104 protein-coding genes, 1 tRNA gene and 1 other RNA gene (2 of these 106 running past the window's edge) are annotated in these 114,916 nt (G+C 60.9%); 46 read left to right on the top strand and 60 right to left on the bottom strand.

Annotated elements, in window-relative coordinates:
• The 5 genes from IPJ76_15835 to IPJ76_15855 all read right to left on the bottom strand — a co-directional run.
• On the bottom strand, positions 1–1,814 hold the 5' portion of the coding sequence (locus IPJ76_15835) for a hypothetical protein (GenBank protein QQR86058.1). 58 nt of this gene lie to the left of the window's left edge; 1,814 of the gene's 1,872 nt are visible here — the first part of the coding sequence; its start codon is at positions 1,812–1,814; its stop codon lies off the left edge, out of view.
• 2 nt (positions 1,815–1,816) lie between these two features.
• Entirely contained in the window at positions 1,817–3,562 is a 1,746-nt protein-coding gene (locus IPJ76_15840; protein QQR86059.1) for a T9SS type A sorting domain-containing protein, read from the bottom strand.
• 5 nt (positions 3,563–3,567) lie between these two features.
• Positions 3,568–5,331, bottom strand: coding sequence for a T9SS type A sorting domain-containing protein (locus tag IPJ76_15845; GenBank protein QQR86060.1), 1,764 nt, complete (start codon positions 5,329–5,331; stop codon positions 3,568–3,570).
• A 6-nt stretch (positions 5,332–5,337) separates the two neighbouring features.
• Complete coding sequence (locus tag IPJ76_15850) at positions 5,338–7,128, bottom strand: T9SS type A sorting domain-containing protein (GenBank protein QQR86061.1); 1,791 nt, start codon at positions 7,126–7,128, stop codon at positions 5,338–5,340.
• A 116-nt stretch (positions 7,129–7,244) separates the two neighbouring features.
• Complete coding sequence (locus IPJ76_15855) at positions 7,245–7,709, bottom strand: hypothetical protein (protein ID QQR86062.1); 465 nt, start codon at positions 7,707–7,709, stop codon at positions 7,245–7,247.
• A 6-nt stretch (positions 7,710–7,715) separates the two neighbouring features.
• Between IPJ76_15855 and IPJ76_15860 the strand changes: the two genes are divergently transcribed.
• From IPJ76_15860 to IPJ76_15910, 11 genes are all read left to right on the top strand, one after another.
• Complete coding sequence (locus IPJ76_15860) at positions 7,716–7,964, top strand: hypothetical protein (protein ID QQR86063.1); 249 nt, start codon at positions 7,716–7,718, stop codon at positions 7,962–7,964.
• Between the two features lie 23 nt (positions 7,965–7,987).
• Positions 7,988–8,692, top strand: a complete 705-nt coding sequence (locus IPJ76_15865) for an SOS response-associated peptidase family protein (protein QQR86064.1) — start codon at positions 7,988–7,990, stop codon at positions 8,690–8,692.
• Between the two features lie 266 nt (positions 8,693–8,958).
• Positions 8,959–9,237 carry a fibronectin type III domain-containing protein gene (locus tag IPJ76_15870; GenBank protein ID QQR86065.1) on the top strand — a complete coding sequence of 93 codons (279 nt, stop codon included), beginning with the start codon at positions 8,959–8,961 and terminating at the stop codon, positions 9,235–9,237.
• A gap of 72 nt (positions 9,238–9,309) precedes the next feature.
• Positions 9,310–9,660 carry a response regulator transcription factor gene (locus IPJ76_15875; GenBank protein ID QQR86066.1) on the top strand — a complete coding sequence of 117 codons (351 nt, stop codon included), beginning with the start codon at positions 9,310–9,312 and terminating at the stop codon, positions 9,658–9,660.
• Between the two features lie 129 nt (positions 9,661–9,789).
• Entirely contained in the window at positions 9,790–14,748 is a 4,959-nt protein-coding gene (locus IPJ76_15880; GenBank protein QQR86067.1) for a T9SS type A sorting domain-containing protein, read from the top strand.
• Between the two features lie 218 nt (positions 14,749–14,966).
• Positions 14,967–16,271, top strand: a complete 1,305-nt coding sequence (locus IPJ76_15885) for a T9SS type A sorting domain-containing protein (protein ID QQR86068.1) — start codon at positions 14,967–14,969, stop codon at positions 16,269–16,271.
• Positions 16,272–16,466: 195 nt separating this feature from the next.
• Positions 16,467–17,999 carry a hypothetical protein gene (locus IPJ76_15890; protein ID QQR86069.1) on the top strand — a complete coding sequence of 511 codons (1,533 nt, stop codon included), beginning with the start codon at positions 16,467–16,469 and terminating at the stop codon, positions 17,997–17,999.
• Between the two features lie 122 nt (positions 18,000–18,121).
• Positions 18,122–18,982 (top strand): T9SS type A sorting domain-containing protein, encoded by an 861-nt coding sequence (locus IPJ76_15895; GenBank protein ID QQR86070.1) that lies wholly within the window; start codon positions 18,122–18,124, stop codon positions 18,980–18,982.
• A gap of 11 nt (positions 18,983–18,993) precedes the next feature.
• Positions 18,994–20,505 carry a T9SS type A sorting domain-containing protein gene (locus IPJ76_15900; protein ID QQR86071.1) on the top strand — a complete coding sequence of 504 codons (1,512 nt, stop codon included), beginning with the start codon at positions 18,994–18,996 and terminating at the stop codon, positions 20,503–20,505.
• Positions 20,506–20,568: 63 nt separating this feature from the next.
• On the top strand, positions 20,569–22,404 hold the full coding sequence (locus tag IPJ76_15905; GenBank protein QQR86072.1) for a T9SS type A sorting domain-containing protein: 1,836 nt from the start codon (positions 20,569–20,571) through the stop codon (positions 22,402–22,404).
• Positions 22,405–22,500: 96 nt separating this feature from the next.
• The gene (locus IPJ76_15910; GenBank protein QQR86073.1) at positions 22,501–22,707 is read left to right on the top strand and encodes a hypothetical protein; all 207 of its coding nucleotides are present in this window, start codon (positions 22,501–22,503) and stop codon (positions 22,705–22,707) included.
• Positions 22,708–22,716: 9 nt separating this feature from the next.
• Here the strand turns inward: IPJ76_15910 and IPJ76_15915 are convergent, their stop codons facing one another.
• Positions 22,717–23,076, bottom strand: coding sequence for a hypothetical protein (locus IPJ76_15915; protein QQR86074.1), 360 nt, complete (start codon positions 23,074–23,076; stop codon positions 22,717–22,719).
• 490 nt (positions 23,077–23,566) lie between these two features.
• On the opposite strand from IPJ76_15915, the gene IPJ76_15920 reads away from it, so the two are divergent.
• From IPJ76_15920 to IPJ76_15930, 3 genes are all read left to right on the top strand, one after another.
• Entirely contained in the window at positions 23,567–23,752 is a 186-nt protein-coding gene (locus IPJ76_15920) for a general stress protein CsbD (protein QQR88480.1), read from the top strand.
• Positions 23,749–24,225 carry a hypothetical protein gene (locus tag IPJ76_15925; protein QQR86075.1) on the top strand — a complete coding sequence of 159 codons (477 nt, stop codon included), beginning with the start codon at positions 23,749–23,751 and terminating at the stop codon, positions 24,223–24,225. The genes IPJ76_15920 and IPJ76_15925 overlap by 4 nt, the downstream gene beginning before the upstream one ends.
• A gap of 112 nt (positions 24,226–24,337) precedes the next feature.
• Positions 24,338–24,634: a hypothetical protein gene (locus tag IPJ76_15930; GenBank protein QQR86076.1), complete on the top strand. Its 297-nt coding sequence runs from the start codon at positions 24,338–24,340 to the stop codon at positions 24,632–24,634.
• Positions 24,635–24,744: 110 nt separating this feature from the next.
• Here IPJ76_15930 and IPJ76_15935 read toward each other — a convergent pair whose 3' ends face one another.
• The 8 genes from IPJ76_15935 to IPJ76_15970 all read right to left on the bottom strand — a co-directional run bounded on the left by IPJ76_15935 (position 24,745) and on the right by IPJ76_15970 (position 34,889).
• Positions 24,745–26,442 (bottom strand): HAMP domain-containing protein, encoded by a 1,698-nt coding sequence (locus IPJ76_15935; GenBank protein ID QQR86077.1) that lies wholly within the window; start codon positions 26,440–26,442, stop codon positions 24,745–24,747.
• Positions 26,439–27,536 (bottom strand): sensor protein KdpD, encoded by a 1,098-nt coding sequence (locus IPJ76_15940; GenBank protein ID QQR86078.1) that lies wholly within the window; start codon positions 27,534–27,536, stop codon positions 26,439–26,441. The genes IPJ76_15935 and IPJ76_15940 overlap by 4 nt, the downstream gene beginning before the upstream one ends.
• A 71-nt stretch (positions 27,537–27,607) precedes the next feature.
• On the bottom strand, positions 27,608–28,681 hold the full coding sequence (locus IPJ76_15945; protein ID QQR86079.1) for a porin: 1,074 nt from the start codon (positions 28,679–28,681) through the stop codon (positions 27,608–27,610).
• Positions 28,678–29,247 (bottom strand): K(+)-transporting ATPase subunit C, encoded by a 570-nt coding sequence (locus IPJ76_15950; protein ID QQR86080.1) that lies wholly within the window; start codon positions 29,245–29,247, stop codon positions 28,678–28,680. Before IPJ76_15950 ends, IPJ76_15945 begins: the two co-directional genes overlap by 4 nt.
• Before the next feature lie 91 nt (positions 29,248–29,338).
• Positions 29,339–31,372, bottom strand: coding sequence for a potassium-transporting ATPase subunit KdpB (gene kdpB, locus IPJ76_15955; GenBank protein ID QQR86081.1), 2,034 nt, complete (start codon positions 31,370–31,372; stop codon positions 29,339–29,341).
• 63 nt (positions 31,373–31,435) lie between these two features.
• Positions 31,436–33,187, bottom strand: coding sequence for a potassium-transporting ATPase subunit KdpA (kdpA, locus tag IPJ76_15960; protein ID QQR86082.1), 1,752 nt, complete (start codon positions 33,185–33,187; stop codon positions 31,436–31,438).
• 44 nt (positions 33,188–33,231) lie between these two features.
• Positions 33,232–33,312: a potassium-transporting ATPase subunit F gene (locus IPJ76_15965; GenBank protein ID QQR88481.1), complete on the bottom strand. Its 81-nt coding sequence runs from the start codon at positions 33,310–33,312 to the stop codon at positions 33,232–33,234.
• Positions 33,313–33,572: 260 nt separating this feature from the next.
• The gene (locus IPJ76_15970) at positions 33,573–34,889 is read right to left on the bottom strand and encodes a sigma-54-dependent Fis family transcriptional regulator (GenBank protein ID QQR88482.1); all 1,317 of its coding nucleotides are present in this window, start codon (positions 34,887–34,889) and stop codon (positions 33,573–33,575) included.
• A gap of 189 nt (positions 34,890–35,078) precedes the next feature.
• Between IPJ76_15970 and IPJ76_15975 the strand changes: the two genes are divergently transcribed.
• Entirely contained in the window at positions 35,079–35,522 is a 444-nt protein-coding gene (locus IPJ76_15975; GenBank protein ID QQR86083.1) for a DUF1801 domain-containing protein, read from the top strand.
• 4 nt (positions 35,523–35,526) lie between these two features.
• Here the strand turns inward: IPJ76_15975 and IPJ76_15980 are convergent, their stop codons facing one another.
• From IPJ76_15980 to IPJ76_15990, 3 genes are all read right to left on the bottom strand, one after another.
• On the bottom strand, positions 35,527–36,027 hold the full coding sequence (locus tag IPJ76_15980; GenBank protein QQR86084.1) for a DUF1905 domain-containing protein: 501 nt from the start codon (positions 36,025–36,027) through the stop codon (positions 35,527–35,529).
• 3 nt (positions 36,028–36,030) lie between these two features.
• On the bottom strand, positions 36,031–37,617 hold the full coding sequence (ggt, locus tag IPJ76_15985; protein QQR88483.1) for a gamma-glutamyltransferase: 1,587 nt from the start codon (positions 37,615–37,617) through the stop codon (positions 36,031–36,033).
• Positions 37,618–37,790: 173 nt separating this feature from the next.
• Positions 37,791–38,303, bottom strand: a complete 513-nt coding sequence (locus IPJ76_15990) for a hypothetical protein (GenBank protein QQR86085.1) — start codon at positions 38,301–38,303, stop codon at positions 37,791–37,793.
• Positions 38,304–38,391: 88 nt separating this feature from the next.
• Here IPJ76_15990 and IPJ76_15995 point away from each other — a divergent pair, with 88 nt between their 5' ends.
• Together IPJ76_15995 and IPJ76_16000 are read left to right on the top strand one after the other, a co-directional pair.
• Positions 38,392–39,039, top strand: coding sequence for an NAD(P)-binding domain-containing protein (locus IPJ76_15995; GenBank protein QQR86086.1), 648 nt, complete (start codon positions 38,392–38,394; stop codon positions 39,037–39,039).
• A gap of 26 nt (positions 39,040–39,065) precedes the next feature.
• Positions 39,066–39,497 (top strand): OsmC family protein, encoded by a 432-nt coding sequence (locus IPJ76_16000; GenBank protein QQR88484.1) that lies wholly within the window; start codon positions 39,066–39,068, stop codon positions 39,495–39,497.
• Here the strand turns inward: IPJ76_16000 and IPJ76_16005 are convergent.
• The 6 genes from IPJ76_16005 to mtaB are packed head-to-tail and all read right to left on the bottom strand — an operon-like array spanning position 39,494 to position 44,025.
• Positions 39,494–40,003: a GNAT family N-acetyltransferase gene (locus IPJ76_16005; GenBank protein QQR86087.1), complete on the bottom strand. Its 510-nt coding sequence runs from the start codon at positions 40,001–40,003 to the stop codon at positions 39,494–39,496. The two genes, IPJ76_16000 and IPJ76_16005, sit on opposite strands and share 4 nt — an antisense overlap.
• Positions 40,000–40,326 carry a DUF4406 domain-containing protein gene (locus IPJ76_16010; protein ID QQR86088.1) on the bottom strand — a complete coding sequence of 109 codons (327 nt, stop codon included), beginning with the start codon at positions 40,324–40,326 and terminating at the stop codon, positions 40,000–40,002. Before IPJ76_16010 ends, IPJ76_16005 begins: the two co-directional genes overlap by 4 nt.
• A gap of 13 nt (positions 40,327–40,339) precedes the next feature.
• Positions 40,340–40,552, bottom strand: a complete 213-nt coding sequence (locus tag IPJ76_16015; protein QQR86089.1) for a hypothetical protein — start codon at positions 40,550–40,552, stop codon at positions 40,340–40,342.
• Positions 40,553–40,577: 25 nt separating this feature from the next.
• On the bottom strand, positions 40,578–41,375 hold the full coding sequence (locus IPJ76_16020) for an inositol monophosphatase (protein ID QQR86090.1): 798 nt from the start codon (positions 41,373–41,375) through the stop codon (positions 40,578–40,580).
• Entirely contained in the window at positions 41,350–42,669 is a 1,320-nt protein-coding gene (locus IPJ76_16025) for a prolipoprotein diacylglyceryl transferase (protein QQR86091.1), read from the bottom strand. Before IPJ76_16025 ends, IPJ76_16020 begins: the two co-directional genes overlap by 26 nt.
• A gap of 3 nt (positions 42,670–42,672) precedes the next feature.
• Complete coding sequence (gene mtaB / locus IPJ76_16030; GenBank protein ID QQR86092.1) at positions 42,673–44,025, bottom strand: tRNA (N(6)-L-threonylcarbamoyladenosine(37)-C(2))-methylthiotransferase MtaB; 1,353 nt, start codon at positions 44,023–44,025, stop codon at positions 42,673–42,675.
• A gap of 100 nt (positions 44,026–44,125) precedes the next feature.
• On the opposite strand from mtaB, the gene aroQ reads away from it, so the two are divergent.
• Positions 44,126–44,551, top strand: coding sequence for a type II 3-dehydroquinate dehydratase (gene aroQ, locus IPJ76_16035; protein ID QQR86093.1), 426 nt, complete (start codon positions 44,126–44,128; stop codon positions 44,549–44,551).
• A 66-nt stretch (positions 44,552–44,617) separates the two neighbouring features.
• On the opposite strand, the gene IPJ76_16040 is transcribed toward aroQ, so the two are convergent.
• Positions 44,618–45,643 (bottom strand): glycosyltransferase family 2 protein, encoded by a 1,026-nt coding sequence (locus IPJ76_16040; GenBank protein QQR86094.1) that lies wholly within the window; start codon positions 45,641–45,643, stop codon positions 44,618–44,620.
• A 45-nt stretch (positions 45,644–45,688) separates the two neighbouring features.
• On the bottom strand, positions 45,689–47,122 hold the full coding sequence (locus tag IPJ76_16045) for a GWxTD domain-containing protein (GenBank protein QQR86095.1): 1,434 nt from the start codon (positions 47,120–47,122) through the stop codon (positions 45,689–45,691).
• A gap of 116 nt (positions 47,123–47,238) precedes the next feature.
• On the opposite strand from IPJ76_16045, the gene IPJ76_16050 reads away from it, so the two are divergent.
• The 3 genes from IPJ76_16050 (at position 47,239) to IPJ76_16060 (ending at position 51,189) form a co-directional block, all read left to right on the top strand.
• Positions 47,239–47,328: transfer RNA gene (locus IPJ76_16050), tRNA-Ser, on the top strand.
• 55 nt (positions 47,329–47,383) lie between these two features.
• Positions 47,384–48,145: an MBL fold metallo-hydrolase gene (locus tag IPJ76_16055; GenBank protein QQR86096.1), complete on the top strand. Its 762-nt coding sequence runs from the start codon at positions 47,384–47,386 to the stop codon at positions 48,143–48,145.
• A gap of 101 nt (positions 48,146–48,246) precedes the next feature.
• A complete protein-coding gene (locus IPJ76_16060) occupies positions 48,247–51,189 on the top strand; it encodes a T9SS type A sorting domain-containing protein (protein QQR86097.1) in 2,943 nt (980 codons plus the stop codon).
• A gap of 78 nt (positions 51,190–51,267) precedes the next feature.
• Here the strand turns inward: IPJ76_16060 and IPJ76_16065 are convergent, their stop codons facing one another.
• Positions 51,268–52,185, bottom strand: a complete 918-nt coding sequence (locus tag IPJ76_16065) for a LamG domain-containing protein (protein ID QQR86098.1) — start codon at positions 52,183–52,185, stop codon at positions 51,268–51,270.
• Between the two features lie 166 nt (positions 52,186–52,351).
• Here IPJ76_16065 and prmC point away from each other — a divergent pair, with 166 nt between their 5' ends.
• The 5 genes from prmC to IPJ76_16090 are packed head-to-tail and all read left to right on the top strand — an operon-like array spanning position 52,352 to position 57,332.
• The gene (prmC, locus tag IPJ76_16070) at positions 52,352–53,215 is read left to right on the top strand and encodes a peptide chain release factor N(5)-glutamine methyltransferase (protein QQR86099.1); all 864 of its coding nucleotides are present in this window, start codon (positions 52,352–52,354) and stop codon (positions 53,213–53,215) included.
• Positions 53,202–53,864 (top strand): hypothetical protein, encoded by a 663-nt coding sequence (locus tag IPJ76_16075; protein ID QQR86100.1) that lies wholly within the window; start codon positions 53,202–53,204, stop codon positions 53,862–53,864. The genes prmC and IPJ76_16075 overlap by 14 nt, the downstream gene beginning before the upstream one ends.
• Positions 53,861–55,870, top strand: coding sequence for an NAD-dependent DNA ligase LigA (gene ligA, locus IPJ76_16080; protein QQR86101.1), 2,010 nt, complete (start codon positions 53,861–53,863; stop codon positions 55,868–55,870). The genes IPJ76_16075 and ligA overlap by 4 nt, the downstream gene beginning before the upstream one ends.
• The gene (locus IPJ76_16085) at positions 55,867–56,436 is read left to right on the top strand and encodes a hypothetical protein (GenBank protein QQR86102.1); all 570 of its coding nucleotides are present in this window, start codon (positions 55,867–55,869) and stop codon (positions 56,434–56,436) included. The genes ligA and IPJ76_16085 overlap by 4 nt, the downstream gene beginning before the upstream one ends.
• A gap of 2 nt (positions 56,437–56,438) precedes the next feature.
• Positions 56,439–57,332 (top strand): 4-hydroxy-tetrahydrodipicolinate synthase, encoded by an 894-nt coding sequence (locus IPJ76_16090; GenBank protein QQR88485.1) that lies wholly within the window; start codon positions 56,439–56,441, stop codon positions 57,330–57,332.
• Between the two features lie 68 nt (positions 57,333–57,400).
• On the opposite strand, the gene IPJ76_16095 is transcribed toward IPJ76_16090, so the two are convergent.
• Positions 57,401–58,636, bottom strand: a complete 1,236-nt coding sequence (locus IPJ76_16095) for an ATP-binding protein (protein QQR86103.1) — start codon at positions 58,634–58,636, stop codon at positions 57,401–57,403.
• A 105-nt stretch (positions 58,637–58,741) separates the two neighbouring features.
• Between IPJ76_16095 and IPJ76_16100 the strand changes: the two genes are divergently transcribed.
• Positions 58,742–59,341 (top strand): 3'-5' exonuclease, encoded by a 600-nt coding sequence (locus IPJ76_16100; GenBank protein QQR86104.1) that lies wholly within the window; start codon positions 58,742–58,744, stop codon positions 59,339–59,341.
• On the opposite strand, the gene IPJ76_16105 is transcribed toward IPJ76_16100, so the two are convergent.
• On the bottom strand, positions 59,301–59,753 hold the full coding sequence (locus tag IPJ76_16105) for a hypothetical protein (GenBank protein QQR86105.1): 453 nt from the start codon (positions 59,751–59,753) through the stop codon (positions 59,301–59,303). The genes IPJ76_16100 and IPJ76_16105 overlap by 41 nt on opposite strands.
• 75 nt (positions 59,754–59,828) lie before the next feature.
• On the opposite strand from IPJ76_16105, the gene IPJ76_16110 reads away from it, so the two are divergent.
• Positions 59,829–60,590: a rhomboid family intramembrane serine protease gene (locus IPJ76_16110; protein ID QQR86106.1), complete on the top strand. Its 762-nt coding sequence runs from the start codon at positions 59,829–59,831 to the stop codon at positions 60,588–60,590.
• Positions 60,591–60,643: 53 nt separating this feature from the next.
• Here the strand turns inward: IPJ76_16110 and IPJ76_16115 are convergent, their stop codons facing one another.
• The 8 genes from IPJ76_16115 to IPJ76_16150 all read right to left on the bottom strand — a co-directional run bounded on the left by IPJ76_16115 (position 60,644) and on the right by IPJ76_16150 (position 75,554).
• Complete coding sequence (locus tag IPJ76_16115; protein QQR86107.1) at positions 60,644–61,060, bottom strand: META domain-containing protein; 417 nt, start codon at positions 61,058–61,060, stop codon at positions 60,644–60,646.
• 39 nt (positions 61,061–61,099) lie between these two features.
• The gene (dnaN, locus tag IPJ76_16120; GenBank protein ID QQR86108.1) at positions 61,100–62,221 is read right to left on the bottom strand and encodes a DNA polymerase III subunit beta; all 1,122 of its coding nucleotides are present in this window, start codon (positions 62,219–62,221) and stop codon (positions 61,100–61,102) included.
• A 123-nt stretch (positions 62,222–62,344) separates the two neighbouring features.
• Positions 62,345–63,367 carry a hypothetical protein gene (locus IPJ76_16125; GenBank protein ID QQR86109.1) on the bottom strand — a complete coding sequence of 341 codons (1,023 nt, stop codon included), beginning with the start codon at positions 63,365–63,367 and terminating at the stop codon, positions 62,345–62,347.
• A gap of 6 nt (positions 63,368–63,373) precedes the next feature.
• The gene (gene gldG, locus IPJ76_16130; protein QQR86110.1) at positions 63,374–65,131 is read right to left on the bottom strand and encodes a gliding motility-associated ABC transporter substrate-binding protein GldG; all 1,758 of its coding nucleotides are present in this window, start codon (positions 65,129–65,131) and stop codon (positions 63,374–63,376) included.
• Positions 65,131–65,856 (bottom strand): gliding motility-associated ABC transporter permease subunit GldF, encoded by a 726-nt coding sequence (gldF, locus tag IPJ76_16135; GenBank protein QQR86111.1) that lies wholly within the window; start codon positions 65,854–65,856, stop codon positions 65,131–65,133. The genes gldG and gldF overlap by 1 nt, the downstream gene beginning before the upstream one ends.
• Positions 65,857–65,950: 94 nt before the next feature.
• Positions 65,951–73,699 carry a S8 family serine peptidase gene (locus tag IPJ76_16140; GenBank protein ID QQR86112.1) on the bottom strand — a complete coding sequence of 2,583 codons (7,749 nt, stop codon included), beginning with the start codon at positions 73,697–73,699 and terminating at the stop codon, positions 65,951–65,953.
• Between the two features lie 388 nt (positions 73,700–74,087).
• Positions 74,088–75,086, bottom strand: coding sequence for an SPFH/Band 7/PHB domain protein (locus IPJ76_16145; GenBank protein QQR86113.1), 999 nt, complete (start codon positions 75,084–75,086; stop codon positions 74,088–74,090).
• A gap of 33 nt (positions 75,087–75,119) precedes the next feature.
• The gene (locus tag IPJ76_16150) at positions 75,120–75,554 is read right to left on the bottom strand and encodes an NfeD family protein (protein QQR86114.1); all 435 of its coding nucleotides are present in this window, start codon (positions 75,552–75,554) and stop codon (positions 75,120–75,122) included.
• A 121-nt stretch (positions 75,555–75,675) separates the two neighbouring features.
• On the opposite strand from IPJ76_16150, the gene IPJ76_16155 reads away from it, so the two are divergent.
• Genes IPJ76_16155 through IPJ76_16180 form a run of 6 tightly spaced genes read left to right on the top strand, consistent with a single transcriptional unit; the run spans position 75,676 to position 83,393 of the window.
• The gene (locus tag IPJ76_16155) at positions 75,676–77,472 is read left to right on the top strand and encodes a glycosyltransferase (GenBank protein ID QQR86115.1); all 1,797 of its coding nucleotides are present in this window, start codon (positions 75,676–75,678) and stop codon (positions 77,470–77,472) included.
• Complete coding sequence (locus tag IPJ76_16160; GenBank protein QQR86116.1) at positions 77,469–78,548, top strand: glycosyltransferase; 1,080 nt, start codon at positions 77,469–77,471, stop codon at positions 78,546–78,548. Before IPJ76_16155 ends, IPJ76_16160 begins: the two co-directional genes overlap by 4 nt.
• Positions 78,545–79,780, top strand: coding sequence for a glycosyltransferase family 4 protein (locus IPJ76_16165; GenBank protein ID QQR86117.1), 1,236 nt, complete (start codon positions 78,545–78,547; stop codon positions 79,778–79,780). Before IPJ76_16160 ends, IPJ76_16165 begins: the two co-directional genes overlap by 4 nt.
• Positions 79,777–81,027 carry an O-antigen ligase family protein gene (locus IPJ76_16170; protein QQR86118.1) on the top strand — a complete coding sequence of 417 codons (1,251 nt, stop codon included), beginning with the start codon at positions 79,777–79,779 and terminating at the stop codon, positions 81,025–81,027. The genes IPJ76_16165 and IPJ76_16170 overlap by 4 nt, the downstream gene beginning before the upstream one ends.
• Positions 81,024–82,229, top strand: a complete 1,206-nt coding sequence (locus IPJ76_16175) for a DegT/DnrJ/EryC1/StrS family aminotransferase (protein QQR86119.1) — start codon at positions 81,024–81,026, stop codon at positions 82,227–82,229. Before IPJ76_16170 ends, IPJ76_16175 begins: the two co-directional genes overlap by 4 nt.
• 3 nt (positions 82,230–82,232) lie before the next feature.
• Positions 82,233–83,393 (top strand): glycosyltransferase family 4 protein, encoded by a 1,161-nt coding sequence (locus IPJ76_16180; GenBank protein QQR86120.1) that lies wholly within the window; start codon positions 82,233–82,235, stop codon positions 83,391–83,393.
• Here the strand turns inward: IPJ76_16180 and IPJ76_16185 are convergent.
• From IPJ76_16185 to IPJ76_16210, 6 genes are all read right to left on the bottom strand, one after another.
• Complete coding sequence (locus tag IPJ76_16185; GenBank protein ID QQR86121.1) at positions 83,339–84,562, bottom strand: glycosyltransferase family 4 protein; 1,224 nt, start codon at positions 84,560–84,562, stop codon at positions 83,339–83,341. The two genes, IPJ76_16180 and IPJ76_16185, sit on opposite strands and share 55 nt — an antisense overlap.
• Positions 84,559–85,431, bottom strand: a complete 873-nt coding sequence (locus IPJ76_16190) for an alpha-1,2-fucosyltransferase (protein ID QQR86122.1) — start codon at positions 85,429–85,431, stop codon at positions 84,559–84,561. Before IPJ76_16190 ends, IPJ76_16185 begins: the two co-directional genes overlap by 4 nt.
• Positions 85,428–86,357, bottom strand: coding sequence for a glycosyltransferase (locus IPJ76_16195; GenBank protein QQR86123.1), 930 nt, complete (start codon positions 86,355–86,357; stop codon positions 85,428–85,430). Before IPJ76_16195 ends, IPJ76_16190 begins: the two co-directional genes overlap by 4 nt.
• Positions 86,358–86,362: 5 nt before the next feature.
• Positions 86,363–87,331 (bottom strand): glycosyltransferase family 2 protein, encoded by a 969-nt coding sequence (locus IPJ76_16200; protein QQR86124.1) that lies wholly within the window; start codon positions 87,329–87,331, stop codon positions 86,363–86,365.
• A 118-nt stretch (positions 87,332–87,449) separates the two neighbouring features.
• Entirely contained in the window at positions 87,450–88,694 is a 1,245-nt protein-coding gene (locus tag IPJ76_16205; protein ID QQR88486.1) for an ABC transporter ATP-binding protein, read from the bottom strand.
• Between the two features lie 2 nt (positions 88,695–88,696).
• Positions 88,697–89,533 carry an ABC transporter permease gene (locus IPJ76_16210; protein ID QQR86125.1) on the bottom strand — a complete coding sequence of 279 codons (837 nt, stop codon included), beginning with the start codon at positions 89,531–89,533 and terminating at the stop codon, positions 88,697–88,699.
• A gap of 67 nt (positions 89,534–89,600) precedes the next feature.
• On the opposite strand from IPJ76_16210, the gene IPJ76_16215 reads away from it, so the two are divergent.
• From IPJ76_16215 to IPJ76_16230, 4 genes are all read left to right on the top strand, one after another.
• Positions 89,601–90,194: a sugar transferase gene (locus IPJ76_16215; protein QQR86126.1), complete on the top strand. Its 594-nt coding sequence runs from the start codon at positions 89,601–89,603 to the stop codon at positions 90,192–90,194.
• A gap of 63 nt (positions 90,195–90,257) precedes the next feature.
• Positions 90,258–90,938 (top strand): alpha/beta fold hydrolase, encoded by a 681-nt coding sequence (locus tag IPJ76_16220; protein QQR86127.1) that lies wholly within the window; start codon positions 90,258–90,260, stop codon positions 90,936–90,938.
• A 202-nt stretch (positions 90,939–91,140) separates the two neighbouring features.
• Positions 91,141–92,631 (top strand): acetyl-CoA carboxylase biotin carboxylase subunit, encoded by a 1,491-nt coding sequence (gene accC / locus IPJ76_16225; protein ID QQR86128.1) that lies wholly within the window; start codon positions 91,141–91,143, stop codon positions 92,629–92,631.
• 58 nt (positions 92,632–92,689) lie between these two features.
• Positions 92,690–93,424: a DUF4294 domain-containing protein gene (locus IPJ76_16230; protein ID QQR86129.1), complete on the top strand. Its 735-nt coding sequence runs from the start codon at positions 92,690–92,692 to the stop codon at positions 93,422–93,424.
• A 160-nt stretch (positions 93,425–93,584) separates the two neighbouring features.
• Here the strand turns inward: IPJ76_16230 and IPJ76_16235 are convergent, their stop codons facing one another.
• From IPJ76_16235 to IPJ76_16260, 6 genes are read right to left on the bottom strand one after another with little or no spacing between them, the layout of a single operon-like run.
• Positions 93,585–94,169 (bottom strand): DUF4126 domain-containing protein, encoded by a 585-nt coding sequence (locus IPJ76_16235; protein ID QQR86130.1) that lies wholly within the window; start codon positions 94,167–94,169, stop codon positions 93,585–93,587.
• A gap of 9 nt (positions 94,170–94,178) precedes the next feature.
• Positions 94,179–94,676 carry a GNAT family N-acetyltransferase gene (locus IPJ76_16240; GenBank protein QQR86131.1) on the bottom strand — a complete coding sequence of 166 codons (498 nt, stop codon included), beginning with the start codon at positions 94,674–94,676 and terminating at the stop codon, positions 94,179–94,181.
• 2 nt (positions 94,677–94,678) lie between these two features.
• Positions 94,679–95,566: a 3-hydroxybutyryl-CoA dehydrogenase gene (locus IPJ76_16245; protein ID QQR86132.1), complete on the bottom strand. Its 888-nt coding sequence runs from the start codon at positions 95,564–95,566 to the stop codon at positions 94,679–94,681.
• Between the two features lie 46 nt (positions 95,567–95,612).
• Positions 95,613–97,019, bottom strand: coding sequence for a sugar transferase (locus IPJ76_16250; GenBank protein QQR86133.1), 1,407 nt, complete (start codon positions 97,017–97,019; stop codon positions 95,613–95,615).
• Between the two features lie 8 nt (positions 97,020–97,027).
• Positions 97,028–97,894 (bottom strand): hypothetical protein, encoded by an 867-nt coding sequence (locus IPJ76_16255; GenBank protein QQR86134.1) that lies wholly within the window; start codon positions 97,892–97,894, stop codon positions 97,028–97,030.
• A 47-nt stretch (positions 97,895–97,941) separates the two neighbouring features.
• Positions 97,942–98,931 (bottom strand): Gfo/Idh/MocA family oxidoreductase, encoded by a 990-nt coding sequence (locus tag IPJ76_16260; protein ID QQR86135.1) that lies wholly within the window; start codon positions 98,929–98,931, stop codon positions 97,942–97,944.
• A gap of 83 nt (positions 98,932–99,014) precedes the next feature.
• Between IPJ76_16260 and IPJ76_16265 the strand changes: the two genes are divergently transcribed.
• The 3 genes from IPJ76_16265 to IPJ76_16275 all read left to right on the top strand — a co-directional run bounded on the left by IPJ76_16265 (position 99,015) and on the right by IPJ76_16275 (position 102,268).
• Positions 99,015–99,665 (top strand): protein-L-isoaspartate(D-aspartate) O-methyltransferase, encoded by a 651-nt coding sequence (locus tag IPJ76_16265; GenBank protein ID QQR88487.1) that lies wholly within the window; start codon positions 99,015–99,017, stop codon positions 99,663–99,665.
• A gap of 209 nt (positions 99,666–99,874) precedes the next feature.
• Positions 99,875–100,708, top strand: coding sequence for a hypothetical protein (locus tag IPJ76_16270; protein QQR86136.1), 834 nt, complete (start codon positions 99,875–99,877; stop codon positions 100,706–100,708).
• Positions 100,709–100,768: 60 nt separating this feature from the next.
• A complete protein-coding gene (locus tag IPJ76_16275) occupies positions 100,769–102,268 on the top strand; it encodes an NAD(P)H-hydrate dehydratase (GenBank protein ID QQR86137.1) in 1,500 nt (499 codons plus the stop codon).
• On the opposite strand, the gene IPJ76_16280 is transcribed toward IPJ76_16275, so the two are convergent.
• From IPJ76_16280 to ffs, 5 genes are all read right to left on the bottom strand, one after another.
• On the bottom strand, positions 102,260–102,892 hold the full coding sequence (locus tag IPJ76_16280) for a threonylcarbamoyl-AMP synthase (protein QQR86138.1): 633 nt from the start codon (positions 102,890–102,892) through the stop codon (positions 102,260–102,262). The two genes, IPJ76_16275 and IPJ76_16280, sit on opposite strands and share 9 nt — an antisense overlap.
• Positions 102,893–102,897: 5 nt before the next feature.
• Entirely contained in the window at positions 102,898–103,560 is a 663-nt protein-coding gene (gene fsa / locus IPJ76_16285) for a fructose-6-phosphate aldolase (protein QQR86139.1), read from the bottom strand.
• A 40-nt stretch (positions 103,561–103,600) separates the two neighbouring features.
• Complete coding sequence (locus IPJ76_16290) at positions 103,601–104,131, bottom strand: metal-dependent hydrolase (protein QQR86140.1); 531 nt, start codon at positions 104,129–104,131, stop codon at positions 103,601–103,603.
• A complete protein-coding gene (locus IPJ76_16295; protein QQR86141.1) occupies positions 104,131–104,934 on the bottom strand; it encodes an SDR family oxidoreductase in 804 nt (267 codons plus the stop codon). The genes IPJ76_16290 and IPJ76_16295 overlap by 1 nt, the downstream gene beginning before the upstream one ends.
• A 12-nt stretch (positions 104,935–104,946) precedes the next feature.
• Positions 104,947–105,045, bottom strand: an RNA gene (gene ffs / locus IPJ76_16300) — signal recognition particle sRNA small type.
• A gap of 58 nt (positions 105,046–105,103) precedes the next feature.
• Here ffs and IPJ76_16305 point away from each other — a divergent pair.
• Entirely contained in the window at positions 105,104–106,060 is a 957-nt protein-coding gene (locus IPJ76_16305; protein ID QQR86142.1) for a glycosyltransferase family 2 protein, read from the top strand.
• 364 nt (positions 106,061–106,424) lie between these two features.
• Here the strand turns inward: IPJ76_16305 and tnpA are convergent, their stop codons facing one another.
• Together tnpA and IPJ76_16315 are read right to left on the bottom strand one after the other, a co-directional pair.
• Complete coding sequence (gene tnpA / locus IPJ76_16310; GenBank protein QQR86143.1) at positions 106,425–106,868, bottom strand: IS200/IS605 family transposase; 444 nt, start codon at positions 106,866–106,868, stop codon at positions 106,425–106,427.
• Positions 106,869–107,055: 187 nt separating this feature from the next.
• Positions 107,056–107,925, bottom strand: coding sequence for a cyanophycinase (locus IPJ76_16315; protein QQR86144.1), 870 nt, complete (start codon positions 107,923–107,925; stop codon positions 107,056–107,058).
• 186 nt (positions 107,926–108,111) lie between these two features.
• On the opposite strand from IPJ76_16315, the gene cphA reads away from it, so the two are divergent.
• The 3 genes from cphA (at position 108,112) to IPJ76_16330 (ending at position 111,682) form a co-directional block, all read left to right on the top strand.
• The gene (cphA, locus tag IPJ76_16320) at positions 108,112–110,775 is read left to right on the top strand and encodes a cyanophycin synthetase (GenBank protein ID QQR86145.1); all 2,664 of its coding nucleotides are present in this window, start codon (positions 108,112–108,114) and stop codon (positions 110,773–110,775) included.
• A gap of 55 nt (positions 110,776–110,830) precedes the next feature.
• The gene (locus tag IPJ76_16325) at positions 110,831–111,286 is read left to right on the top strand and encodes a hypothetical protein (GenBank protein ID QQR86146.1); all 456 of its coding nucleotides are present in this window, start codon (positions 110,831–110,833) and stop codon (positions 111,284–111,286) included.
• Between the two features lie 90 nt (positions 111,287–111,376).
• Entirely contained in the window at positions 111,377–111,682 is a 306-nt protein-coding gene (locus tag IPJ76_16330) for a phosphoribosylpyrophosphate synthetase (protein ID QQR86147.1), read from the top strand.
• A gap of 177 nt (positions 111,683–111,859) precedes the next feature.
• Here IPJ76_16330 and IPJ76_16335 read toward each other — a convergent pair whose 3' ends face one another.
• Both IPJ76_16335 and IPJ76_16340 read right to left on the bottom strand, forming a co-directional pair.
• Positions 111,860–112,237, bottom strand: a complete 378-nt coding sequence (locus IPJ76_16335; protein QQR86148.1) for a putative toxin-antitoxin system toxin component, PIN family — start codon at positions 112,235–112,237, stop codon at positions 111,860–111,862.
• Between the two features lie 10 nt (positions 112,238–112,247).
• Positions 112,248–112,505 carry a hypothetical protein gene (locus IPJ76_16340; protein QQR86149.1) on the bottom strand — a complete coding sequence of 86 codons (258 nt, stop codon included), beginning with the start codon at positions 112,503–112,505 and terminating at the stop codon, positions 112,248–112,250.
• Positions 112,506–112,594: 89 nt separating this feature from the next.
• Between IPJ76_16340 and IPJ76_16345 the strand changes: the two genes are divergently transcribed.
• Complete coding sequence (locus tag IPJ76_16345; GenBank protein ID QQR86150.1) at positions 112,595–112,900, top strand: phosphoribosylpyrophosphate synthetase; 306 nt, start codon at positions 112,595–112,597, stop codon at positions 112,898–112,900.
• A gap of 108 nt (positions 112,901–113,008) precedes the next feature.
• Here IPJ76_16345 and IPJ76_16350 read toward each other — a convergent pair whose 3' ends face one another.
• The 3 genes from IPJ76_16350 to IPJ76_16360 form a co-directional block, all read right to left on the bottom strand.
• A complete protein-coding gene (locus IPJ76_16350) occupies positions 113,009–113,590 on the bottom strand; it encodes a hypothetical protein (protein QQR86151.1) in 582 nt (193 codons plus the stop codon).
• Positions 113,591–113,724: 134 nt separating this feature from the next.
• Positions 113,725–113,964, bottom strand: a complete 240-nt coding sequence (locus IPJ76_16355; GenBank protein QQR86152.1) for a GlsB/YeaQ/YmgE family stress response membrane protein — start codon at positions 113,962–113,964, stop codon at positions 113,725–113,727.
• Positions 113,965–114,030: 66 nt separating this feature from the next.
• Positions 114,031–114,916: the 3' portion of a tetratricopeptide repeat protein gene (locus IPJ76_16360; protein ID QQR86153.1), read on the bottom strand. It continues 128 nt past the right edge of the window; 886 of the gene's 1,014 nt are visible here — the last part of the coding sequence; its start codon lies off the right edge, out of view — the gene reads right to left on this strand; the stop codon is at positions 114,031–114,033.

Consider the following 114,916-nt stretch of genomic DNA (forward strand, 5'->3'; position numbering starts at 1 on the left):
GGTTGCCAGGTGCGCACGTCGAGCGAATTGTTCTCCAGGGTTGCGGTCATCGATCGCCCTTGGCTGTCGATCACGCGAGCATCCGTGATGGTGCCGACCCCGGTGAAGGTCACTGCTTCCGTTGCCGGAAGTGGAGTGGCCCTTGGGCCGCTGGGCAAGGCGTTCTCGGCGAGGCCGATGCTGCCGTTGCTCGCTCCGAAGGTGAACATGTCGAAAGTTGAAAGGGGGTCGTTGGTCTGTACTGTTCCGGCATCGTTGCCTATGCAGGAGCCGGTGGTCGTGCTTCCAGTTCCCTGCCAGAGCGTTCCGTCCCAGAACGCGGTTACAAGCGTGTTGCAAGCCGGAAGGCCGCTGGCGCTGGCATCCTCCCAGAACAGTTTCACATGGGCATTGTCAACGGTTCCGGTGCGGGCAAGGGTCCAATGCTCCAAAGTGCTCACGGTGAACAGGTCGGGCCCGAGCAAAGCCGTGTTCGATGGCGGCAAAGCGATGTACTGCGCCGTGAATTCGGTGTCCTGGTCGTTGATGCCGCTGATGCCGATCCTGCGCCATTGGCCATTGTTGCCAACGGGGAAAACGAAGTCACTGTTCCCGATCTTCATCATGGGCCCGTTCACATGGCTGTTGTCCGAACCATCGGTGGAAGTCGCACCGTGCAGCAGCACGAGCAGATCGTTCGCTTGCGTGTGCACGAGCCCTTGCTCCATGGTGAGCATGCCCGCCACTGTGCATGTGCCGACCACTTGCACGCCTGTGCCCGAGTTGGCCACGCGCATACCGTGGAAATTGCCCCCGCTCACCAATGCCATGCCTTGACCGGTGAAGGCGATCGTGTTCCCATCGGGGTCGAACGTGCCCATGTTGATCCACGCCGCAGCCACCTCGATCTCCACTGGATCGGTGTGCTGAAGCGTGGCGCCCGCGGAGATGGTGACATTGTGGAACCGGTAGGTGCCCGAGCCGCGGAGCTCGGCTTGCTGATCGAAATAGACGTCGCCGGGGTCGGAACGGAGAACACCATCGTTCCTTATCTCCAGGTTGCCGCCGAAGTGCATCGACCCCGCGGTGATGCGTATGCTGTCCGTTGCGTTCGTGAGTTCCACCAATGGGCCGAGCGTGGTGATGTTCCCGCCGCTCTGGTCGATGTGCAGGTCGATGGTGCTGCCGGCCGCGTTGGCCACGTTACCGTGGAATTCCACGTTGCCGCCGGTCACCTTCAGCGCACCGCGGCCGCTGCCCGGCGATTGGCCGAACCAGAGCGCATCGCCGCCCACCGTGAGCGAACCATCGCTCATCTGGTAGGTGGGGCTGTTGGCTCCGGCTTCGCACTCGAAACCGAGTTCTCCGATCACGTTCACCGCGCCGCCGCTTTGTTCGAACGTGCTGGGCCGGTCGGCGCTGCCGTCGGCGATGGCCAGAACGGAGGTGACGGTGGCGGTGCCGTTCGAGATGACGAACAGTCCGCCAACGTCCGCGATCAAGCGGTCCGTGGTCAACGCGCCCCCGTTCAGGTGCACCCGGCCCTCGCCTTCGACAATGAAGCGGTCGGCAACGGCGAGGTTGGCGGAGATGGTGAGGGACCCGTCAAGGATGAACACGCGGTCGGGCACGAACACGGAGGCTGTGCTGATGACCGGGTCGGCCATGGCCCCGGCATAGTTGGAACTGTCGATGGTGATGTTCTCGCCGTCCAATGGCCAATCGGACCAGTTGCCGGGGTTGTTCCAATCGCTGTTGATGGCGCCGGTCCAATCCTGGGCATGCGCACTTGCAATGATCAGGAGCAGGGTGGGCAGGAGAGTTGTGCGCCGCATGGTCAGTGTTGAATGATGATGCGTTCCGTTCGCCCGTGCGACGTGGCGAAGTAGATGCCCTCGCTCCAAGAACCCACGTCAATAGTACCGCTGCGCGTGGTTAGGAGATGCTGGCCCAAGGCATCGAAGACTTCAACTGCTTCACCGGGGACGGCAGTGCGGAGCCATAAGTGGTGGTCCGCCGGGTTCGGGAACACCACGGCCACCGGTCCCTGGGCGGTGGCCACGACCCCTGTGCTGATGGACGGGGCGAAGCGCGTGATGAACGCATCATAGGTGTCGATCGCTGTGAACGACTGGATGCCCGACGATATATCCAGGTCCGCTGTTCCCTGGAAGGTGCCGTACGACCCGGAGAGCAGGAGGTCGCTGCCGACAGTGCACAGGTGCGGGCTCGCATCGTACCAATCGCCGCCAACGGTACCGTGGTACAAATAGCCGCCCGAAGGATCGAAGCCGATCACGGCAATATCGAATTCGCCGTTGCTGCCGATCGTGTGGCCCAGCGCATCGCTGTCCATCTCGGCGCCCACGGCGAAGACACCGCTCACCCAATAGTTCCCGGTCGCATCGATCGCAATGTCCACCAAGGACTCATTCTCGCCGCTGGCGCCGTTGCCCATGTGCTTTTCCCAGATCAGTGCACCACTGGGCGAGAGCTTGATCAGGAACCCGTCGTAGTTGGTGACGCCGAACGGTGCGAGCGTTACCGCGTTGTTCGGATACGCCGTGAAATCGTGATCGAACTGGCCCGCGATCAGGATGTTCCCCGCAGCATCGGTGACCAGTGCGAGCAGGTCTTCCGGAATGCCGCCCACCGAGCCGCGATGGCCGCGGATCAGGTGGGACCATTGATAGTCGCCGTTCGCGTTGAACTGGACCACGCCGATCCACTCCGCCGGCTGAAGTGCTCCCTGGCCCGTTGGATGCACGGATCCACTGCCGGGATCGAGGTCCGTGGTGGTGATGTCGTCGTCTTCGCCCACGGTCCCCCAGTTGATCACCTCGTTGCCCAGGCCGTCGTTGTGCACGCTGACCCGCGGGCCTTCGTTGCCGCCACCGATGCGCTTGGCCCACAGCAATGCCCCGCCCGATGTGTAGCGTGCCAGGAATTCAGTGTTTTTCTCGTAGAAAGCGCCCAACGGATCGGTGGAAAGGGGATATGAATTCGGCGAGGGGTCCATGTCAATGGTGTCGAGGAAACACCCCGTGATGATGAGGTCGCCAGTGGCCGGGCTCATGTCCATGTCGCTTACGAAAGAGCGGCCAGTGTTGGGCAGCACGCTGGCCCATATCAACTGACCGGCGGGATCGAGCTTGGAGAAGAAGCCGTCGAATTCGCCGGCCGAGGTGAAGAGCAGGCTACCAGGGCCGGGGTCCAGATCGGCGGTTTGCTCGAACCAGCCTCCGAGGTGGATGTTGTCCGCGCTGTCGAGGACCACCGTGAAGATCCGTTGGTCGCCGATGCCACCGATCTTGCCCGCCCAAAGCAGCGCACCATTGGGGTCGTACTTGGCCACAAAGCCGTCGTACAGTCCGTTCGCCGCAATGTTCATGGTGCCTGGCCCGGGGTCGAAATCGCAGATACCCCCGAAGTGGCCGACTAGGATGGTGTTGCCTTGTCCGTCCACCGCCATGTCGCCGACCATGTCCCAAGCCGTGCCCTTGATTTCAGCGATGTAGAGTGGTTGTGCACGGGTGGTCAGGGACACGAGGCCCAAGAGCGCTGATGCGAAGAGATGCTTCATGGTGGTCAATGCTGGACGATGAGGCGTTGTGTGCGCCCATCGCATGAGACGATGTAGAGGCCCTCGGCCCACGCGCTCACATCAATGGTACCTGCCCGTGTGGTGATCATCTGTTGGCCGAGCGCGTCGAAGACTTCCACTGGCCGCTCAGCCCCGGTGTGCTGCAAGTAGACCACTCCGCGGGCCGGGTTCGGGTGCACCATGAACGGCACGGTGCTACCTGGCATTCCTGCTCCGCCCAATGCCAGCCCGCTCAGGTCATAGCACGCGAAGAAGGGATCGTTGCCTTGCTGCGCCGCCACGTTGTTCACGCCCGGGCCAAGGTCCAGATCGGCGGTCCCGGTGAAATAGCCAACCATACAGAACTCGTTCGCGGACGGGAAGAGCTGTGAAGGTCCATCCGGGCCGGGACCACCGTACGCACCGCTCCATAGGTATTGGCCGGACGCATTGAAGGAGGCCACGAAACCGTCCTTCGTCCACATGGGTCCGTTGGCCGTGACTTGCACAGATGGCCCAGCACTGTTCAACTCGGCCGTGTTCACGAAGACGGAACCGATGTACACGCGGTCCAACTCATCCACGGCACAGATCGCGTCATAGATGTTGTCATCGTTGGGCGAACCGAATTGTTTCTCCCAGATCAACGATCCGTCCGCTCCATCGAGCTTCAACAGAAAGGCATCCGTGCCCGCACCGCCATAGGGTACCAACGATAGTGGACTGCCTCCGACGGTCGTCGGATAGTTGCTTACGAATTTCCCTACGAGGTAGGCGTTGCCTTGGGAGTCCACGGAGATGTCCGTGGCGCCCTCGTTCTGTCCGAAGCCTGCACCATTGCCGCCGAAGAAGAACCGGCACCATACCAGATCGCCGTTCGCATCGAACTTGCTCGCGAAAGCATCCTGCAACGTGCCTATGGGATGATACGGCAGTGCTTGTGCGGCACCGGGATCATGATCGGCCAGGGTGGCCGTATCCGGCCATCCGAACGAGGTGCCTGCCAGGTAGAAGTATTCGTTCACACCATCGTCCCAACGGGTCACCTCCCGCAAGGATGATGTGCCCCAGGGCCGATGCCATTGGAATGCACCGCTGCTGTCCAACCTCGCGTAGATGAAATTCGTAAGGCCTTGGCCCGGCACGGGCGGCGGTGGTATTTCGGCCCATCCAGGACCGGGGTCGTAGTCGGTCGGGTTGCTGCCGAGCGCTTCCCCGAACATGAAGAGATCATGACTGAGCGGACTGTACAGCAACCTCACGGTGGCTTGCGTGCTCGCAGTGCCATCACCTACCTGCGCATGCCAGAGCAGATCGCCAGTTGCGTTGAACTTTCCGTACCACCCGTTCAGTCCGCCGTTGCAATTGCAGGTCACCGCGGCAACTCCTGGTCCAGGGTCGACATCAGCAGTGCCACTGGCTGTACCGCTCGCATAGAACTGGCCGTCTTCAGTGAACGAGAGGTTGCCGATGGTGACCTTCACTGTGCTGGTGATCTGCTTGTGCCACAGGTAGCCACCATTCGCATCGTATGCCACGATCGCACCTTCCTCAACGCCGGCCAAGGTCTCCAGCCACACCGCGCCTGGTCCGGGATCCACATCAATGCTGTCCCATACTTGCACGGTGGCCAGGTAGCCGCCCATAGGCGATGGGTAGAGGTCGAAAATGCTGTAGGCGTGCGTGGGGTAATGGTGCAGGGAGGTCAACGTTTGGGGGCGTAGTGCTCCGTACGTGAACAACAACAAGATGAGGGTGGTGATGCGCATCGGTGGTCAATGTTGAATGATGAGGCGTTGTGTACGGTCCTCCCATTTCGCGAAGTAGATGCCCTCGCTCCACGCGCTCACGTCGAGGGAATTCGAGCGAGCGGCGATGATCCGTTGCCCCAGTGCATCGAAGACCTCCACCTGCGCGTTGGATCCAATACCGCGCAATGTGACCAGTTCGTTCGCTGGATTCGGGTACACTCCGAACGGTTCCGCGATCCGCAACCCTTCGGCCTCGCCGAGTGCCAACCCGCTCAGGTCGTAGCAGGCGAAGAAGGGGTCGGTCTGTGCGAGGGCTGTGAAATTCTGGGTGCCGGGACCGAGATCCAGATCGGCCGTCTGGCGGAAGTAGCCGGCCACACACAATTGGTCGTTGTGCATGATGAGCTGCGACAGGCCGTCGTTCTCCGGCCCGCCATAAGTGCCGCTCCATTGGTACGCGCCGTTGCCATCGAAGCAGGCCACGTAGCCATCCCAGTTGTTGATCGGCGGACCGTTCGCTGTGACGGTCACCGAGGGGCTGTTCATGTTCAGCTCGGCCGTGCCGTGGTAAGTGCTGGTGATGTAGACGCGGCCCGCATCGTCCACCGTGCATATCGCGCTGTAGCAATCGTCGTTCTCCGAACCCAGGTGCTTCTGCCACATCACCGATCCGTCATCACCATCGAGTTTCAGGAGCAGCGCATCGCTTCCCGCACCGTTGTAGGGGACGAGCGACAGCGGGCTTCCGCCAGGGGTGTTCGGGTAGTTGCTCACGAACACACCGGCCACGAAGGCGTCGCCGTTCGCATCCACAACCACGGAACTGCCGCCTTCATTCTGCAAGAAGCCCGTGCCTAGGCCACCGAAGAAGAACTGGCACCAGACCAAGTCGCCGTTCGCATCGAACTTGCTGGCGAAGACATCCTGCAAGGTGCCGATGGGATGATAGGGTGCTACGATGCCCGTACCGGGATCGTGGTCCTCGATGAAGCCCGTGTTGTCGCTTCCGAAGGAGGTGCCGGTGAGGTAGAAGAACTCATCGGTACCATTGTCCCAGCGCGTGGCCACGCCGCCGCCACCGAAGTTGCGGAACCATTGGTAGGTGCCGCTGCTGTCCAACCGTGCATAGATGTTCGCGTTGCGGTAGCCGACCCCGCCGGTGACGGCTTCTGGGGTGATGATGGCGGTGGATCCGTTGGGGTCGAAGTCCACGGGATACCCTCCGCTCATGGCCGTACCGAAGACGAACACATCGTGGCTCAACGGGCTGTAGGTCAATGTCGCATGGCCTCGCTCGTTCAAGGTGCCCCCGATCTGTTCGTGCCAGATGTAGTCGCCGTTGGCGGTGTACTTGCCGTACCAGCCTGTGCGGTAGTAGGACTCGAACCCGGGCGGTCCGTCAACACAATTGCACGATACAGGGGCCACGCCCGGTCCGGGATCCACATCACCACTGCCGCTCACCGTACCGCTCAGGTAGAATTGCCCGTCCTCAGTGAAGGAGAGCGCGGTGACGCCCAGGAATACCGTTCCGCTCATCTGCTTGTGCCAGAGGTAAGCACCGTTGTCGTCGTAACCAACGATCGCGGCCTCCTCGAAACCGCTCACGGGTTCCACCCAAACGGTGGCGGGTCCGGGATCCAGATCGATGCTGTCCTCCACGTGCACGGTGGCGATGAAACCACCGAGCGGGGAAGAATGCAGCGTAATGCCACCGACGCCGGTGGTGGCGAGCGGATGGATGGAGGTGGGGGTTTGTGCCGCGACGAGCGTCCCCGCGGCAACGGGTGCAAGCGATAGTGCGATCCTGAACATGTTAGCTTGTGCTGAGGCCACCAGTCCGATGACCTGCACGCCGAATGTCCACCGGTTCCAGCGCCTAAGAATGCTCGTCCGGACCAAGCGGGATAATCCCCGGCCGAAGCGGGTTCTCATTCCACCACCACCCTCGGCATCGGCGTGTAGTGGTCCCGTTCGATCCACCATTCGCCTTGCGCGTCCTTTCTCCAGATCAGGGTGTAGTGCACGAAGGAGATCAGCGTGTCCTGGCCGTTGCGGTAATGCAGTTCGGAGGTGCCGTATTGGATGGCGCGCTGGGTGGCCACATGGAGCGCTTCGATGCGGTGATCCCACGACACACCGTTGCCCTGGAGCATGTCCCAGTACGTGCGGATCGACCCGCGCCCGTTGATCACACGGCCCACGGAGAGCACGGCGGCGGAATCGTGGTACACCTTGGCGATGTCGCCCATGCGGTCGGCGGCGAACAAGGAGTCCATGCTGGCGTAACGGGCCCGGATGCGCTCCTCATCTTTTGCCCGGTCCAACGGACCGGTGGTGCCGTTGGTGCAAGCGGCGAACGCGGCCAGAAGCACAGCCGGAAGGATCATCCTCATGGTGCGATGACGCATGCCGGCGGGCCGGGGTTGCTGGAACCCAAGCCGCAGCGGATCGTGCGGAGCGCCACCTTCTGGTGGCGTTCCTGCTTTCCGGGCCACGGGCTGTTCACCGTGGTGAGCGGCGGGCCGCTTGCGCGCGGTACGCTCTCCGTCATCAACGTCCTGGGCAAGGAGGTTCTGCGCACCGCGGGGCACGGGATCCTGGAATGGGGCGGGAGGGCAACGGCGGAAGCACGCACCCGGTCTTCGTGATCGCAGAACATAGCTTGGCGCCGATGTGCTACAGCACCACCCTTGACAGGGACATCCGTGAGATGGAGCGGATGTACAACAAGCGCATGCTGGAGGACAGCAGGCGGAGCTACATGCACCCCGAGGAACTGGAGAACCTTCCGGACTTCGACGCGCCTTGGGCATCGAAGCGGACCTCGGCCTTTGCACGTCCCTTTTGGCCCGTAATGACCAAGGACAAGCCCGATGCCCTTGAACTGCACCGCTGGGGCTTCCTCCCCAAGCAGGTGACGGACGAGGTGTATGCCAAGGAGTGGCTCAAGGAATGGGCAACGTTCAACGCCGTGAGCGAGGACATAGAGAAGAAGAAGACCTATGCTGAGGCTTGGGCCAAAGGCCAACGGTGCCTGATCCCCGTGACTTCGTTCACCGAATGGCAGCACGTGCCGGTGGAGGGACGCAAGACACCGAACAAGATCGCGCACGACATCCGCACCAAGGAGGAGGTGTTCACGCTGGGCGGTATCTGGGAGGAGTCGGCCATGGGTTATCGCACCTTCAGTGTGCTGACCACAAAGGCCAACCCGCTGATGGAAGTGATCCACAACACCAAGAAGCGGATGCCGGTCATAATTCCGCCCGACATGCACCAGTTCTGGCTGTCCACCAGCTTGGACCTGGACCACGTGAAGCTAATGTGCGACCCTTATCCGCAAGAAGCAATGGAAGCGGAGCATGCGGCGGCTTGAGGGATGTGCGTTTACATCCGAGCGCTGCTTGTGCAGGGCATGCGCGAAGCAGCCGGTGCGGTGGGGTTCAGGACTGCTGCGCGCTATCGAACGTCTCTTGCCCCCCATCCACCCTCCTGCACACCTGCCATAACCGCTGCTCCTCTGGGCTAAGCATGTCGAGGCTTTTGAAGGTGTCGCAGGAGAGGATGAGCTTGCCGTTGCGGAGGGCCAGGAGCAGGCCTTCGTCCAGGGCGCGTCACCCGGTGTTGTCACCCAAGCGGGCGATGTCGGCGCCCACCAACCTGCGCGCCATCACCACCAACATGCCCGGCCAGGTGAAGCTGCTTTTCGGCGGCGTGAAGGACCGCAAGTCGTACGTGATCTACTGGACCGACGGCGATCCGCTGGTGCTGGCCAACTACACCATCCTGGACATCATCAGCACCACCCGCTTCCTGAAGAGAGGCCTTGACCGCAGCAAGACCTACAGTTTCCGGGTGGCCGCCGTGGGCCGGGTGGGGCAGGGGCCCATGAGCGATGTGGCCGTGGTGCAGCCGTCGTAGACTTTCCACCGTAGCAGCCAACCGGGCGGCCCGCTTGCACAATAGGCAGGCGGGCCGTGCTGTTCCAAGACCATGAAGCGCCGCAAAGCCCCACCAGCGCAGGCTTCAGAGCCCAGCATTGCGAGTGCCGTGCTGCTCATGACCGAGGGCATGCGGGAGCTGCGCCGCTTGATGCAAGCGCAGGGCCGCCGCAACGGTGCCGCAGCCGGACTTCCACCGGGCTTTGCCGACCTCACCAACCGCGAACTGCAGGTGCTGCGCGCCGTGGCCAGCGACAAGGAACCGTTGCTGGACGTAGTGGCCGACGAACTGGACATTCACCGCCGCACGCTCGGCAACCACATCAAAGCGTTGTGCGAAAAGCTGCAGGTGAAAAGCCTGCGCGGCCTGGTGCGTGTGGCCGTGCGGGCCGGGCTCTGCTGAGGGGAAGGGCTGCACGATCGGTGGCATTGCGGCAGTCAGACAAGTCCTGGCTTTTTGCGGGGCTCCAGCTGATCCCCCACCCAGCATCGCGATTTTTCGTTTCTTTAATTCACCCTAAACCCCTGAGCCATGTTCCGCAAACTGCTGTTCGCCCTCAGCCTGTTATCGTGTGTGTTGGCGCAAGCCCAACTCGGAGACCTTATACGCCCACGCGGCATAGTTGCGAATGCGGGACAAGTGAAGAAGGCCGATGGCAAGGTGGCCGATGAACTACTGTACCGCTGGCAAGGCCCCGACTTCTCCATCGCCTTCATGGCCGATCGTTTCGTTTACGAGATCAGCTATGTGCACAAGGACACGCTTGCTGCCTACCGAGCGGCCAAGCCCGAAGAGGGGCGTGAACTGCGTGGAGGTCACCACCGCATCGAGTACATCTACCCCGCAGGCACCGCAGCGCGCCTTCTGGCCGAAGGTGGCACTAAGAGCAAGATCAGCTACCCCGACCACAAAGGCGGACCGCAGATAGTGCCCATGGTGTACGACAAGCTGGTTTACAAGAACGCCTTCCCCGGTGCGGATGTGGTGTTCACCATCACCGCCGATGGGCAATGCAAATACGATGTGGTGGTGAGCAAGGGAGCGAAACTCGCCGATGTACGCTTCGACGTCACCGGACTGGACGCTGCAAGCACCAAGATGGACGGCAACCAACTGACGTGCGAGTTGCCCTTCGGGCGCTTTGTGGAGCGCGTGCCGGAGGCGTATGCTGAGAAGAGCGGCGGACGCGAGAAGGTGAGCGCGGCGTATGCTGGGTCACACCGGTCCGTGGGGTACTCGGTCCAGGAGGATGCAGGCGATCATGCTGTGGTGATCGATCCGATCGGCCTCATTGAGTGGGGGACGTGGTTCTGCACGCCGAACAACAGCATCGCCTGGGCGGTGGTCGCAACCGAGGACGGCTTCATGTACGCTACAGGCGATTGTCAATGGGACAATATCATGCACGATACCTTCACGAATTACGATTGGGATAGCAACACGTACACCTATGACATCTGGGTGGCCAGGTTCAAGGACGTCGATAATATCGGAGTTCTGGACATTGACGATCTGGATTGGTGCAACATACAAGGAGGCATCAAGAACGAACTCGCGCAGGACTTGGATGTTTGCGGCAACACGGTGGCCGTGGTGGGCGGAACGTTTTCCAGCACGGGTATCGACTTCTTGGGCGGTAGTAGTTACAACGGTGGTGCCCTTAGCTTGGCCGAGGATGGGTTCCTGATGTATTTCGACGCGCCTAGCGGGGGTAGGACCATGGGCATGTACATCGGCGGGTTGGATGATGACCGGGCCCATACTGTCGAGTTCGATTGCAGACCGTTGGCTGTCCCCTATTGTTATGTGGCGGGAAGTGGCTCCAACGGCAACGTTTATCCATCATTGCCCTTGGGGGCGCTTGGGGGGTTCCAGGACATCCCACTTTGTGCGGGACAGGACCTCGCGTTCTTGGAGCGGCATTCACCGACCGGCACAGTGGAAATGAGGACATTCTACACTGGGGCTTGCGGGACAACGGTGTTGGTGAAGGACCTGGATGTGGACCAGGACGGGAACCCGATCCTGCTGACGGCGGCTTATGACAACATCAACCCCGCGGACCTGGGCATCAACTTCGGTACGCAGCAATTCGGCGGTTCCGACCTCGTGCTCTCGTCTTTCGCATACGACGGCACGCTCAACTGGGCCCGGTTCTGTGGTACACCGTTCTGGGATGGACTGACCTTCGGGAACTGGGAATACTCCAATGACGCCAGCGTAGTGGTGGGCCCGAACAACCAGATCTACTTGGGGTGGTATGCATACCCGAACGGGACGATCGACATGCAAGGGTACATGACCCGGATCGCGAACGACGCCAACAACCCGGCAGAAGTCTGGAATCCCCAACTCCAAATGCCCTCATCGACCAATACGTGCCATAGCACCGTAAAGGGCATGTCAGTGACGTGCTCCGGTACCATCATGGTGATCGGTGACACCGATTGCCAGAACGCCGCGTTCGCCGGAGGACACCAGCCGACACCCGGTGGCTCGCTCGATGGTTTTCTCGTGGAGGTGGAGGACACCGGCACCGGCGGTGTGATCATCGACCAGACCTACTACGGCGGCCTGTACGACGATTGGATCTCCGGGGTCGCAGCACAGGAACCCGGCAAAGTGTACATCTGCGGAGTTTCGCAATCCCCCATTCAACTCGGCGGGATCGCTTACAACGCCTCGGGTGCAAACCCCAACTGGTTACAAGGGGGCGGGATCGACAACAAGGCCTTTCTCGCTAAGTTCCCGCTCGAATGCCCTGACCCCTGCGCTTTAACCCCCGCCACCATCACCATCACCGATGAGACCTACGCCTCGTCGCTAGGGGTAACCGGCTACACCAACCAGACCATACGCATCGAGGGCGATTGGTATATCGACATGGGTTTTGACCTGATCAACTGCACCGTGCACGCCATGACCGGCTCGCAGATCATCGTCGTCAATACCAGCAGTTACCTGTATCTTGAAAATACGCACATCAGCGCTTGTGAAGACATGTGGAAGGGCATCCATCTGATGAACTACCAGACGGGCATACGCATGTTCGACTCCTCCATCTCCGATGCCCAGTACGCCATCTGGATGGAGTTCGGCTCTTACGCTCACGCTGAGCGCTCGGAGTTCTTCAACAACTACGATGGCATCTACATCAAAGAACCCTGTGCAGGATGCTTCAACCTCGTTACCCTGGAACTCAGCGGATGCTCGTTCCGCACCATAGGCGCCGGGCTCAAGACCCCGTATCCCGGTCAAACACCCACGCCGGGGTCCATCGGCTACGCCGGTATCGATGCCCATACCACCTACCTGTCCATAGTCTCACCCGGCCTCAACGGCGACAACGTCTTCCGCAATTTGAACCACGGCATCGTTACTGCCGATGTGACGCTCAGCGTGTCTGAGGCCCGCTTCGAGGACATCAAGCCTGATCCCGCATATGGTAGCAACCTCTACCAGGGTTCGGCCATCTACTCCACCGGCTACGGCGGCTACTGCGGCCTCGACCTGCAAGGCCGGGGCACGGCGGCCAACGATCCCGTGACCTTCCTCAACTGCCGCACTGGCATTTGGACTGAACGGATGGACTTGCGCGCGCAACTCAGCAAGATAGAAGGCCCCATGGCGGTGACCGGTGTAACCGCGCGCTACAGCGGGGGGCTCTCCGTGGACATCAGTGAAAACACCATGGATGTGCAAGGCACCGCCATCGACCTGCGCTTCAACGATGGCGCTAGTTCACTGTCGGTGCACAACAACGACCTTACGTTCGGTATCGCTTTCCCCAGTACCAACGGCCTGCTGCCCGGTGTGTGGGTAGCTGAGATGAACGGCAACAACCCCGCGAGCGAGATCCGCAACAATATGCTACGCACACGCCAGGACGCTGCGGTGTGGAGAGCCCTTTGGCTCAACAGCGCCAGTGGCTACGTGGTGAACGAGAACTACATCGAGCTCACCACCGAATCGGCCAACCGCACCGGTATTGAACTGCGGGGCTGCACCAATACGCGCTTGACCTGCAACAATGTGCAGGGCCCTTCATCATGGACCAGCTCACACACCAGCCAGGCCGGCATCCGCCACAGCATGGGCGACAACAACTACCTGGCGTGCAACAATGTGAACTGGACTAGGCACGGGGTGCTGTTCAATGGCTGGAGCCCGGCGACCGACTTACGGGGGAACAACTTCGGTAATCACGAGATAGGCTTAGAACTGACGCAGAACTCTCTTATTGGGGGCCAGGACCACAAGGGCAACATGTGGAACGTGCAATCGGCGCTGTGGGATGCGAGATGGGTGAACCCTAACTCGCTTGCAGGAAACGAGATCAGCGTTAATGGCTCAAACCCTCTCTGCGTGCCGAACAATGTTTCCCCATTTGCTGGCTGGTTTGTTCCCACGGGACTGCCGAATGATGAGTGCAGCACATTCATGCCCCAATGCCCATCCGTAAATTTCCAAGGCGGTGGCAGTCAGCGTTCCGCGCAGATGGACGAAGCGGTGATGCTTGGCAGCATCCAGAACGGCATTTACACCGATGAAACGCGTTTGACCTTGGCCTATGAACTCTACTTGGCACTGCTCAAGGATCCTGCCCTCTACAGCGGTGGCCCTTACACGGCTGACTTCGTAACGCTGATGGAGAACAGCGTGGCCGATGGCCTGAAGGATGTTGAGCAGCCCCGGAAGGAGTTGTACGAGGTGCCTGGTCCGGTGCTGGCAAGCGTGCAGCAGAACGAGGTGGCGATTGAAGCGTTGATGCTCCAGGTCAAAACCGCCATGGAACAACTGGCTATGGGCGGGCTTAGCCCAGCCCAGGAAGCCGCGTTGTTGGCCAGCATAGCGTCTTGGCAGCAGAACATTGAGAGCTTAGACACCTACAACACCACGGCCATGGCCAATCTGGATGCAGCAAGAACAGTTGAGGCCATGCTGCTCGAGAGCGGGGCGTCAGCCCTCACGAGCACGGAGCTCATTGAGCAGAACGCCAAGATGGTGAACGAGATCTACCTCAACACCATAGCAGTGACCGGAGAAGGTTTAGTTTTCGATGCCGCGCAAGAGGCCGCCTTGTTCTCCATTGCCAGCCAGTGTCCGCTCCTTGGTGGCAATCCGGTGTACCAAGCCCGTTCCATGTACACGCTGATCGATGAAGAAATGGACTTCGACGATGCGCTGATCTGCGTGGCAGCGGGGTTTGCCGTGAAGGATGTCGAGGCAAGCGCACCGCGTGTTTCGGTCTATCCGAACCCCAACCGGGATGGTGTTTTGAACTTCCACATGACTGGGTTGGACGAAACGAATGAGACCAACGCCATGGTTTCGTTGTACGACGCTCAAGGCCAAGAAGTGGCTAGCCAAGAAGGCATAAAGACCAGCCGTTCGCAAATGGATGTAAGCAGGTTGGCACAAGGTGTTTATCAGTGGGTCGTGCGCTTGAATGGTTCCAGGTTGGCGCAAGGGAAGGTGACCATCTTCTAGGGCAAATGATAACCAGGCGGGTTTCCATCGCGCGGTGTGCTGCCGATAGACATATCGTGGCTGGTGTGCTTTTTCTGTTCGTCACGATTTCGGCCAGGCCTCAAGGCCTAAACAACTTGTGGCAGGGTGGATTTGAACACATCAGTGGGCCTCCATTTGGTGGTTCGGATATTCATTTCTACGGTGGTACGGCAGTGATTTCGCCAATGCCTAATCGGGTGATCAGCCTAAAGCACACATCAGCAAACATCTCTGACGCCGGTGGCGACCTGCTCTTCTTTACTAATGGTGTGGTCGTTGGACGAGCCGATGGAGACACGATGTTGAACGGCTCAGGCTTGAACCCAAGTGAGTACACCAATGACTGGTATCCTGAAGCCCTTCTTCTGTTTCAAGCGAATCTGATCATCCCCGACCCTGGCAGTACGGATCGTTATTACCTCTTCCACAACACCGTCGATACCCTTCCCGGTTTTACATCCCGCTACCAGTACGTGTCTATTGTGGATATGAGTTTGGATGGTGGACTTGGCGCAGTAGTCTCCAAGAACCTTGTGATCCATACTGGTGATCTGCAATACGGCCGCATCGGAGCAGTGCGCCACGGCAACGGAAGGGACTGGTGGGTGTACGTGCACGAGTTGAACAACAACGTATTCTTGAGATGGCTTGTCACTCCTGGTGGTTTGTTCGGCCCAGAGTCACAAGGCGCTGGGATCATACGAACGCCGGATGCCGGCATGGTGGTGTTTTCTGAAACAGGAGACCATCTTGCCTACTATTCCGGAGAGCTTGGCTTGGACCTGTTCAATGTGGATCGCTGCGACGGCGCGTTGATGCACGTTGGGCATGTGGATGTGCTGGACGCGTACTACGGATATGGGGTTTCGTTTTCGCCCAGTGGCCGATTTGTCTACCTGAGCGGCGTAACTCATCTGTACCAAGTTGATGCGGAAGCGACGGATCTGCAAGGCTCGGTGCAATTGGTGGCCGATTGGGACTCGACCTATTCGCCGGAGCCGCCGTTCGCGACTTTGTTCGGCGCATCTAAACTTGCTCCTGATGGCAAGGTCTATATCAGTACCATGAACGGCACCGACAAGCTGCACGTGATCAACTACCCAGACAGTTTGGGCTTGGCGTGCGGTGTGGTTCAGAACGCCATAACCCTACCGACCTATTGGAAGAACTCCCTCCCCAACCACCCCAACTACCACTTGGGGGCCTTGGATGGCAGCGTGTGCGACAGCTTGGATGTAGGTTTAGTGGAGCAGCCGGAGAACTTGAACCTGAGCCTGTACCCCAACCCCAACATGGGGGCCTTTGCCATCACCTATGCACCGCAACCCAGCAGCGGCACGCTGGAGGTGCACGCACTGGATGGCCGCGTGGTGCACCGCGAGAGCGTGGCGCCTTGGAGCCAACTGAAGCGCGTGGAGCTGCGGGACTTGTCGCCGGGCCTGTACCAATGCACGGTGCGGTTCGGTGCCCAAGAGGGCGTTAGGAGGTTCGTGGTGGAGTAGGCTACGGCAAGCCTATGTTTGATGGAAGCACTATGCAACCATGCGACATACTTGGGGCCACAGGCCCGCGACCGATGGACACTCGGCACAGCCGAGCGTCAGCCGAGTGCGATCAGCGGGCGTTGTGCACTGCGCGAGCAGGTGCGGAGAAAAACTGGGACAGGGCAAAGTGACCATCTTCTAGAGCGTTCTCTGATGAAGCCTTTCCCTAATCCGATCAGTTCCGCGTGGGAACGGTGCGCTTGTATTGTTTTTGGCTTGGTGGTCTGTAGTGTCGCGCAACCGCAAGGTCTCAACAACCTATGGCAAGGCGGGTTTGAGCATATCAGCGGCCCTCCTTGGGGAGGCTCGGACATTGAGTTCGCGAGTGGTGCCCCTATCATCTTCACCCAGCCGAACCGCGTGATCGATCTCGGCCGCACTGCGACCAACATCAGCGATGCGGCGGGCAACCTGCTCTTCTTCACCAATGGTGCGGTAGTTGGCACATGGAACGGGGACACAATGCAGAACGGGACCGGTCTTGCACCGAGCACCTACACGGACGATTGGTACCCCACCGGGCTGCAGATCCACCAAGCCGCACTGATCATTCCCGATCCCGGCAATGCGGACCGGTACTACCTGTTCCATTGTACCCTGGACGACATACAGAACAGCAAGGCCGAGTTCATGTACCTCACCGTTGTGGACATGAGCCTGAACGGCGGACTGGGCGAGGTTGTGCTTAAGAACCAGATCCTGCATACTGGCTCTATCCAGGCTGGCGGTATTTCAGGGGTGCGCCAGGGCAACGGTCGTGATTGGTGGGTCTATTCCCACGAAGTGAACACCGACCGCTATTGGCGTTATCTGGTTTCGCCCAGTGGAGTGGCGGGGCCGTACGAGCAGACGATCGGTGTGGTGAGACCAGCGGACGGAAGGCGCACAGCCTTCTCTGCGGACGGTAGCAGATTCGCCTATTACTATGGTACTTCGGACCTTGACATCTTCTCGGTGGACCGCTGTTCAGGTCTGTTCAGCGACCATGTTCACATCGACATCGAGGACTACAACAGCAGTGCTGGGGTAGCGTTCTCGCCCAATGGCCGTTTCCTTTATGTCTCTTCGGTGTTGGATGTTTACCAAGTGGACATGGAGGCAACTGATGTGGCGGCCTCAATCCTGCACATCGCTGAATGGGACTCCACCTATTCTCCCTCACCACCCTTTGCCACGCTCTTCAATGCTGCGCAATTGGCGCCAGATGGTAAGATATACATCAGCACCGGAAATAGCACATTCAAATTGCACGTGATTAATCAGCCGGACAGCTTAGGTCTTGAGTGTGATCTTGTGCAACACGGTATCGATTTGCCCACGTACTGGTTCAACTCCCTCCCCAACCACCCCAACTACCACTTGGGGGCTTTGGATGGCAGCGTATGCGACAGCTTGGATGTGGGCTTGGTGGAGCAACCAGAGAACCTGAACCTGAGCCTTTACCCCAACCCCAACGCGGGTGCCTTCGCCATCACCTACGCACCACAACCCACCAGCGGTGTGCTGGAGGTGCACGCGCTGGATGGCCGTGTGGTGCACCGCGAGTGCGTGGCGCCCTGGAGCCAACTGAAGCGTGTGGAGCTGCGGGACTTGTCGCCGGGTATGTACCAATGCACGGTGCGGTTTGGTGCTGCCACGGCCGGTGGCCTCGCAGTGTCGGGCGTTAGGAGGTTCCTGGTGGAGTAGGCTACGGCAAGCCTATGTTTGATGGAAGCACATTGCAACCATGGAACATACTTGGGGCCACAGGCCCACGACCGATAGACACTCGGCACAGCCGAGCGTCAGCCGAGTGCGATCAGCGGGCGTTGTGCACTGCGCGAGCAGGTGCGGAGAGCAGCGTGGCCGACGACCTGAAAGACGTGGAACTGCCCCGCAAGGAACTCTACGAAGTACCCGGCCCTGTGCTGGCCAGCGTGCAGCAGAACGAGACGGCCATTGCCGGTTACATGGACCAGATCAAAACCGCCATGGGGCAGTTGGCGGCGGGCGGTCTGAGCCCAGCGCAAGAGGCCGCGTTGATGGCCAGTATCGCGTCTTGGCAGCAGAACGTCGAAGGGTTGAATACCTACAACACCACGGCCATGGCCAATCTCGATGCAGCCCGTGCGGTGGAAGCCATGCTGCTTGAGAACGGTGCGGCGGCTCTGGCGAGCAGCGCGCTGATTGAACAGAACGCGAAGCAGGTCAACGAGATCTACCTGAACACCATAGCCTTGACCGGTGAAGGATTGGTCTTTGACGCCTCGCAAGAGGCTACCTTGTATGCCATCGCGAGCCAATGTCCACTCCTTGGCGGCAATCCGGTTTACCAAGCGCGTTCCATGTATACCCTGATCAACGAGGAGGCCGATTTCGATGATGCGTTGTTGTGTGTGGCGAGCGGTTTTGCCGTGAAGAACGACGAGGTTGTTTCGCCTGGCATAGCGGTCTATCCGAATCCGAACCGGGACGGGCAACTGAACTTCCTCGTGACCGGTCTGGACGATACCATGGGGCACAGCGGCAAGATCGTCCTGTTCAACGCGCAAGGCCAGGTAGTCGGGCACCACATCATCAACAGCAGCCGCGCACAACTGAACGTTGCAACTTTGGCCCAAGGGGTGTACCAGTGGACCATGCACATGGATGGAGAAAAACTGGGACAAGGCAAAGTGACCATCTTCTAGAGCGTTCTCTGATGAAGCCTTTCCCTGATCCGATCAGTTCCGCGTGGGAACGGTGCGCTTGTATTGTTTTTGGCTTGGTTGTCTGTAGTGTCGCGCAACCGCAAGGTCTCAACAACCTATGGCAAGGCGGGTTTGAGCATATCAGCGGCCCTCCTTGGGGAGGCTCGGACATTGAGTTCTACAGCGGCGCAGCCGTGATCACTTCGGAACTCGACAGAGTCATCGACTTGAAGCACACGTCTGCGAACATTACCAACGCCAATGGTGATTTGCTGTTCTTCACGAACGGTGTCGTGGTTGGTCAAGCCGATGGTGATACCATGCTTAACGGTTCAGGCCTCAATCCCAGCGACTACACCGACAACTGGTACCCTGGTGGGCTGCTTCTACCACAAGCGGCAATCATCATCCCAGGCCCTGGAGATGCGGAGAAGTACTACTTGTTCCACTGTACCTACGACGACATACCGTCTTTCACGGCCTTCAACCTCTACGTTACAACTGTGGACATGAGCCTGAATTCGGGGGCTGGGGAGGTCGTGGAAAAGAACGAGGTCATCCTCTCAGGCGAGATACAGGCGGGAAGACTAGACGCTGTGCGGCACGGCAATGGAAGGGACTGGTGGGTATATGCCCATGAGGTGGATTCCGACCGCTTCTGGCGTTTCTTGGTGTCGCCGAGCGGCATTGATGGGCCGTACGAACAGACCATTGGGGTTGCCCGACCAGCAGATGGCGGGCGGACGGTCTTCTCTCCGGATGGGAGCAAGTTTGCCTATTACTGGGGTGGGTCTGACTTGGACATCTTCGCCGTAGATCGTTGTTCCGGTAATATGAGTGACCACGTGCATGTCGCCATCGATGATTTCGACGGTAGCGGTGGTGTTGCCTTCTCACCAAGTGGACGATTCCTGTATGTCTCGTCCGTGTACGATGTCTACCAAGTTGATATGGACGCTCCTGACGTGGGGGGTTCTATCACTCACATTGCAACATGGGACTCCACGTATTCACCATCTCCTCCGTTCGCTACACTCTTCGAAGAAGCCCGCCTAGCCAGGGATGGCAAGATCTACATCAGTACTGGCAACAGCACTTTCAAACTGCATGTGATCAACTACCCGGACAGTCTCGGCGCAGCGTGCGACATTCAGCAGCATGCCATTACGCTCCCCACCTACTGGTTCAACTCCCTCCCCAACCACCCCAACTACCACTTGGGGGCCTTGGATGGCAGCGTATGCGACAGCTTGGATGTGGGCTTGGTGGTGCAACCGGAGAACCTGAACCTGAGCCTTTACCCCAACCCCAACGCGGGGGCGTTCGCCATTACGTATGCACCGCAACCCAACAGCGGCACGCTGGAGGTGCATGCACTGGATGGCCGCGTGGTGCACCGCGGGAGCGTGGCCCCCTGGAGCCAACTGAAGCGCGTGGAGCTGCGGGACTTGTCGCCGGGCCTGTACCAATGCACGGTGCGGTTCGGTGCCCAAGAGGGCGTGAGGAGGTTTGTGGTAGAGTAGGCGGCGGTGCGGCGCAACCCGGGCCACGTTTCCAGCGTAGACCGGCCGCCGAAAACCAGCCCCATGCGCATTCCCCTCCTCGCTCTTGTATTGCTCGGCCTCAATGCCGCGGCCCAGACCGGTCCCGGTGGTGTGGGCAGCAGCAGCAACAACGTGCTCTGGCTCGATGCCAACTACGGCGTTACGCACAGCAGCAACGTGGTGACCTCCTGGGCCGATCGCTCGGGCAACGGCAACAACGCCAACCTGCCCACCACCATACCCACGGCGCAACCCACCCGCGTGCTGAACTCCGTGAACGGCTACCCCTCGCTCGATTTCGACGGCACGGACGATCAGCTGTGGGTGAACGACCACGCCTCCCTCGACCTCACCGCCTGGCACTTCTTCATTGTGGTGACCGCCGACGTGCAGAAGAACTACAACGCCTGGATGGTGAAGGGCGACGACAGCGACGAGAACTTCGAGATGCTGAGCTACAGCGACGGCAACATGCACACGCCGACCAAGTACTCCGACAATACGCGCACGATCCCCAGTTCAGCAGGTGGTCAGGTCACCACCACGTCGTTCGACGTCTTCGAGTACAGTTACAACACCGCGAACGGCCGCGATGTGTACAAGAACGCCGGTGGCATCATCACCGACAACGAGAGCAAGACGCCCAAGGTGAACAACCTGCCGTTGTACATCGCCAACGAGAGCAGCACCACCGGGCGCAACGTGAACGGCGACATCGCCGAGGTGATCGCGTTCAACGCCCGCCTCAACAGTACGCAGCGCATCATCGTGAACAACTACCTGGCCGCCAAGTACGGTCGCACCCTGGCCACCAACGACCTCTACATTCAAGACGAGGCGATCAACGGCAGTTACGACCACGATGTGGCCGGGATCGGCCGGGTAAGCAGCGGGAATTTGCAGACCGATTCGCGCGGCTCAGGCATCGTGCAGATCGGTAAGGCCGGTTACGGCGGTTTGGGCGATGACGAATTCCTCCTGTGGGGGCACGACAACGGCGACTTGGGGCCGTACGGCGTCACGGACCTGCCCACCAGAGTGCAAGGACGCTGGGAGCGTGTATGGCGTGTGAACGAGGTGAATTCGAGCGGGGGCGCCGTGAACGTGGGCAACGTGGACATCACCTTCGACATGGCCGGGTTGGGCCCTGTAACGGCAACGGACTTGCGCTTGCTGGTGGATACCGATGGTGATGGGCTCTTCGCGGACGAAACGCCGATCAGCGGGGCCACCAACGTGAGCGGTACTCTGTACCGCTTCTCGAACACCGCCGCGTTGCAGAACGGTTACCGCTTTACGCTGGGCAGCACGAACCTGGGCTCCACGCCGCTGCCCATCGAGCTCATCTCCTTCACCGCGCGCGGGGCGGCCCCCAACACGGTCGATCTGGAATGGAGCACGGCCACCGAACGCAACAATGATCACTTCACCGTGGAGCGCTCGGAGAACGCACAGGAATGGACGGCGGTCGCAACGGTGCCCGGCGCAGGCAACAGCAGCACCACGGTGCACTACGCCACCACCGATCGCACGGCCTACGGACCGGTGTTCTACTACCGCCTTCGGCAAACCGACACCGATGGCACCAGCACCACCAGCGATGTGATGATGGTGAACATGGGCAGCATACAGGACGAGGCGGACTACGCCTATCCCAATCCGTTCTTCGGTCCCTTCACCGTGGTGCTGCACGGGTTGGATGCGGTGGATCGTTTCGAGATGGTGGGCGCCGATGGTCGCGCCCACGCCGTGCAGTACACGGCCATGGGCAACGGCTCGTTCCGCATCGATCCGGCCGATCTGCCGCCGGGCCGCTATGTGCTGCGCGCCACGGTGCACGATGGCGCAAGCGTGCGCTCGGTGAACGTGGTGCACTGATCGGTGCGCGTCGGCGCTCCGTTGCCGAAACCCTACCTTGTACGCAGATCACCCCGCAGCCGCATGGCCCGTGGCGTTCCACCAACACCCGGCACCATGAACAACTGGCCCAAGAAGAACCTGATCCTCTCGCGTCCTGATGCGTCGGACCAGGGCTGCATACGCGTACTGCTCAACGGCGACACGCAAGTACTGGTGAAGACCCTGAAGGATTTCGAACGCTGGAAGGAGCGTTACCCCGATGCCCGCATCATCGGCAGCACGCCTCTGGTGGGCAATGGACCGGCCGACCGGTCGGAGTGATCGTAAGGCTCAGGCCGGTTGGGCCTCTTCCGCAAGGGAAACGAAGTGTGCCTCGGCCTCGCTCCATTCCTCCCAGATCAGCAGGGCATCCACATCGGCAACGCCCAACGTGGCGGGCGACCAATGACCGTTGGCCATGCCGAAGATGAGCGCGGGCCCGAAGAAGGGCCGGTCCTCGTTGTCGCCGGCGAACCGGTAACGGATGGGATGGTCCGTGGCGTTCTCGCTATCGTCGATCACCAGGCAATGCCCTTGGGCGATGTCCACGGTGGCAATAACGTTCGCGGACAGCATGTCCATGATGTCCACCAACGCCACATCGATGGAACGTACGGTGCGTTGGAGGGGGTCGATACGGAGTGCTTGCATAGGGTTCGTCCCGTGGTGCCGGGCAGCTGAAGGGCAGGGTAGGAGCAAACGGGTGGATCCCGCTTGCTATCGATCGCGCTGGAGTTGACGATCAACGTTGGCCCTTGGCACAGAGATACGCCGATCGGTGCGCGCGCCGACCTGCACGACGGAATATTCCCGAACGCGCGCAGCACGCTGGTTTATTTTGACCATGGTCCGTCAAGGCCTTCCGCACGACCTACCTTTCACCCAAGCTTGGCTCCGCTTCCAAGCCGCCGAAGACCTGTAGGTGGTCTTCTTCCGAAGGCACATCGCGTCGACGCGCCCTCCGTTGCACATCTACCGATCGCGGAGCATCCGAACCAACAGCGCGCGACCGACCGGGTCAGTACTCCGTCCGTTCCGGACATCCGCCATGCGGTTGTCATGGAGCGGGGAGCAAAGAGGACCGGAGCGGCATGCGCACAAGAGCCCGACCATGGAAGAAGACAGCAGGACGTTCACGCGCATATCGCTCACCATTCCCCCGAACCTGTGGGGCCACAAGAAGATCAAGCTCAAGAACAAGTTCACCCAACTCACCGAGACCGACCTCCACTTCGTGGTGGGCCGCGAGCGTGATCTGCTCACCCGCCTGCAAGCCAAGCTGGGCCTCACCGAGGCTGAACTCACCACCATCATCAACGCATTATGAGCACTTCAACACCCTTGCCCCGTCCGCGCACATCCACGGCCATGACCAAGGCCGAGGCCAACGCCTTCAACCACCTCTCGCGCAATGCAGAGAGCTGCGTGCGCAAGAACATCCGTGTGCACGTGGAGAACATCAACGTGGGCCATACCGTGGCCATGTGCTCCGCCGAGCAGCGCGCGTTCGGCCTGTTCAAGCGTGAACTGCATCCCTCCGACCTGGTGCACGAGGCCGAGCGGGCCCTTGCGCCATTGCGCGGTGTCGGCATCACGCCGCTCATCGTGGTGCGCCACACCCTGCTGAACAACTCCACGGCGAACGTGGACGACGTGATGACGCTGCCGGCCCCACGGTTCTGGGGCCGCATGGGCCAGCGCTTCCGCGCGTTCATGTACATGGCACGCGTGCCCCGTACGCAGACCATGGATCCATTCGGCTGGCGGCGCGCCATGAGCGGATCGCACCTCGCTTCCTGATGATCATCGCGGCTGCTTCATGGCATTCCGTGCAGCCCTGGTCGACAGGTTCGTCCAGTGCGGAATGCGCAATTGCTGGATCCAGGACGATCGAACCGCAACCCCAAGCACCTTGAGCACTCTCACCAGACAGCTCCTCAGTCTGCAAGCCCCGCACATCGTCCGCGAGCTGCGTGAAGCGTTCGAGGAGAACGAAACAGAGCTCCGGTTCCGCGCACAGGAAATGCGCCAGCTATACACCGGGCGCTCACCGGCAGAGATGAAAGTGCCTTTCCTCTTCGATCAGTTCCAAGTGTACGCGGTGTACAACGTGCTCGACGGTTCGTTCGGAAAGCTGGTCATTACGGCCATGGGCGAGGAGGACATCGATCGGCCGAGCTTCAGCATCACGGTTTTCCTTACCGCGTAGGACCGGAGCGGAACGTAATCGTCCCTCTGAACGGGCCGTATTCACCGTGCGCCCGGGCTGGCCGCACAAGGCGGATGGCCCGGACCGTATGCGGCGGGGGCGGTTAACACCTACGGCCGATCTCCACTGGCGGGCACTGCCGCGAACGTGAGGATGAACGTGGCACCGGCACCGCTCGCAGGTCGATGAACGATGTTGCCGCCCATGGCCAGCATGAACTCCCTGGCGATGGCGAGCCCCAACCCGGTGCCGTGCACCGGGCCCGGTCCGGGGGCATACCGGAGGAACAGCCGGTCGGCGTCCTTCTGCGGGATCCCTGGGCCCTGATCGGAGATCAACAACGATACCTGGTCACCTTCCGGAACGATCTCCAAGGTGATGCGGCCGTGATCCGGTGAATGCCGCACGGCATTGTTCAGGACATTCACCATGACCCATACGGCCTTCGCTGCATCCACCTTGATCCGGAGGTCGGTTGTGCTGCCAGGGCGCGCGAAGCGGATGCCCTTTTGTTCGCCCTGCCGGCGAACCGCATCCAGGGCATCATCGATCAACGGACCCAGCGCATGCTCTGCGATGGTCACGCGGATGTTACCTGTCTCCACCTGCGCGAGGTCCAGCAGTTCGCTTACGATGCGCACGAGCCGCTGATGGTCCTTGCGCAGGTCGGCGATGATCGCCGTCTGGTCCGCGGTGAGCCGGTCGGCCTGCTGGCGCTCCAGGAGCGAAAGCCCGATACCGGTGCTGGCCAGCGGGGTTTTCAGTTCGTGGCTGATGGTGGCCAGGAAATGCGTTTTGGCGCGGTCCTTCTCCTCGAACGGGGTCACGTTGCGCAACACGGCCACGGTGCCCATGCGCTCGTCCGAGCGTTGGATCGGGACATGTTCGAGCGTGAAGAACTGCTCCCGTCCGTCCTTCACGATCTTCAGGGGCCCTTGGCGTTCGCCGCTGAGCACCACCCGCAACAGGTCGTTCACGCGGGAGGCCTCGCTCACCGTGCGCCCCACAATGTCGCTGGCGGCCACTTCGAGCAGGTCGAGCGCTTGCTGGTTGGCGAAGAGCACGTTGCCCTGTTCGTCCAGGCCGATGCTCGCGTCCTGCAACGATTGGATCACCGCTTCAGCACGCGCTTTCTCGTCCATGATGCGCGCGAGGTTGCTGCTTTCCCAGCGTTGCAGCTCGCTTGCCATGGCGTTGAACCGTTCGGCCATGTGCCCGAACTCATCGTTGCGATCGAGCTCCACACGCTCGTGGTAGTCGCCCCCGGCCACGCGATCGATCCCCTCGGTGAGCCGGCGGATGGGCTCGGCGATGTGCTCGGGTATGCTGAAGAGCATGGAGAGCGCGATCAACGCGCAGAACGTTCCCGTGATGCCGATCCAGACGAGTGCGTTATCGCCCTTGCTTTCCGCGGCCGCCACCCTGCGCACGATGGCCTCTTTGTTCAGGTCCACGATGCGCGCGATCCGTTGGCGCAGCACAGCGGTGGGAACGGGGTCGCCATCGGTTTGCGTCCACGCGTCAACGGCACGTGCGAGCTCGGCGGTGGCCTGGTCCTCGCCCACTTCGGTGATGTTGGCCTGCTGCTTCGCGAGCAGTGCGCGAAGCCGGTCGGCGGCCGCACCATCGGGCCCGTCGATGGCGGCGACCATGCCCTGCATGTACTCGATGCTCGTGTAGTTGGCCTGGAGCAGGCCCCGGCCCTCGCCGCGCAGCGACCAGATGGTGCCGTAGCTCACCGCGGCCAGGACGAAGACCAGCAGTGCCAAGGCACCGAGCGCCAGGGTGAGCCGGACCTTGGTCTTCATGACAGGATCACCAGGTCAACGTCGTTGTCCGAAAGCGCCGACAGCAGTCGGCTGAAGGTATTGGTGCGCAGCATCACCTGCCAGATGCTGATGTGCGGCTTGCCGATGCACAAAGTGGTCACGCGCTTGTCCTTCACCACTTGCAGGATCGCTTCGGTGATGTCGGCGCGCTCCAAGTTGAGGATCTTCGCCGGGAGGAACCCGATGCCCTGTTTCTGTGCGGCGGCCTGGGCTTGGATCACCTCGGCACCCAGCTCCGTGGCCAACTTGAAATTGTTGATCAGGTGGCGCTGTTTGTCCAGCGGTATCCGGTCCACGGTCTCGTTCGGCGTCTGCACGTAGAGCACGCTCCAATCGCTGTGGTAGTAGTTGGCCAGCCGCGCCGTCTTGCGGATGATCTTGCGGGCCACATCGGCGTTGCTGCTTATCAAAGCGAGGAAGTGCTCGTGCCGCAGCTGCTTGGGTTTCTCCACTTCCTGCTCCACTTTCCGCTCCACTTGCCCCGCCACCTCTTTCAGGGCCAGCTCTCGCAATTGCAGGATCTTCTCCGGCTGGAAGAAGTTGCGCATGGCCGTCTCCACCTTCGCCTTGTCGTAGATCTTGCCCTCGCGCAGCCGCGTGATCAACTCATCGGCCGTGAGGTCGATGTTCACCACCTCATCGGCTCTTTGCAGGAATTTGTCCGGCACTCGTTCGGTGATGGTCACACCGGTGATGCGCTCCACCTCGGCGTTGATGCTCTCGATGTGCTGGATGTTGACGGCGGTGATCACGTCGATGCCGTTCTCGAGCAGCTCCAGCACGTCCTGGTAGCGCTTTGCGTGCTTGCTGCCGGGTACGTTGGTGTGCGCCAGTTCGTCCACGATCACTACGGCCGGATGCAGCAACAGGGTGGCGTTCAGGTCGAACTCTTCCAGCCGCTTTCCCTTGTAGTACACTTCACGACGCGGGATCACGGGCAGTCCTTCAAGCAAAGCGTGCGTATCCGCCCGCAGGTGGGTCTCGATGTAGCCCACTTGGATGTTCACGCCTTTCGCTAGAAGGTCATGCGCCTCCTCGAGCATACGGTAGCTCTTGCCCACACCGGCGCTCATGCCTATGTAGACCTTCAGCCGGCCCCGCTGGGAAGTCGGCCGAAGCAGGGGATCGGTGCCGTCCGAGGCGATCAAGGCAATGCGATGGCAAGACTGGTCGTGAAGAAAACGTTGTCAGTGGTCGCTGCGCCGTCCGCATCCATGAAGATCTTGTCTTCGCCCTGGAGCATGCGGCCCTCGATACGCCACAATACATTGGGCGCGATCCAGCGATCGAGGTTCAGTGAGTAGCCCATGGTATTGAACCCGTTGGGCGTTCCCGTGGCGATGATCACGCCATCCTCGTCCTGGTACAGTTCCCAGCGAGCGGCGATGTAGGTACGGTCGTTGATCTTGAACCGCGGGATCACGATCGGGGTGATGAACATGTTCGTACTGTCGCCGCTGGCCGCCTCTTCCGTGCCGATATCACAACCCAGGATCAGCCCGAGGCGATCGGTCACCTGGAACTGCGCGTACAGGTTGTTGAAGATGCGCATCTGGCTCAGACTGTCCGGCTTGTCATTGCCAATGAAGGTGCTCCAGTTGATCACGGTGTTGCTGTTCGGTTTGTACGTGAGTTGCGTGCCGAAGGCGAGCGTGTTGTTACCATCCACCCGCGCGATGCGCTGCCAACCGTTGAGCAAGAGACCGCTCGCATACCATTTCCCGTTCGAGCTGGTGTAGCTCAAGCGCGCGCCGGCTTCGTAATACGGTGTGTTGTCCGCGAGCAGGCTGCGGGTCAGGTTCCAACAGTCCTTGCCGATGGCGCTCTCGAAGCCGATGTGGCTTGGCATGATGCCCGCATCGAGCCATAGCTCTTTCTTCTTGCTCAGTTTCACACCGGCATTCGTTTCGAACACGCTGCGCAGCAGTTCGGGCTCGGCGGCGAGGTTGTACTGCGGGTAGGTGCCCGCCATCAGTGCGATGTTGCCGCGCACGTAGTTCTTCGCGTAGTTGAGCTTCACCATGCCGAGGTTCAGGTTCACCTCGTTGTGCCGGTTGAAGCTGTAGAAGAACCCCGGTCGCAGGTGGCTGTCCGGGTTGGCCAGGTCGTAGCTGTAGTACACCTCAGCATAGGCGCTGATGGTAACGGCGCTGTCGAGCTTCTGCGCGTTGGAGGCAAGGGCGATGCCCACGAGGGGCAGGAAAAGCAGGCGTTTCATTTGGTTGCGGCGTCGAGCGCCAGGTTGAGTTCAAGTACGTTGATGGTGGTCGTACCGAACAGGCCGAGCAAAGGTCCGTCGGTATGCTGTTCGATCAGTTGATGGACAGCCGATTCGCTCATGCCGCGTGCAGCAGCGATGCGTTCGGCCTGCACGCGCGCGGCCTGCACGCTGAGGTGCGGATCCAGACCGCTGCCGCTGGCCGTGACCAGTTCGCTGGGGATCTCGCCCTTCGACACGCCCGGGTTGTGCACCAGGAAGGTGTCGATCCGTGCTTGCACGGTGGCTAGGTAGTCCGGATTGCTGGGGCCTTTGTTGCTGCCGCTGCTGCCCGATGCATTGTAGTCGATCGCGCTGGGTCGGCCCTGGAAATAGCCGTCGCTCGTGAAGAGCTGGCCCACGAGAGCGGCGCCGATGGGTTCGCCATCGCGGCTCAACAGTTCGGCCTGGCCGCCTTGCGGAGCCGCGACCTTCGCGAAGCCCCAGACGATGAGGGTGTAGATGCCGCAGCAGAGGACCAGCATCACAGCGGTCATACGCAAGGCATGGATCAGATTCGTTTTCATGGCAGGTTACAGTGAGGTCATTGGATCGCACCCGGAGCGTCGACCCACTGGGTCGACCTGACTGGTGCAATGGAGAATGTGAGATCCATTTTCAGAAGAACGGCGTGATCAACAGATCGATCAGTTTTATGCCGATGAAGGGCACGATGACGCCGCCGAGGCCGTAGATCAAGAGGTTGCGGCGCAGGATGGCGCTGGCCCCGATGGGTCGGTACTTCACGCCGCGCAGGGCCAGCGGGATGAGCATCGGGATGATGATCGCATTGAAGATCACGGCGCTGAGGATCGCGCTCTCGGCACTGTGCAGCCGCATGATGTTGAGCGCGCTGAGAGCGGGAATGCTCACCATGAAGAGCGCGGGTACGATGGCGAAGTATTTCGCGACATCGTTGGCGATGCTGAAGGTGGTGAGCGTGCCGCGCGTCATCAGCAGTTGCTTGCCGATCTCCACCACTTCGATGAGCTTGGTGGGGTCGTTGTCCAGGTCCACCATGTTGCCGGCCTCCTTGGCGGCTTGCGTCCCGCTGTTCATCGCCACGCCCACGTCGGCTTGCGCCAGAGCTGGTGCATCGTTCGTTCCATCGCCCATCATCGCGACCAGCTTGCCGCCCTGCTGCTCCCTCTTGATGTAGGCCATCTTGTCCTCGGGCGTGGCCTCGGCGATGAAGTCGTCGACGCCGGCCTTCTCCGCGATGTACTTCGCCGTGAGCGGGTTGTCGCCCGTGACCATCACCGTCTTCACGCCCATCTTCCGCAGGCGCTCGAAGCGTTCATGGATACCCGGCTTGATGATGTCCTGGAGCTCGATCGCCCCGATCACCTTCTCATTCTCGGCCACCACGAGCGGGGTCCCGCCATTCTGCGCGATGCGCTTCACCTCGGCGTCCACTTCCTGCGGGAAGCTGTTGCCCGCGCTCTCGGTGAGCTTGCGGATGGCATCCTGTGCGCCCTTGCGTATGCGAAGGCCGGTGCCGAAGTCCACGCCGCTGGTACGCGTTTGCGCGGTGAACTTGATCAGCGCGGCGCCTTCCATCGAGATGGATCGCGTCGCATCGGTGCCTGCCAGCTCTACGATGCTCTTGCCCTCGGGCGTGTCGTCGGCCATGGAGCTGAGCGCGCAAGCCTTGATGAAGTGCGCCTTGTCCACGCCGTTCGCGACATGGAACGCGGTGGCCTTCCGGTTTCCGATGGTGATGGTGCCGGTCTTGTCCAGCAGCAGCACGTCCACGTCACCGGCGGTCTCGACAGCACGACCGCTCTTGGTGATCACGTTCGCTTGCAGGGCGCGGTCCATGCCGGCGATGCCGATGGCGCTGAGCAGGCCGCCGATGGTCGTCGGGATCAGGCACACGAAGAGGCTGATGAAGGAGGCGATGGTGATTGCCGTGTTCGCATAGTCCGCGAAGGGCTTCAGCGTCACGCACACGATCAGGAACACGAGCGTGAAGCCCGCGAGCAGGATGGTGAGGGCGATCTCGTTCGGTGTCTTCTGGCGACTGGCACCTTCCACCAGGGCGATCATGCGGTCCAGGAAGCTGGTGCCCGGCTCGCCCGTGACTTCCACGGTGATCCGGTCGCTCAACACGCGCGTGCCGCCCGTAACACTGCTACGGTCGCCACCGGCCTCGCGGATCACCGGCGCGCTCTCCCCCGTGATGGCGCTCTCGTCGATGGTGGCCAGGCCCTGGACGATCTCACCATCGGTGGGAATGGTATCGCCCGCTTCGCAGAAGAACACATCACCCATGCGCAGTTCGCTGCTGCGGATGGACTTGATGCTGCCGTCCTTGAGCTTGAGCTTGGCCGGTGTGTCCTCGCGCAATTTGCGCAGTGATGCTGCCTGCGCCTTGCCGCGCGCTTCGGCGATGGCTTCGGCGAAGTTGGCGAAGAGCAGGGTGAGGAAGAGGATGAGGAGGACGGTGAGGTTGTACCCGAAGGAACCTTGCGATGCATCGCCGCTGAACGCGGTATACAGCGTCACCAGCAGCATGATGGCGGTGCCGATCTCCACGGTGAACATCACCGGATTGCGGAGCATGATGCGCGGCGAGAGCTTCACGAAGCTCTGCGCGAACGCTTCGCACACCAGCTCGGCGGGAAAGAGGGATGTGGCTTTATTGCTCATTGTATGCGCCGAAGCGCGTATTAGGTGCCGTAGCTCTGCGGAGGCATCGCGAAGGCGTATGGATCACATGCTGAAGTATTCGGCCAGAGGACCGAGGGCCAGCGCGGGGAAGAAGCTGAGCGCGGCCAGGATGAAGATGAGGGCGAACGTGAGGGCGCCGAAGGTGGCGGTATCCGTGCGCAGCGTTCCGCCGCCGGCAGGCACCACTTTCTTCGCGGCCAGCAAGCCGGCGATGGCCAACGGACCGATGATCGGCAGGTAACGCCCAAGGATCAGTACCAGGCCGGTGAGGAAGTTCCAGAAGAAGTTGTTGTCGCCGAGGCCCTCGAATCCGCTGCCGTTGTTCGCTGCCGCGCTGGTGTTCTCGTACAGCATTTCACTGAAACCGTGCGCACCGCGGTTGTTCAGCCAGTTGGCGGGTTGCACGGTCCACGCCGCATCGCCATGATGCGTGTTCGTATAGCTGGCGATCGCTGTGGCCACCAGGATGAGGAAAGGATGCAGCAGCGCGATCAAGGTGGCGATCTTCACTTCGCGCGCTTCGACTTTCCGGCCGAGCAATTCGGGTGTGCGGCCCACCATCAGCCCGGCGATGAAGACACCGATGATGATGAAGATGTAGTAGTTGAGGAAGCCCACGCCCACGCCGCCGTAGAAGGCGTTGATCATCATGTCCAGCATCTGCAGGGCACCGCTCAGCGGGGTCATGCTGTCGTGCATGGCGTTCACGCTGCCGTTGCTGGTGGCGGTGGTGGCGATGCCCCAGAAGGCCGAGGCCTCCGCACCGAAGCGCACCTCCTTGCCTTCCATGCTGCCCATCGGCTGTTCAATGCCCATGGCGGTGATCGACGGGTTGCCCGCGCGTTCGGCCAGGATCGATCCCGTGGCGAAGAGCGCGAAGCCCATCGTCATCACGCCGAACACCGTCCATGATAGCCTGCGGTTGTTCAGGTAGAAGCCGAAGGCGAACACCAGCGCGATGGGAATGAGCAGTATGGCGATCGACTCCACCATGTTGGTGAGGTAGTCGGGGTTCTCCAGCGGGTGCGAGCTGTTCACGCCGAAGAAGCCACCGCCGTTGGTGCCCAGCTGCTTTATGGCCACCATGCCCGCGGCGGGACCTTGCGTGATCTGCTGTTCCGTGCCCTCCAGGGTGGTCACCGTACTACGGCCATCGAAGGTCATGGGCGTGCCACGCACCGCCAAGATGAAGGCCACCACCAGCGACAGCGGCATGAGGATGCGCGTGATGCTGCGGGTGAAGTGCATCCAGAAGTTGCCGAGAGCCTCACCCCCGGCCCCTCTCCCAAGGAGAGGGGAGCAATGCGCCCCGGCACCTGGAGCCATCGCCTTGAACACGGCGGCCAGCGCGGCCATGCCCGTGGCGGCGCTCACGAACTGGAAGAACATCACCACGAAGAGCTGCGTGAAGTAGGTGAGCCCGCTCTCGCCGCTGTAGTGCTGCAGGTTGCAGTTCACCACGAAGCTGATCACCGTGTTAAAGGCCAGGTCGGGTGTCTGCCCGGCGTTCCCGTCGGGGTTCAACGGCAGCTTGTCCTGGAAGATCAATGCGAAGAAACCGTAGACGAACCACACGAGGTTGATGGTGAGCAGCGCCTTCAGGTGCTGCTTCCAGGTCATCTCCTTGGTGGCGTCAACCCCGGCGAGGCGGTAAATAGCGCGCTCCAGCGGAAGGAGGAAGTCACTCCAATGCTTCTCGCATTTGTAGATGCGGGCGATGTATCGTCCCAGAGGGATAGCCAGCACCAGCGTGAGGCCGTACATGGCGATGACGCCGAGCAGTTCTGTGTTCATTGGTCGTGGTCCATTGAGTTGTCACGCTGAGCGCAGTCGAAGCGTCAGTATTTCTCGGGTTTCAGCAGTACGTGCAGCAGGTAGCCGAACACGGCGATGCAGACGATGAGGAGGGCGGTGAACATGGTCTCAGATGTTTTCGAACCATTTGGTCGCTCTGAAGAAGAGCCCGAAGCACAGCAGGCCGACGGCCAGCAGGAAGAGGATGATGGTGATGTCGCCCATGGCCGTGTTTGTTTGCAACACGGGCCTTGCGAAGAGGGTGCCAGCGAACGGACTGTTGTGTGGAAGCCTTACAGGGCTTGGCGCTCAGTGTGGATCAGCGATCGGAGCAATTGAAGAGGACCCTACCGAAATGGAAGGGTGGGATGCAGGAATGGAAGGCTCAGAGGCTGTACGTCTTCACCTTCGCATACAGCGTGGTGAGGCCGATCCCCAGCAGCTCGGCGGCCAGGGTCTTGTTCCCTCCGGTGTGCGCCAGCACCCGGCGGATGTGCTCCTGCTCCACGCGCTCCAGCTCGTAGATCGATCCCAGCTTCTGTTCGGGCTCCCCTTGCAGTTCGAGCGGCAGCGAAGCCAGATCCAGCAGCGGGCCTTCGCACAGGATGCACGCGCGTTCGATCACGTTGCGCAACTCGCGCACATGGCCGGGCCAGGCGTAAGCTTGGAGCCTCGTATTCACATCCTCCGCCATGCCGGCGATCGGCTTCTTGAACTTCGCCGCGAAGCGCTCGATGAACACCTGTGCGAGCAAGGGGATGTCCGCCTTGCGCTCGGCCAGGTCGGGTAGTCGGATGATGAAGGCGGAGAGCCTGTAGTAAAGGTCCTGCCGGAAGCGGCCCTCGGTGCTCTCGCGCTGCAAGTCGCGGTGCGTGGCAGCGATGATGCGCACATCGGCCTTGTGCGGCGTGGTGTCACCCACGCGCAGGAAATCGCCGGTCTCCAGCACGCGCAACAACTTGGCCTGCATGGCTGTACTCAGCTCGCCCGCTTCGTCCAGGAAGAGCGTGCCGCCCTTCGCCGCTTCGATCAAGCCCTTCTTGTCCTTGGTGGCACCGGTGAAGGCCCCGGCCACATGACCGAAGAGTTCGCTATCCAGCAACTCGTTGCTGAAAGCGCTGCAGTTCACCGCGAGCATCGACCTGCTACCGCGCGAACTGGCCGCATGGATGGCCTGCGCGAAGACTTCTTTGCCCGTACCCGTCGCGCCAGTGACCAGCACCGTGGCTTCCGTGGGGGCCACTTTGCGCGCTAAGGCCACCGCTTGCTGTATCGCTGGTGTGCGACCGGTCACCGCTTCGAACGGATCATCGCGCCTGGTTTCCACATGGCGCTGCACGAGGGCTTTCTCCAAGGCTTTGCTCACCGTGGGGACCAGCTTGTCATTGTCGTCGCCCTTCACCAGGTAATGGACGGCACCGTTCTGCACGGCCTGCACGGCATCGTGGATCGTTCCGAAGGCGGTGAACACGATCACCTCCGCGTCGGGCTGCTGGCTCTTGATCGCTTTGGTCAACTCCACGCCGTTCGCATCGGGCAGCTTCACATCGCAAAGCACCACATGGAAACGCTGGGCCTTCAAGCGTTGCATGGCTTGGGCGCCGGTGGCAGCGAGGCTCACCGCATAGCCTTCACCCACAAACAGCCGTTGCAGCATGCGGCCCAACTGCGGTTCATCGTCGATGATGAGGAGTTGATGCACGGCGGACACGTGACAAACTTACGCGTACGCTCCCGTGACGACCGTGCATGTTCGGCGCCACAATGCTGTTCGCGTGGAACAACTGGATCGGGCCATGCATGAACGGGGTATTTCCTGGGCGTAGCTTCGACAGTGAAAAGGCCAATGAACGGCGGTGCGACCAACGCCCGGTCCGTGCAACTTCGCGACATGCCCGCCAAGACAGCTGGTAAACCCTCCACCATCCTTGCCGGTGGTTTGCGCTTCGCCTCCGCCCGGGAACTCCTGGACTTCCTGCCGACCGATGAGCGCGCCTTGCTTGAACGCTTGCGCGAGTTCGTCATCAGCGAAGCACCACAGTTGCACGAGCGCCTCTCGTTCAACATCCTCGCGTACAAGCAGCGCCGTGATGTTTGTTTTCTCTGGCCCGCTTCGGTGCTCTGGGGAGGTAAGAAGACCTACGATGGTGTTCGGTTCGGCTTCTCGCACGCTGATGCGCTCAGCGATCCCTCGGGCTATTTGGAGCGCGGCACGCGCAAACAGGTGTACTGGCGCGATCTGCAGGAGTTCACGCGCACCGATGAGCGGATGCTCGGGCAGTTGCTGGAACAGGCCGTGGTGCGGGACCGTGAGCAGGGGACCGGACTGCGCTGAGCCGTCAGGGTTTGTCGCGCCCAGCAAAACGCTCCCGGCCCTCGAGGAATCCGATCGCACGCGCCACGTTCTTCCTGATCGCTTCCTCGCTCTTCAAATGGCCGATGTAACGCATGATCTCCTTGCGGCGCGAAGGCGATAGCGCGTCGAACACCTTACGGGCCTTGTTGTTTTCCTTCAGTGCCGCTTCCAGGGCCGGTGGCATGGGGATCGATCGATCGCGCGGGTCGAACGCAATGCGGATGCGCACCGTGTCGCCGACGCCCCTCTTGGCTGCCTTCAGCATGGGCCCGTTCAGGTAGAGCCGCCAGGCACCGGCATACTTCACCAGCGTTTGGATGAAGGCATGTCCATCGATCGTGCCGTGAACAGGGATCGGCCCTTTGTCCTTGCCCGCTTGTGCGAAGAGCTGCGCCAACGTCGATTCCGGAAGCAGCACGTACGGATTGATGCCGATGATGGCGATATGCGCCTTGAACGCAGGGGAGAGGGTGGATCGCACCATGGTTCAGTAGCCTCCTGCAGTATCGTCCCCGCGTGGGTCGGCACCACCTTCCAGTCGTCCATCGGCCAGCACGCGGATCGCATCCACCCGGCCGATCGGCTTGCGCACCTTGAAGACATGGCCCATCGATACCAGTTGGAGACTGTCGGCAGCCGCGATCGCGCCGGCCTCGATGAACACGGAATCCGGGAGCCATTGGCTGTGGAAGCGTGGCGCCTCCACGGCTTCCTGCATGCTCATGCCGTGGTCCACCAAGTTCAGCACGACTTGGAAGACCGATGTCGGGATGGTCGCCCCGCCCGGCGTGCCGATCACCATGAAGAGTTCGCCGTCCCTGGTAACGATGGTGGGTGCCATGGACGATAGCATCCGCTTGCCGGGTTCGATCGCGTTGGCGTCGCCGCCTATCAGACCATAAGCGTTGGGTGTACCGGGCGCGATGCTGAAGTCGTCCATCTCGTTGTTCAGCACGAAGCCGGCACCGCCTACAACGACCGCTGAACCGTACCAGCTGTTGAGCGTGGTGGTGCACGACACGGCGTTGCCATGCGCATCGATGATGGAGAAGTGCGTCGTGTGCTCGGGTTCCAACACTGGTTCACCGGATGCGATGCGCACATTGGGCGTTGCGCGCGCTTCATCGAAGTCCTTCATGCGGTGTTCGGTGTAGGACTTGTCGAGCAGTAGGTCCAACGGCACATCAACAAATCCCGGGTCGCCCAGCAGCTTGGCCCTGTCGGCATATGCCCTTCGCTCAGCTTCGATCATGCGGTGAACCGTGCTTGGGTGCTGCCAACCGGTGGCGGTCACATCCACGGGCTCCATCGCATTGAGCAGTTGCACCAGCAGCACACCACCACTGGAAGGAGGGGCCATGCTGATGATCCCCAAGTTGCGGTACGTTCCTTCGACAACGGGGCGCCACACCGGCTGATATGCGGCAAGGTCCGTCACGGCAATGATGCCTTTCCCGCGCCGCATTTCGTCCAGTATCAATTGCGCTGTGGTCCCACCGTAGAATCCGTTCCGACCTTCATCCCTGATCCGTTCCAGGGTGCGTGCCAACTCGGGTTGATGGAAGATCTCGCCGGCCGACCATGCAGTGCGGCTAGTGAAGGCGTTCGGCCGCGTGCAGTAACGGTCCATGGAGGCCAGCACGTCGTTCAATTCCCGGGCTTCCAAAGGCGTCAGTGCGCATCCGTGCGCGGCCAGGTCGATGGCTGGTTGGATGAGCCGTTCCATGGGAAGGCTCCCCAAACTGTCGTGCAAGGCGAACAGACCTGCAACGCTCCCGGGGACACCTGCGGAACGGTGGCCGAACCGGCTGGCCATCGGCATGGGTTTTCCGGCGGTGTCCAGGAACATGTCCCGCGTCGCTGCGGCCGGTGCGGTCTCGCGGAAGTCGAGCGAAAGTGCGCGCCCATCGTTCAGCCTGATCACCGCAAAACCACCTCCACCGATGTTGCCTGCCCAAGGTGCAACCACTGCCAGCGCCCAGTGCACCGCAACGGCCGCGTCTATCGCATTGCCGCCTGCACGAAGCACTTCCACACCAACAGCGGTCGCCAGTGGGTGGGCGCTTACCACCATGGCGCTATCAGCCACCACGCCGAGCTCCTCAGCCCCGTCGGAGATCGCATGCGGTGCCGGTCCGCACGCAACGAACGCAGCGGAAAGAAGAACCGTTGTGAGGCAGGCTGACAACTTCATTGCATGAAGGTAGCTGCCGATCAAGAATGAGGTCCCGGGAGGAGGACTGGATCTCAGGGCTGCGCGGATGCTTCGGCCGGTGCACCGGGCTCTGGCAAAGCGATGTCCGAGTTCCAGATCTCGCGGTGCACCTTCCATGCACCACCATCGTTGCGGTAGATGGCGATGAACTTGCCCGCATCGAGCTGGGTGCCTTCGTCGTCTATCACGCGGTAGTTGCCCACTTCAGTGACTTCCGTGGCCGTGCCGCTCACTTCCTCGCCTTTGATGTCGAGCGTCGTGGTCTGGCTGTCGCCGTTCCACCAATAGAACTTCGTTATGGCGTCGATGCCGCACACGCGTGCCATGTTCGGCGCGAAGACGCAGGCATCGTTGGTGTAGCGCGCGGCGAAATAGGCCGTGGTACTGTCGCGGAACCGGCCGTCGTACGTTTTGTTCATGCTGTCCAATACGGCTTTTACGCTGGCAGCGGAGAACTCCGGAGCGGCTTTCTCGATCGGTGTTGGTTGTTGGCAAGCCATAGCGAGAAGGCCGAAGCCAAGAACGGGAAGCAGGATGCGTTGCATGGATCGGGGGGATGAACGGCGAAAGGAAACCAGGAAGCGCCGGACTTGGTGCAGGCGTGCCAACTTTGCACCCCTCAACACCAAGGACATGAGCAAGAAGATCGGCGTTCTCGGAACCGGTATGGTAGGCCAAGTGCTTGCCAGCGGTTTCCTCAAGCACGGTTACCAAGTGAAGATCGCCACGCGCCAACCGGACAAGGTGGCCGACTGGCTGGACCGCAATCCCGGTGGCGGTGTGGGCAGCCACAAGGAAGTAGGGGCATGGGCCGACATCATTGTGCTGGCCAGCAAGGGCACGGCTGCCGAAGCGGCCATCCGTCTTTGCGATGCAGCCGACCTCGCGGGCAAAACGGTCATCGATACCACCAACCCGATCGCCGATGCGCCGCCCGAGAACGGCGTGCTGAAGTACTTCACGACGCTGGAGGAGAGCCTGATGGAGCAGCTCCAGAAAGCCAACCCCAAGGCCCACTTCGTGAAGGCCTTCAACAGTGTGGGCAATGCTTTCATGGTGAACCCCGATTTCGGCGGTGTGAAGCCGACCATGTTCATCTGCGGTAACGATGCCGACGCCAAACACGAGGTCGGCCTCATCCTCACCCAGTTCGGCTGGGAAACGGAGGACATGGGCGGCGTGGAAGGTGCGCGCGCCATCGAACCCCTGTGCATGCTCTGGTGCATCCCCGGTTTTGCCCGCAACCAGTGGACGCACGCGTTCAAGCTCTTGAAGAAGTAACCAACAACACCCCTATAGATATGCCCATCAACAGGAAAGCAACCGCCACATGGAGCGGTTCAGGTAAGGAAGGCTCTGGCCAGGTGACCACCACCAGCGGCGTGCTCAGCAACACCCCGCATTCGTTCCTGACCCGTTTCGTGAGCGAGGATGGCAAGGCAGGCACCAACCCCGAGGAACTTATCGCGGCTGCGCATGCGAGCTGTTTCACCATGAAGCTGAGCTTCGTGCTCGGCAACCATGGTTTCACACCGGAGAAGCTGGAATGCACATCCATCGTGACGATGGACAAAGTGGGCGAAGCCATGCTCGTGGTCGGCATACACCTCGACCTGAAGGCGAAGGTGCCCGGAATTGACACGGAGAAGTTCACGGTGTGCACCGAAGACGCCAAGGCGAACTGCCCGATCAGCAAGCTCATGAGCGTGCCGATCACGTTGTCGGCGGCGCTGGTTTAGCCCGTTACCGAGGGGTTGCTGAAGCGGTACACCAGCGCATCGCTGAAGTGGCCGCAGGCATCTTCCTTCCAGAACACGCCGCCGTTCTTGGCAACGACGCGTTGGCTTGCGATGTTCTCGCGTGCCACTTTGGAGGCGACGAAAGGCAGCTCGTGGACGCTGAACGCTTGGTCGAGCATCAGGCGGACGGCCTCGCTTGCATAGCCTCTGCGCCAGTGTTCGCGCAAGAGGCGGTAGCCCATCAGCACCGTGCCGTCCGACAGGCGACGCAGGCTGCAGCGACCGACCCAGGTGCCATCAACAGTTTCGATGGCCCACCGGCCGATGCCGTGCGGCAACTGCCTCGCGATATCAGCGATCCAATTCCGTGCGGCGCCAACATCGCGGAACGGCTCGTCGTGCACGTACTTCAACACTTCCGGGTCGTTGTTGAGCAGGAAGATGTTCTCCGCATCACGCTCCTCGAGCGCGCGCAACGTCAAGCGGTTGGCGGCGGCGGCGGTCATGGGGCGGGCACGTCTTCGATCCGCATGTACACGGGTTTGCGTTGCGAACGGATGAGGTCGCGTTCCTTGTTGGCGCCTGGACTTTCACCGATCAACAACAGCGCATCGCAGGCACCGATGACGGCAAGGGAGATGTCCATGACGGCCTTGTAGCGATCGGCAACATCGGCGTGTTCCAGGACGGGCAACGCGGCGTTCATACCGATCACAGGCACGTGTCCCAGTTCCAACAGGTGCGCGGCTGCTGCGTTGAGTGCGTCCAGGTTGGCCTGGCGCTGTTCGGCGGTGGGAGCGGAGTAGGGGCCTGCGATGCCGATGATCATGGTTGCTGGGGCTTCATCGATGCAGCCAAGGCTTGAAGAGCTTGTTCAGTGCCGGCAACAGCACGAAGACCATGAGCGGCACCAGGAGAGCGGTCATGATGAGCGTGCGCATGGGTAGCGCAATGCGCTGCAGCTGCGGGCCGAACAGCATGGAGAGCAGCGTGATGCTCGGATAGATGGCCACCCAGATCAGCACCGCGGTCTTCCACTTCGGTGGTGGTTTCATGGCGCGAAGATGCGCGCGCCCGTGTTCACCTCCGCCCGAAGAACTTGCCGATCGGCCCGATCAACCCGCCATGGATGGCACCGTTGCTGGCCACGATCTCTTCGCCGAAGAGCCAGTCGTCACCGCTGCGGAAGTCCGTGACCTGTCCACCAGCCTCTTCCACCAACAGTGCGCCAGCAGCCACGTCCCAAGGATTCAGCCCGTACTCGTAGAACGCCTCGAAACGCCCGCAAGCCACATAAGCAAGGTCCGCAGCCGCGCTGCCCAGGCGCCGTATACCACGGCTACCGTGCATCAACTCGCGCAGCAACTGCATATACTGCGCTTCGCGCCCGAAATCATCGTACGGGAAGCCGGTGGCCAGCAGGCTCTCCTGCAGTGTGTTGCGCGCCGAAACGCGGATGGGAGAACCATTGAGGAATGCACCACCGCCGTGCCACGCTGTGAAGGATTCATTCCGCGTCACTTCCAGGACCACGCCCACCGCCATGCGCTCGCCATCGTGCAGGCCAACGCTGATGCAATAGCACGGGATGCCGTGCACGAAATTGGTGGTGCCGTCCAGCGGGTCGATGATCCAGTTGGCGCCGTTCCTACGCGTGCCGGTTCCTTCCTCGGCGATGAACCCCGCTTCCGGAAGCAACTTTCCGAGGCCTTCCACAAGGCGTTGCTCGGCGCCCTTGTCCACGTAGCTCACCAGGTTGTTGAGGCTCTTGCTCTCCACGCTGGCCTCCGTGAAACGCGCGCTTTCCGTGCGGATGAACTCCGCCACTTGGCCGCACAGCGCCGCGACTTGTTCAGTGAGCAGATGCAGCTCGTTCATGCTTGGCGTTGCGTGACAACCAGATCCATCCGGCAAGCCCAACGAGGAACAACACCGTCGATATGACTTCGGCCTGGGTGATGTCGCCGAGCCATGGCGCGTTCACACGGATCTTTTCTATCCAGAACCGCTCGAAGCCGTTCAACATCAGGTAGAGGCAGAACAGAGTGCCCGGAATGTTCATCCGCTTCCGCACCAACCAAAGCACCACGAAGAAAAGGCCGCAGATGAGCGTCTCATAGAGCGGGGTAGGGTAGACGGGAGGGTCGAGGAAACTACAGTACTTGAAACGGCCATCGGCATCATGGTCCGCGAAGCAGGTGCCGCCAATGATCATGTTACCGCCCACGCCGTTCACGTTGTTCGGGTAGGAGTAGGCCACCATCCACGTCGGCAGGAAGGACGGCGCTTTGAACGCGGCCATCGGCACCTTATCGAGTGAACCGAAATGACGCTCGTAATAGGGTGCGTTCATGCGGATCCGCTCATCGATCTCGCCGGGCATAGCATCAGTGATGGTGCCGTTGCCCACGCTGACGTAGGCGCTGTTGATGATGCCCCAATCACCATCGCCGCTCACTTGGCATCCGATGCGCCCGATGGCGTAGGCGAGCATCAGGCCGGGTGCCGCACTGTCCATGCTCGGCAACACGGGCATGTTGTGTTTGCGGAAGAACCTGATGACCATAAAGCCCGCCACGAGCAGACCGCCGTACATGGTCAAGCCTGTGATGAAGCCTTCGGCGCTGGGTTGCTTCACGAAGCTGATGAAGTCCTCCGGGCTCTCCAGCCAATGGAACACCTTCGCGCCGATCATGCCCCACAGCGCTGCCGTAATGGTGATGCGGCCCACCAACTGGTAGGGGTGTACCTCCACTTCTTCCTCCTTCGGCGCGCCTTTGCCACGCCCACGCCACCACGAATAGCCCACCATCAGTGCGGCCATCGCGAAGCCCACGAACCAGTTCCCTTGTAAGCTGAGCAGGAAGCCCGGCGCGTCGTCGGTCACTTTGCACGAGTCGAGCAGAATGGGCCAGCCCTTCCAGCCGAGAACGAAACCCATGATGCCCGTGCTCACCAGATCACCTGTGCTGGGTGCACCACCGACCAGCGTCTTCGCTTTGGTGCTCTGGTACTGCCCCAGCTTTCCGCGCCGCTTGATCTCCACCGTGAGCGTCCAACTGGCCGCCACGAACGCCAGGGCCACGAAGAACCCGAAGCTGTTGAGGAACTTCAGGAAGCACCATTCGATGCCGGTGAGGTCGTAGAGCGCGTGGTAAAGTGTCGGGTACATCGGTCAGATGGCCGCCAAGGTCGGCACAACTTCGGCGCTGGCGCCGATCATGTGCCCGTCACCGTTGATCCGCTCCAAACGCACTGGCCCAATGGTGTTGGTCATCGCAGCCGAGTAAGGCATGGAAACCCGGATGTAGTTGTCGGTGTAGCCGTGCATCACACCATCCACGTTTTCGGACTCGAACAGGACGGGTCGAAGCGTGTCCGCATGCCTTTCGTAGTGGGCGCGCTGGAATTTGCTTCCAAGGATCCGTAGCTGCTTCGTGCGGTCCCGGCGCTCTTCCATGGGCACACCGTCGTCCATCCGCACGGCCGTGGTGTTGGCGCGTTCGCTGTACGTGAACACATGCAGGTAATCCACGGCGATGGAGCGCAGGAACGCGTGGGTCTTGAGGAATTCATCGTGGGTCTCACCCGGTGTGCCGGTAATGACATCTGCACCGATGCAGGCATGGGGCATCACCCGCTTGATGTGCTCTGCGCGATCGGCGTAGAGTGCGGTGTTGTACCGTCGGCGCATGCGGTCAAGGATGGCGTCGCTTCCACTTTGCAGGGGCATGTGGAAATGCGGCATGAACTTGCGGCTACCGGCCACGAAGTCAATGACGGCATCGGTGCAGAGGTTCGGTTCGATGCTGCTGATGCGGAAGCGTTCGATGCCGTCAACCCCGTCCAGCGCCTTGACAAGTCCGAGGAAGTCTTCGCCGTTCAACCGACCGAAATCACCGGTGTTCACCCCGGTGAGGACGATCTCCTTCACGCCCGATGCGGCAATTCGCTCAGCGATGGCAACCGTCTCCGCAATGGAGGCACTGCGGCTGCGACCGCGCGCAAGGGGAATGGTGCAGAACGAGCAGAAGTAGTCGCAGCCGTCCTGCACTTTCAGGAAGGTCCGCGTCCTGTCCGCGGCGTTGTACGACGGAACGAACTGCTTGACGTCCTTGATGGGGGAGTATCGGGCCTCACCCCTTGTTCCCCTCTCCAATGGAGAGGAGAGACCCGCCGACCGGACATCAGCAATGTGCTTGGCCAGGTCGAATTTCTCGTTGGCGCCCAGCACCAGGTCCACGCCGGGGATGCTGGCGATCTCCTGTGGTTTCAACTGCGCGTAACAACCCACCACGGCTACGAACGCTTCCGGATTGATGCGTTGGAAGCGGCGCACCCACTGGCGGCATTCCTTGTCAGCGTTCTCCGTAACACTGCACGTGTTCAGCACGAACACGTCCGGGCGCTCTTCGACCTTCACGCGGGCGTAACCAGCCTCCTCCAGCGAGCGGGCCAGCGTGCTGGTCTCGGCGAAATTGAGCTTGCAGCCCAGTGTATGGAAGGCGGCGGTGCGCGTGGAACCCATGGCGGGCCGCGAAAGTACAGGCGAGGGTCCACTGGTGACCTTGGTCCCAGCGAAGCCTTTGTGAAGGCCATCCTCATGTGCTGCCATCTTTGCACGCCCCATGCGCATCCTCATCCTCAACGGCCCCAACCTCAACCTTCTCGGTTCGCGCGAGCCGCACATCTACGGCAACACCTCGTTCGACGCCTACCTGCCGCAATTGCAGGCCATGTTCCCGCAGGCGAGCATTGTGTTGCTGCAATCGAACATCGAAGGTGAACTGGTGGAGGCCCTGCAACAAGCGCCTGGGAAGTACGATGCCGTTGTACTGAACGCTGCCGGCTACTCGCACACCAGCGTGGCCCTGCGCGATACGGTCGCCACATTGAGCATTCCCGTGGTGGAGGTGCACATCAGCAACATCCACGCGCGGGAGGAGTTCAGGCACAACAGCCTCACCGGTTCGGTGAGCAAGGGTGTTATCAGTGGCTTGGGCCTTGATGGTTATCGGCTGGCCATTGACCACTTGCTGCGAATGGAGCCATAGGAGCACATGGCCACATGGGCACATGGCCACATGAACCCATGGTCACATGAACCCATGGCCCCGTGCTCAGAACGCCGACTTGTCCAGCTCGCTGAATTTCTTCCAGCCGAGTATGAAGCGGTCGTAGGCCACACTGCGGCGGTATTGGCCGGTGAGGTCTGCATTCCGTTCCAGAGCCATCAGTCTGCGGCGTTCCTTCAGAATGGAAGGCAGCCGATAACAGAAGTGCCGGTGCGCGCGGCCCACTTGCCAGGCATGTGAGGCGTGGCCCTCCAGGAGGAACTTCAACGCTGCGAAGTCATCGAGGATGAACCGCCGCAGCACGCGCAGCAACAATGCCCGTGAGCGCAGGTTCTTGGTGAGCACGATCATGCTGTTGCGGAAGTTCAGATACGTCTTGAGCGGACTGCCATAGCCAAGCGCGCCTCCGCCAACGTGGTACACTTTGCTTGCGCAGGTGTAGCCGATGCGCCAGCCGGTCCGTCGCAAACGCCAGCAGAGGTCGATCTCCTCCATGTGCGCAAAAAGCGAAGCATCGAAGCCACCGGCCTCGCGGAAGGCATCGCGCCTGATCATCAGGCAAGCGCCCGTTGCCCAGAACACCTCGCGCTCATCGTCGTACTGGCCTTCGTCCTTTTCGGTGAGCTCGAAGATGCGCCCGCGACAGAACGGGTAGCCGTTGCGGTCCATGAAACCTCCAGCGGCGCCAGCGTGCTCGAAATGGTCGGGTCGCGCATGGCTCAACACCTTCGGCTGGCAAGCAGCCATGCGCGGGTGGGCGTCCATGTATGCGGTCAGCGCATCGAGCCAGCCGGGCGTCACCTCCACATCGCTGTTCAGCAGCAGGTAGTACTCCGCTTCTACCAGCGCTAACGCCTCATTGTATCCACCCGCGAACCCGGTGTTCTTCGCCATCGTGATCACCCGCACACCGGAATGCGCGGCCTGAAGCCACTCCACGGAGCCATCGGTGCTGGCATTGTCCGCTACGATCACATCGGCACTCGTGCTGTGCTCAAACACGGTCGGCAGGAACCGTTCAAGCCAGTTCCTGCCGTTCCAATTGAGAATGACGACCGCTAAGCGTTGCATGCGAACCTGTCCGCGAAAGACGGCGCCAAAGATGGGCGCCGGTGCCTAGCGGGGCCGATTGAACAGATCGTCCACCTGGGTGCCGTGCGTGGTGTTGCTGCTCTGGGGCCGTGTCACATCGCCGTTCGGGGTGTTGCGCCCGTGCAGGATCTGGTTCCAGTGCTTGTTCTGTATCTCCCCGGGCATATCGCTGTGCAGTAAGGTGTAGCACTGGCCCACGCGCTCCGGTTGATAGAAGATGAACCGCCTGTCGTTGTACCGGCCGCAGCGGTAGTAATGCCAGATCTGGTAGGGGTAGCCATCGTTGTCCATGGCCTGGTCGGTGACAGTGTTCGGTGCGCCGTACTTCAAGCGGATCTGCCCTTGGTCCGTGGAGTAGCCCTTGCGGTTGCGGCAGCCGTAGAGTGCGTTCACCTTCACGACCTCCTTCCGGTACTGTTCCCACTCGGCCTGTGGGTCCATACCGTTGCGGTTGAACCAGAAGCCGTAGAAGAACCGTTGCATCATCGAGACATCACGGTCCTTCGTGCGGTCGTCGATGATCTTCCGCTCCAAGTCCTGAGCGATTGGACGCATACTGTTCAAGTGCTCCAGCAACGTATCGGCATCCGTGATGGCATCAGCGAAGGTGTGCCCCATGGCCATGCTCTGCATGCTTTGCAGGTCGTACGCGATGGGGTTGTTGCGCTGGAAGAAGTGCTCCTTGCGGCCTTTCAGCTGCCCGCTGCGATCGCGGGCTTCAATGGCCAGCAGGTAGTTGCCGCTGGGCAATGCCGCAATGTCGAACGAACTGCTCAGCGTTTCCACCGCGCTGCCCTTGGCCCGCTTCACGGCTTTGAAGTTCCCGAAGACGTTCTTGGACTCGAAGACTTCGATCTCCCAGGAAAGAAGGTAGGCCGAATCCTGCCCGATGGCCTGGTCGGTACCGTAGATATCGGCGACGAAGTTCAGTACGTCCACATCGGCGGGGTAGTAAGCACCGAGGAAGGGGACGGCCACGCTGTTGCCGTCAGCGCCACTATCGAAGCGCTCGGCCAATAACACATCGCTGAAGTAGATGCCTGCCCCCGGGGCAGCAACCGCCAGCGGCTGGCTGTAGCGGCCAACCGTGGTATCGGCACCGTTCAGGTCGCGCAGTTCGAAGTAGAGGTCGTAGTTGCCCGGGGACAGGATGAAGGCTTCGCTGTGGATGAAGTCTTGGCGCTGATCGTCCATGCGCTCAGGACCCTGCACCACGCTCTTGCGGAAGTCCACGATCGCGCCGCCCTGCTCGATGATGGTGAGCGCTTCGATGCGCGCCTGCTGGAAGCCCCGTTCGTTCGAGAGGTGCACGGCGCTGGCCCCGCTGAAGGAGAAATGCACGCCCACCTGCGCCTTGCCGTCCGCGGTGTAGAAGGTTTTGGTTTCCACGAAGGCATCCACAGCGGCCAAGGCCGGGGTTGCGGTAAGCAGGAACAGGGCGGGGTAGAAGTGGCGCATGGTTCACCGATGGTGACCAAAGGTAGCCCTGCGCGGAGCGGCCCGCTCGCCGTTGCTGGCCCCATTGCCGCCGTTGACCGGCACCTTGGAATACTTTCGCCCGGCCATCGGCAACAGGAGAGGTGGCAGAGTGGTCTATTGCGGCAGTCTTGAAAACTGCTGTGCTCGCAAGGGTACCGGGGGTTCGAATCCCTCCCTCTCCGCCAAAGCCTCGCTGTTCCCCCGGCGGACCCCGGGGTCAAGCATCCCAAGAGCCCCAGCGTGCGCATCACCCTCCTCGGCACCGGCACCAGCGCGGGCATTCCCATGATCGGGTGCCACTGTCCGGTATGTACAAGTGCGGACGATCGGGACAAACGGTTGCGCACATCTGCCTTGGTGGAAACCGCCGGAAAGCGTCTGCTCATCGACGCTGGGCCCGATATCCGGCAGCAGATGCTCCGGGCCGGCGTTGAGCACCTCGATGGCGTACTGCTCACCCACGCCCACATGGACCACATCGCCGGCATCGACGAACTGCGGTCCTTCAACTTCCTGCAGAAGGCACCCGTCCATGTATACGCTGACCGTGCCACGTGTGCAGCGGTGCGCCGCATGTTCGCCTATGCCTTTGCCGAGGAAAAGTATCCCGGGGCGCCCGAACTGGTCCTGCACGAGGTTGGGCCCAGACCGTTCGAGGTAGCAGGCGTCCCCGTGGTCCCCATCGAGGTGGTGCACTTGAAAATGCCCGTCCTGGGTTTCCGCTTCGGGGGATTGGTGTACATCACCGACGCCAAGACCATCAGCGATGCTGAACTGGCCAAAGCCATGGGCTGCGAAGTGCTCGTCTTGAACGCCCTCCGCCACGAGCCCCACATAAGCCACCTCAATCTGGCCGAAGCGCTGGCCATCGTTGAACATGTTAAGCCGGGCCGGACCTACTTCACGCATGTCAGCCACGGGCTTGGCCTGCATGCCGAGATGGAACGTTCCCTTCCGAACGGTGTCCAATTGGGTTACGACGGACTGGTCGCAGACCTGTAAAGAACGTCCCGCCAAGCGCGCCACGTCAGGGGCTTAATGGTCGTCCTGCCATTGCGATCCGTCTTTTCACCACTTTCGGGACCCTTGAACCCATGTTGCACATGAGAGCTTCGTTCCTCCTTTGCGTTCTGATCACTTCCACCGCCATGGCCTCCGGTCCGTCCGGCAGGCCAGTGCCGCGCGAAGTCACGTTCATCACCAACAACAAGCGCCTCCCCGACGTCGATCGGCAGGCGGCTTTGCGGAATACTCCTGCGTGGCGGCAGTTCCGAGCGCTCCATGGAGCATGGGCCGTTGAATTCAACGAGGCCACCGGCTTGCCCCACCGCGCCTACGGGCAGGGTGTGGCGACCAGCGGGATCACGCCGGAGGAACGCGCCATGGGTTTCCTGGCAACATCGCTCACCGGCCTTAACCTTCCGCTCGATGAATTGGAGTTGATGTCGGTGAACGTCGGCCGCCGCATCACGCATGTGCACTTCAAGCAACGCCATGAGGACTTGCCGGTTCTCTTCAGCCGGGTTACCGTGAAACTTGATGCATCGGACCGCGTGGTAGCGTTCGGCGTTGAAATGCAGCGCGGTATCGAGGTTGCCTTGACACCCAGCCTGCCTGCGGGAGCGGCTCACAACGCAGCGATATCCGGGCTTGCCAACGTGCAGAACGTTGAGGTGATGCCTGGGCTATCGTTGCTGGGCGTGCCCAGTGGCCATCATACTGATCACAAGTTGGTGTACACAGTGGAAGTCGCCACGATCGAAGGCGAAGGCATGCCAGGGCGATATGAGTGCCTGGTGGATGCGCACACCGGCGAACTGCTCTATCGTCACGACCGTGTGATGCGTTGCGGCCATGGCCATGGTGAGAAGGACATGAGCAGCGACGTTACTGTCACCGCCACGGTGTACGAGGAGCAGCCCTACATCGCCCCTACGGTGCAGCCTTTGCGCAACCTCGAGTTCACGGTGAACGGCAATACGTTCGGTACGGACGCGAACGGGAGCGCTGCTACGGGTATCGTTGGTCCGGTGAACGGAACGTTCAGGTTGGAAGGCGCATGGAGCAGTGTGCGCACCGGTGGCGTAGTGCCGCAGTTCTCGGCCATGCTCCAGGATGGGCAGAACAACATCTCGTTCGACGGCGAGGCGAACATCCGGGAGTTGAGCGCCTACTTCCACGTGAACATCGTGCACGACCATTGCAATGCCGTGCTTCCGGGGTACACCGGGGTCGACTTCGCGCTCCCTACCAATGTCGACGTCAACGGGACTTGCAATGCCTTTTACGATGGCAGCTCCATCAATTTCTACAGCGAGGGTAACGATTGCCACAGCTGGGCCCAACTCGGTGAAGTCGTGTATCACGAGTATGGACACAACATCAACAATCGCTACTACCAGGACAACGGCGGCTCCTTCCAGAACGGTGGGATGAACGAGGGCTACGCGGACATATGGGCGCTTACCATCACTTGGGACCCCGTGCTTGCTGAAGGCAATTCGCTCACCGACCCCAACGATTACATACGCCGTTATGATCAAGCGCCCAAGGTCTATCCCGTGGACATTGTCGGTGAGGTGCACGCTGATGGTGAGATCATCGCCGGTGCTTGGTGGGACCTGTACGAGAACCTCAACGACCAAGCGATGCTGTTGCAGCTTTTTGCCGACGCCTTCGGCGGGCTGCAGGCAGACGTGCCGAACGGCGACGAGGGCACTGCGTTCCGCGATGTGCTGTTGGACGTTCTTTCCGCCGACGACAATGATGCCAACATCCTGAACGGCACCCCCAACGGCACGGCCATTATCGAAGCCTTCGCCGAGCACGGGATCACGCTGCTGAGCAACATCGAGCTGGACCACACGCCTGTTCTTTCCAACGCCCAGAACGATGACATCACCATCGAGGCCGACCTCACCATTCTCAGTGCCGACCAACAGTACCTCGGCGGCGTTTCGCTGTTCTACGAGGTCAACGACGGTGGTACCTGGACCGAGGTGGTGATGACCAATACCGGGGGCAACAACTACGAAGCGAACATCCCCGGTCAGCCCGTGGGCACCGTAGTGGCGTACTACATCGGAGCGAAGGACGTGTTCGGTTTCCTCAGTGGCGTGCAGCCCATTGGTGCAGCGCAAGCCGACCCCAACCTGCCGTACTACATCCTCGTGGGTTATGACCTGGAGAAGACCGAGGACGCTGACAACAACAACGAGCTCGGCGACATCACCATGGGCCTACCGACCGACAACAACACAACGGGAGATTGGACGCTGAACGATCCCAACCCGAGCCTGAGCACAGTGGACAATTCGGAGATACAGTCCGGAGATCAGCACACGCCCGGCGGCCAGTTCTGCTACTTCACCGGGCAGGCTGCCAATGGTGCCGGTCCCGGCGAGAACGATGTGGATGGTGGGCACACCACGCTCATCACCGATCCGATCGATCTCACGGACTACACGAACCCGACGTTCACCTACTGGCGCTGGTACACGAACAACCCGCCAGGCGGCGCGAACCCGGGTGCCGATTGGTGGCAGGTGGAGATCACCAACAACGGCAACAACTGGGTGTTCGTGGAGAACAGCAAGACCAGCGAACGCAACTGGCGGCGGAAGGCTTTCCGGGTGCAGGACTACGTTACCCCCAACAGCACCGTGCAACTGCGCTTTATCGCGAGCGACTCAACGCACATCGGCCAGAACCTCGATGGTGGGTCGCTCATCGAGGCCATGGTGGACGATATCCAACTGTGGGACAACACCGGCTTCGACGCCGTGGGCGAAGTCTCCGGGCCGGAGCTCGTTTCTGTTTACCCTTCGCCATCGGGCGATATGGTCAACATCCGCTTCGACGGTAAAGGGAATTCGATGACCTTGGAAGTGATGGATGCACTGGGACAAGTCGTGCGCTCGGAACGTTTGGCGGCCGGGTCGGCATCAGGCGTCCTCGATGTGTCGTCATGGGCCGACGGTTTGTACGTGGTGCGTCTGCGTTGGGAAGGTGGAAGCGTTGAACAGCGTTTCACCGTGCTGCATTGATCAACTGGGATCGGAAGGCCCCTCCGCCGCAGGTGCAGCAGGAGGGGCCTTCGCTTTTGAAGCCCTGAGGGAGCAAGTTCAGGGCTTCGTTCCTACCGCATTGCTCCGCAGAACACTGAACTGCCGGCCTTGTGCTTGCCAGGCCAGCACGAAGAGACCAGCGGGCAGAACTTCCAGTTGTTCTGCGGTTGGCGGTTGTTCATAGCGGGCTAACATGCGCCCGGCCGGGTCGAAGACGGTTACCGGACCGCTCGGGGTTGGTGTTGGCGCGGGCGGAACCACAGCCATCGATATGTCCTGTTCGAGCACCAGGTCGATGATCTCCGATTGGTCCAGGCCGCGGTCCCAGATCCGCACATCGCCCAGTACGCCTTCGAAAGGGACCACACCCGGGCCAATGTCCAAGTGGCCCATCGCTGCCAGTGCTTGCGGGTGGAAGCCCAGGGCCCCGGACTTGGGGGTGCTTGCGGCCAACGCGCCGTTCACATAAAGGTCCATGGCGGAACCATCGTAAGTGATGGTAACGTGGTAGAACGCGCCGGGGAAAATGGTGTTGGGAGGAGTTTGGATGGTGGTGGTGCTCACGGTCTGCAACCGGAACTGGAGCCGTGTGTGCAACGTGGTGCCGATGCTCCAAACGAAATCGCCGAAAAGCGGGTCATAGGCTTTCGCAGCGAACAACTGCTCTTGCATGGTGGATGATCCCGGTCTTATCCAGCACGCCAGGCTGAAGCCCGTGCCCGTGGTGATGTCCAGCGGCCCAAGATCCACGCGGTCATCCGTTCCGTCGAATTCCAACCCGTTGCCGAGGTAGCCATCGCCAATGGCCCATACAGGGCCGTTCACCAGGGTGCCGTGTGCCCCACCGTTCAGGTCCGGTGCGGTGGTGCCGTTGGTCTCGTCCAGCGGCCAGAAATGAACGGGAGCTTGGGCCGGAAGTCCGGATCCCAACAGGAACGGTATCGCAACGAGGGAAGTGCGGCAGAGCTTTTCCATGGCGTGCGTGTTTGACCACCGCAACGCCAAGGCCCACAAGGGGTTCAGGAATGTAGATGAACAGCCAGCGGCCACCCACCGGCGCTGGCCCCCCTTCGACCCGGATTTGTCAAGCCAGCCGGGCAGAGGCGCTGCCTGCCCATCTTCACGGCCCCTTTCGGCCAACATGCGCGTTGCGGACAACCACGTGAGCAGCCTGCTCGAACTCTATCGGCAGGAATTGGCACCGCTGCACGGCGAGCGCGAGGCGTTGGCCATGGCCTCCTGTGTGTTCCAAGAGCGTTTGGGCTGGCGCAACGGGGACTTACAGCAACGAAAGAACGAGCAGCTCAGCGAGAGCGAACTTCTGAAGGTGTACATGCCCCTGAAGCGACTGCGGTCCGGCGAGCCGCTGCAGTACGTGCTCGGCACGGTGCGCTTCCACGGTTTGGATCTGCTCTGCGACAAGCGTGCGCTCATACCACGGCCTGAAACGGAGGAACTGGTCGAGGCCATCATCCATGAACAGGCTGTTGCGCCGCATCGCATCATCGACATTGGAACAGGCTCAGGTTGCATTGCCCTTGCAATGAAGAAGGCGTTCCGGGATGCAGAAGTCCTTGGGCTCGACGCCAGCGAAGAAGCACTTGCGTTGGCGAGGGAGAACGGTGCTCGTACTGCGCTGGAAGTGCATTGGAATTGCGCGGATATGCTCGACAGGTCGCAATGGCCGACGCCCGGTGCCTTCGACCTGGTCATCAGCAATCCACCTTATGTGCCGAGCGCTGATGCTGGAAGCATGGCGCCTTCCGTGGTTGACCACGAACCGCATTCGGCGCTCTTCGTTCCCGACAACGATCCGCTGCTCTTCTACCGGACCATTGCCGAGTTCGGTCTGCAGGCGCTGCGAGGCCAAGGTCAGCTATGGTTCGAAGTGCACCATGAGCGGGGCAAGGAACTCCCCGCATTGCTCGGAACGCTAGGCTACCGATCGGCCCAGGCCATGGCGGACATGAGCGGCAACACCCGGTTCGTGCATGCGGTCCGCTAGTGCCATCGCTGTGCAGGTGCTCCTGTTGGCCGCATTGGTGCCAGTGACCTGTCTCGCACAGGATAGCACGCGCACCAAGGTGAAGGCCGCTTTCCGTCCGCTGTTCCAGTTCGATTCGCGCTACACGTTCATCAACGGCCGCAGTGTGCAGTTCTTCGGCATGCGGCTGGGCGCGCAGAAGGGAAACGACATCCTCGCGATCGGTTTCTACGGCATCGGTGATCCACTGCGGCGCGATAGTGTGCGGCTCGAAGGCGTGGGTGTGCGCAACACGTTGGCGGAGTTGAACTACGCGGGCTTCACTTACCAGCACATTTTCGTCGATACGCGCTGGTGGCAGGTGAGCACACCTATGATGATCGGTCTGGGCACGGCCAGTACGCGCTACCTGAACGCGGACGGAACCACCGTGCCGTGGAGCAAGAACGAAGTGGTATCGCTTGAACCGATGGTGAAGGTGGACTTCAAGTTCTTCAGCTGGCTGTACCTCGACACCGGTGCGGGCTATCGGCTGCTATTGAGCCGAGATGACCGCATCCAGCGCACCTACAGCGCTTGGACGTACGATATTGGCATCATGGTGCGCCTCGGCCAATTGGTGCGCAGCGCACGCGATACCATCAAGGAAAAACGCAAGCAACGGGAATGACGAAGGAGGAAGCACGCCAACGCATCAGCGACCTGTCGCGCGAACTGGAGGAGCACAACCACCGGTATTATGTGCTCCACGCGCCGAGCATCAGTGATCAGCAGTTCGACTTCAAGCTGAAGGAACTGGAGGTCCTGGAACAGGAACATCCTGAGTATGCTTCGCCGAACAGCCCCACCCAGCGCGTGGGCGGCGACATCACCAAGGACTTTGCGCAGGTGAAGCATGAGTACCCGATGTTGTCGCTGGGCAACAGCTACAGTCAGGAGGAAGTGGTGGCCTTCGTGGAGCGCGTGAAGAAGGAAGTGGGACCCACCACCTTTGCCATGGAGCTGAAGTACGACGGCGTGGCCATCAGCCTCACCTACGAGAACGGCGAGCTGGTACGCGGCGTCACCCGCGGCGACGGGGAGAAGGGTGAGGACATCACCGCCAACGTGCGCACGGTGCGCAGCATTCCCTTGAAGTTGAAAGCCGGTGATTGGCCCCAGCGCTTCGAGATGCGCGGTGAGATCTTCTTCACCACGAAGCAATTCGAGAAGCTCAATGCGGAACGTGCTGCGGCTGGCGATGAACTTTACGCCAACCCCCGGAACACGGCGGCCGGCACGCTCAAGAACCAAGACCCCAAGCTGGTGGCGAAGCGCGGCTTGGATTGTTTCCTGTACGCCATGTACGGCGAGCAACTGCCCACGCGCAGCCATAGCGCCAACTTGCGCAAGGCCAATGAATGGGGCTTCAAGACGCCCGATCCAGCGCGCGGTTTCATCTCAACCGCCGACGATGCCGAGGGCATCATGCGGTTCATCGAGCGCTGGGATACCGAACGCCACCGCATCGAACTGGCCACGGACGGGATCGTCATCAAGGTGGATGATCTGAACGTGCAGGTGGAACTGGGTTTCACCGCCAAGAGCCCGCGCTGGGCCATTGCCTACAAGTTCCAAGCGGAGCAGGCCATCACCCGGTTGAACGGCGTGAGCTACCAAGTGGGCCGCACCGGTGCCGTGACACCCGTGGCCGAGTTGGAGCCGGTACTGCTTGCGGGCACCACGGTGAAACGAGCGAGCCTCCACAACGCCGATCAGATCGCCAAGCTCGGTCTGCGCCTCGGCGATTTCGTGAAGGTGGAAAAGGGTGGCGAGATCATTCCGAAGATCGTGGGCGTGGATGAGGAACGACGTGGAGACCGGGAAGTGGTGTTCCCGGAGACGTGCCCTGAATGTGCAACCCCGCTCGCGCGGGAGGATGGAGAAGCTCAGCACTACTGTCCCAACGAACACCACTGTCCGCCGCAGATCACCGGACGCATCGAGCACTTCGTGGGCCGGAAGATGATGGCGATCGATGGGCTGGGTGGTGAAACCGTGGCGGAGCTTCACGCCGCCGGGCTCATCAAGGATGTCGCTGATCTGTACTCGCTCACCAAGGACCAATTGCTCGGCCTGGGAAAGGGCTGGGGCGAAAAAAGCGCCGAACAAGTGGTGGCGGGCATTGAAGCCAGCAAGGCCATCCCATACGAACAGGTGCTGTTCGCCATCGGTATCCGGCATGTGGGCGAAACGGTGGCCAAGAAGCTCGCGCGGAGCTTGGGCAGCATGGAAGCTTTGATGATGGCCACCAAAGAGCAGTTGATGGGTGTCGGGGAAGTAGGGGAGGTGATCGCCGATAGCGTCATCGGCTTCTTCGCGGTGCCCGGCAACCGGGAAGTGGTGGAACGCCTGCGGGCCGCCGGTTTGCGCATGGTGGCGGAGGCCTCCGCCGCGCCCACAAGCGACAAGCTCAAGGGCCTCACCATCGTGGTCTCCGGTGTTTTCCGCAATTTCAGCCGCGACGGCATCAAGGAAGCCATCGAGATGAACGGGGGGAAAGTGGGCGGCAGCATCAGCACGAAGACCAGCTACGTGGTGGCCGGTGCCGATATGGGGCCCGCGAAGCGCGCCAAGGCCGATGAACTCGGCGTGCCCGTCATCGATGAGGACGCCTTTGCCGCCATGATCGCATGAAGATCCTCGAACGGTTGAAGGAATGGCTCGGGCGGCGCAAGCTGTTCCAGGAGACCATGCCCGACCGCAAGCCGGTGGTGCGCAACCTGGCCGAGGCTACCAAGGTGGGTATCGTGTACCTGGTCGAGGACGAGCAAATGCACAACCACGTCCGCAACTATGTAAAGAAGATCAAGGAGGAGCTGGGCATCGTGAAGGTGATGGCCTTGGGCTACTACGACAACAAAGTGCTGCCGCACTGGCTCAGCAGCCGCCTCAACTTCGATCAGTTCACGCAGAAGGACCTCAACTGGTACCGCATCCCCGGCGGCAATACGGTGCAGAACTTCATTGCCGAGGAGTACGAAGTCCTCATTGATCTCACCTTGGAGGACCGCCTGCCCACGCAGTACATCATGGCGCGCAGCCGTGCCCGCTTCAAAGTGGGCCGCCTCAGCGACCACAACAAGCGCTTCCTGGACATGATGATCGACATGGCCGGCAGCCGCAGCCTTCCGCAGCTGATCGCGCAGGTGGACCGCTACCTATTGATGGTCAACGCCAAACACCAACCCTCACTCAATTGAACCTGCACGAGAAATTCCGTGGCCTCGGGGTCGCGCTCATCACGCCTTTCCGCAGCAACGGTGCCATCGACTACGCCGCATTGGAGCGGGTGGTTGAACACCAGATCACCGGCGGCATCGACTATCTGGTGGTGATGGGCACAACCGGCGAGAGCGTTACGCTGAACGCCGAGGAGAAGAAACAGTTGCTGGCGCAGGTCATCGAGTTCGCTCACCACCGCGTGCCCATCGTGCTGGGCGTGGGCGGCAACAACACCGCCGAGGTGGTGCACGCGCTCGAGAGCTACGACCTCAGCGGCGTGGATGGCATCCTCAGTGTGAGCCCCTATTACAACAAGCCCACGCAAGAGGGCATCTACCAGCACTACCGCGCGCTGGCCCAAGCAAGCCTGTTGCCCATCATCCTTTACAACGTGCCCGGCCGCACGGCCAGCAACATGAGCGCCGAGGTGACCCTGCGGCTCGCTCGCGACTTCAAGAACATTGTTGGGATCAAGGAGGCCAGCGGCAACCTCGACCAGATCAGCACCATCCTCAAACATGCACCCAAGGATTTCCTGGTCATCAGCGGCGACGATAGTCTCACGTTGCCCATCCTTGCGCTCGGCGGTCACGGCGTTATCAGCGTGGTGGGGAACGCGCTACCCAAGGAATTCAGCGCACTGGTCACCGCAGGGCTTTCCGGTGATCTGGCCACCGGACGTCGCGAGCACTTCAAACTGCTGGAGTTCATGTCGGCCATCTTCGCGGAGGGCAATCCGGGAGGCATCAAGGAAGCGCTCTCCATCCTGGGCATTTGCGACAAGCACCTTCGCCTTCCGTTGGTGAACGTCGGAGAGGCCACAGCCAAGCGGATCTACCAGTGCATGGCCGATGCGGAGTTGGTGAAGTTGTAACCGTGATCCACCGAGACGTGGTGGGAATATCGCCACGTCGTGGCGATTTTCCGCCATTTGCCAACAGCTTACCACTCCCACAAGCTCTGCACGGGAAGCATGTGCATGTCGTTGCCCATGGTGGTGGCTTCCGTGCCGTTGTGCAGCACGATGCCTCGTACCCACTTCTCACCAGCGGCTTCCTTCAGGTCGTGCAATCCGCCCAGGTCGTGGTGGTTCACGGCGGCGCTGGCCTTCACCTCAATGCCCACAACGCGGCCTTTGCTGTCCTCCAGCACCACGTCCACTTCTTTGTTCTTCTCCGTGCGGTAGTGGTGCAGGTCCACCACGGTCCTGCTCCAGCCACTGATCTTGCGAAGCTCGTTCACTACGAACGATTCCAGCAGGTGCCCGAACCGGTTGCTCTTGTGCAGTTGATCGGGACCATCGATGCCGCACAGATGGCAGGCAAAGCCCGTGTCCTCCAAGTGCACTTTGGGTGTCTTCATCAGTCGGCTGATGCGGTGCGTGCGCCATGCAGGCAACGGGGTGCTGAGGAAAGTCGCTTCGAGCAGATCGGTGTAGCGGCGCAGGGTGCTGTGAGGAACGTGCAGCGTACGCGACACATCGGCGAGGTTCAGCAGACCACTACTGCGTTCGGCCAGCGCGCTCAGCACCTTGGGCAGTTCGGTGAGCCCGGAGATGTTGCTGATGTCCCTGACATCGCGTTGCAGGATGGTGGTGATGTAGGCCCGGTACCACGCCGAGCGCCGTGCCCTGTCCTTGCGCCCCAGCACTTCGGGGTAGCCACCGGATGAAACCAGTGCAGCGAGTTGGGCTCTGCTCAATGGCTTCGTGGACGTGGGCTTTGGCAACCGCGCTTGGAAAATCTTGTCGATGAAGCTGCTCCGTCGCCCGCGCAGTTCGTCCATGGCGAACGGGTGCATGGTTATGATCTCCATGCGGCCCGCGAGCGAGTCGGCCATCTTGGGCAGTACCAGAACGTTGGCGCTGCCGGTGAGCAGGAAGCGGCCGGGTTTGCGGTCCTTGTCAACGGATGCCTTGATGGCGCGGAACAGGTTGGGCGCGTTCTGCACTTCATCGATAACCGCAAATCGGCCCAGGCCCGCAATGAACCCGGGTGGGTCGTTCAGTGCGAAGTCAAGTGTGGTATGATCGTCCAGCGATATGAAAGCCCCTTTCTGTTTGCGGGCAATGTCCTGTACCATCGTGGTCTTGCCCGTTTGACGAGCGCCGTTCACCAGTACCACAGGCGTATCGGCGAGTGCGATATCAACCGCATGGCGGATATTTCGCTGCTTCATGGTGCGAATATCGCCATGACATGGCGATATTCCACCAATCCGGGCCCTGAACACCAGACGTTTCGACCCTGCGGGATCCGTGCATAGCTTGCGCCTCGCATCTCCATGGACTTCCTCACCCTCGACTTCGAGACCGCCAACCGCCACCCGGACAGTCCGTGCCAATTGGGCATCACCGTGGTGAGGGGTGGGGCCATTGCGGAAACACTGGTCTGGCTCATCAAGCCGCATTGCTTCCCCCACTTCGACTACTGGAACATCAAGGTGCACGGCATCCGGCCGGAGCATGTGGCGAAAAGCCCCGACTTCCGCGGACTATGGAACGAGGTGAAGCCCTTGCTGCACGATCAGCTGGTGTTCGCCCACAATGCGGCCTTCGACATGGGCGTGCTGCGCAGCACGTTGGAGCGCTACGGCATGGAACCGCCGAACATGCGCTACGCGTGCAGCGTGCGGTTGGCGCGCAAGGCTTGGCCGGGGCTGCGGAGCTACGGATTGGGGAACCTGTGCAACCTGCACGGCATCACCTTCAAGCACCACGATGCGGGTGCCGATGCGGAAGCCACGGCCAAGTTGATCCTGCGTGCCCTGGAGGATCCCCGTGTGCAAAGCGGTCAGCTCTCGTTCTCGATGGACGAATTCGTGCGCCGCCTGAAGGTCGGCATCAAGGAATTCGCTCCGGCACCGGCGCGTACATTTTCTTGATCAGCACCAACGGGCCGGGGCACATGGTGCTGTGGCACGTGGCACAGCTCTGCACCAAGGTGTTGTACGCTTGGGTCCGATCGGCAGGAGCGGCCGCGTAAAGCCCGTCCAACTTCTTACGGTAGTCCGCAGCGAACACATTGTACGTCTGGCGGTCCATGAGGCTATCCGTTGACGCGGCCGTCAGGAATTCGTCGATCTGCGGGTAACGTGGTAGACCTTCGCCGCGTTTCAGGTTCGCACGCACGCTATCGGCATGTGCTGTGATGTGCCGCATGAGCTTGGCCAGCGGACTTTTCTCCTTCAATTGTTGGCCGCCGGGTTCCGCGACCGATGCACGAGAGGAGCCATCCATGCAGGCCATGAGCACGGGCACGCTGGCGATGGCCAGAACGATCAACCATTTGCGCATGCCGCAATGTAGTCCCATCGGCCGATCCGTCAGGTGCGCCTTTCCGGCCCGGTGGTTGACGAACTTGGGGGCCGCATGACCTACCAAGAGGAACGATCCATCGTCTTCCGTCGCGCACTCCTTGCCTTGGCTGTGCCAGCCGTGCTGCTGGTCTTCATGTGGTCGGTCTTCTGGTTGGATACCTACTTCAGCTGGGATGCCGCCCGGTCCGGTCTTCTGCCGCGCACGCTGCATGGGGCCATTGGCATATTCACGGCCCCACTACTGCACGGCAGCCTGGAGCACCTGGTCGGCAACTCAATCCCCATGCTCTTCCTGGGGTGGTGCCTGTTTTTCTTCTATCCACGTTCGGCGTGGTGGGCGCTGGCTGGAACGTGGTTGTTCACGGGATCGCTGGTGTGGGCAAGCGCAAGGCCCGACATCCATATTGGGGCCAGCGGTGTGGTGTACGCACTAGCCGCCTTCATCTTTCTCAGTGGGGTGCTACGGCGGTTGCGTCCGCTCCTTGCACTCTCCTTGCTCATGGTTTTCCTCTATGGAGGCATGGTGTGGGGCGTGCTGCCCATCGAGGAGCGCGTGAGCTGGGAGAGCCACCTCTGGGGCGGCATCACGGGGTTTGCCCTGGCTTGGTGGCTGCGTGATCAACCATCCGCGGTGCCACCGCCGCCGATGTACTTCGCAGATGAGGTGGACGATGATGTGCCAGTGCCCGCAGCAGAGCACGACGACGAACAGGATGCTGAACGCGCCCGTTGGATGCGCGAAATGCAGGAACGTGCCCGGCGCAACACCACGCTCGGCAACGACGACATCACCATCAATTATCCGCCGCTGTGAACGAAGAAGCCCCGGCCTTCAGCCAGGGCTTCAACATGTTGCAAGCGCGACGACTAGTTCGAAACCAGCTTGGCCAATTCAGTGGCCCCGTTCAGCAGGGTGAGCGTATTGCCATCGAGCTTGAACCCCGTGGTGCTGCTCAGGGCGCTCTTGAACTTCATTTCAACCTCGTTGGTGTCCTGACAGAACTTCTTCGTGCTGCCCAGGCCCGGGAAGCTCAGGCTTGAACCCTCCAGCTTCATGCTGCCCATGAGGCTGTTGCATCCGCCGAAGCCGCTCAAGGCACCATCGGGCTCGGCCTTTACCCAGGGCTGCTGACCTTCGGCCAGCTTCACGGCTTCACCGGCCAGGCTCTGCAGGTTCCATTGTTTCCCGGCGAGGTCGGCGGCTGTTGCAGCCGCATCGCCGGTCTTGCATGTGTTAGCGCTCATCACCGTGAAAATGACAGCCGCTAGTGTGATCCTTTTCATTGGGTCGCTTTTCGAACGAGTTGGCCGATCGCGTGCCGATCAGTTGTTCAGCATCACAGGCATCACCAACATGAGCACATCCTCGCCGTGTTCTGCGGGGTCGCCCGGAAGCAGGATACCGGCACGGTTGGGGGCGCTCATCTCCAGCACCACGTTCTCGCTCTCCATGTTGCTCAGCATGTCCGTGAGGAAGCGGCTGTTGAAACCGATGGTGATGCTCTCGCCTTCGTAGTTGCAGGTCAGGCGCTCGTTGGCCTCATTGGCGAAGTCGAGGTCCTCGGCGCTGATGGCCATCTCACTGCCGTTGATCCCCAAGCGCACTTGGTGGGTGGTCTTGTTGCTGAAGATGCTCACACGACGGATGCTACTGAGGAAGGTGCCCCGGTCGATCGTGAGCTTGTTCGGGTTCGCTTTGGGGATGACGGCCTCGTAGTTGGGGTACTTGCCATCGATGAGGCGGCACACCAGCACGATGTTGTCGTAGCTGAAGCTGGCGTTGTTCTCGTTGAAGCGCACGGTCACTTCGGCGTTGGTGCCGGAGAGCGAGTTCTTCAGCAGGTTCAGCGGCTTCTTGGGCACGATGAAGCTGGCGTTCTTGTCCGCTTTCACGTCCGTGCGGCTGTAGCGCACCAGCTTGTGGGCATCGGTGGCCACGAAGCGAACGCCGTCTTCGGTGAGCTCGAAAAAGATGCCGCTCATCACCGGGCGCAGATCGTCGTTGCCGGTGGCGAAAATGGTCTTGTTGATGGCGGTGGCCAGCGTGCCGGCGGGCAGCACGAAGGTGCTCGGGTTCTCCAGCTTCGGGCTCTTGGGGAACTCGGCGCCACTGAAGCCGGTCATCTTGTACTTGCCTTGGTCGCTGTTGATCTCGATGCCGTGGTTCTTGGCGTCGATGCTGAAGGTGAGCGGCTGCTCAGGGAAAGCCTTCAGGGTGTCGAGCAGTAGACGGGCGGGAATGGCCACATTGCCTTTGTCCTTGGCCTCGATGGCCATGGTGGCCGTGATGGTCGTTTCCAGGTCGCTGGCGGTGAGCGTGAGCTGCTTGCCGTCGATCTCGAAGAGGAAGTTATCGAGGATGGGAAGGGTGTTGCTGCTGGCAAGCACGCCCTGGAGCATTTGCAGTTGCTTGAGCAGGGCCGTGCTGGATACGATGAACTTCATTGAAGTAGGGGTTCCGTTTTTCGGGAGGGCGAAGTTAGACCTTGCCCATGGCGGGTTTTCCGCAGTTATCAACACGGACGCGGGTTTGTCAACGATCCGGACGGCATACCTGACCTGCGGCGGTTACCGCGCTCGAAGGTCGCCCAACCCAAGCGTGATGCGGTCGAAAAGATGCCGCTGCACGGCCACCAGCACAGTGTCGCCGACCAAAGCATGCATGCGGTTCACGTCGTACTTCAAGTCGGTGCCTTGTTCGTCCACCCCGAAGGCCTGTGGTTGCATGTACCAGAAGCTGTTCTTGGTGGTGCGTCCGTTCTTGTCCGTGATGGAGATGACGGATTGCGCCGAGCTTGCCAGCACGGAGTCCCGCACGGCCGACGGTGTTTGCCGGTCGATGTACTCGTAGTTGATGCGTTTGAACTGCAGCAAGAAGTCTTTCACGGCGAGACTGTCCATGGGCACCGTTGTCCCTGCCCCGTCAAGGAGTTCGAGCGTGTTCCCGCCCGCGTAGTTCACGGTGAAGGAGGAAGCGGGCTCCATCGGGTGTTCGACTTTCACTTGGGTGATCACATCCAGATCAGGGTACATGAACACCTCACTGCTGCGCCATTCATCCAGGTCGGCGTGGAAGCGGCTGGTGAGGTGCCCTGCGAAGCCGCTCATGCCCATGATGTAGGGCACACTGCTGCGGCCTTTTCCGGGGAGTTCGAGGAGCATGTAGGTACCGGTGTGTTCCTGGGTAGGATGGCCTACGTACCAGATCTTGGACGGCGTAGAGGCCCCGTTCTCGTAGATCTCCACTTTGCGCGCATTGCCTGCCATGGCCTTCAGCACATTGGCTTCGGCGCTCTTAGGTACTGGCGACTTCACTTCAACCCGCAGCAGCGTCTTCAGCAACAGGTCCAAGTGGTGCTTCTTCGCGCGGAAACTGCCGTCCACGGTCCATCCACCATCCTCGGCACGGCGCAGGTCCGCCGAACGGCCGTTGTGTTCGGCAATGAAGATGCGGGTGACACGGGCTGTGTCCTGCACGTTGAAGTCAGTGAGCGGTCCGGCGAGCGTGCCCTGGCCGCGTTCCATCGCCAGCCACCAAATGAGTACGCCGAGTGCGACCAGAACGACGAGTAGGATGACGTTGCGTTTCATGCTTGATCAGGCGCGTGCGAAGCGGCGGCGGCGCAGGATGTGGAGCCCCCCGGCCAAGGCCAGCGAAAGGACGATGGGCAGAGCGACGTTCAACGACCGCCAGAAATTCCGCTCGCTAACGGCGCGCGCCGGGTCCAACTGGCGCAGCGCTACACTGCGGTTGCGTATGCTGATGAGGCTTTCGTCGTTCAGCAGGTAATTCACTGCGTTGATGATGAACTCGCGGTTGCCGAAGATCTTGCTGCGAGCCGTGGGGTCGTAGCCGAGCATGTAGTACATCCCTTTGGCGCGGTCCACACGGTTGGCGATCACATCACCGTCGCTCACCACCAGCATGCTCGTGGTACGGCCATGCTCGCGGTACTGCATGCCCGAGTTGGCCTTGAACGCGTCCGTGACACGGTCCTTGAACGCGCTGGTGAAGGGACCCTCCAACAGAACGGCCACTGGCAAGCTCGGCGTTGTGGTCTTCTCGAACGGAGGAGGATTGTCCGGCCGGTTGAGGGCCACGCGAGCCGGGTTCCGCAACAGCCAGGTGTATGGCGACGTGGTGAGCAGGATCGTCTTCTCGATGCTGTCCGTCCCCACCGTGTCAAGGCTGCCGACAAAACGCATGTGCAACGGGTCGATGTTCTTGACGATCGGGTGGCCCGTGCGTGGTGTGATCACAGGCTCATAGAAGAACGGCAGCGCTTCCATCTGGCGTTGGTCGCCGTATGGCGTTGTTGGAATGGAGATAAGCGCGCACGACTTGTCCAGCAAAAGGTCCTCGTTCAGTCGCACACCATAGGCGAAGAAGAGGTCTGACAGGCCGAGATGCAACGGCGTGGCCAAGCTGAACTGGTTGCGTCGCAGGCTGTCCAAATGCGGGTCCATGGCATCAACCAACCAGAACACCTTGCCGCCGTTCATGATGAACTGGTCGAGCAGGTAGAGCTCCTTCGGCGTGAAGGCACTGTCGGGTTTCGCTACCACCAACAGGTCGTACTTGTTGCTCCGGTAGGCTGCGCCCTCCAAGCGTTCGCTCAGGCTGGTCAACTGGCTGTCGATCCGCACGCGCGAGACCTGCACATTGTATTGTTCGGCGATGGCGTTCTGCACGTCCTTCACTTGCAGTTCGTCCAATTCGCCGTGCCCTTCGGTGAAAGCAATGCGTGGCTTGAACGTGCTGGTGACCTGGTTGATGACGCTCGCGAGCTCGTATTCAAGGTTGTTGATGGAGCGGTTCACCATCTCCGGGTCGGCCACACTGTATTGGGTCTTCAGCAATTGCACGGGCACGGTCTTCCCGCGGTAGGTGAGCAACGCTCCCGGGAAGATGATGCGTTCCGAACGCCCGCCTTTCTCCTCGGTGTGAAGGCTGCTGTAGATGAGCCCCTGCTTGGTGAGATCCGCGTACACTTCCATGCGCGTCTTCTCGTCGGGGCTGGCGCTGGGATCGGTGAATTCGTATTCGAGCAGGCCGTCGCTCAGCACGCGCATCTCGTCCAGCAGCTCGCGCGTGCTCTTGCTCAGGTGTCGCAGGTCCGCGGGCAGTTCACCGGCCAGGTACACCCGCAGGAACATCTTGTCCGGCAGGTTGCCCATCAGTTCTTCGGTGGCCGGGGTCAGGGTGTAGCGTTTCTCGCTGGTGAGGTCGGCGCGCCAGCTGACGAATGATGCGGCCACGTTCAGCAGCACAACGATGCCGATGCCCAGCAACAACGCCACCAGGTCGCGCGAGCGATTGCGGTTGCGTTGGGCGGGTGTCGCGGTGGTAACCATCACCAAGTGCGGCTTTGCAGCGCCGTGCGCGTGAGCAATAAGAAGATGCCGATGACACCGCCGAAATACACCATATCGCGCAGGTCGATGACCCCGCGGCTCATGCTCACGTAATGCTCCTGGATACCGAGCGCCTTCAACGGACCTTCCAACGCGCCCACGGCCTGGTAGCTCGCCAGGAAGTCGAAGCCTGTGAAGAGGAAGAAGCACAGGAAAACCGCAAGCAGGAAGGCGATGATCTGGTTGTCGGTGATGCTGCTCGCGAACAATCCGATGGCCGCGAAACAGCCGCCCAGCATAAGCAGACCTATGTAACTGCCCCAGACAGCACCGCTGTCCACGTTGCCCTTCGGCATGGCCAATTGCCCGATGCTCCAGTAATAGATGAGGGTTGGCAGCAACGCGAGCACGAGCAACGCCAGCGCTGCAGCGTACTTGCCCAACACCACCTGCATTTCCGTCAGCGGTTTGGTGAGCAGCAGTTCAATGGTGCCCGTGCGGCGCTCTTCACTGAAACTGCGCATGGTGACCGCAGGAAGAAGGAAAAGGAACACCCACGGTGCAAGGGTGAAGAGCGGCGTCAGTTCGGCATAGCCCAGTTCAAGAACGTTCTGCGGGAACACCCACAAGAAGAGCCCGTTGAGCAGCAGGAAGACCGTGATGGTGATGGCGCCGATGAGCGAGGCAGCAAAGCCCCTGACTTCCTTGATGATGAGCGCGCGCATTCGGGGCGCTAAAGTAGGGGCGGGGTGATGCCAAAAGAGAAGGCGCGCCCACCACGGGGCACGCCTTCTCTACGGGTCAGTCCGTGAGGACCGGTCAGGGAAGTTGTTGCACGCGCACTGCTGTTGGTATGGTGCCGCCCACGGTAATGAGGATCGGATCGCGGTCGTTGGCAGCGCCCGTGTACTTAACGGTGCCGTCCAGGTTCACGTCGGTGTCGTGATAACCGCTTATAGTGTTGGTAGGCAGCGTTCCGCCGATGTCGATCAGGATCGGGTCACGGTCGTTGCTCAGGCCGGTGTACTTCACCACCCCATCGAAGGTCACATCGCCGCACCACAACAATTGCAAGGCGCCGTTCACACGACAGGCCTCAATGCCGTAGGTGGCCGTGGTCGTTTGTGAGAAGTCCACTGCGGTCGGACCGGAGAAGAGGAACATCGGCGAGAGGGTCATGGCTCCCAAGTGGTTACGGTGCCGTGTGGCCACGTAATAATTGCCTTGGCCGATGAACATGCTCACCGCACTTACACCGTCGGTATCCACCACGTCGCCATCACGTTGCAACAAAGCGCTTCGCGAAGCCACGATGATGGACGGATCCACCGCATCGCGCAATTCGAGCAGCACCCAATCCACGATGGCATCGCTGCCCGAAACTGCTAGCACCACAGGCGTTGTGATCTCGTTTCCGCCGCCGCCCGTGTGCGTGTAACCCAAGCCGGTGTACGGCTCGGTGGTCGGGACAAGTCCCAGGGCGCGCATGCCGTCGTTCATCAAGCCGGTTCCCAGGTTGAAAGGCCCTTCGAGGAGAAGATGAGCGGCCACGAGGACGCAGATGTTGTCCACGCCGCCATCACAATCGTTATCGAAGCCATCGCACAATTCGGGTGCACCAGGATGAACGGTGGATAACCCATCGTGGCAATCGCCGCCCTGTAGAATGTAACCGACCGGTGGGTCGCAAGTGAAGACCTCCGTGGAAGGATCCCCGAATCCATCGCCATCGAGGTCGAAGTACCAGAGCGACTGCAGTCCATCGTCCACCTGGCCATCGCAGTTGTCGTCCTGGCCGTTGCACACTTCCGTGCCGAGCGGGTTCACCAGCGGATCGGTGTCGTCGCAGTCGCCACCAACGGTGAGCATGCCCGGTATGGGCGTGCACGAGAGCACCATCGCATCGTCGCCGCCGAAGCCATCCTCGTCCACATCGGGGTAGTAGGCTGTGCCCGCATCGTTGTCCACGGTGCCGTCGCAATCATCATCCAGGCCATTGCACGATTCCGGTGCGCCCGGATAGATCGTCGGGTTGTTGTCGTTGCAGTCACTGCCTTGCCACCAACCATCACCGTCGGCATCCACCATGCCCAGACAGGTCACGAGTTGTGCCGTGCAGCCGCTTTGCAGCTGGCATTCGTAGCACGCCTCCTCGCCATTGAGGCATTCCAGTAGGCAGTTGTCCTGCCAGCAGGCAATGAAGTCCTCCACACAGGTGAGGCAAACCGCGCCGATCGGAATACCCGCGTTCTGCATGCACGAGCTGATGCAATCCGGACCATCGAAGAGGCATTGGAACAGGCACTGGTGCATCGCCTCTTGGAACTCCACCTGGTTCTCCGCGAGCCATTGCTGCTCTGGGGGCGTGCAGTTGCCGCATCCGTTGCCGGGGAACACGTTGGCGTTGGTGTCGTCGCAATCGCCGTTGGAGGACACGTATCCGACGGGTTGCACACAATCGTTTATCGTCACGTTCGTGTTACCGTAGTCGTCGTTGTCCAGGTCCTGGTACCACGTGGTGATGACCGGCCCGCCGCTGCAGTCCTGGTCGATGCTATCGCAAGGGTCAGCAGCGCCGGGGTTGATGGCCGCATCGCCATCGTTGCAGTCTCCACCGATGGTAATGGTGTTGGGGATCGGTGTACAGGACAGGGTCATGCTCGCATCATCGCCGTATCCATCGCCATCGGAGTCGGTGTAGTAGGCGATGCCCGCTTCGTTGTCGACTTCGCCGTCGCAGTTGTTGTCGATGTTGTCGCAGAGTTCGGGCGCGCCGGGGAAGACCGTGTCGTCTGCATCATCGCAATCGCCAGCGACCGTAGCGGTACCAATGGGTTGGTTGCAATCGCCCACGGTTCCGGTGCCGTCCACGCCGAAGCCGTCTCCATCCGCATCGGTGTAGTAGGTGATGCTGATGCCATCATCCACCTGGCCGTTGCAGTCGTTGTCCAGACCATCGCAGAGTTCGTCCGCGCCGGGGTACACGCTGGTGTTGGCGTCGTTGCAATCGCTGCCTGCCCACCAGCCATCACCATCGGTATCCGACTGGCCCATGCACGTGGCCATCTGGCCCATGCAGCCCGCTTGCACCTGGCAGCCGAAGCAGAGGCCGGGACCACTCAGGCAATCAGCGAAGCAATTCGCCTGTGTGCAGAGCATCATGTCGGTCACACAGGTGAAACACAGCGCGCCCACCGGCAATCCTTGCTGCAACAGGCAATCCTCCGTGCAACCCGGATCGCCGAAGCACTGACCGGCGCAAGAGGTGATAGCATCCATCAGCGTTTGTTGGTTCGTGCTCAACCACTGTTGTTCGGTGATCGTGCAATCGCTGCAACCATTGCCGGGGAAGACGCTTGCGTTGGTGTCGTCGCAATCGCCGCTCACCGGCACGAAGCCGACAGGTTGGACGCAGTCCTGCGTGAACACGGCATCGGTCCCGTAGTTATCGCCGTCGTTGTCCTGGTACCAGGTAGTGAGCACCGGACCACCGCTGCAATCCTGGTCGATCGCGTCGCAGGGATCCGCTGCGCCGGGATGAATGGTCAGGTTGGCATCATCGCAGTCGCCACCCTGTGTGATCATACCGGGGATCGGCGTGCAGGAGAAGGTCTCCGTTGCATCATCACCGAAACCGTCCTGATCGGCGTCCGTGAAGTAGGCGATGCCCGCGTTGTTGTCCACCGCGCCATCGCAGTTGTTGTCGATGTTGTCACAGAGCTCCGGCGCACCGGGGAAGACGGTGTTGTCCGCATCATCGCAATCGCCACCTGCCGTGGCAGCACCAGTCGGCGGATCGCAGTCGCCCGTGAACTCTGTGCCGTCCTCGCCGAAGCCATCACCATCCGCGTCGGTGTAATAGGTCACGCTTACGTTCTCGTCCACCAGGCCATCACAATCGTTGTCGAGACCGTCGCAGATCTCGCTCGCACCGGGGTAGGCCGCGCTGTTGGCATCGTCGCAATCAACCAGCGAGAAGGAACCATCGCCATCGGCATCCACCAGGCCGGTGCATGCGAGGTACGCCTGCTGGCAGTTGGCCTGGATGCACGCTTGGCAGTTCGCGCTCCCGAAGCCGTTGATACAGGCCGTAAGGCATGTGCCCATGATGCAGGTGTACCGCTGCGCGATGCACGTCACACAAGAGTTCTGTAGCGGTGTTTGGTTCAGCAGTGCGCTCGCGAGACAAGCCTCGAGGTCGCCGCTGTTGATGCAATTGAAGATGACCGAGCTGATGATATCGTCGATGGTCTGCTGGTTCTGCGCTATCCAGAGCTGATCAGCGGCGGTGCAATTGCCACAGGCTCCCGCACCGATCAGCGGGTCGTTGTCGTTGCAGTCATCGGCGTTGGCCACACCCGGTGTATCGCAGGGCAGCGGCTCCAGCGCGTTGCCGAAACCATCGCCATCGTTGTCCGCGAATTGCTGTGGAAGGTCCTCATCCACCTGCCCGTCGCAGTCATTGTCGATCCCGTCGCATACTTCCTGTGTCGAGCCGGAGAGCGAACCGTGGAAACCATCAACCGTGCTGAACGACGTGGGCTCCTCGGTGTTGCCGGGTGGCGTGATGTAGCTCTCCTCATACAGCGGCACATCATTGGGCGTGATCGTGATGCTGAAGCAGCTGGTACCGATACAGAAGGGCAACATCCCAATGCCCTGTGTTTCTTCCGGCAATTGGATGTCACCTTGGATCACGTTGGATCCTTGCGTGATCACATAATGTGCGCTGCCGAAGTCGTTCTCCGTTTCGGAAAGCACGTACAGGTCGAAGCCGATCTGGCCGTTTGGATCGTTGTCGTTGCAGTCGCCGCCAATACCTGCGGAGTTGGCCGGTTGCGTGCAGGAGATGCCCAGCGATGCCCCGCCGTATCCATCACCATCCGCATCGGTGAACCACTCCTGTGCTTGCACGCACGGACCCGGACAGGTCGCAGCGGGGTCGTAGTTGCATGCGTTCGCATCCATGCAGCCGATGTTGGTGAAGCACGGTGTACCGCGGCAGCCGCACTTTTCATTGAGCAGTTCAAGTGCGGCAGTAGGGTCGTAGTTGAAGAAGCCCGTGTAAGGCAGTTGATCCGGCAAGGCATAGATGCGCCGGGCAGAACGATCCGGACAGATCATCACGAGCGTTGGGACGAAGCCGTTGTACAGGTCGAGCGCGGCATATTGCTGCATGATGGCGTTGCCACCGTCCGCGATGAACGGCCAGGTCGCATCCGCCAGGAATGGCGCAAGCGAACCGGTCACCGTAGCCGTGTCCTCGATCTCGATGCTCACCATGCGGATATGGTCGAGTCCATCGGGACCCATGTGCGCGTACCAATCCTGTAGGAACCCGGCACTGTTCATCTGGTTGCTCGGCGTACACCAGGTGGTGAAGAAGTCGAGCACTACGCTCTTGCCTTGCGCGAGCAGCGCGAAGAGGTTCACCGGGTTGCCGTTCACATCGGTGGCCGTGAAGTCCGTCGCGTACACCTCGTCGCCTATGGACGTACTGCCTTGCACACACGTGCCGCCGCCACAAACTGCGCCAGCGTCGTAGTTGCAGGCCATGGGGTCGGTGCATCCCGTTTGGAAGTCTTCCGTGGTGCCGTCGGTGATGCCATCGCAGTTGTTGTCCAACCCGTCGCAGACCTCCATTGCACTGGGGAAGACCGCTGCGTTCGTGTCGTCGCAATCGCCGCCTGACTGAGTGAAGCCAGGACCCGGATCGGTGCAAACGATGGCTTCCGTTGCAGGTTGACCATAACCGTCGCCATCGGCATCCACATACCAGATGTAGTTCTCGTCCACCTGTCCGTCGCAATCATTGTCCATGCCGTCACACACTTCGGCCACGCAATTGGCGCAATCGCCACCGTCGAAGTTGTATTCGGCGCAATTGAAGAAGATCACATTCCCTTCCCACTCGAAGCTGCCGTCATCGCAGGTGCCGTCACCGACCCAATCGATGGGCGCGCAGTTTCCGTTGCAGTCCTCCACCTCACCGGGTGGACAGTTGCCCGAGTTGCCCAAGCAGATACAGGAAGCGGTAAGTACATCATTGCTCGTGGCCGGATCGCCGTCGTCACAAGCCTGTCCCGGTGCGGCGATGTTGGCATCGACATCATCGCAGTCACCGCCGATCTGCACCGCACCGGGGATCGGTGTGCAGGAGAATTGCGCGGATGCGTCATCGCCGAAGCCGTCTCCATCCGCATCGGTGTACCAAGTGAAGCCTTCATCGACCTCGCCGTTGCAGTTGTTGTCCAGGCCATCGCACAGTTCCGGTGCGCCGGGGAAGACGTTCAGGTTCGCATCATCGCAATCGCCAGGTTGATCCGTGACCGTCGGCGACTGTTCGCACGCGAACACCTCACTTGTCCCGAACCCGTCCTGGTCCAGGTCTTCGTACCATACCTGCAAACCACCTTCATCCACATTGCCATCACAGTTGTTGTCGATGCCATCCGGTGCAGAGCACAGGTCCGGCGCGTCAGGGCTGATGCCCGCGTTCGCATCATCACAGTCACCTTCCAGTTGCGAGAAGCCTGATGATGGCGGTGAACACATCACCGCGCCGGTGCCGATAACGCCCCAGCCGTCGCCGTCCGCATCCGTGAACCAGATGAAGTCCTCGTCCACCTCGCCGTCACAATCGTTGTCGAGCCCATCACAGGTCTCTGTTGCGCTACCACCAATGGCACCGCTGTACCCGGCTGACGTCTGGAACTCGATGGGGTTACCCGTGGTCCCGTTCATGTAGATGAAGCCGCTGCTGAAAAGAGGCATGGAACTGCCGGTGACCTCGATGCTGAGACAACCATCGGGCACGCAGTCTTCCCAAACACCGGCTGGAATACCGTACTCGGCGTTGAACACAACCGGAACGGACCCGCTGAAGAGTATTGCGCTGTTGGAGGTAACCGTGATCTGCGCATTGCCCTCGGTCTCCAGATCCGCAGGTGCGAGCAGCAAGCGCACCGTAGCTCCGCTACAGCAGGTGCCATCGTTGCAGTTTGCTAGCGGGTTGAAGTTGCCCGAACCCGGAACCGTGCAGCCGTTCACCACATTGCCAAGACTGACCGTAATGATGCCTCCGACGCTGTTGCCCGTAGCCAACACGCCGTTCACATCCTCCACCATGTAGTCGGCTTCCATCGGCAGCCCGTCCGAACCGTTCAGGTTGATGGCGTAGCAGCCGTTCTCCAAGCAGGCTTCGATCGTGTTGCCACCACCTGTCGCCACTTCAACAAGGTTCCAGTCGGTGACCGCGTAGGTCGTCACCGGATCGCCGATGGTCGTGAGGGTGATGGTGTACTCAGTGCAGGTAGGCACGCAAACGGACATCAGCGCTTGGTAAGCCGCGTGCACGTTCAGTTTACCGCCAGTGATGGTCAGCGCGCTGCCTCCCGGGAAGGGCGTGGTATTGTTGAGGATGGCATCCTTTACCAGTTGCCGCGCAGCAACAGGATCGTTCATCACCAGTTGCGCGAACGATGGGCATGGCACGGAGTAGAGCAGTGCCACAGCCCCGGCCACGGTCGGGATCGCGAAGGAGTTGCCGTTGACCATAGCGTAGTTGCCGCCAACCGTGGCCACGGGAATGTTGATGCCCGGAGCGAGCAGGTGAACGCTGTTGTTACCCGTTGCGAACGGCACTTCGTTCAAAGGGCCATAGCTCGTGACCACAAGGTGCTCAGCCAATGCGCAGTTGGAGGGAAAGTCGAACTCCACGTCCAGGTCCTGGGTTTCGTTCGGGCCGGCGGTCACGAGGATGATCCCTGCCGCTGTCATGTCCGTGAACAAGGGGGCCATGAAGCCGTTGCAAGCGGCATCGGGTATTCCCCAAGAAGCGGTGATGGAGACCACCATCAAGCCGTTCGCACCGTTGCTCGCGTTGAACTGCTCACGAACGAACGTTGCGGCCTCGAACTGCTCAATGACGTCGGAGAGGTCGTTGGTCTCGCCGCTGGAGAAGATCTCCACGTCCCAGTTCACGCCCGCGATGCCGATGCTGTTGTTGCCTACTGCGCCCATTACGCTCGCCACTTCGGTACCGTGGTCCTCACCACCGCCTTGTGCAGGCGAGCCCGGCCAGATGTTCCCCGACAGGTCAGGATGGTTCGTTTGGATAGCCAGATCGGAGAGCGCTACACCGATGCGTTGCCCATTGGCCATGGTGCCGCCCGTGGTGATGTCCCACACGGGCTCCACGTTGATGTCCTCCATGTTCCATTGCGTGCCGTACTGCGCGTCGTTCGGCTCGGCGCGGTACACGAGGCGATAGTTCAGCGAGGTGGCTTCCACCCCGGGCAAGCGCGCGATGCGCTTCTCCAGTTCGCGGTCGTCCGTGACGCCGGGAGCGAACACGAGCTTGTGATAGCCCGAACCGCGGCCACTAGGCGAGAGGCTCTTCACAGCCGCCTCGCTTGTCAGGCTCAGCGATAAGTCGCGTTGTACGTCGGCGATGCTCGTTCCCTTATTCAGCCTTACGAGCACCTCGCCTGGCACCCAGGCTTGCTGCGCGAACGAGGCGATGGAAACAACGATGGAAAGGAGCAGAAGGATGGGTTTCCGGAGCATGGGTTTCGGCTGCTTTCAGCCGTGCGCCCAAATTCCCGGATCAACCTGATCCACAGCGCGCCAAGAGGGTCAACCTTGGTTACTAACGCCGACGTGGTCCTCGCAACTCCAGACGGCCCGAGCAGATGAACCGCGCAGGAGACCTCGACAAAGTGCGTCCTCAGAGCGGCGGCTTCGGCGCAGACGTCAAGGGGCTTTCAGCCCGTTTTGCCCTTCTTTTTGCGGAACACCCGGAAGAGAAAATACCCTACACCAATGAGGATCAGTACCGCTGCCCAATTCGGAAGCAAGGACGGGCATGTCGGACACCTGTCGCGACTATAGCGTGCAAACCCCGGCAGTGCACCCAGCAGACCTACGAAGAGGAGTGTGTAGCGCAGAGCGCACATTACCTGCCCAACGCCTTGTTGGCGTCCAGCATCTCCTTGATGCCGCCCACACTGCTGAGCACGCCGGTGGCTTCGTATGGCATGTAGATCACCTTGTTGTTCTGGCCGCTGGTCATCTCCTTCAGCGTTTCCAGATACTTCATGGCGATGAGGTAGTTGGTGGGGTCGGCTTTGGCGCCTTTGATGGCCTCCGTAACCAGTCGGATGGCCTCGGCCTCACCCTGCGCACGGCGGATGCGCGATTGGGCATCGCCCTCGGCCTCAAGGATCTGGCTCTGCTTCTGGCCTTCCGCAGTGGTGATCTGCGATTGCTGGATACCCTCAGCCTGCAGCACGGCGGCGCGCTTGCTGCCCTCCGCATCAATGATCTGCGCACGGCGGTCACGCTCGGCGCGCATCTGCTTCTCCATGGCCTCGCGGATGTCGCGCGGCGGGTTGATGTCCTGCAGTTCAACGCGGTTCACCTTCACGCCCCACTTATTGCTGGCTTCGTCCAGGATCTGGCGCAGCTTCATGTTGATGGTGTCACGGCTGGTCAAGCACTCATCAAGGTCCAGTTCGCCGATCACGTTGCGGAGCGTGGTCTGCGTCAGTTTCTCGATGGCCATGGGAAGGTTCTCGATCTCGTACATCGCCTTTACCGGGTCCATCACTTGGAAGTAGAGCAGCGCGTTGATCTCCGTCATCACGTTGTCCTTCGTGATCACGTTCTGGCGCGGGAAGTCATAAACGGTCTCACGCAGGTCGATGCGTTCCTTCTTCACGAACTGCACGTACTTGTTGCCATCGGGCAGATCACGGGTGAAGCGGAAGATGATCTCCCGCGGCTTGTCCATGATGGGGATGATGATGTTGATCCCTGCCGTAAGTGTCTTGTGGTACTTGCCCAGGCGCTCCACCACCATGGATTCGCTCTGTTGGATGATGCGTACACCTTTGGCGATCAGGAAGAACACGAAAAGTGCTAGTACGATGAGTACGATGTTCAAGAGGTCCATGTGCAGGAATGAAGTTGGATGGTGCAGGCTGTTCTACTGAAGGGGTTTTACGATAAGCGTGTTGCTTTCCACGCGGACGATCTCCACGCTGTCGCCAACGCGGAAGGTGTTGTTGCCGATGGCCTCGGCACGCCAATCGTCGCCGTCAATGCTCACGCGGCCCATGTGCATGGCGTCGAAGTCCTGGGTGACTTTGGCACGTCGACCGGTCAGTGCATCGGCCCCGGTCTTCAAGTCGTTCTTCACGAAGGTTTTCAGCATGAAAGGACGCACCGTGAAAAAGGCCGCCAGCGAGAACGCGGAGAACACGAGCAGTTGAACGGTGGCCGTAGCACCAAGCCCGGCGGCCAGCGCGCTGAACATGCAACCGATGCCCAAGCATACGAGGAAGAACCCCGGAACGAAGATCTCCGCTATCAACAGCACCAAGGCTGCCACTGCCCACCATTCCCATTGGAAGAAACCCATTGCTGTCTGTTCTGGGGGTGAATGTAGTCGGACACCGGCGGTGCCAGCAGTCCCGGTTACATGAACGGGCCTGCACCTCCATCGGCGTCCGCGCCAAGCCCGTCGGCTATTTTCGGCCGCCATGATCGAGCGCCTGTCGTCCGTTCTCCGCAGTCGCCAAGGACGGGACACGGTGCTCACCTTTCTCACCGAAGGGCTGAGCATGCTGGGCATGGTCCTGGTGTTCAGGTTGGCCAAGGACGACGGCGACAGCGACTTCGACCGTTATGTGATCGTGCGCCGCACGGTCGCGTTCATCTTCCCGGTGGTGCTCATGGGCACCATGGTGGGGCTCACCCGTTTCGTGGCCATGAAGACCGACCCCGTGGCCCAGCGGCGCTATTTGTTCGGTGCATTGTCGTGGGTGGTGCCTTTGGGGTTGCTGCTGTTGTTGTTCAGCGCTTTGTTCCCAGGGCCGCTCTCTTGGGTGTGCTTCGGCAACTACTCAGAGGCCGGGTTGATCCTGCCGAGCGCGCTGATGACCGTGGGTATCGCACTGCACGGCGTCGCCTATGGTTTCCTCCGGGGTCGAGGGCACATTGTGCAGGCCAATGCGATCCAGTTCCTGGCGTTGGCCGGTGTGCCGTGCTTGGCGTTCGTGCTGTTCCGGGATCTCGAAGCCGTATTGTGGTTCACCGGGGCACTCTGGACAGCGGTGTCGCTCATGAGCTGTGTCCCGGCATTGCTCTCGGGGGGCTTGCGCGGTGATGGCAAGGAACGGGCGGAGATCATCCGTTACGGGCTTCCGCGTGTGCCCGGGGATATTGCGTTGGGTGCGCTGCTCACTGTTCCCGTGTACGTCGTGGTCCGCACGTTCGGGCAAGCACTGGGCGCGGAGTACGCCTTCGGATGCACGCTGCTGAACCTTGCCGCAGCAGCCTTCAGCCCGGTGGCCTTGTTGCTCCTTCCAGCGATCTCGTCGCGCCTTTCAAGCGCTCAGTTCGATGGCCTGGACCAGAAGTTGGGCCGCATGCTGGTGCTGATCACAGGAGCGTCCATTGGGCTTGTGCTCTTCTTTGAACTCCTCGCCACACCCATTCTCCGCATCTACTTGGGTGATGGTGGCGGAAAACTGGTGGCGGTCTCGCGGCTGGTGTTCTTCTCCGCGCTGCCTTTCGCGTTCTTCAATGGCATGCGCAGCCTGCTCGATGCCTACTACCAGACACCGCGGAACGGTGTGAACCTGATGACCTCGCTCTTGGTTCTCCTGGTCGGCAGTTTTCTTCACTTGGCCTTTCGTACACCTTGGTTCACCATGGGCATAGTGCTCTTCGCAGCCATGCTTTGGCTCGGGTACGCAACATGGCGCGATGTGCAGCACGTGCGCAGCGAGATAGCCCGCATCGGAATGCGCGGTGCGGATGAAGTGCATGTGCTCGTGGTGATCCCGGACACGGAGAGCGGCCAGGTCTACAGCAGTTCGAAAGACCAGGCGAAGGCGTTCGTCGACCTCGGCGCACAAGTGACCATGTTCCACCTCGAAAGCCGCACATCCCCGATGCACTTGGTGGGCAGTAGGCGGCGACTGAAGCGAATGGTCCGTGCGGCGCGGCCTGATGTTGTGCACGTGCACTACGGATCGGTGGCTGCCCTGTGGACGGTGCTCAGCAGTTCAGTCCCCGTGGTCGTCACCTTCATGGGCGATGACCTTGATCGCCGTGGTGTGAAGGGCTTCCTAAGGCGACCCTTGGGTGCTTTGTTCTCGCAGTTGGCGGCCTTCTTCGCAGCGGGCATTGTTTGTGTGAACGAAGATGTGAAGGATCGGTTGTGGTGGCGCGCGCAGGATGCGGCAGTGGTGCCTGTGGATGGCGCAGCACCGGCGCGTCGCACACTCGACCACCTTCGATCCGTTGCCTTTCATCGCACCAGTGCCGCATGAGGATCGTGCTCCTCTCCGCCGCGACTTCCGTGCATACCCAGCGCTGGGCGAACGCCTACGCGGCGCGGGGTCACGAAGTCCATTTGATCGGCCAGCATCCATCCTCAATAGGGTATCACGATGACGTAACAATGCATGATCTGCCGCATGCCGTTGGGCTGGGCTATCTGCTCAACGGCCCGCGCCTGGCGCGGCTGCTGCGCGAACTGAAGCCGGATGTCGTGAATGCGCACTACGCCACCGGTTACGGTACGCTCGCACGGTCGGTGCGAGGTGTGCCACTGGTGCTCAACGTTTGGGGCAGCGATGTCTTCGACTTTCCGGAGAAGAGCGTTCTGCACAAATGGTGGGTGCGTAGGAACCTGGTTGCTGCCACATGGGTGGTTTCGACGAGCGAGGCAATGGCGGACCGAACGCGCCAGCTGGTTCCCGGGCCGGGCCGGCTAACTGTCGTACCCTTCGGCGTTGATACACGGATCTACGCACCGTTCCTGCGGAAAGATGACGGGCCCACGCTGGTGATCGGAACGGTGAAAAGCCTGGCTCCGGTCTATGGCATCGATGTGCTCATCAAAGCGTTCGCACGGTTGGTGGAGCACTCGCCGGGTGCAGCTCTCCGACTTCGGATCGTTGGCGACGGACCTTCACGCCGGGAGCTTGAGGAACTTGCCGTGGATCAAGGGGTAGGTCGGTTGGTGGAGTTCACCGGTGCCGTTCCGCATTCCCAGGTCCTTGCGGAACTGCAGCGCATGGATGTGTTCTGTGCGCTGAGCAGACAGGAGAGTTTCGGCGTGGCCGTTATCGAAGCATCGGCTTGTGCATTGCCGGTGATAGTGAGCGATGCAGGCGGATTGCCCGAGGTGGTGAAAGATGGCGTGACCGGAATGGTGGTGCCGCGCAATGATCACGAGGCAGCGGCGAAAGCAATGGCCCAACTCGTGGCTTCTTCCGACCTGCGGCGACAGTGGGGGACGGCAGGGAGGGTCCACGTGCAGGCGAACTACGAATGGGCTCAAAGCGTGGACCGGATGGAATCCGTGCTTCGCGAAGCCATCAAGACTTACCGGCGAGCATGAAGGTCCTATTCCTCACACAGTACTTCCCCCCGGAAGTCGGCGCGCCGCAGAACCGGCTCTTCGCATCGGCGTGCGCGTTGCGCAAGTCAGGGGCTGAAGTGACCGTTCTCACGGCCATGCCCAACTACCCGGAGATGCGTGTGCACGATGGGTACCGGGGCAAATGGAAGATGGAGGAGGAGCGGGACGGTCTGCGCGTGATCCGCGCGTGGATCCATGTGCCTTCCGGCCGTAGCGTCATGGCCCGTTTGCTGAATTACTTCTCGTTCGTCTTTTCATCCCTCCTCGTTGGCCTCTTCAACCTGAAGCGTAGCGATGTGCTGCTCGTGGAATCACCGCCGCTCTTTTTGGGCATCACGGCCATGCTGTTGGCGCGGGCAAAAGGGGCGAAGCTCGTCTTCAACGTGAGCGATCTATGGCCCGAAAGCGCGGTCCAGCTCGGTCTTGTCACCAACAGGACGATGATCCGCTTGAGCACGTGGCTGGAAATGAAGTGCTACCGGTCCAGTGCGCTCATCACCGGCCAAACACAAGGCATCGTTTCGGATATCCAACGGCGGTGCCCCGGCAAGCGCGTGGTGTGGATACCGAACGGTGTGGACTTCGCGGCAATGGAGTCGTACTCGCGGGCACCTCTGGACCGGTCGCGGTTGGATGCGCTTGGCATCCGCCCAGGTGATCTCGTGTTCGCCTACGCGGGGATCATCGGGCACGCACAAGGCCTTGAGGTCATAGTGCGCGCTGCTGAGATCCTTCGCCTTGACCGCGCGCACTTTCTCCTCATCGGCGCTGGTCCGGAACTTCGCAAGTTGAAGGACATGGCAGCTTCAATGGGCGCAGGCAATGTGCACTTCATTGACAAGATGCCGCGGCCCGAACTGATCGGTCTGCTGCGCTGCACGAGCGGTGTGGTGGTGCCGCTCCGCAAGAACGACTTGTTCAAGGGCGCCATCCCCAGCAAGATCTTCGAGGCGCTGGCGTTGGGCAAGCCTTTGTTGTTGGGTGTTGAAGGAGAAGCCAAGCAGTTGTTCATTGATGATGGTGGTGCTGGTTTGGCCTTCGTTCCGGAGGATGCAGAAAACCTGGCCATGCAAGTGCGCCGCTACGCTGTGGAGCCTCACTTGTTGGAACAGCACGGCAGCAGCGGATCGCGGTATGCCCGGGCCCGCTTCGACCGTGAGGTCATCAGCGCACGGCTCTGGGAAGAATTGAAGGCCATCGCACGGCAATGAACGAACGCATCACATCCGAGTGGGCAAGGCTGCGCGCCGTGTGGGGATCCGGTCCGCTGTTCTTGCTTATCGGCACCATGGTGCTCATGCCGTTGGTGCCATCGGCCGCTGTGCTCTGCGCCTACGCCGGTTTTTTCTGGCTGGCAGCGAAGAACAAGTTCGGTTGGTTTCTTCCGACGCTCTGGCGAACGCCGTACCCGTACCTGATGGTGTTCGGGCTGCTCCACATCATTGGCCTTGCATGGACGAGCAACTTGGGTTTTGGTCTTTTTGACCTTCAGATCAAGTTGCCGCTGCTGGTACTGCCGCTGCTTGCAGGCTTCTGCGGAGCGCATGTTCGCACCGGGCGCGACCTGCTGGCGTTCGTGTTCAGCTTATCGGGCGCGCTCATGGTGCTGGTGTGTACTGTTGCTTCGGTCTGGCGCATCGCGACCGGTTCCGATCTGTCGCCGGCACAAGAGGTCTTCAGCTCGTACTGGTCGCTGCTGTTGCACCCGAGCTATTTCGCGCTCTATCTCTCGCTGGCCATTGCCGCGTGGTGCCTGCTGCCGATACACACTTGGGTGCCTCGCTCGTGGTCGGTTGGTGTGCTGGCCTTGCTGAACTTGGGTGTGGTGTTGAGCGCGAGCAAGATCGGCTGGCTGCTCCTTACACCCTTGCTGGTGACCTTGGTCGTTCTCGTTCGACGCAATGCCTTCGTGCGCCGAACGCTTTTGGGAATGATGGCCTTCGCGGCCGCTGGTGTTGCGGTACTCGTCATGGCGTCACCATACGCACGCGATCGTGTGCAGGAGATGTTCCGTGCTTCCTCCGAACAAAAGCATGACCCGAACGCCACTACCAGCAGTGCCGTGCGCTGGCTCACTTGGGGCACGGCATGGGAGCTCTTCAAGGTACAACCGTGGTCGGGCACGGGTACTGGCGACATCAAGGATGAACTGGTGGCCGTGTACAACGCCAAGGGGTACACCGGTGCAGCAGAGCGGCGCTTGAACGCGCACAACCAATACCTGCAATCGGCGGCTTGCCTGGGTGTTCTTGCGCTTGCTGCGCTCTTGGCCATGGTGCTGGTGCCCTTGGCCGCGGGCCGTGCGCGCGATCCGCTGTTCACCCTGTTCGTGCTGCTCGTTGCGCTCAATTGGCTTGTCGAAAGCATGCTCGAGGTCCAAGCGGGTGCTGTGTTCTTCGCTGTGTTCGCGGTACTCCTCCTGTGGAAGGACGAAGCCCCTCATCTTCGCGCGTCATGATCCCTTTCAGCCCGCCCCGCATCGATGAGCGCACCATTGCGGAAGTCGCGGAGGCCTTGCGTTCGGGCTGGATCACCACCGGGCCGCGCACCAAGGAGTTCGAACGGCGCTTGGCGGCATACAGCGGTGTGGACCATGTGATCGCGCTGAACAGTTGGACCAACGCGGCGGAGCTCGTGTTGCGCTGGTTCGGGATCGGCCCCGGCGACGAGGTGATCGTGCCGGCCTACACCTACTGCGCTACCGCGAACATCGTGGTGCACGTCGGTGCCACACCGGTGATGGTGGACGTGCTCGATGACTTCACCATCGATCCCGACGGCGTTCGCCGTGCGCTGACCCCGCTGACCAAATGCATCATTCCGGTCGACATAGGAGGATTGCCCGCACAGGTGGGTGAAATGATGCGCATTGCTGAAGAGGCCGGACAGGCCTTCGTGGCGAACGGGCCCGTGCAGAGCATGCTCGGCCGTCCTCTTGTGCTGAGCGACGCCGCGCACTCCTTCGGGGCGGCCATTTGTGGCAAGAAGCTTGGCACGCAAGCCGACATCACCGGTTTCAGCTTCCATGCCGTGAAGAACCTGACCACGGCCGAAGGCGGAGCGCTCGCGCTCAACCTGCCTGCTCCGTTGGACAATGCCGCGCTCTACAAGCAGCTGAACACCATGAGCCTGCACGGCCAGAACAAGGACGCTCTGGCCAAGACTACGGCTGGCGGGTGGCGTTATGACGTCGAGGAGCCGGGCTGGAAATGCAACATGACCGACCTGCAAGCGGCAATCGGGCTGGTGGAATTGGAGCGCTACGACAACGAGACACTACCACGCCGCAGGGCCATTTGCGCGCGTTACGAACAAGCGTTCGCTTCCGATGGGCGTTTCATTGTCCCGCTGCTGAGCGACGGTGCCCGTACCGGCAGCTATCACCTGTACATGCTGCGGGTGGCCCAAGCCACGGAGGCGCAGCGCGATGCCATCATCGCAGCCATTGGCCGCCGCCAAGTGAGCGTGAACGTGCATTTCATACCAATGCCCATGCTCACGGCCTACCGGAAGCGCGGTTATCGCATCGAGGACTTTCCGCGGGCGTACCTGCATTACAGCCGGGAGATCAGCTTGCCGGTCTATTTCGACCTCACGGACGCCCAGGTGGACATGGTGATCGCTGCGGTGAAGGACAGCGTTGCCGAAGTCATGGCTTGACGAATGCCGCGCCCCCTCACGATCGCTTACGTCACTACCGACGACGCCAACGACAAGCGGTCCTGGTCGGGCATCCACTACCACTTGGCCGAAGAACTGCGGAAGCAGGGGCATCGCCTGGTGCTCATCGGTCCGTTGCAGCCACAACCGTTGCTGTTCGTGCTGCGCGCTTTCAACCAGATCACCTTGCGGTTGTTCGGCAAGCGCTTCCACTACCGCGATTCACCGATCCTTTCCCGGGCTTACGCGGGGATCATCGCCAAGCGCTTGCGGGCGGCCAACGCGGACGTCGTTCTCGCTCCGGCGGGGTTGGCGGCCATCGCGAAGCTGAAGACCGATGTGCCCATCATCCACTTCAACGACCGGAGCATCGCAGGCGCCGTGGGTTATCACAGCATCCTCAAGGACCCGTTCGCATGGTCGCTGCGCCAAAGCCTGGAACTTGAGCGCGAAGCCCTCCGCAACGCAGCATTGACCGTGTTCACCTCGGATTGGGCGGCCGATGGTGCACGGAAGTCGGAACCTTCATCAGCGTCCCGTATCCGCGTGATCCCCATGGGCGCCAACCTGGGACAGGTCCCGGCCCCGGAGCAGCGGGTCTTCCCACCGGAGGTGCTCAAGTTGCTCATGATCGGCGTGCAATGGGAGAACAAGGGGGGACCGCTTGCACTGGAGGTGCTGCGGGAATTGGCACGCCGGGGGATCAATGCGCAGTTGATCGTGTGCGGTTGCGATGTGCCGAAGGAGGTCACCGACAAGAACGTCGTCCGCGAGGGTTTCCTCAGCAAGAGCGATCCTCGGCAGCGGGCGCGCTTGGAGGAGCACCTGCGCGCCGCCGATCTGTTCATTCTTCCGACGCGCTTCGAGGCATACGGCATTGCCTTCTGCGAAGCTGCGGCATATGGCGTTCCGGCCCTCGGCTCGCGCACCGGTGGTGTGCCCACGATCGTGCTTGAAGGAGAAACCGGCTTCCTATTCAACTTGGATGAAGGTGCCCGGGCCTATGCCGACCGCATCGAACAACTGGTGCGCGATCCAGCGACTTGGCAACGTATGCGCACCACGGCGCGCAAGCGCTACGAAGAGCATTTCACCTGGGAGGCCTTCGTTCAGCGGTTGATGGCTGAGGTGGAGGCCGCTGGGCTTGTGAGGAGTTCGCGGTAGTGTCGATGGAATGCACCGGGTTCGAACACGACCTTCGCACGCGCGAACGCAGCTTGTCGCATGGCCCACAGCCTTTCTGGGTCAGCCTGCATGGTGAGCAGGAAGTCCGTCATTTCGTTTACCACGATCGAAGGGTCCGTGGAAGAGATGATGCAGCAGTATCCGCTATCCAGACGGTTGGGCACATCGCCAACAGGGGTGCTCACGATCGCAAGGCCGTGCGCCATCGCCTCCATGATCACCATTGGGAATCCTTCACGGTCGCTCGTGAGCACAAGGATGTCATGCGAACTGTACAGCGCGGAAAGCACGCTGGGATCACTGACCGGCCCGGTGGAACGGATGCCAGCTGAGTTGCTGCGTGCGTTGATCCCAACAGTGGTGAACCGGAACCCATCCGGTGCTGCTGCATGCAGTTGCTCACAGATCCGCAAGAAAAGCTCCGGTCGTTTCTCGCTCGAGTCGCGGCCAACGAACAGCACGCCGACCCGGCCCTTGCGCAGAAGGGGTTCAACGAAACGGTCCACGGCGTTGGAGATGAAGCCGAGCTTGCCTTGTTCCTCCGGGGAAATGCCGTTCGCAGACAGGAAACGCCTGTATTCGCCCAAGGCGTGCCTGCTAACGAACAACATGGCGTGGAGCCTTGGGAAGAGGTGAAGCCAGGCTTTGTGTTGGGCGTTGCCGCTGGGTTGGAAAAGAAAGGCGTGTTGCAGGTATGTACACTTCACCCGCGCGTGCAGTGCAGGAAGCAGATCGAAGAAGGTGCTGCTCAACGAAGCAAAGAGCACCGCGTTATCGCGTTCGTTCAGCACGGCGGCGATCCTGGTGCGGGCCCAGCCCCGTGTGATGGGGTGATTGAGCAAATGTGGAAGTTCGATCGTGATCGCGGAGCGCTCGAAAGCGGAGCGGTTCGCATCCGAACCGGAGAAGCCATGTATGATCACCAATGGCGCTTTGTCCTTCACCGTGGCCACGATGTCGGCATGCACGCGCTCGGCACCTCCAATACCGAAGTAGGGGAAGAGGAAGAGGTGCTCTCCTGACCAGTCCCGGAGCGTACGGACCAGCGTCCGCTGCTCGCGCCAAGTGGCCAGCGGTGAATAGGTGAGCACGCGGTACACGCCGCGCAATAGGCGAGCGGGAAGGGAAGCGCTTACCCGGTTGCTCATAAGCGTTCCCAGCCGACCGGAAGCAGGTCGGCGGTATCAATGGCTGGATCCTTGAACCAGCGCAGCGGCGCGATCACGCGCTTGTCCGGTGACGGGTTCAACCAAGCGCCCCACCAACTGAAACTGCTGTTGGCCATGACGTGATGGTCGCACAGCGACATAAGGTACATGTCGATGTGCGGAGGAGCCCCAAGCTCCACGAAATGCACCTGGCGGTCCGAACGGATATGGGCCCTGCTCCAGGCCATATCATCACTGAACACGAAGTACCGCGCGTCGGGTGAGCTGACCAGCATGCGCTCCATCGCCTGTTGGTAGTAGCTTGGTGTACAGGTGTGGAAGTGCGCGCTCGCGGCTGCTTGGTTCACATAGTCGCCGCGGCGGACGTGCACGCTGATGGCCGGTACGGAACGGATCCGCTGTGCCGCTTCCGCTGCGCTCCCCTGCAGCGGTGTCCGCAGAACGATCTCTTGCCTCAACGCCGGTGCGACGGGGTCGAAGTAGCGTTCGCTCTGCCAGTAACCTTCGAGGTAACTACCGTCCACAGCCTGAAGGACGGAGGCATCGAAGCGCATGGAGGCTTCGCGTACGGTGCGTTCCGGTGCGAGCCGGGGATGGAGGCGGTGCAGACCACTGCGCAGCGGCCCGCCGAAGCGCGCCCGTTGAACGCTGGCAGCATCTGCGGTGCGCATCGTCACATTGAACGCATCAAGCCCAGGCGCACGGTACGTCGCAGGCCCGGTGGTCCGATCATAGTGGTCCAGGTCGAAAGCCACGTCCACACCGCGTTCGAGTTCGATGCGGCGGCCGAGCGCATACTGGAACAACTGGTTGCCCAGCCCTCCCATCAGTTTCACGATGATGCTCATGCGCGATCCGGGCGAAAGGTGGCACGCAGGCGCTTCAGCAGGATGTACAGCTTCATTGAGCCCAGCGCACGGCGTGCAAGTGCGCGTACATCGGTGGCGGTAAGTCCGCGCCGGATGGTGGAGTATGCAAGCTCCTGTTCAGGGACGCGCGCGGCGAAGAGCGCGATCAAGTGGCCCCAGTAGCGTAACACGTCCGGCCTCGTTCGGGCATGCTTCATCCATTTCGCATCGAAGGCGACGAGACCCTGCAGCATGCGCAGAGCGTTCTTGGAGGTGTTGCCCGTGTGCTGCCTCAATCCCACAAGGTCCTGCGGTGCGTGATCGAACGCTCCGACCCGTGCGAGCCGAAGCCACATGTCGTGGTCCTCGGAGGTGAGCAAGGCCTCGTCGAAGGGCCCCGTTTCGCCAAAGGCACTGCGCCGGATGAGCACGGCGCTGGACCCGCCGGGGACGGTGTTGCGCAAGAGCAGCCGATCGAAGCAGTCGCCGCGCAAGGCTGCACCGTTGCTGGCGGCCAATGGTGAGGTCCTGCTCGCCGCGTCCACGGCATAGGCACCGCAGTGCACCAGCACGGTGCCGCCGGATGTGCCAGGTGTGAAGCACTGGAGCTGCTGCTCGAGCTTGCATGGATGCCAGACATCATCCGCATCGAGGAACGCCACGAACGGTGAATTGCCCAAGCGCAGCCCGTGGTTCCGTGCGCTGTTCGGTCCTCGATTGGGTTGCCGTGCCAAGCGCACCCGATGTCCTTCCGTGTGCGCCGCGATGAAGGCTTCGACCAGGGCGGGACCGTCGTCGGTCGAGCCGTCGTCCACCACGAACACCCGCGCGGGCAAATGCGTTTGCGCGAGCACGGAGGCGAGGGCCTCAATGATGTAAGCCGCATTGTTGTACAACGGGATCACCACATCAACTTCCATCCTCATGGGCTTCATGGCTCACCACGCCGTAATGACCCCAGGACGCACCGCTTGCGGAGATGGTCCAGGACGCGGTGGACAGGGCTATGGTGCGGAACCAGGCGAGCGCTCATCAACTTGGCGCGAAGATCCCGTTCCAACACCGCGCGTTCGTCCTTGTCGGTCGTCAGGTCCATGATGAAGGTGAACAGTTCGCCGTGCAACGCACGCAGCCCGGTCGGTGTGGCAATGGGATAGTCGATGCCCAGATGTTCCAGCAATACGGCGAGGTCGGGCGGAAGTCCGGGCAAGGCCCATCTGATGTTCTCCCGTCGCTGCCGCAGGCTGCGCTCCTGGAAGCGCGGCATCGTGCGGGTGAGGCCGGTGGGAAGCACACGGTAGCGGACCAGGACTTCGGGAAGGTTTGCGGCGCGGCCTTGGCGGCAAAGGCGCGACCACATGTCCCAGTCATCGTGTACGTCCGGTCCGGGGTCGAAGCCGCCTGCTCTCTCCGCAGCGGTCCGTTTGAACATGACGGACGAGCTCACGAACGGCGTGTCGAAAAGGAGCGCGAAACGGATGGCCGCATCGGTAAGCGGCTGGTGTTGTTCGCGTAGTGGTTCGCCTGCCGCATCGGTGATCAATGACCATGCGCCCAAGATGGACAAGGAGGGTTCTTGTTCAAAGCGCTCAAGTTGGTGCTTCAAGCGATCAGGGAGACTGGCGTCATCGGCGTCCTGGCGCGCGATGTACGGCGCGCTGGCCTTTGCCAACGCCGCGTTCAGGGCATGCGCAACCCCACGGTTCTCCTGACGGATCAGCTTGACACGGGCATCGCCCATGCCTGCCACCACTTGTGCGGAACGGTCGGTACTACCATCGTCGACCACCACCAGTTCCAGATCAGTGATGGACTGATCAAGAACGGAGCGCACGGCTTCCTCAACGAAAGGAGCCGCATTGTACAGGGGCATGATCACGCTCACGCGTGGAGTGCTCATCGGGACATCCTCTTAAGGGACCAGGACCAGCGGCCGGGGAACCGCGTGCGGGCGAACAGGGCCTCATTGCTCGGCTGCTCATTCGCTTGTTCCATGATGGAGCGTATCCCGGCTTTCATCATCGATCCAACGGATTGATCTCCACGTCCATTTGGTTCAACAACAGACCGCTGCGGGTGTTCAGGATGCGAGGGTCGTGCGCCAGCGCGCTCACCTCGCTCACGGTGATCGTGGCATGGTCAGCCAGGTGCTGGAAGTTCCGGCCTTCCTCGGACAGTCCTATCACCACCTTGTACACACCTGCAGTGAGATGGATGTGGTCGTTGCGGAAGGTCGCGGAATAACGGCCTGCCGCGAGCGCATTCGGGAGGCTCCAGCTCGTGCGTACTGGAAGGTCAAGGACCGTGCTGATGCCCACCGCAACCACAAGTCCTTCCACGGGGCGGCGCAACATGAAGTCCACTTGCAAGGCCCAAGCCGTGCCCATGCGAATCTCGTTCAACGGACGGCCATCAGGGTCCAACAAGCGGATGCGCTCAGTGAAGGCGACCATTTCAGGGGAAGCGTACTGGACCAATTCGGTGACCGCATTCCCCGACGAGCCCGATGACGTGTATGCATGGATGACGTCGTGCAATGACCCGGAAGCGGCCACTTTACCTTGTTCCAGCAACAATCCTTTGTTGCAAAGGCGCTGCACAGCGTCCATTTGGTGGCTCACGAACAGGATGGTGCGGCCACCCTTGCTCACGTCCTCCATCTTGCCCAGGCATTTCTGCTGGAACTTGCTGTCGCCCACGGCCAGCACTTCGTCCACCACCAGGATCTCCGGCTCCAGATGCGCGGCCACGGCGAAGGCCAGCCTCACGTACATGCCGCTGCTGTAACGCTTCACGGGCGTGTCCAGGAAGCGCTCCACCTCGGCGAAAGCAACGATCTCGTCGAACTTGGCGGTGATCTCCGCGCGGCTCATGCCGAGGATGGCCCCGTTCAGGTAGATGTTCTCCCGGCCGCTGAGCTCGGGGTGGAAGCCAGTGCCCACCTCGAGCAGACTGGCCACACGGCCGTTGAGGACGATGCGGCCGTGCGTGGGCTCGGTGATGCGGCTCAGCACTTTGAGCAGGGTGCTTTTCCCGGCACCGTTGCGGCCGATGATGCCCACGCGATCACCGGCGTTCACCGTGAACGAGATATCCCGCAGCGCGAAGAACTCTTCCGATGTCTCTACCGTCGCCTTCGGCCGGAAGAGCCCTTTCACGTTGTCCGCTATGACATCCCGCAAAGCGGTGTACCGTTCCGTTTTCCGATGGTGGAGCGTATAGCTCTTGCTGAGCCCTTCCACGCGGATCATCTCCTGGCCGATGCTCATATCACGTCGGCGAATGATCGTTCGGTGCGGCGGAAGTACCGCAGACCAACAATGAGGAACACCAGGCTGATGGCCACCGACACGGTGAAGCCCGGCATGATGATGGGGGAGGCACCGCCCAGCAAGCACCAGCGGAAACCATCGATAACGCCCACCATGGGGTTCATGGCGTACAGCCACTTCACCGCTTCCGGTACGTTCGGATGGTCCAGCACATCGCTGCTGGTGAAGGCCACCGGGGAGACATAGAGCCCGAACTGGACGAGAAAGGGAACGACGTAGCGGAAGTCGCGGTAACGGACGTTCAGGGCGGCGATGAACACGCCCAAGCCCAGTGCCGTCACCATGGCCAGCAAAAGGAACAGCGGCAGGAAGAGCATCTCCGGTCCCGGTTGGAACCGGTAGATCGCCATGAGCACCAGCAGTATGACCAGCGAGATGAAGAAATCGATGAGGCAAACGATGATGGTGCTCGCTGGAACAATGAGGCGCGGGAAATAGACCTTGGTGAGCAGGTTGCTGTTGGCGATCAGGCTCCCGGCTGCCTCGCTCATCGCCGTGCTGAAGAAGGTCCAAGGCAATGTGGCTGCAGCCACAAGGATCAGCCGCGGCACACCTTCAGGGACGTCCGATCCGAACAACCAACCGATGAGCGCCATGGCACCCAGCGTGAGCAGCGGCCGGAGCACGCTCCATGCAATGCCGATCACCGTCTGCTTGTAGCGCACCAGCACATCGCGCCATGCGAGGAACCCGAAGAGGCTCCGGTAGGTCCACAGGTCGCGCCAGTAATGGCGGTCGGCCCGGCCGGGCTCAATGACGGTGCGGTGCATGGGATGTGCGGCGAAGCTACCGCGCGGGCATTGATGGTGGCCGTGGATCGCCCTTCTTTGCCCGGGCATGAAACGCGGGTTCGATATCATTATCTCCCTGGTACTGGTGCTGGTGCTCCTGCCGCTGTTGTTGGTGGTGGCCCTTTCGATCGCTCTTACCTCCCCGGGTGGGGCTTTTTTCCGGCAGGTGCGCGTAGGCCGAGGTGGTCATGAATTCAAGCTTATGAAGTTCCGGACAATGCGACCGGACAGTGAGGCCAAGGGCCAGTTGACCATCGGTGGACGCGATCCGCGCGTAACCCGTGTCGGCTTTTTCCTGCGCAAATCGAAGCTCGACGAGCTGCCCCAACTCTGGAACGTACTGGTGGGCGAGATGAGCCTTGTGGGCCCCCGGCCCGAGGTGCCCAAGTACGTTGCGCTATATAGCGCGGAGCAGCGCCAGGTGTTGAACGTCAGGCCCGGCATCACGGGTCCGGCAAGCCTTCGTTACATCGACGAGAACGAACTGCTGGCCCGCAGCTCTGATCCGGAACGGACTTACATCCAGGAACTGATGCCCGCCAAGCTGGCCATCGACCTGCGCTATGTGCGCGAACGTTCGTTCCTGCTCGACCTCGGCATCCTCTTCGGCACCGCGCGGGGCATGCTCTTCCGGGGTTGAACCGCTCATGATCAACATGTCGTTTGGCCTGGTCGCAGGGGCTTGTCCATCTTCGCATGCACCATGAACCTCCTGCTGTTGCACGGCGCATTGGGCACCACCGCGCAACTGGAACCGCTGAAGCAACGTGTGGGCGGCACGGCCATCCACTTTACCGGCCACGGCACCCGGGCGCACGAGCACGCGAGCATGAGCTTCGATGCGTTCGTGTCCGACATCGAAGAAGCCTACGACGCCAACGGATGGCAACGAGCGCATCTCTTCGGCTACAGCATGGGCGGTTATGCGGCGCTGCTCTTCGCCGCAAAACACCCCGAACGGGTGCTTAGCGTGGTTACCCTTGGCACCAAATATCTGTGGACTCCCGAGGGCCTGCAAAAGGAGTTGCGCATGCTCAACCCCGATACCATGCTTGCCAAGGTGCCCGCCTTTGCGGATGGGCTCTTGCGCGCGCATGGTGCCGCACATTGGCGCGCCGTGGTGGATGCCGTTGCCCGTAACATGAAGGAATTGGCCGCTGATCCCTTGCTGACGAAGGCCCTGTTGGACCGCATTGTTCGTCCGGTCCTCGTTTGCGTGGGTGAACAAGACACCACCGCAGTGCCGCACGATACTCGTGTCTTTGCCAGCGCCCTGAAGCATGCCCGTGTGGAAGTCCTACCGGACGCCCGACATCCGATCGACAGTGTGGCGCTGGACGACTTGGAGCTCCGGTTGGCAACGTTTTGGGAGCCAGAGGAATGATGCTTTACGGCACGTGCAGTGGCTGTACAATACCGCACAGAGGTGCGAAGGATGGACCGGTGGCTTCGGGGATGGGCCCACGGTGCGAGATCGGACCGTACGAAATGCGCGTACTAAGGACGATCCGTCGTTTGTCATGCCCAATTCTTGGGTGCCGCAGCAACGGGAGCTTGTCCATCTTCGCCCCGCTGACGCACCTGGAATGAAGAAGATCAAGAAACTCCTCGTCGCGAACCGCGGCGAGATCGCCCTGCGCGTGATGCGCTCCGCCAAGGAGATGGGCATCAGGACAGTGGCCGTTCATAGCGAGGCCGACCGCCATGCCCCGTTCGTCCGCTTTGCTGATGAAGCCGTGTGCATCGGTCCGCCGCCGAGCAAGGAGAGCTATCTGGTGTTCGATAAGATCATCAAGGTCTGCACCGATCTGAAGGTGGATGCCGTGCACCCCGGGTACGGCTTCTTGAGCGAGAACGGCGACTTCTGCCGTGCTTTGGAAAAGGCCGGGGTCACCTTCGTCGGGCCTTCACCACACGCCATGAAGGTAATGGGCGACAAACTAGCCGCCAAGGAGGCCGTGAAGAACCACGGTGTGCCACTGGTACCCGGCACGGAGGGCGCGGTGAGCGGCTTGGAAGAGGCCATGAAGGTGGCGAAGACGATCACATTCCCCATTCTCATCAAGGCAGCGGCCGGCGGTGGCGGCAAAGGCATGCGCATTGTGGAAAAGGAGAGCGAACTGAAGGAGGGGTTGGAGCGGGCGATCAGTGAGGCGCAGAACGCCTTCGGTGATGGCAGCGTGTTCATCGAGAAGTACGTGGCCGGGCCGCGCCACATCGAAGTGCAGGTGATGGCCGATCAGCAAGGCAACACGCTTTACCTCTTCGAGCGTGAATGCAGCGTGCAACGGCGCCACCAGAAGGTGGTGGAGGAAGCGCCTTCAGCCGTGCTGACCCCAGAGCTGCGCAAACGCATGGGTGAAGCCGCCGTTGCTGTGGCAAAGAGCGTGGATTACACCGGTGCCGGCACCGTGGAGTTCCTCCTGGACGAGAAGGGCAACTTCTACTTCATGGAGATGAACACACGCCTGCAGGTGGAGCATCCGGTGACGGAAATGATCACCGGCCTCGACCTCGTGAAGCTGCAGATCCGCGTGGCTGAAGGGGAGCCGCTGCCCATGAAGCAGGAGGACCTGAAGATCAATGGGCACGCCATCGAGATCAGGGTGTATGCCGAGGATCCCGCCAACAACTTCCTGCCGGACATCGGCACGCTCACCACCTACCGTCCGCCCCAAGGTTCCGGTGTGCGGGTGGACGATGGTTTCGAGGAGGGCATGACGATCCCCATCCACTACGACCCGATGATCGCCAAGTTGATCACGCACGGGGCCACGCGCGAGGAAGCCATCAGCCGCATGGAGCGCGCCATCGACGACTACGCCATTGCTGGTGTGGAAACCACGTTGCCGTTCTGCCGCTTCACCATGGGCCACAAAGCCTTCCGCAGCGGCCAATACGACACGCATTTCGTGCGCGACCACTTCAAGCAGGAGTTCCTATTGGGCAGCGACGAAGGCGAAAGGGCTGCGGCAGCGCTGGTGGCCGGAGCGTTGTCTTCAGCTTCGGAACAGCGCCCCGTGGCCACGACTTCCACCGCCGGGCTACCCAGCGCATGGAAACTGAAACGCCGCTGAGCCGTTCCAGTACACCGATCGCCTTGGATCGGCGTAGTAAATTCGTTCTGAAGGAGCAATGAGGTACTACAAACCCATCCTCTTGGCCGTGGTCGCGCGTGCGGCAACGCCTGCCGTTGGGCAAACGGAGCAGTCGGGCACATGGCAACGGTTCGAGGTGGTGGAAGGCGATACGGTCCTTTCCGGGAACCTTCCAACGGCTTTTGTATACGGCAAGTGGAACAAGGCCAACAAGCGCAAGCAGGAGAAGTACGACAAGCTCACGCGCAACGTGGTGAAGGTGTATCCCTATGCCAAGATCAGCGCCTCTTTGCTCCGCGAATACGCGCATGAGGTGGAGAGCATCGGCAGCAACAAGGACCAGGACGTTTACTACAAGCTGGCCGAGGCCGAGCTGCGTGCGGAGTTCGAGGAGGAGGTGAAGCACCTTACCGTTAGCCAGGGCAAGGTGCTGGTGAAGCTCATCGATCGCGAGACGGGCAGCACCGGCTACGAGATCATCAAGAAGCTGCGCGGTGGGGTGCAGGCTGCGATCTGGCAGGGCCTAGCGCGCCTTTTCGGGAACAACCTGAAAGAGGAATACGATCCCGCTGGGGCCGATGCGCAGATCGAAGTGATCATCGCACGCATTGAAGCTGGGCAACTGCAAGTGGGCGAGCGCCAAGCGCGCACGGCAAAGGCCCAGGCCAAACTGGAGAAGAGGAAGGCGCGGTTGTACAAGAAGTACGGAGTGCAGCTACCGGTAGCCAGTCTTCCACCGGCCACGCATGCATCGCCATCGGCAACACCTTAGAGCCTGTTTGGGATCTCTTGAACGAAGGGATCCGAGGCAATTTTTCGTTCAGGCGCATCCGGGAAATCATCGCGTAGCGGTGCCTACGGGATTATTTTCCGGCGAAGCATGGGCGGAAAAGAGACCGGAGAGCGAGTTTGAACAGATCCCAAACAGGCTCTTAGGGGGTTCGCGAACTGGTGCGTGAGCGTAGCAACCTCCTTACCACCCACATCAGCAATAGAACCACCACCGCGCACACCAGCAGCGGCACTACCCAGGCCAGCAAACTGATCAGTAGCGAGCCCGCTGTTTCCCCTGTGGCAACGATGGAGTTGCCCAAACCGGCCGTGGTGGCAGTGCTCGCCAGGCGTGTGGTGGCGGTCCCGGCGCTCACGGCCCCTGCCATACCACCACCTGCAATAATGGCGAACGACCATGTGAACAACGGGGGCATGTCAGCGAGCAGGCTGGCGCTGACCAATGTCCCGGCTATTGCTGCTAGTGGAATGGCAATGGTGTCCAGGAAGTGGTCCACTACGGGGATGTAGTAGGAGAGGACTTCAACCACGCTGGCGACCCCGAAGGAGATGAGCGCGGGCCAGTCACCGATCCACTCGAAGCCCGCACGAGTGCCGAAGTCCACCACGTTGAAATGCTGCAGCAGGCTTGTGACGAACAGCGGAAGGAACACACGGAGGCCACAGGCCGCGGCCAAGCCTACCCCAAGGGCACAGGGAACCACGTACTGCTGGAGCGCGTCCATTGCTTGCGGTCAGGTGCGGAGCGGCAACGACATCACATAGTCGTCCATAACGTATCCCTGCCCGATGTCAATGACCTCTTCGCGGTGGATGCGGAAGCCCATGTGCTGGTAGAACGTGATGGCCACGTTCCGCTTGTTGACGTTCAATTCAACGGCTTCGTCACCAGCTTGACGTGCGGCCTTAACAACCAAGTCCACCAGCTTCTTGCCCGAACCGGTGCCTTGCTTGCCCGGCAGCACATAGAGCTTGTTCAAATGCGTTACGCGGCTGCCGTGGTAGTGCAGGGTGTACCCTGCGAACGCGATGTCGCGCTCCCCGTCGTTCATCATAATGAAGCGTTGGTCCTTTTTGGTCATTGCTTCGCTGAGGGCGCGTTCGCTGTATAGAAGCTCCAGCATGTAGTCGAGCTGCGGCACGTCGAGGATCGAAGGAACATAGGCCACGGGCCAGGTAGCATGCGCAATGGACCGGATCGCCGGGATGTCCTCCACCGTTGCCGGCCTCATCGTCATCGGGTGAATGCGGGTGCCACCACAAGGTCCTTGTTGCCAGCGATGTACGTATAGAAACCTTCACCGCTCTTCACCCCCAGCTTGCCGGCGGTCACCATCTGCACCAGCAACGGGCAGGGAGCGTACTTCGGGTTGCCGAAACCGTCCTGCAGCACGCGCAGGATGGCCAGGCAGGTATCGAGCCCGATGAAGTCGGCCAATTGCAGCGGCCCCATCGGATGCGCCATGCCGAGCTTCATCACCGTATCGATCTCCGCCACGCCGCCCACCCCTTGGAAGAGCGTCTCAATGGCCTCGTTGATCATCGGCATGAGGATGCGGTTGCTCACGAACCCGGCGTAGTCGTTCACCTCCACGGGCACCTTGCCGATGGCAGCGCTCAGGTCCATGATGGTCTTGGTCACGGCATCGCTGGTGTTGTACCCGCGGATCACTTCCACGAGCTTCATCACCGGCACCGGGTTCATGAAATGCATGCCGATCACTTGGGCGGGCCGCAGTGTGGCCGCCGCAATACGCGTGATGCTGATGCTGCTGGTGTTCGTCGCAAGAATGGCTTTCGACGGCGCGTTCGCATCGAGGTCCTTGAAGATACGCAGCTTGAGGTCCACGTTCTCCGTAGCGGCCTCCACCACCAGTTCGGCCTGCTTGACGCCATCGGCCGTGTTCGTGTTCGTGGTGATGTTGCCCAGTGCTGCGGCCTTTTGTTCAGCCGTCGAGGTCCCTTTGGCGATCTGCCTGTCGAAGTTCTTGCCGATGGTGGTCAGTGCCTTGTCCAGGTTGGCTTGCTGGAGATCGACCACGGTGACTTTGTGCCCCGCGGCTGCGAAGACGTGCGCTATGCCATTGCCCATCTGGCCGGCACCGATGACTGAAATGTTCATGCAGGATGGAAAGTGCGCCAATGTACAGGCGCCGATCCCGCTGCGGCTACTTGCCGTCACCCTTCAGGATGATGAGCACCGTGTAGGCCAGGATCTTCAGGTCCACGGCCAGGCTCATGTTCTCGATGTACAGTATGTCGTACTTCAACCGGCGGATCATCTGGTCCACGTTCTCCGCGTAGCCGAACTTGACCTGGCCCCAGCTAGTGATGCCCGGCCGCACTTTGTGGAGGTGCCGGTAGTGCGGGGCCGATCGCATGATCTCGTCGATGTAATGCTGGCGTTCGGGCCTGGGACCCACGAGGCTCATGTCCCCGACGATCACGTTCCAGAACTGGGGCAGCTCATCGATGCGTGTGCGGCGCAGGAAACGGCCGTAGGGGAGGATGCGCGGATCGCTCTGGCTGCTGAGCTGCGGCCCGTTCGGTTCCGCTTTGTGCATCATGCTGCGGAACTTGATGATCCGGAACGGCTTGCCATAACGACCAACGCGCTCCTGCGTGAAGAACACCGGGCCCGGGGAAGAGAGCTTCACGATGAGCGCGATGATGAGCATGGGCACAGCCAGCACCGCCAGCGCCAATGCGCTCAGCAGAACGTCGATCGTCCGCTTCAAGCTGAACTGCCACGCCGGCATGATCTGCGGATTCACCTCGATCAGCGGCGTGCCGAAGATGCTCGTCATTTTCACGCTGCCGCTCAGGATGTCGTACATGTCGGGAATGATCTTCGTGCGCACCCCGGTGCCTTCCACCTCGTTGAGGATGCGGCTGATGTGTTCGTGCTCGCCGCTTTCGACCGCTACGATCACTTCCTCCACACCGTATTCGGGTATGATGCGTTGGAGTTCATTGATCTTCCCCAACCGCTTCAAACCGACCGCGGTCAGTTGTTGGTCACTGCCGTTCACCTGGACGAAGCCGATGAACCGGTTGCCAGGGCTCTTCGGCATGGCTTCGATCTCGTTGTAGATGGCCAAAGCGCGCTCGTTGCCGCCGACCAGCACGGTATTGAAACCGTAACGCCGGTCATGAACACGTGCCACCGTGCGGCTCGTGAGCCGGAAGCGCAATGTGAACGTGATGCCGAAATGGAGGATGAAGAGGGCGATGAACGAGCGCAGATGGTCCTCCACCTCATCATCGAGGAGCAGCGTGAAGAAGATGACCGAGACCCCGATGAGCGAGATCAAAAGCGTTTGTCCCACTTCTTTGGTCCGGAAGCGGCGATAGATGTCCGTATAACCGCCGATCAACGTGTACAATCCGAACCAGAAGAGCGGAAGGAGGACAAGGCCCTTGAAGAAGTTCTGATCGAAGGTGAGCGGGATGTCGTACTGGAACTTCGCCGGTTCCAGTTCCATTTTCCTGTAGATCCAGAACAACGTCCATGCAGCCGCGGACCCAAGGAGGTCCGCCGCTATGTACCGGGCCACCTGTTTCCGTTTGTTCATGGACGAGGTCATGGCCGCACAAGCTTGACATTGTCGATCCATCCCTCGGCCGCTGTGGCCCCACTCTCTAGTTGTGCCGCGATGTAGAACTTCCGGTCGGAGGTGTTCTGCGCGGTGAAGGGCGTCAGATCGATGTAGATCTTCTTCCAGGGCATGCCGCCGTCGTCACGCTTGGAGGGTGCTATGTACACGTATGGCTCATCCTGTACGATGCCGCCTGATGTGTAGTACATGCCCACCAAAAGGCGGACATCGGTGCGGTAGTCCAGCTCCAGCCAGCAGGTACCGACCGCCTCCAGGTCAACGTTCTCGAAACTCACCGCCCTGATCTTCGGATGGTCAGCATCCAGGAAGAAAGCCGCCGCGTCACCGTACCCCTCTTGGGTATCCGACGGGTATGCCGTGCTGTCGCGGTGAAGCAGCACGGTGTCGCTTGCCACATCGAAAGTGAAGGGCATGTCCACATCATCGAAGGGTGCGTGCCAGATGTCGAGGTCAGGTTGGTAAGCGAACACGGCCTGAACAGGTGTGCCGCGGTCGGGTGTTAGCTGCGCTCCGAGGGAGAGCAGCCGGTAGAACGGATACTGGACCGGCTCCGAAGAGACCCCGTTGCGGTACACACCGGCACGCAATTTCACGTTCACAGCGCCGTTAGGGATCACCGGAACCTCTGATGCGCTTTCCCACACCCCGAGCAACTGGTCGTTCACGTAAACCCACGAGATCGGGATGTTGCTGGTGTTGGCACCCTCAATGACCGGGTCGCAGGAAACCGAGAACTTCGAGAGTTCGAGATAGGCGGGAACGGTGCCGGACTCCTCGCAGGAGGCGAACAGCAGCAGTATCAGGGCTCCTTGCCGTAAGGGTCGGATCATCGTCTCAAGGGCGGCAACGCACCGGGTAGGGAGAGTATTGTGCATGTTCAAAGAACATTGCGCTGACCCATGGCCTCCAGTACCCCGTGGGCCAGTTCCAATGCCCTGTACCCGTCGGTCAAAGGCACTTCCACCGCCGAACCCGTTCGTATGGCACGGGCGAAGGAGGCCAGTTCGTCGTGTATGGCATTGGCAGGGAGCAAAGTGGGCTTCTCGAACTCCATGATCTTCGTCCCGCGATCGCCCAGATCAATGGTCATCGCGAACGGGTCCACCGGGCCATCGGCATTCCGCATGCGCACCACCTCGGCTTCTTTGGTCAGCATGTCCACGGCCACGTATGCATCGCGTTGGAAGAACCGGGATTTGCGCATTTTTTTCAGGCTGATCCGGCTCGCGGTGAGGTTGGCCACGCAACCGTTCGCGAAAGCGATGCGGGCGTTGCAGATGTCCGGGGAATCACTGAGGACAGCCACGCCGCTGGCACTAATGCTCTCCACCGGACTGTCCACAACATGGAGGATTATGTCCAGGTCGTGGATCATCAGGTCGAGCACAACGGGCACATCGGTTCCCCTCGGTTGGAACTCGGCCAGCCGGTGCGTCTCAATGAACATAGGGGCGTTCAACCAAGCCTGGGCCTTCACGAAAGCCGGATTGAACCGCTCCACGTGGCCGACTTGCGCCCTCACGCCCATGCGCTCGGCCAAGGCGATCAGGTCGCGCGCTTCAGCCAACGTGTGCGTGATCGGTTTCTCGATGAACACGTGCTTACCGGCTTGCATGGCGGCGGTGGCACAGGCGTGGTGCGCAGGAGTGGGGGTCACCACGTCAACCACGTCGGCAGCGGCGATCAAGGATGCCTGATCCGCGAACGGGGCGACGGCGAACTCCTTGCCCACCGCGCCGCGTTTTTCCGGGTGCGGATCGTACAGACCGACGACGTGGCAACCCTCTACTTGTTGCCATTGCTGCACGTGGATCCTCCCCAAATGGCCTGCGCCCAATACTCCAATGCGCAAGGCTGGTTCCGTCATAGGGTGTTGAAAAAGGGCTGCGAAAGTATGCGGCACGGCAAGCCCAGGAACCCCGTTGAGGGCCTCTACTTTGTGCCCGGATGATGCCGCGGGACACTTACAAGCACCAAGGAGCGCGCAGGCGCTTGGTGGAGGAATTGAGAGCCAAAGGGATCACTCAGGGCCCGGTCCTCGATGCCATTGGAGCCGTACCTCGGCACTTGTTCATCGATGACACCGCATTTGAACACCATGCCTACGAGGACAAGGCTTTTCCCATAGGGTGTGGACAAACCATCTCCCAACCTTACACGGTGGCTTTCCAAACAGCGCTTCTGGAGATACAACCCGGCATGACCGTGCTTGAGGTAGGCACGGGGTGTGGTTACCAGACCGCAGTGCTGAGCTGTATGGGGTTGAAAGTGTTCTCCATTGAGCGGCACCGGCCTCTTTATTTCAGCACCAGGGAGCGGCTCCAGCGATTGGGTTACCGTGCAACAACGGTCCATGGTGATGGGTTCAAGGGCTTGCCCCAGTTCGCGCCGTTCGATAGGGTTATCGTCACCTGCGGGGCTCCGCATGTGCCAGAGGCGCTCGTCAGCCAAGTGAAGACGGGTGGTAGGATGGTCATTCCGGTGGGGCAGGGCCCGGACCAAAGCATGCTATCCATTTCGCGCACGGCAGATGGGGCGATGGAGCAAAGGGAGCATGGTGCGTTCCGGTTCGTGCCCATGCTTGAGGACAGGGTCAAGTGAGCCTGAACGTACCGAAAACTATATTCGCGCCCACTTTCGCACTGCCCGTCGCACGGTGAACCCAATGCACAAGCCGACCTTAGTTAACAACAATGGTGTTGATAACAGGGCTCTTTGTGTATAAGTTTGCCGCCCGCTAAGGGTACTTTTGCTCTGTAGAAGTCCAAAACCGGAACAAAGTCAGAACACGTCAAACCAAAACGTTCAACATGAGAAAGACCGTACTGTTCACCGCAGCGCTCGTGAGCTCTGCAGCTTTCGCCCAAACGGGCGAGATCACCTCGGCCCGTGGCGAGAACTGGTTGTCACAAGATGGCGACTGGGGTCTCACTTTCGACGCCAATCCCCTTCTGAACTACGCTGGCAACCTGTTCAACGGCCACACCGGCAACAACATCGGTGGTGGTCTGACCTGGGCCAACCCTTGGTTCGCTGTACAAGGCAAGAAGCTGGTGGCCGCTGACAAGGCTTACCGCATGAAGCTGCGTATCGGCTTCGGTAGCCAAAAGCAAACGGCCTTGGTGCAACAAGCCGGTCAAAGCGACCCGAACGTGACCGTTGAGGACACGAAGTCGTCCAGCAACTTCAACCTCGTTCTCGGCGCTGGCCTCGAGAAGCGTGTTGGCAGCACCCGCGTGGTGGGTGTTTACGGTGCTGAGGCGTACATCGCCCTCGGTACCAGCAAGGACAAGTACGAGTACGGCAATGCCCTTACCACTGACAACCAGGACAACGCTGAGCAGTTCGGTCAGGGTAACGGAGTTACCGAGCAGAAGTACGGCAGCACCTTCGGTTTCGGTGTTGGCGCCTTCGTGGGTGTGGAATGGTTCTGCGCTCCGAAAGTGAGCTTGAGCGGCGAATACACCTGGGGCCTCATGCTGAGCAGCACGGGCTTCGGCGAGACCACCAGCGAGACATGGAACGGTGCCGACAACGCTGTTGAGACCACCACGGTTGAGGGTCCCACCGGCAAGGAGTTCAACTTCGGCATCGACACGGGTGTGACCGGTGCTAGCGTTGGTATCAACTTCTACTTCCAGTAAGCAACTAGTTGTTTGTGGGGAGCCCCTCGGCGAAAGCCGGGGGGCTCTTCTTTTGTGATCATGTTACCGGTCCTCACAGCACAACTGGTCCGTACGGCCGAAGCTTACACGCTTCAACGCCAGGGTATCACGTCCTCACAACTGATGGAACGGGCTGCCGTGCGGTGCGTGCATTGGCTCACTTCCAATGAGGACAGTTGGGGCCTAGGGGAGCGGATCGAATACCTCGTTCTCTGCGGACCGGGGAACAATGGCGGTGATGGTCTGGCGATCGCGCGCCTCTTGGCCGGTTGTGGTCGCACGGTGAGCGTGGTCCAACCCGAAGCTGCGAATTGCACCGGTGACAATGAAGTGAATGCCCGCCGGCTGCCTGCATCCGTGCCCCGGGTCCCGGTTGACGCGGTGAACGAGGTCCTGCGTAAAGGAGAGATCCTCGTGGTGGATGCGTTGTTCGGGGCTGGTCTTGTGCGGCCCTTGGATGGGCATTGGGTAGCGCTGGTTGAAGAGGTGAATAGCGCGAACTGTCCGGTCGTGAGTATTGACGCCCCCTCGGGTATCAACGTGGATGGGCTCATCTGGCCCGGCTCCAGTGCAGTGGAAGCTGATGTGACCATAGGGTTGGGCTGCTTCAAACCGGCCTATTTGTTCAGGGAGTTCGAGCCGTTCGTGGGGCGCTTGGAAATGCTGCCCATCGGACTGGATTTCGATTCGCATTTTAATGTCAACGATGCTTTATATATCTGTGAAGAGCAGGATGTAGTTGAAATCATTCCAGCGTATCGGCAGTACGCTCACAAAGGCGACCATGGTCATGCGGCGATCGTGGCGGGCGGCCCTGGAATGCTGGGCGCTGCTGTTCTTGCAACGCGCGCTGCGCTCAGAAGCGGAACCGGCTTGGTTACGGCCGTTGTTCCTGAGGACGGTCTACGCGTTCTTCATGTCGCTGCCCCGGAAGCCGTGGTGCAGGTGCAGGGCGATGGGATGCACGTTGCGTTCTCGGCCATGGGCATTGGACCTGGCTTGGGTACCGATCGAGGTGGGTACCTGAGGTCCTTGCTTTCAGGACACCACGGGACCCTTGTCCTTGATGCGGATGCGCTGAACACGATGGCGACCGAGAGGGGCTTGCTGCAGCTGCTGCGGCCCGGAACCATTTTGACGCCCCATCCGAAGGAGTTCGATCGGCTGTTCGGGCCGCATGGCAGCTCAATGGAGCGTGTTCAGCGTGCCGCGCGCGAGGCGATGGAGAGAAGCTTGGTCATTGTGCTCAAGGGAGCTCACACTGCCGTTTGTGCACCCAACGGCACGGTGCATTTCAACCCCACGGGGGATCCGGGAATGGCCAAGGGTGGAAGCGGCGATGTCCTTACCGGCCTCTTGACCGGACTCTTGGCCAGGGGCATGGTGCCCTTCGAGGCAGCACGCACCGGCGTATGGCTGCATGGTTTGGCAGGCACCCTCGCGGCGCAGAAAATCGGTCGCGACGGCATGACCGCAACCGACATTGTTGAATGCTTGCCGGAGGCCTGGCGCGAGCTGCGCGAAATACCCTCAGAATAGACCCTCTACCGGGCCAGCGCCTTCACGCACGATGTGCGGTTCGGCTCCGGTAACATCAATGACAGTACTGCCAACGATGGCCCCCGGGCCGCCGTCAATGATCAGATCGACCTTGGCTGCGAACTGCTCTTGGATCTCCTCGACCTTGTAGGCGTGCGTGATGAATGGATCGGGGCCATGCACCGAGGCCGCAACGAGAGGATGCCCGAGTTCTGTAAGGATGGCTTGGAGGATCGGATGGGCCGGAACCCGGATGCCCACGGTGCGCCGCTTCACCTTGAAGAGATTGGGCACCTCTGCCGTGGCTGGAAGAATGAACGTGTAAGGCCCTGGAAGCGCTTTCTTCATCATGCGGAAGACGGCAGTGTCCATCTGGCGGGCATAAAGCGACGCATCGCTCAGATCGCGGCAGATGAGCGACAATTCAGCCTTTTCCGGACGAACGCCTTTGAGGGAAGCGAGCCGTTCGATGGCCCGGGGTTGTTGCGAGCTGCAGATGAACGCATACACGGCATCCGTCGGCGCAATGACGATCCCGCCATCGGCCAGCACGCTCACCACCTCCTTCACTTTGCGGGCTTCCGGGTCTTTCGGATGCACCGCCAACACTGTTGCTACGGCCACGGTCCCTACTTCGCTGCTTGTGCTTTGCGGTGATCGGCAAGGAATTTCTCCAGGCCCATGTCGGTAAGCGGATGATTGAACAATGCGGTGATGGCGCTCAGCGGGCATGTGGCCACGTCGGCACCTACCTCGGCGCATTGCACGATGTGCAGCGGGTGACGGATGCTGGCCGCGAGTATCTGGGTGGCCATACCGTAGTTGTCGTAGATGCGCCGGATCTGTGAGATGAGCTGCACCCCATCTTGGCTGATGTCGTCCAAGCGGCCGATGAACGGTGAAACGTAGGTGGCCCCGGCCTTGGCAGCTAGCAGCGCTTGTCCGGCTCCGAACACCAGGGTGCAGTTTGTCTTGATGCCTTTTCCGGTGAAGTGCTTGATGGCCTTCACGCCTTCCTTGATCATAGGCACCTTCACCACGATGTTCGGATGCAAGGCGGCCAGGCGTTCGCCCTCGGATACCATGCCGTTGAAATCGGTGGAGATCACCTCGGCGCTCACATCACCGTCCACGATATTGCAGATGTCCACGTAGTGCTTCAGCACGCGCTCCTCGCCGCTGATCCCTTCCCTCGCCATCAGGCTCGGGTTGGTGGTAACACCGTCCAGCACGCCCAGGTCGTGGGCCTCTTTGATCTGTGCCAAACTGGCCGTATCGATGAAGAACTTCATGGGAGCTCCGGAATGGAAGGCCGCGAATGTAGGCGGGCAGCTAGTGCACCTTCCGTCGCGTTTTCAACCATGTGGACACCAGCACCACAGCCAATGACGGAAGTCCGATCCACAGGGCTTCGCTCTTGAGGACCCGCAGGCCCCATTCCCCGAAGAAGGCGCTGGCTTCAATTGGTGAAACAGCGATCGGCCGCCACGGGAAGAAGTACCGGGCGTTGTGGAACGGGGCGAACAAAGCACAACCCAACCCACCCGAGGTGCACATGTCCAGCAGGGGATGGCTGGCCGTGGCGAGGAAGAAAACGAGCCAAAGCCCGAACGATCGTTGGGCAACGGGGTAGGAGAAGCCCACCATCCAAGCGAGCACAGCCGCGAAAGCGAAGGAATGCGTGATGCCGCGATGGCCCAGCACATGCTCGTACGGGATGTCCAAGCTGAAGGCGACGACATCGGCATCGGGAACAACGGCACACAGAACGCCGAGCAGAGCTGTGCGCACGGTGAAGGCCACTCTTGGCGAGGCCTTCGCGATGGCCAGCGCGGCAACAGCATGCCCGAACGCCGAGGGCATTACTCGTAGTGTTTGCCCACCATCCGCTCGAAGGTGTGGCCCGGTAGCAGCTTCTTCAACTGAACGCTCAGCTTTTGAACGCCCTGGGCCACCCGGTACACCGTTCCCGGCTTCGGCGATGCGATGATCTTCGCAACCACCTGCGCCAGTTCATCGGGGTCGCGGCTGTAGTGCAGGCTTCCACCCAGCACTTCCATGGCGCGCTCATACCCTTTGGCGTACGGCTCCGACACACGTTCCGGCTTCAGCCGGCTACCGGCGATGTTGGTCTTGAACTCGCCGGGCTGCACGGTCACCACCTTCACGCCGAAGGGCTTCACCTCGATGCGCAGGGCCTCGCTGTAGCGGTCCAGTGCAGCTTTGCTGGCGCTGTAGAAAGCGCGGTAGGGCAGGCCGAAGTTGGCGGCTATGCTGCTGACGTTGATGATGAGGCCGCTGCGTTGCTGCCGCATGGTGGGCAGCACGGCACGGCAAACGCGATGCGCCCCGAACACGTTGGCATCGAAGAGCCGCTGCGCCAGGGCTACGTCAATGTCTTCCGCCGCACCCTGTATGCCCAAGCCGGCGTTGTTCACCACCACATCGATGCGCTGTTCGCGAAGCAGGACCTCCTGAACGGCGCGCTCCACGGACCCTTCGTCCGTAATGTCCATGGCGATCAAGCGCCAGCCGCTGGGGTCGCGGTCAGGTTTCCGGCTGGTGCCATAGACCGTATGGCCCAAGGCTGAAAGGCGGCTACAAATGGCCAAACCCAATCCGCTGCTGCCGCCGGTGACCAGAACGACCTTCCTGTAGGTGGACATGGCACAAAAAAAGAGGGGCAAGCTGATCGCATCGCTCCGCATCGACCGCCGACCCTTGCTGCCTTCCGGCCCTGGGGGATTGAGCGGGAGCTGGACGTACGAGACTTGCCCCGGGGGCGAAAGTAGCTCGCCCGAGCGAACACAACAGCGCGTTGCGCACCTTTGGCGCATGGACCTGTCCATCGTTGTCCCCCTGTTCGAGGAGAAGGAGTCGTTGGACGAGCTGGTCGGGCGCCTTCACAGCGTCATCCGAGGGTTGGGCCTCAACTACGAGATCATCCTTGTGGACGATGGCAGCCGTGACGGGTCGTGGGAGGAGATCAACCGGCTCCGCATTCAAGATAGCCGCGTGAAAGGAATCCGCTTCGGGCGCAATTACGGCAAGAGCCCCGCGCTCAACGAAGGCTTCATGGCGGCACAGGGCAAGGTGGTCATCACCATGGATGCCGACCTGCAGGACGATCCGGACGAATTGCCCGAGCTCTACCGCATGATCACCGTGGACGGCTTCGACCTGGTGAGCGGATGGAAGAAGAAGCGCTACGACCCCCTGAGCAAGACCATCCCCACCAAGCTCTTCAACTGGGCCACGCGGCGCATGAGCGGGGTGCAGCTGCACGACTTCAACTGCGGGCTGAAGGCCTACAAAAGCGAAGTGGTGAAGAACATCGAAGTGTTCGGTGAGATGCACCGCTACATCCCGTTCATCGCGCACAAGGAGGGCTACCGGCGCATCGGGGAGAAGGAGGTGAAGCACCACGCGCGCAAGCACGGCAAGACCAAGTTCGGACTGAACCGCTTCATCAACGGGTTCCTGGACCTGCTCACCATCGCGTTCATCTTCCGCTTCGGCAAGAAGCCCATGCACTTCTTCGGTGCCCTGGGTACGCTCATGTTCGTGCTCGGGTCCGGTGCTGCTGCGTGGTTGCTAGCCAGCAAGGCCTACCACAGTTGGGTGCTGGGCACGCTAGCGCCGAAAGTCACTGACCAGCCGCTGTTCTTCGTGGGCCTCACGGCAATGGTCATCGGTGTGCAGCTCTTCACGGTGGGCTTCGTGGCCGAACTCGTAAGCCGCAATTCGCCGGAGCGGAACCGGTACAGGATAGCGGAGAGGGTGGGGTGCTGAGCGGTGGATACGAAACATGTCTGCCCCCGAAAAGGGACGTTGAGATCGGCTCAACCAGGCACCAAGCGCGTTCATTCGACACTGAGAGGGTTGCAGATAATGGACGAAAGCCTACCGTTGGCTTTCGACCCTGCGGGGTCGCGTACCTCTGTCGTGTCCACCGAGCGTGAATTCGACCCTGAAGGGGTCGTATTCATTAGCCGATCAAAACGATCGCGCCTTCGACGCTGAAGGGGTCGCATACGTTCGGCATGTACACCGAGCGTGAATTCAACCCTGAAGGGGTCGCACACATTAGCCGATCACAACGAGCGCGTATTCGACCCTGAAGGGGTCGCAGAACTACCAGCGATCCATGGCGTCGTCAGGTGAAATACGGGGGGTCGTATTCAACGCCGTTCTCGTCGAGCAATGCGAGCAGTTCATCCCTGTAGCCTCGAACACGATGATGCGCTTCCTGTGCATCAATGTAAGCGCGCACCACAGCGCGTTCCCGATGCCCGACGCTGAAGGCCGCGTAACCCTCCTGCCAGGCGAAACCTTGCACATGTCCGGCATCTCTCACCCAAGCTGTGGATGCCTTCTTCAATTCACGGACAACATCGGCAACGGCGTGGGTGGCCTTCAAGCCGAACAATAGATGCACGTGGTCGTTCCATCCATCGGTGCTTTGCGGGAATCCGCCTAGTCCTTTGACGGTGCCGCTCAAGTAGCTGTGCAGGTCATCGCGCCAGTCCTTCGTCAAGCAGGGAACGCGGTTCTTGGTTGAGAAGACCACATGGTAATGCAGGCTGAGGTAGGTAGACATGCGATAGGGTTCTTCGACCCTTTCAGGGTCGTGTTGCGGTGTTGCTTGGGTTGCTAATGTCTTTGACCCCTTCGGGGTCTGAGTATCGTCAGCGCATCCGCTTGCAGTGCGCTTCGAGGAAGGCCGCCTCAGCCGCAATTCGCCGGAACGCAATCGGTATAGGATAGCGGAGAGGGCGGGGTGCTGACTAGCTTTTTGCGTGCACCTTCACCGCCGTGAACATGCGCTGCTTCACGCTGTAGCTGTGGCCCTTGCTGATGATGTGCACCTTCATGCCTTCGATGCTGAAGGGCTCGCCTTCCTCCACGTCGGCGTAGTCGCTGTAGCTGATCTCGTGGCCATCGAAGATCATCACCTGCCCGCTGCCGATGGTCTCCAGCATGTCGGAGTCGGTGATCACCACGCCCGTGTCTTCGCCTAGGCCGATACCGATGGCGGCCGGGTTGGCGGCAACTGCCTGCGATAGGCGGCTGAACCGCCCGCGCTCCACGAAGTGGCTGTCGATGATCACGTCATGGATCAGCGCCGCCCCGGTGGTCAGCTTCACGCCGCCTTTGATGAGCCCGCTGCTGCTGTGGCCCTGGTAGATCATGGTGCTGCTCATGCACATCGCCCCGGCGCTTGTGCCCGCGATCACGAAGCCGGATTCTTCCTCGTAGCGGCGCTTCATGAGTTGCAGGAAGGCCGTTCCGCCGAAGATGGTCGTGAGCCGCAACTGGTTGCCGCCGCTCATCATCACGCCATCGGCCTTGGCCAACCGCTTGATCATGTCCATCTTCGCATGGCTGCGCTCCCGGATGTCGAGCACGTCGATGTCCTTCACGCCCAGCCGGCCGAAGGCTTCAATGTAGTTGGCGCCAACTTCATCGGGGATGCTGCTGGCGCTGGTGATAACGGCGATGCGGGCGCTCGTGCCACCCATCTCGTCCACCACGCGGCGCAGAATACCTTCCTCGATGAAGTTGTGAGTGAAGACCTTGGTGTTGTGACCGGCCTCCGGGTCCTTGCCCTTGTCCTCGTTGCCGCCGATGGCGATGAGCTTGCCTTTGGGTGCCATGCTTGCTGATTACCCCCGCCCCCCGAGGCCGCCAAAATAGAGGACTGCATCGTGGGCCTTCCACCCGTGCGGGCGAAGTATGAACAACGCCGCTCCTATATTGACCCGCAGAACACCCTTGTCATCAACCTTCGCCGTGGGCTACGGCGGACACCATCACCCTTGCCGTAGGCTACGGCTGATACTATGCGGATCCTGGAGCTGAAAGCCATGCGCGGCCCGAATTATTGGTCGGTGCGCCGCCACAACCTCATCGTCATGCGCCTCGACATCGAGGACCTGGAGCAGAAGCCCACAGACAAGATCCCCGGGTTCTATGAGCGCATCACGGCGTTGCTGCCGAGCATGGTCAGCCACCGTTGCAGCGAGGACCACGAAGGCGGCTTCTGGTCGCGGGTGAAGCGCGGCACCTGGATGGGCCACGTCATCGAGCACATCGCACTGGAGATCCAAACGCTGGCGGGCATGGACACCGGCTTCGGCCGCACACGCAGTACCCGCGACAAGGGCGTGTACAACGTCGTGTTCAGCTACATCGAAGAACCGGTGGGGATGTTCGCTGCGAAAGCGGCCGTGCGCATCGCTCAAGCACTCATCGACGGCACACCGTACGACCTCGCAGACGACATCCAGAAGATGCGTGAGCTGCGCGAAGAGAGCCGCCTCGGACCCAGCACAGGTAGCATCGTGCAAGAAGCCGTGTCGCGAGGCATTCCCTACTTGAGGTTGAACGGCCAAAGCCTTGTGCAGCTCGGCCACGGCATTCATCAGAAGCGTATCCGCGCCACCATCACCAGCAAGACCAGCAACATCGGTGTGGAGATCGCCTGCGACAAGGAGGAGACCAAACAGCTGCTCGAGAGCTACGAGATCCCCGTGCCCAAAGGCCGCGTGGTGCGCACCGAGGAAGGTCTGAAAGACGCGCTGGAAGTGGTGGGCTATCCCTGCGTGATCAAACCCATCGGCGGGAACCATGGGAGAGGGGCCACCATCGGCATCAAGACTTGGGAAGAAGCCGTGCCCGCACTGGCCAAAGCCAAGGAGATCAGCCGCAGCGTCATCGTGGAGCGCTACATCACCGGGCTGGACCATCGCCTGCTGGTGATCAACCACCGGTTCATCTGCGCGGCCAAACGCACGCCTGCGTGTGTGGTCGGCGATGGAAAACACACCATCGCTCAGCTCACCGAAGAGGTGAACAAGGACCCGCGCCGTGGTTTCGGGCATGAGAACGTGCTTACGCGCATGGACATCGACGATCACACCTTGAAGTTGATCGGGTTGAAGGGGCTCACCCCGGACAGCGTTCCGAAGAAGGACGAAGTGGTGTACCTGAAAGCCACCGCCAACCTCAGCACCGGAGGCACCGCCGATGATGTGACCGAAGTCGTCCACCCCTTCAACGTCTTCCTCGCCGAGCGCATCAGCCGCATCATCGACCTCGACATCTGCGGCATCGACATCATGACCGACGATATCAGCCTGCCGCTGAACGAGTCAGGTGGCGCCGTGCTCGAAGTGAATGCCGCCCCCGGCTTCCGCATGCACTTGGACCCCACCGGCGGCATCGGCAAGAACGTGGCGGAACCCGTGGTGGACATGCTCTTCCCGCCTGGTGCGCCGAGCCGCATCCCCATCACCGCGGTGACCGGAACGAACGGCAAGACCACCACCACGCGACTGGCGGCGCACATCATGCGCAGCGTGGGCTACAAGGTGGGCATGACCTGCAGCGATGGCGTGTACATCCAGAACCGCCTGCTGATGAAGGGCGATTGCACGGGCCCGGCGAGCGCGCAATTCGTGCTGAAGGAACCCGTGGTGGATATGGCCGTGCTGGAGACGGCACGTGGTGGTTTGGTGCGCAGCGGCCTGGGCTTCGAGCATTGCGACGTGGCCATCGTCACCAACGTGGCGGCCGATCACTTGGGCTTGAAGGACATCCACACCCTGGAGGAACTCGCCCACGTGAAGAGCACCGTGCCGCGCAGCGTGCGCCGCGAGGGCTATGCCATCCTGAACGCCGATGACGATCTCGTGATGGCCATGCGCAAGCAGTGCGATTGCAAGATCGCCCTCTTCAGCCTCGATGAGAACAACCGCCTGATCCGCCAGCACTGCAAGCTCGGTGGCCTCGCCGCGATCTACGAGAACGGCTTCATCACCATCAGCAAGGGCGAATGGAAGCTGCGGATCGAGAAGGCGGTGAACGTGCCCATCACCTACGGAGGCAAGGCGGTCTTCAACATCCAGAACGTGCTTCCGGCCGTGCTGGCAGCGTATGTGCAGGGCGTGAAGATCGAGGACCTGCGCCAGGCGCTGCTCACCTTCGTGCCGGGTGCCGCCCAGACGCCGGGCCGGTTGAACCTCTTCCAGTTCAAGAATTTCCAGGTGGTGGTGGACTACGCCCACAACCCGCACGGCTTCGAGGCGCTGGGCAAGTTCCTCAGCAAGATCCCCGACAGCCCGAAGGTGGGCGTGATCGCCGGCGTGGGCGACCGCCGCGACGAGGACACCGTGAACCTCGGCCGCCTCAGCGCGCAGATGTTCGATGAGATCATCATCCGCCAGGACCGCAACCTGCGCGGCAAGACCGACGACGAGATCATCGCGCTCATGGTGAAGGGCATCAAGGAGGTGGACCCCAACAAGCCTTACATCATCATCAAGAAGGAGGAAGAAGCCATCCGTCACGCCATCTCGACGGCCAAACCCGGCAGTTTCCTCACGCTCTGCAGCGATGTGGTGCCCGATGCGCTCGCCCTTGTACTGAAGCTGAAGGAAGAGGATGAGAAGGTGGCGTTCAGCAAGGATGATATCCCGAACAGGAACAAGGAGTTGGTGGGGTGATACTAAATTGCTCGTGTTTTGACTCGGATGATGGTTTGACTCTCGTCATCTGCTCATGAAGTGGAAGCTCAGTGGATATCTAATCACAGCCTTCCTCATCGTGTGGTTAGCGATAGGGATTAGGGCTTCGGTGAAGGATTCAAGATCAGAGATCGTGAATTCCTTCGGTTCCGCTGACCGCGTTGAATTGAGGCTTCTGAACTATGGACCTGGACTTCTTTGTGATGCTGAACTGAGAAGTAGTCTGATGTCCGTCCTTAGAACTTTAGAGCCGACGAATTATCCGCCAAGACAGAGTTGCTCAGTGGTCCACATTGTTGCTTGGTCATCGACCGGTGAGGAGATTAATGTGCTCGATTTGCTGACCACGAATAACGACCAAGGCATTTTCGGTATGCCGGGGGAGCAGAACTACTCCTCTGTTCAAATTCCGAATCTCTTGCACCTAATGCGTGTCAAACATCCAGAGCTAGGTCTTCGGTTCTTCAATGCGCAAGGGCGTTGCGAATAGGACTGCTCCCGCGGATCTGCGATCCGTGGCGAGTTCGGAACACCCCGCTGCATCGGATTCGCGATTCGGTCACGGCGATACCTTCGGCGCATGCCTCCTGCCTACTCAACGCTATCCGAAGCCGTGAACGACTTCCAGCGCCGCGGCTATACCGATGACCTGATGCTGGCTGGCCATTGCGTGGTGTGCGAGCCGCGCGGCATCAACCTCGATCCGGCGGAGTTCGAGATCGACGAGTTCCACCGTTTCGAGGGCAACTCCGATCCCGAGGATCAGAGCGTGCTCTATGCCATCAGCTCGAAGTCCCGCGACATCAAGGGCATCCTGGTGAATGCTTACGGGCCCGATGCCTCGAGCCTCACACAGGAGCTCGTTCGCAAGCTGGCCACGCACTGAAGCGTGCGGGTTTCGTCCGTTCCCCACTGCGCGTAGCGTGCTCGAAGGCGCGGTAAGCTGAGCGTAGGCTGCGCCTACGCTCAACAAGAAAAGGAGCATGGTAGCCTGCGGCACTTCTCGTAATCAGGGTCCCTATACCATCGCAGGGTGCCCGCCAAAACCTGCGCATGGCCGCGATCACAGATACTCCGTCACGAAAGCGCGCGCGTTCAGGATGCGGGTGCGGCCGTGCTTTTTCAGCACAAGGAGGTCATCATCACCAGTAAGCAGCACATCGGCCTTTGCAGCCTTCGCCAGTGCCAGTAGGTAATCGTCGTCCGGGTCGCGGCAGACCTTCTCGACCACTAGAAGGCGATCAACCACTCTTCCTTCGCTGCGGAGCTGCACGATGAACGCTTCGACTGCAGCTTCTGGGAAGTACTTCCTGAATTTGGTGCGCCGGGCAACTTCCTCGAACTCGCCCAGCAATTCCTCGTGCAAGACCACTCGGAAGCGCTCGTCGCTGAACACGCTCAGGAGCCTGCTGACACGCTTTCCGATCAGCAAGCTGATCATCAAATTGGGGTCAACGACGACCTGAAGCCGCTTCACCGCGCCGACGGGCTTGACGTTTCGCTCTCACGGCCTTCACTTCCCGATCGATCGCACGCTGCGTAACCTGGTTCGGCTTGAACGCAGCGAAGATGGCCTCCCATTTCGCCTTCACTCCAGCCTGCTGCAGTTCCTCCATCAATGCCAGACGGCGCTTCGCCGGCAAGTCAAGGATGTACTCCTTGACCTGGTCGTCGGATAGTTGGGCACTTCCGCCTTTGGTGAATGACATGGCTCAAAAATAATCGGATCGGATGTCCTTCTCATGCGGCACACGACCATGCGGCTCATTGAGGTGCCATGCGCCACTACCTTCGTTCCATGCGCCACGCCTACAGCACGCTCTCCGAGGCCGTCAACGACCTCCAGCGCCGCGGCTACACCGACGACCTTACGGTGGCCGGGCACTGTGTCGTCTGCAATGCGCGCGGCATCAACCTCGACCCCGCCGAATTCGAGATAGACGAGTTCCACCGCTTCGAAGGCAACTCCGACCCCGAAGACCAAAGCATCATCTACGCCATCAGCTCCAAGGACGACAAGGTGAAGGGCATCCTCGTGAGCGCTTATGGCCCGGATGCATCGAGCCTCACACAGGAGATGGTGCGCAAACTGGCCACGCACTGAACCGTATCGTCCGCGCCACCTTGGGTGCCATCATTCGGGGTGAAGGGTTGCTCCATCGTCCCGGTCACGGCACCGATTGTCACCTCCGGTAACGAAAGCCTGTCGTGCTCAGAGCGGTTCAGTGATCGCAACCAGGAGTTTGGCCCGGTCGTTCTTGAGCGCCTCGATCTTCCCGGTGCTCTCAACAACGAAGGCGAACAGTGTTTCCGTGGGGGTGCCGGCAATGACCGCGCGTTTCTGGCCGTGGTTCTGAATCAGTGCCTGAACGGTGCGGATGGGCCCCCAGGGGATGCCCCACCAACCTGCTAGTGCGGAAATAATGCTTGCCTTGTTCGCTCTGCGCTCCAAACAAGAGACACAGCCGATAACCGGTGTCCTTTCGAAGGTGGTCATGACGATGAAACTGATGGCCCGGCTCGCAAGGATGGCGTTGAGCGGTGCCGAGTTGTTGGCGCAGGTCGGGCAGGGCAGGGAGCGCAGGAGGTTGACCTGTTCGGTGATCTTGGCCTCATCCAATGGGCGCAGCATCAGGTCCATACCTTCAAATACGAACTCGTTCACGCCACGCGCGTTGAGCATGGATCGGATCACGATTTGGGCTTCAGGCCGCAGGTGATGTGCAGACTTTGTAGCCAGATGCACCAACTCCTCAGTGTTGTACTGGGAGTAGGTCTTCTCCAGCTCCTCCACGGTGGGTTCCATGGATCAATGATACCGATCGACGCGGATGCTGCGGCGAAAGGAACCGGTATTCGGGGTAGAAGCGTGCTTGAGCACCAAAACGGATCGGGGCCGAGCACTCACATGCCGGTAACGGGCCGCGCCTACTTCTTGACCGCCCTTCCGATCGCAATGAGGATGACAGCACCCACCGTGGCACAGATGATGGCGCCGATCCAATTGCTCGTCTCCAGCCCCAGCAGTCCGAAGACAAGGCTCCCGATGAAGCCGCCCACGATCCCCAGAATGATGTTCATCAGCAGCCCGAAGCCGCTGCCCTTCATGATCTGCCCCGCGAGCCAACCCGCAACGGCCCCGATGATGACGCTGACAAGAATGCCCATTGTAATGATCGCGGCTTGTGTGCTGCTCGCACGAAGCTAACGTTCTGCTTCGGTGATACAGGGTCCTCAGTGCGTTACCCGTTCCAAGCCGTGCGCAGCCATTTCGTAGTCCGGCGCCAGTGCCAGTGCCCTGCGGTAATCCACCGCTGCGCTGTCCTTGCGTAGCAGCCGCTCGTAGGCCACCCCCCGGTTGAAGTACGCCTGATGGTACGTCGGTAAGCGCTCAATGGCGCCGGTGAAACTCTTCACGGCCATCGCGGGCTCATCCAGATGTTCCAATTGGATGAACCCCGTGTTGTAGTATGCCAAGGCATTGTTCTGGTCGGCCTCCATCATCTGCGCGTAGCAAGCGAGGGCCAGGCTGTCCATGCCGTTCTCCTGCGCGAACATGGCCTTGTTGTACTGCGCCTCCGTGCTGTTCGGTCGTATGGCCAAGGCCGAATTGTAGAAGTCCAGTGCCAAGGTCTCACCCCGGTTCGCGTGCATCAAGCCCAATTGGATCAGCGCATCGTAGTGGTCCGGGTCCATTTCCACTGCCGTGTGGAAACTGCTGATGGCCTTCGATGTATCGCCGGTCTCCTTGTGCACCCAGCCTTTCAGGAAGTAACCCTTGGCCGAACGGGCGTCAATGCGCAGGGCGTTGTTGGTCAGGTCCATGCACTTCTGGTACTGGCGCAGGACCAATTGGATCTCGGCCAGTTTCAACATCGCCTCCGCGTTGTTCGGGTCAATGGCAAGTGCCTTCTCGTATTGGTAGTTGGCTTGGTCCACCTGCCGTGTGAACCACATAAGCTCTCCCAAGCGCAGTCGATAGGTCGCGTTGGCACTGTCCAGCTTCACGGCACGCACCAAGTCGTTCATCGCCGGCATCACGCTGTCGCGGCTCTGCAGCAGCGCCGCCCGTTCGGCGTAGAGCGCTGCATTGTTGGGCGCTTGCGTAATGCGGTCACCC

Source organism: Flavobacteriales bacterium, assembly GCA_016699575.1.
GTDB lineage: Bacteria > Bacteroidota > Bacteroidia > Flavobacteriales_F > PHOS-HE28 > PHOS-HE28.

Coding starts and splice junctions, on each gene's coding strand:
- IPJ76_16325 (QQR86146.1), top strand. CDS start 110,831: ATGAAGTGGAAGCTCAGTGGATATCTAATCACAGCCTTCCTCATCGTG.
- IPJ76_15890 (QQR86069.1), top strand. CDS start 16,467: ATGAAGCCTTTCCCTAATCCGATCAGTTCCGCGTGGGAACGGTGCGCT.
- IPJ76_15840 (QQR86059.1), bottom strand. CDS start 3,562: ATGAAGCATCTCTTCGCATCAGCGCTCTTGGGCCTCGTGTCCCTGACC.
- IPJ76_16195 (QQR86123.1), bottom strand. CDS start 86,357: ATGAGGATGGAAGTTGATGTGGTGATCCCGTTGTACAACAATGCGGCT.
- IPJ76_16340 (QQR86149.1), bottom strand. CDS start 112,505: ATGTCATTCACCAAAGGCGGAAGTGCCCAACTATCCGACGACCAGGTC.
- IPJ76_16315 (QQR86144.1), bottom strand. CDS start 107,925: ATGGCACCCAAAGGCAAGCTCATCGCCATCGGCGGCAACGAGGACAAG.
- IPJ76_15845 (QQR86060.1), bottom strand. CDS start 5,331: ATGCGCATCACCACCCTCATCTTGTTGTTGTTCACGTACGGAGCACTA.
- IPJ76_16180 (QQR86120.1), top strand. CDS start 82,233: ATGCCGCGCCCCCTCACGATCGCTTACGTCACTACCGACGACGCCAAC.
- IPJ76_16140 (QQR86112.1), bottom strand. CDS start 73,699: ATGCTCCGGAAACCCATCCTTCTGCTCCTTTCCATCGTTGTTTCCATC.
- IPJ76_16245 (QQR86132.1), bottom strand. CDS start 95,566: ATGAACATTTCAGTCATCGGTGCCGGCCAGATGGGCAATGGCATAGCG.
- IPJ76_16095 (QQR86103.1), bottom strand. CDS start 58,636: ATGAAGCAGCGAAATATCCGCCATGCGGTTGATATCGCACTCGCCGAT.
- IPJ76_15910 (QQR86073.1), top strand. CDS start 22,501: ATGAACAACTGGCCCAAGAAGAACCTGATCCTCTCGCGTCCTGATGCG.
- IPJ76_15950 (QQR86080.1), bottom strand. CDS start 29,247: ATGAAAACGAATCTGATCCATGCCTTGCGTATGACCGCTGTGATGCTG.
- IPJ76_16295 (QQR86141.1), bottom strand. CDS start 104,934: ATGTCCACCTACAGGAAGGTCGTTCTGGTCACCGGCGGCAGCAGCGGA.
- IPJ76_16060 (QQR86097.1), top strand. CDS start 48,247: ATGAGAGCTTCGTTCCTCCTTTGCGTTCTGATCACTTCCACCGCCATG.
- IPJ76_16265 (QQR88487.1), top strand. CDS start 99,015: ATGCCGCGGGACACTTACAAGCACCAAGGAGCGCGCAGGCGCTTGGTG.
- IPJ76_16220 (QQR86127.1), top strand. CDS start 90,258: ATGAACCTCCTGCTGTTGCACGGCGCATTGGGCACCACCGCGCAACTG.
- IPJ76_16185 (QQR86121.1), bottom strand. CDS start 84,562: ATGAGCAACCGGGTAAGCGCTTCCCTTCCCGCTCGCCTATTGCGCGGC.
- IPJ76_15945 (QQR86079.1), bottom strand. CDS start 28,681: ATGAAACGCCTGCTTTTCCTGCCCCTCGTGGGCATCGCCCTTGCCTCC.
- IPJ76_16345 (QQR86150.1), top strand. CDS start 112,595: ATGCGCCACGCCTACAGCACGCTCTCCGAGGCCGTCAACGACCTCCAG.
- IPJ76_15865 (QQR86064.1), top strand. CDS start 7,988: ATGTGCTACAGCACCACCCTTGACAGGGACATCCGTGAGATGGAGCGG.
- IPJ76_16075 (QQR86100.1), top strand. CDS start 53,202: ATGCGGTCCGCTAGTGCCATCGCTGTGCAGGTGCTCCTGTTGGCCGCA.
- IPJ76_16305 (QQR86142.1), top strand. CDS start 105,104: ATGGACCTGTCCATCGTTGTCCCCCTGTTCGAGGAGAAGGAGTCGTTG.
- IPJ76_15925 (QQR86075.1), top strand. CDS start 23,749: ATGAGCACTTCAACACCCTTGCCCCGTCCGCGCACATCCACGGCCATG.
- IPJ76_16250 (QQR86133.1), bottom strand. CDS start 97,019: ATGAACAAACGGAAACAGGTGGCCCGGTACATAGCGGCGGACCTCCTT.
- IPJ76_15935 (QQR86077.1), bottom strand. CDS start 26,442: ATGAAGACCAAGGTCCGGCTCACCCTGGCGCTCGGTGCCTTGGCACTG.
- IPJ76_16255 (QQR86134.1), bottom strand. CDS start 97,894: ATGATCCGACCCTTACGGCAAGGAGCCCTGATACTGCTGCTGTTCGCC.
- IPJ76_16085 (QQR86102.1), top strand. CDS start 55,867: ATGAAGATCCTCGAACGGTTGAAGGAATGGCTCGGGCGGCGCAAGCTG.
- IPJ76_16190 (QQR86122.1), bottom strand. CDS start 85,431: ATGAGCATCATCGTGAAACTGATGGGAGGGCTGGGCAACCAGTTGTTC.
- IPJ76_16025 (QQR86091.1), bottom strand. CDS start 42,669: ATGTACCCGACACTTTACCACGCGCTCTACGACCTCACCGGCATCGAA.
- IPJ76_15940 (QQR86078.1), bottom strand. CDS start 27,536: ATGAGCGCCGGTGTGGGCAAGAGCTACCGTATGCTCGAGGAGGCGCAT.
- IPJ76_16335 (QQR86148.1), bottom strand. CDS start 112,237: ATGATCAGCTTGCTGATCGGAAAGCGTGTCAGCAGGCTCCTGAGCGTG.
- prmC (QQR86099.1), top strand. CDS start 52,352: ATGCGCGTTGCGGACAACCACGTGAGCAGCCTGCTCGAACTCTATCGG.
- IPJ76_16045 (QQR86095.1), bottom strand. CDS start 47,122: ATGCGCCACTTCTACCCCGCCCTGTTCCTGCTTACCGCAACCCCGGCC.
- IPJ76_16155 (QQR86115.1), top strand. CDS start 75,676: ATGATCGAGCGCCTGTCGTCCGTTCTCCGCAGTCGCCAAGGACGGGAC.
- IPJ76_16200 (QQR86124.1), bottom strand. CDS start 87,331: ATGAGCACTCCACGCGTGAGCGTGATCATGCCCCTGTACAATGCGGCT.
- mtaB (QQR86092.1), bottom strand. CDS start 44,025: ATGGGTTCCACGCGCACCGCCGCCTTCCATACACTGGGCTGCAAGCTC.
- IPJ76_16235 (QQR86130.1), bottom strand. CDS start 94,169: ATGGACGCGCTCCAGCAGTACGTGGTTCCCTGTGCCCTTGGGGTAGGC.
- IPJ76_16175 (QQR86119.1), top strand. CDS start 81,024: ATGATCCCTTTCAGCCCGCCCCGCATCGATGAGCGCACCATTGCGGAA.
- IPJ76_16330 (QQR86147.1), top strand. CDS start 111,377: ATGCCTCCTGCCTACTCAACGCTATCCGAAGCCGTGAACGACTTCCAG.
- IPJ76_16165 (QQR86117.1), top strand. CDS start 78,545: ATGAAGGTCCTATTCCTCACACAGTACTTCCCCCCGGAAGTCGGCGCG.
- IPJ76_16150 (QQR86114.1), bottom strand. CDS start 75,554: ATGGGTTTCTTCCAATGGGAATGGTGGGCAGTGGCAGCCTTGGTGCTG.
- IPJ76_16065 (QQR86098.1), bottom strand. CDS start 52,185: ATGGAAAAGCTCTGCCGCACTTCCCTCGTTGCGATACCGTTCCTGTTG.
- kdpB (QQR86081.1), bottom strand. CDS start 31,372: ATGAGCAATAAAGCCACATCCCTCTTTCCCGCCGAGCTGGTGTGCGAA.
- gldF (QQR86111.1), bottom strand. CDS start 65,856: ATGCGCGCGCTCATCATCAAGGAAGTCAGGGGCTTTGCTGCCTCGCTC.
- IPJ76_15850 (QQR86061.1), bottom strand. CDS start 7,128: ATGTTCAGGATCGCACTATCGCTTGCACCCGTTGCCGCGGGGACGCTC.
- IPJ76_15915 (QQR86074.1), bottom strand. CDS start 23,076: ATGCAAGCACTCCGTATCGACCCCCTCCAACGCACCGTACGTTCCATC.
- IPJ76_15900 (QQR86071.1), top strand. CDS start 18,994: ATGAAGCCTTTCCCTGATCCGATCAGTTCCGCGTGGGAACGGTGCGCT.
- IPJ76_16160 (QQR86116.1), top strand. CDS start 77,469: ATGAGGATCGTGCTCCTCTCCGCCGCGACTTCCGTGCATACCCAGCGC.
- dnaN (QQR86108.1), bottom strand. CDS start 62,221: ATGAAGTTCATCGTATCCAGCACGGCCCTGCTCAAGCAACTGCAAATG.
- IPJ76_16275 (QQR86137.1), top strand. CDS start 100,769: ATGTTACCGGTCCTCACAGCACAACTGGTCCGTACGGCCGAAGCTTAC.
- IPJ76_15990 (QQR86085.1), bottom strand. CDS start 38,303: ATGCAACGCATCCTGCTTCCCGTTCTTGGCTTCGGCCTTCTCGCTATG.
- cphA (QQR86145.1), top strand. CDS start 108,112: ATGCGGATCCTGGAGCTGAAAGCCATGCGCGGCCCGAATTATTGGTCG.
- IPJ76_16290 (QQR86140.1), bottom strand. CDS start 104,131: ATGCCCTCGGCGTTCGGGCATGCTGTTGCCGCGCTGGCCATCGCGAAG.
- ligA (QQR86101.1), top strand. CDS start 53,861: ATGACGAAGGAGGAAGCACGCCAACGCATCAGCGACCTGTCGCGCGAA.
- ggt (QQR88483.1), bottom strand. CDS start 37,617: ATGGTGGTAAGCGCCCACCCACTGGCGACCGCTGTTGGTGTGGAAGTG.
- tnpA (QQR86143.1), bottom strand. CDS start 106,868: ATGTCTACCTACCTCAGCCTGCATTACCATGTGGTCTTCTCAACCAAG.
- IPJ76_16210 (QQR86125.1), bottom strand. CDS start 89,533: ATGCACCGCACCGTCATTGAGCCCGGCCGGGCCGACCGCCATTACTGG.
- IPJ76_15860 (QQR86063.1), top strand. CDS start 7,716: ATGACGCATGCCGGCGGGCCGGGGTTGCTGGAACCCAAGCCGCAGCGG.
- IPJ76_16100 (QQR86104.1), top strand. CDS start 58,742: ATGGACTTCCTCACCCTCGACTTCGAGACCGCCAACCGCCACCCGGAC.
- IPJ76_15870 (QQR86065.1), top strand. CDS start 8,959: ATGTCGGCGCCCACCAACCTGCGCGCCATCACCACCAACATGCCCGGC.
- fsa (QQR86139.1), bottom strand. CDS start 103,560: ATGAAGTTCTTCATCGATACGGCCAGTTTGGCACAGATCAAAGAGGCC.
- IPJ76_16015 (QQR86089.1), bottom strand. CDS start 40,552: ATGAAACCACCACCGAAGTGGAAGACCGCGGTGCTGATCTGGGTGGCC.
- accC (QQR86128.1), top strand. CDS start 91,141: ATGAAGAAGATCAAGAAACTCCTCGTCGCGAACCGCGGCGAGATCGCC.
- IPJ76_15880 (QQR86067.1), top strand. CDS start 9,790: ATGTTCCGCAAACTGCTGTTCGCCCTCAGCCTGTTATCGTGTGTGTTG.
- IPJ76_16010 (QQR86088.1), bottom strand. CDS start 40,326: ATGATCATCGGCATCGCAGGCCCCTACTCCGCTCCCACCGCCGAACAG.
- IPJ76_15980 (QQR86084.1), bottom strand. CDS start 36,027: ATGGTGCGATCCACCCTCTCCCCTGCGTTCAAGGCGCATATCGCCATC.
- IPJ76_15975 (QQR86083.1), top strand. CDS start 35,079: ATGCCCGCCAAGACAGCTGGTAAACCCTCCACCATCCTTGCCGGTGGT.
- IPJ76_16110 (QQR86106.1), top strand. CDS start 59,829: ATGACCTACCAAGAGGAACGATCCATCGTCTTCCGTCGCGCACTCCTT.
- IPJ76_16355 (QQR86152.1), bottom strand. CDS start 113,964: ATGGGCATTCTTGTCAGCGTCATCATCGGGGCCGTTGCGGGTTGGCTC.
- IPJ76_15995 (QQR86086.1), top strand. CDS start 38,392: ATGAGCAAGAAGATCGGCGTTCTCGGAACCGGTATGGTAGGCCAAGTG.
- gldG (QQR86110.1), bottom strand. CDS start 65,131: ATGGTTACCACCGCGACACCCGCCCAACGCAACCGCAATCGCTCGCGC.
- IPJ76_16215 (QQR86126.1), top strand. CDS start 89,601: ATGAAACGCGGGTTCGATATCATTATCTCCCTGGTACTGGTGCTGGTG.
- IPJ76_15965 (QQR88481.1), bottom strand. CDS start 33,312: ATGTTCACCGCCCTCCTCATCGTCTGCATCGCCGTGTTCGGCTACCTG.
- kdpA (QQR86082.1), bottom strand. CDS start 33,187: ATGAACACAGAACTGCTCGGCGTCATCGCCATGTACGGCCTCACGCTG.
- IPJ76_16240 (QQR86131.1), bottom strand. CDS start 94,676: ATGAGGCCGGCAACGGTGGAGGACATCCCGGCGATCCGGTCCATTGCG.
- IPJ76_16260 (QQR86135.1), bottom strand. CDS start 98,931: ATGACGGAACCAGCCTTGCGCATTGGAGTATTGGGCGCAGGCCATTTG.
- IPJ76_15875 (QQR86066.1), top strand. CDS start 9,310: ATGAAGCGCCGCAAAGCCCCACCAGCGCAGGCTTCAGAGCCCAGCATT.
- IPJ76_16270 (QQR86136.1), top strand. CDS start 99,875: ATGAGAAAGACCGTACTGTTCACCGCAGCGCTCGTGAGCTCTGCAGCT.
- aroQ (QQR86093.1), top strand. CDS start 44,126: ATGCGCATCCTCATCCTCAACGGCCCCAACCTCAACCTTCTCGGTTCG.
- IPJ76_16125 (QQR86109.1), bottom strand. CDS start 63,367: ATGAAACGCAACGTCATCCTACTCGTCGTTCTGGTCGCACTCGGCGTA.
- IPJ76_16040 (QQR86094.1), bottom strand. CDS start 45,643: ATGCAACGCTTAGCGGTCGTCATTCTCAATTGGAACGGCAGGAACTGG.
- IPJ76_16020 (QQR86090.1), bottom strand. CDS start 41,375: ATGAACGAGCTGCATCTGCTCACTGAACAAGTCGCGGCGCTGTGCGGC.
- IPJ76_16230 (QQR86129.1), top strand. CDS start 92,690: ATGAGGTACTACAAACCCATCCTCTTGGCCGTGGTCGCGCGTGCGGCA.
- IPJ76_15905 (QQR86072.1), top strand. CDS start 20,569: ATGCGCATTCCCCTCCTCGCTCTTGTATTGCTCGGCCTCAATGCCGCG.
- IPJ76_16115 (QQR86107.1), bottom strand. CDS start 61,060: ATGAAAAGGATCACACTAGCGGCTGTCATTTTCACGGTGATGAGCGCT.
- IPJ76_15855 (QQR86062.1), bottom strand. CDS start 7,709: ATGAGGATGATCCTTCCGGCTGTGCTTCTGGCCGCGTTCGCCGCTTGC.
- IPJ76_16105 (QQR86105.1), bottom strand. CDS start 59,753: ATGCGCAAATGGTTGATCGTTCTGGCCATCGCCAGCGTGCCCGTGCTC.
- IPJ76_16005 (QQR86087.1), bottom strand. CDS start 40,003: ATGACCGCCGCCGCCGCCAACCGCTTGACGTTGCGCGCGCTCGAGGAG.
- IPJ76_16145 (QQR86113.1), bottom strand. CDS start 75,086: ATGGACCTCTTGAACATCGTACTCATCGTACTAGCACTTTTCGTGTTC.
- IPJ76_16170 (QQR86118.1), top strand. CDS start 79,777: ATGAACGAACGCATCACATCCGAGTGGGCAAGGCTGCGCGCCGTGTGG.